We start from the raw sequence: 112,664 nt of genomic DNA on the forward strand, positions 1-112,664 counted from the left end.
ACACTCTCGGGCATGGTTCCGGCACCGGAACCATGCCCGAGAGTGTTCTCGAAGCGGACCGCTGGTCGTCTCGACTACTCCTCGCAGTCGCCGGTCGTCCACGGCCAGTTGGCCACCGGGGTGTCGTGGGTCATGGCGCAGATGATGAGAAATCAGCGTGTGGCCGGGACCGCGACTCGCCGGCCGCGGACCCAGGTCGAGATCCCGAGGGCCAGCGCGAGGGCGGCGCCGATCGCGGGGACGAGCAGCGCGCGCCGGTAGTCCGACCAGTCGGCCGCGCCGACGTGCCCGTTGACGAGCACGATCGTCGCGGCCGAGACGCCCAGCGCCGCGCCGAACTGGAATGCCGTGTAGACGACGCCGCCCGCAACCCCGTGCTCCGACTCGTCCAGGCCGGCCGTGGCCGCGGCCGCGAGCGGACCGTAGACCAGCGCGAACATCACCGCGACCAGCAGCAGCGACGGCAGCAGGTCGAGGTAGCCCCACGACCCGTCGATGCGCAGCGCCAGGGCGAAGGCCACGGCACCCGCGAGCAGCCCGGCCACCATGACCGGGGCGTTCCCGAACCGCTTGACCAGCCGGTGCGTGAACAGGGGAGCGAGGACCATGTCCAGGCCCATGACGGCGAACGTCAGGCCTGTGGCAATCGGGGACCAGCCGCGGAGCTCCTGCAGGTAGAGCGTGATGAGGAACTGGAAGGCGAAGAACGCCCCGATGAACAGCAGGCCGGCGGCGCTCGACCGCAGCATCAGCCCCTCGCGCAGCACCGACAGGCGCAGCAGCGGGTCGGGCACGCGGCGTTCGATCGCCACGAAGGCGCCGATCAGCACCGCCGCGGCCAGGAACGCGACGATCCCGGCCGCGACGTCGCGCCCCTCGCCGAGTGCCACGACGCCGTAGATCAGCGCGACCATCGCGGACGTGAGGGTGACCGCACCGCCCAGGTCGAACCCGCGGCGCGGCAGCTCGGCGGCGACGTCCGGCCGGATGACGGCGCGGCCCGCGACCCAGAGCGCGGCGCCCACGATGACGGGTGCGAAGAACACCCAGCGCCATCCGGCGTCGGTCAGGAAGCCGCCCGCCACCACTCCCAGCGTGAACCCGCCGGCGCCGATCGCGCCGTAGATCGCCAGCGCCCGGTCGCGCAACGGGCCCTCGGGGAAGCTGGTCGTCAGGAGGCTGAAGCCCGCCGGCGTCATGAACCCCGCCGTCGCGCCGGTGACGAACCGGGCAACGACGAGCACCCAAGCGTCGTCGGCGAGGCCGCCCAGGCCCGAGAAGGCGACGAAGACGGCGAGGGCGACCAGGAACGTCCGGCGTCGGCCCAGCAGGTCGGCCGTGCGCCCGCCGAAGATCATGAACCCGCCGTAGGCGAGCACGTAGGCGCTGATCACCCAGTGCGCGTCCGCCGTCGCCAGGCCGATGTCGGCGGCGATGGCCGGCACCGCGACGTTGAGCATCGCGATGTCGATCCCCTCCAGGAACAGCGCGCCGCAGACGACGGCGAGCACTCCCCAGCCGGTCTGCTTCAGGGTCGGCGTCTTCAGGGCTGGCGCCTTCGTGGCCGGCGTCGACCGGGCCGCCGCACTGGTATCCGTCACGGAGATCTCTCCTCGCTCGAAGTCCCGCATGGTTACCACTTGTAACCATGACGATCGTTGGGCACGATCAGTGGATGGCACAAGAAGGCACTTCGACGTCACCCAGTTCCTTCCAGGGAACCAAGGCTGACCTGGAGGCATGCCGAGTCGACCGCGACCCCTTCCAGTGGGACGTGCGCGAGGACTGCCAGGTCCGGCAGATCCTTGACCGCATAGCCGACAAGTGGTCCCTGCTGGTGATCGCGCTGCTCGACGAGAAGACGCTCCGGTTCGGCGAGCTGGGCCGGGAGATCGACGGGATCAGCAAGCGGATGCTGACCGTGACCCTGCGCAACCTCGAACGCGACGGCCTGGTCCGGCGCACGGTGTACCCCGAGGTGCCGCCGCGCGTGGAGTACGAGCTCACCGCGCTGGGCCGCACTCTGCTGGGCACGACCCAGGCCCTGGTGGCCTGGTCCGGGGAGCACCAGGAGCAGATCGCGAGGGCGCGCCAGGAGTTCGAGGCGGCCAACGGCGCCCACTGAGCTCCTTGGCTGTGAGCGTGACGGTTGCGACCACGCGTCCGTTTGAGGCGCAACGGTCACGCCCACAACCAAGGGGGTCAGTAGCGGCTCGTGAGGACTCGGTCGGCCTCGCGGGTCGTGTCGGCCGTGTTGTTGACCAGGCCGCGGGAGCCGTTGAGCTTGGCCTCGATGTGCTCGCCGACGGTGATCGGGCCGTAGAGCTCGGTCTCGCCCTCGGCGACGCACCCGGGGAGCGTGGTGATGACGGCGTCGACGTTCCCGTCGAAGAAGAACGCGGCGGAGCGGCGCCGCTTGATGCGGCCGTCGATCACCGGCGGCTTGACGCGGTGCAGCGTCGACTTCCAGCGCTCGTTGGTCCACCGGGCCGTGAGGTCGCCCAGGTTCACGAGCAGCGCGCCGGGCAGCGGGGAGACGTCGTTCCAGCCGCCGTCGTCGTCGAGCACCTGGAGGCCCTTGACGTCGTCGGCCCACAGCAGCGTCACGATGCCGAAGTCAGTGTGCTCGCCCATGCCGATCAGGTCGCCGTCGAGCTCGACCCGCTCGCCCTCGGGGAGGGCGTAGTTGTTCATGCGCAGGACGTCGAGCGAGTGGTCGGTGTACGGGTCGAAGTACCCGGCGGGCAGGCCGAGCGCGTCGGCGAGGATCTCCATCATGACCTTCGCGACCGACGTGGCGTGCGACGTCCACAGCTCGACGTCGTCCTGGAAGGTGTCGCTCTCGGCCGGCCAGATGTTCTCGGAGTACATGTCGGGGTCGACGTCGGCGTGCGGGTAGTCAGCGGCCGACGCGCCGACGTTGAACGCCTCGAAGAAGTCGTTCATGCGCTCGGCCTTCTCCACACCCAGGCTCAGGCTGAGCCGCTCCGACCGGGGCGGGCTGTACCCGCGGTTCACTCCGGAGGGCGCCCGGTACTGCTTCTTCACGTCGAGCGGCAGCTCGAAGAAGCGGTCGCTCGCGCGACCGAGGCGCGCCCAGGCCTCCAGCGGGATCCCGTGCCCGAGGATCTGCATGAAGCCGACTGTGCGCGCCGCGTCGTCGACCTGGCGGGCGACCGCGGCCCGGTCGGCGTCGGTGCCGCCCGCGATGTAGGGGGCGATGTCGATCGTCGGAACGTGGAATGCTGACATGCCGGTCTCCTTCAGTGATAGGTAGTGGTTATCAATATGGACCAGGATCGAGCCCGAGGGGTTAAGGCCGTGTTAAAGAATCCGGACGCCACCGACGACGTCCGCGCCGCGGTGGGGCAGGCGATCCGGCGGGCGCGCGAGGCCGCTGGGCTCTCGATGCGTGCCCTCGCGCGGGCGAGCGAGATGAGCCAGCCGTTCCTCAGCCAGGTCGAGAAGGGCGAGACGAGCCCGTCGCTGTCGAGCCTCTACCGGCTCGCCCACGCCCTCCGGGTGCCGCCGAGCCAGCTCATGCCGCCGATGAGCGCGCCGCGCGGGGTGTCGGTGCTGCGCCAGGGCGAGGGCCGCGAGCTGCCGGTCACCGACGCGCCGGCCTCGGCGAGCGGGCGGCTCCTGTCCGGGGGCGCCGGCCACCTGCTCGAGGTCGTCGAGTACCGCGTGGCCCCGGACGAAGACCTCGGCGGCTGGTTTGAGTCCGACGGCGAGATGACGGTCTACGTGATCGACGGCGAGGTCGAGGTCACGCTGGAGCACGAGGGCTCGTGGCGGCTCGGCCCGGGCGAGGCGATCAGCCACCCGGCCGACGTCCGGCACCGCTGGGCCGCGGTGGGCGACGGCGCGGCGCGGATCCTGCTGTCGGTCGCGCACACCCACCCGGCCGTGGCGAGACCTGCCGAGGGAGCCCAGCCGTAGTGCGCTGCGCCTGCAGAGGCCGGCTGTGGCACACCCGCGGGCGGGGGCAGCCCGGCCCCCGGGTGTGCATGACTTGGTGGGGCATCGGTCAGTCCGTCGACGCGCCGGCATCGCGGGGCATGGTGTGCTCCTGCGGCAGGTGCCAGGTGGGCTAAATTTCGTTCGGCGGGGGCCCTGGTTTGCTGGCTGAGCTGAATAGTTCAGCTGGCGTGAATCAAGCGGGGCTGTGGCGAACGAAATTCAGCGGAGCTGGCAGGTGCTCCCCGGGCTCACCTTGCCCGACGGGCGCTCCAGCGCCGCGCGGATCGGCTCAGACCCGCTCCCAGGACACGGCCGCGAGGCGGTCGACGACGGCGGTGAGGAGAGCGCCGGCGTCAGGCAGGGGGACGTCGTCGATGGACGACACGGCGACCACGCCAATCGAGTTGACCAGGAAGGCGCCCGCGAAAGCGGCGACGTCGGCGGGCAGGACCGGCCGGACGGTTGACGGGGTCGTGGCCTCGACGAGCCGCATGCCGATGCCGTGCAGGTGCGGTGCGGCCGGCCAGACGACGCCGCCGTCGGGCGCGAGGAAGCCGATGTTCGCGATCGAGGACTCCGCGAGGGCGCCGTCGGAGGCGGTGAGCAGGGCGTCGTCGTACCCGTCGAGCCGGACCCGGCGGGCCCACTCGAGCTGGGCGAACCCGCCGAGGTGCTTGAGGTGGGCGAACGGGCGCAGGTAGGGGACCGACCGGAGGCGCTGCGGGGCGGGGGGCGGGGAGTGCGGCTCGGCGACCGAGACCAGGACCTGGTCGGCATCGCGCAGCGTCACCCGCACGGAGGCGTCCGCCGTCCCCGCCAGGGCGTGCCGCACCAGGTCGCGGACCCGGCCGCCCGAGAGCGGCCGGTCGAACAGCTCGCGGTGGGCGGCGTCCAGCCGGGCGAGGTGGTGCTCCAGGCCCTGGACCCCGCCGTCGCGCACCTGCATGGCCGTGAAGTGGCCGTAGGTGCTGAACAGGTCGGACGCCGCGGCGGGGCGGCCGTTGGTCTCGATGCGCACCCTGCGACCTTAATCGCGACCTCGATCGCGACCTTCATCGTGCGGGCCAGCGCGTGGGTGCGGCCCTACAGGTCGGCGAGCAGCGACTTGGGCGGGACGAAGAACGTGCCGCCGGTCTGCGGCGTCGAGAAGTCGAGGATCCGGTCGTGCAGGCCGGGCGGGTCCCCGACGAACATGCGCTCGAGCATCCGCTCGATGACCCACAGGTGGCGCGAGTAGCCGATGAAGTAGGTGCCGAACTCGCCGGCGCCGGGCCGGCCGAACGGCATGTTGTCGCGCAGGATGTCGTGCTCGCCGTCGTCGTCGGTGATGGTGGCGAGCGTCTTGTGCGCCTGCTGGCCCGTGGGCGCGTCGTCGAGCTCGACGCCGTCGGCCTTCCTCCGCCCGATGATCCGTTCCTGCTGCTCGGTGGTCAGCGCCTGCCACGCCGCGAGCGCGTGCACGTACTTCTGCACGACGACGTAGCTACCGCCCGCGAACTCCGGGTCCTCGTCGCCGACGAGGGTGGACTCGGGGAGCTCGTCGCCGACGGGGTTGGCCGTGCCATCGACGAAGCCGAGCAGGTCGCGGGTGTCGAAGTAGCGGAACCCGGACACCTCGTCGGCGGTGGTGACGGCGGCGCCGAGCGCGTCGAGCAGCAGGCGCTCCAGCTCGAAGCAGAGGTCCTGCCGATCGGACCAGATGTGGAACAGCAGGTCGCCGGGGGTGGCGACCGCGGTGTGCGTGGCGCCCGCGATCTCGCGGAATGGGTGCAGCTCGGCGGGCTGCTCGCGCCCGGTCAGCTCGGTCCAGATCCGGCTGCCGATGCCGACCGTGCACGAGACGGGGTGGTGCAGGTCCCGGAACCCGACGGTCTTGACCAGCCCGTCGAGGTCGGCGAGGACCTCGCGGACGGTGTCCGTCGCGCCGTCGTCGTCGGCGACCTCCAGGACGAGGAAGACCGCGGAACGGGCCAGCGGGGCGCCGACGGCCTGGGGCGCGACCGGGGCTCCGTGCGTCGCGGGCGTGCCCGGCGTGCTCTCCGACATGGGCGAACATTAGCCGAGAAATCCCAGGCGGACGGCGGGAGACCGTGGTCAGGAACTACCCTGGCGCAAGGTGTTCGCCGGGGACACGTGGGATCGGAATGGAGTGCAATGGCCCGCTTGCCGCAACGCCCCGGCCCGCAACGCCCCGGCGCCTTGCCACGCGCGCCGCGAGCGCGGGTCGCCGGCGCTCGTGCCGCCACGCGCCCGGCCGTCGCGGTCGGCCTGCCGGCGCGCCCGTTCGGCTACGCGATGCTCGCGACCCTGGGCGTCGGCGCGGGCATCGCGGTGCTGGACGCGCTCTCGGCGGTGGCCACGGTCCTCGTGTACGTCGGGCTGGCCCTGTTCCTGGCGCTGGCCCTGGAGCCCCCGATGAGGGTCCTCACCTCGCGGGGACTGCCCCGGTGGGCGGCCGTGACCGTGGCGATCGTCGGGTTCGCGCTGGTGGTCGCGCTCTTCGTCGTCCTGGTGCTGCCGCTGGCCGTCCAGCAGGTCGGGATCTTCGGCGCTCAGCTCGTGGCGGCGCTGCGCGACGTGCCCGAGCAGCCCTGGTACGTCTGGACCACGAACAACCTGGGCGCGCTAGACCTGAACGGGCTGCTGTCGTCGCTGACGGAGCTGCTCAACGATCCCCGCCAGCTCTCGGCGATCGCGGGCGGCGTCCTGCAGGTCGGCACCGGGCTGATCAACGGCGTGACCGCCGTCGTCATCATCACGGCCCTGACCATCTACTTCGCCGTCACGCTGCCGACCATGGTCGCCGCCGTCCTACGGCTGGTGCCGCGGTCCCGGCGGACGATGACCGGATCCTTCCTGACCGAGGTGCTGGACTCATTCGGCAGGTACGTCTCCGGGCAGCTCATCCTGGCGACCATCAACGCCACGTTCACCCTGCTGCTGACGGTGTTCGCGGGCAGTCCCGCCCCGATCCTGCTCGCCGTCATCGCGTTCGTCGCGGCGCTGATCCCCGTCGTCGGAACCGTGATCGGCTCGATCCTGGTGACCCTCGCGACGCTGACTGTGAGCCCGGCGGCCGCCGTCGTGGTCGGGATCCTCCTGCTCGTGTACATGCAGGTCGAGGCGTACGTCCTGTCGCCGCGGGTGATGAGCCGCGCCGTGGCGATGCCGGGCGTCCTCGTCATCGTCGCCGCCCTGTCCGGCGCGGCGCTCGGCGGCATCCTGGGTGCCTTGGTCGCGGTCCCGGTCGCGGCGGCTGGGCTGCTGGTCATCAACCGGGTGGTCCTCCCGCTCCAGGAGGCGCGGTAGGCGGGTCAGGGAGCGATGGCAGCCTCCAGGGTCGCGTGCGCCCCCACCCGGTGCAGCGAGCCGAGCGCGTCAAGGTACGCCTCGACGAACCGCGGCTCGTCCACGAGCGACCCGAACAGCGGCGGATTCCGCAGGAACGCCACCGGGTCGGCCCGCTGCGACCTGGCCAGCGGGACGAGCTCGTCCGCGAGCCGGTCCACCACCTGGATCGCCTCGCCCTGCTCGTCGACCCCCTCCGCGTACCGCGCCCAGCTCGCGATGATCGCCGCCGACCGGGCGATCTCGCCCCCCGAGCGGAGCTGCTCGCGCACCACCGGTACCAGCCACTTCGGGATCCGGTCCGACGTCTCCGCGCACAGCCGCGCCAGGGTGTCGCGCACGGCCGGGTTCCCGAACCGCTCCACCAGCGTCGTCTTGTACGCGTCCAGGTCGACGCCGGGCACGGGCCGCAGCGTCGGCGTCGCCTCACGGTCCATGAAGTCGCGCACGAACCGCGCCAGCACCGGATCCGCCACCGCCTCGTGCGCGTACCGGTAGCCGCTCAGCCACCCGAAGTACGCGATCGCCTGGTGGCTCGCGTTGAGCAGCCGCAGCTTCATCAGCTCGTACGGCTCCACGTCCTCGACGACCTGGACGCCCGCGTCCTCGAACCGCGGCCGGCCCAGCGGGAACCGGTCCTCCAGCACCCACTGGAAGAACGGCTCTGCCACCACGGGCCAGCGGTCCTCGACGCCCAGGCGCTCGCGGACGAGCTCGCGGTCCTCGTCGGTGGTCACGGGCGTGATGCGGTCCACCATCGAGCTGGGGAACGCGACGGCGTCGTGCACCCACCGGCCGAGCTCCGGGTCGCGCAGGGCCGCGAAGGCCGAGAAGACGGTCCGCGCCTTCTCGCCGTTGCCCTGCACGTTGTCGCAGGACATCACCGTGAAGGGCGGTAGGCCGCGCGACCGGCGTCGGGCCAGGGCCTCTACGACGTAGCCGAACACCGTGACCGGGGTGGCCCCCGGCCGGGCGTCGGCGACGACGGCGGGAGTCGTCGTGTCGAACTCGCCCGTGACCTGGTCGAAGTTGTAGCCGCCCTCGGTGATCGTCAGGGACACGATCCGGGTCGCCGGGTCGGCGAGACGCTCCAGCACGGCCTCGGGGTCGTCCGGCGCGAACAGGTACTCGACGATGCTCCCGACGACGCGGGCGTCGATCCCGCCGTCGGGGTGCTTCGTCACGAGCGTGTACAGGCCGTCCTGCGCCTGCAGCGCGTCCCGCATCGCGGCGTCGCCGGGCAGCAGGCCGACGCCGCAGATGCCCCACTCGCGGGCCTCGCCCCGGCGCAGCAGCTCGTCGACCGCCAGGGCCTGGTGCGCGCGGTGGAACCCGCCGACGCCGAGGTGGACGATGCCGACCTCGATGCCGGAGCGGTCGTACGGAGGCAGGTCGACGCCGGGCTCATCGCTGGTCGAGAGGCCGACGAGCGGGGTGCCGAGGTCCAGGGTCACTTGATGGCTCCCATCGCCAGTCCACGGACGAGCTGCTTCTGCGCGATCCACCCGGCGACCACGACCGGGACGATCGCGACGGTCGCGGCGGCGGACAGCACGGCCAGGAACTGACCGCGGCCGTCGACGAAGCTCGTGAGGAACGGCGGCGTCGTGCGGGCGACCTGAGCGGTCAGGAGGTTCGCGAGGAAGAACTCGTTCCACGCGAAGATGAAGCAGATGAGGCCGGCCGCTGCGATGCCCGGCATGACGATCGGCAGCACGACCCGGAAGATCTCGGTGCCCAGGCGGGCGCCGTCGAGCTGCGCCGCCTCGATGAGCTCGCGCGGCACCTCCGCGAGGAACGACCGCATCATCCACACCGCGATCGGCAGGTTCACGCCGATGTAGAGGATCGTCAGCCACGTGATGTTGTCCAGGCCGCCCACGGACTGCAGCAGCAGGTAGACCGGGATGATCGAGGCGGCGACCGGCATGAAGCGGGTCGAGATGAAGAAGAACAGGGCGTCGCGCACGTTGACGATCGGGCGGATGCTCAGGGCATACGCGGCGGGCACCGCCAGCACAAGCACCAGGAGCGTCGACCCGACGCTCGCGCTCAGCGAATTGATCAGGTACGGCAGCATGTCGCGGTCGAAGACGGCCTGGAACCCGGAGAGGGTGAGGTCGGGCGCGAACGTGGGCGGCATCGTGGCGGCCTGGCGCTCGGGCTTGAAGGCCGTGAACACCATCCACGCGACGGGGAAGAAGAAAGCGAGCACGAGCACCCAGGTGACCGCGGTCACCAGGGACCCGCGGAGGCGTGCGGAGGTCATCGTCCGAGTCCTTCCGTCGAGAAGACCTTGAAGAGCGTCCGGAGCGCGACCGTGGCGACGACGATCGTGACGAGCACGGTCATGACGCCGTACGCGGCGGCCTCGCCGACCTCCAGCCCCACGAACGCCCGCTCGTAGAGCAGGTAGGAGAGCGTCTTGGTGCCGCCGGTGCCGCGGGTCATGATCGCGATGGGGTCGAAGACCTGGAGCAGCATGATCGAGGCCAGCAGCACCGCGATCTCGACGTACTGCCGCAGGTGGGGCAGCGTGATCCAGCCGAACGTGCGCAGCGGCCCCGCGCCGTCCACGGCGGCGGCCTCGAGCACGTCCTTGTTCTGGGCCTGCAGGCCGGCCAGCAGGATCAGCATCGCGAACGGCGTGTACTGCCAGGTCAGCACCAGGATGATGGTGACGATCGGGACGTCGGTGTTCCAGGCCACGGGCGGGAGGCCGACGAGCCCGAGGGCCCAGTTGGCCATGCCGGTGGTCGCGTCGAGGATCGACCACTTCCACACGAGCGCCGCCGCGGCGGGCATGACGAGGAACGGCGTGATCATCAGCGTCCGGGCCACGCCCCGCCCGAGGAAGTTGCGGTCCAGCAGCACGGCGAACAGCATCCCGAGCAGCGTCGACAGGACCACCGCGCTCCCGGTCACCGCGACGGTCGCCCCGAGCGACGACAGGAACGAGCCGTCGCGGAGCACGGTGACGTAGTTGTCGAGGCCCGCGAAGCCGCGGGCGCCCGGGCGCAGCAGGTTCCAGTTCTGCAGGGAGTAGAAGATCGTCACCACGAACGGGATCTGGGTGAGGACGATCGAGGTGGCCAGCGCCGGCCAGAGCATGGCACGTGAGACGGCGAGGCTGCTGCGCCGGGACTGCTTCCCGGCAGCGCGCGCAGGCCGGGCGCGGCGCCTCGTCGTCGGGGCACTCATCAGAACGGTCATGTCGCCCTTCCTGGGGCTCGGGACGTCCCCGCACGACGGCGGGGCGGGGCGCGGGGTGATCCCCGCGCCCCGGTCCGGCTTACTTCTGGGCGTCGCCCGCCTTCTGGGCGAGCTCCTGGGCATGCTCGAGCACGGGCGCGAGCTCGCTGCGTCCGGCGAAGACGTCGGCCAGGTCCTGCGAGACCTGGTTCCCGAGGTCGGGGAACTCCGGGATCGTGACGTACTGGATGCCGGTCCACGGCTGCGGCGCCACGCCCGGCTGCTCCGGGTTCACCGCCAGCATGATGTCCTTGGTGATGGGCGCGAAGGCCGCGGCGGCCTCCTGGTACTCGGGGATCTCGTAGGTCGAGTTGCGCGCGCCCGGGGGCACCCGGCTCCAGCCGAGCTCCGTGCCGACGAGCTGCTGGTACTCCTTGCTGGTCGCCCACTTCACGAACTCGACCGCCGCGTCACGGTTCTTGGTCGTCTCGGGGATCGCGAGGTTCCAGGACCACAGCCACCCGGACTCCTCGGTCTCGACGACCGGGGCGTGCACGTAGCCCATCTTCCCGGCGACCTCCGACGACTCGGGGTCCTCGAGCAGGCCGGCGGCCACGGTGGCGTCCACCCACATGGCGGCCCGGCCCTGGCTGACGGTATTCAGGCACTCGGTGAACCCCGTGGACACGGGGTCGTCCTCGCCGGCGTCGCGCACCAGGTCCACGTAGAACTGCGTGGCCTCGGCGAACTCGGGGGAGTCGACCTGGGCGTTCCAGTCCTCGTCGAACCAGCTGCCGCCGAACGTCTGCACGACCGTCGTCAGCGGGGCGAACAGCTCGCCCCAGCCGGGCTTGCCGCGCAGGCAGATGCCGTCCACGGTGTCGGAGTCGAGCTGCCGCGCGAAGTCCGCGACCTGCTGCCACGTCGGGTGCTCCGGCATTGTCAGGCCGGCCTCGTCGAACAGCTCCTTGTTGTACATCAGCATCGACGACTCGCCGTAGAACGGGACCGCGTAGAGCGAGCCGTCGACGGTGAGGGCGTTCTTCACGGGCTCGAACAGGTCGTCGACGTCGTAGTCGGAGTCGTCCTCCAGGTCTCCGGTGAGGTCGCTGAGCCAGCCGTTCTCCGCCCAGATCGGCACCTCGTAGGCGCCGACGGTGACGATGTCGTACTGCCCGCCGTCCGTGGCGACGTCCTTCGTGACGGCGTCGCGCAGGTCGTTCTCCTCCATCTGGATGAAGTTGACCGTGATGTCGGGGTGGTCCTTCTCGAACTCACCCTTGAGCTCCTCCATGTCCTTCATCTGCGGGTTGTTGACGGTCGCGAGTGTGAGCTCGACCGGCTCGCCCTCTCCCGCCGCGGCGCCGCCTCCGCCGCCTCCAGCACCGGCACAGGCGGTCAGCGCCAGGGCCAGCGCGGTGGCCGCGAGCCCGGCGGGCGCGGTCTTGCGGCCCGCAATCCTCGTGAGCTTCATTGCTTCGACCCTTCTCGTCACTGCGTCGTGAGATGCGTCCCGTCGATGGGATGCGAATCCGCACATGCTTGGCCCGGGCGGGAGAAGGGGTCAATGACCGCCTTTTTGAAACGGTCAGGGGGATGGTGGTATCGCACAGGTCTGCCGTCCGACGGCGGGCCGGGGACCCCGGAACGCCGGTCGACCGCGCACGCGGAGTCGGCTGGTCTGCCCAGGTTCTGCCCAGGTTGCACGCCGGACCGGACGTACGTCATGGACCGGGTCCCCGCTGAATCGGTCCACAACCGGGCACGAACTGGTGCCCTCGGAACGCGGATCGGTCATGCCCTGGAGCGCTTGCCCCACGCCCGGGCCGTCACACCTCGACCGTTCGGGCGTGGACCGTCACACCTGGATGATGTTCGCCCCGGCCGCGTGGAAGGCGCGCGCCCGCGCGGAGCCGAGCTGCGTGCCGGTGATCATCGCCTCGAAGTCGTCCAGGCCGGCGAAGCGCACGAAGCTGGTGACGCCGAACTTGTGGTGCGCCCCGATGAAGATCCGCCGGCGGCTCACCTCGATCGCGGCGGCCTTGACGCGTGCGACCGCCGGGTCGGGCGTCGTCAGGCCGTCCTCGATGGTGACGCCGTTCGAGCCGATCAGCCCGAGGTCGAGGCGGAACGTGCGGATCATGTCGACGGCCGAGCCGTCGACAACGCCGAGCGTCTTGCCGCGCACTCGCCCGCCGATCATGATGACCTGCACGTTCGGTCGGGCGGACAGCTCCGTCGCGACCGGGAGGGAGGAGGTGAGCACCGTCAGCTCGCGGTCCCGTGGCAGGGCCCGCGCGGCGAGCAGTGGCTGGAAGCCCTCGTCGACGAAGATCGTCTGCGCCTCGCCCAGGTGCCGCGCCGCCTCCGCCGCGATACGCGCCTTCTCCTCCGGGAAGCTCTGCAGGCGCTCCGACAACGCCGTCTCGAACGAGCTCGTCTCGACGGGGAACGCGAGCCCGTAGCTGCGTCGTACCAGGCCCTGCGCCTCCAGCTTGCGCAGCTCGCGGCGCACGGTCTCCTGCGAGACGGACAGCAGGCGGGCCGCCTCGCTCACCTCGATCCGCCCGCGTCGGCGCACGAGCGCGAGCAGCTCCTCGGTCCGCGATCCCTGCGGTGCGGCACGCTCGGGCAGCGTGGGCAGTGTGGGCAGTGGACCGGCGGATGCGTCGGACGCCATCGTCGCGCCTCCTGGTGTGCGGCTTCTGCGCTCAGTCTGCCGCGTGGCGCCCCGTTCCGGAACCGCCTGGCCCATTCGCCGCCGTCCCCGGTGTGCAGACCCGGGCGGGTGGGCGGCGTCCCCGAGGACGCCGTCCACCCGCCAGGCCCCGCTCTGCGCGGGATCAGAGCGTGAGCAGCACCTTGGTGGCGCGCCGCTCGTCCATCGCCTTGTATCCCTCGGCCGCCTCGTCGAGCGGCAGGGTGAGGTCGAAGACCTTGCCCGGGTCGATGGCGCGGTCCCAGATGAGCTGGATCAGCTCGGGCAGGAACCGGCGCACGGGCGCGGGGCCGCCGTGCAGGTGGACGCCGGTGAAGAACAGGTTCAGCCCGTCGAGCTGCACGCCGTGCGTGACGCCGACGTAGCCGACGTACCCGCCGGCCCGCGCGGAGTGGATGGCCTGCCACATCGACTCCTCGGTGCCCACCGCCTCGACGACGCCGTGGGCGCCGTACCCGCCGGTGAGCTCCTTGACCTTCGCGGCGCCGGTGTCGCCGCGCTCCTCGATGATGTCGGTGGCACCGAACTCGCGGGCCAGCGCCTGCCGCTCGGGGTGGCGGCTGAACGCGATGATGCGCTCCGCGCCGAGCTGCTTGGCGGCCAGGATCGCGGAGAGGCCGACCGCCCCGTCGCCGACGACGGCGATGGTCTTGCCGGGGCCGGCCTCGGCGGCCACCGCGGCGAACCAGCCGGTGCCCAGCACGTCGGACGCCGCCAGCAGCGACGGAACCAGGTCCTTGTCGGGCTCTCCCGGGGTCGGCACGAGCGTGCCGTCGGCCAGCGGGATGCGGGCGAGCTGCGCCTGCGTGCCGACCGAGCCCATCATCACGTTGTGGATGCACCGGGACTGGTACCCGGCCAGGCAGATCTCGCAGGTGTTGTCGGAGGCCACGAACGAGCCGACGACGTAGTCGCCGACCTTGATGTTCTTGACCTCGTCGCCGACCTGCTCCACGACGCCGACGTACTCGTGCCCCATCGGGGTGGGGCCGTTGAGCTTCTCGATCCCGCGGTACGGCCACAGGTCCGACCCGCAGATGCAGGCCGCGGTCACCCGGATCACCGCGTCGGTCTGCTCGATGATCTTCGCGTCCTCGCGCTCCTCGACGCGAACGTCGCCGGGGGCGTACATGACAACTCCACGCATGGGTGGCTCTCCTTGCTCGGTGCGCCGCGCGAACGGTGCGGCGCGGCGGCGTGCTCCTATCGCTACCCATCAAACGCCGAGGCAACCGCGGGGTGGGAGGCCCGGGTAGAACCCCTCAGGTGTCGACGGCACCGATGAGAAATGGCACCGGTAGTCGTCTGAGCTGAGTACGGTCCGGTGAACGCGGGCGCGCATCAAGGGAGAGCAACTAGATGAGACCACTCCGATACTCGATCAACGTCACACTCGACGGCTGCTGCCATCACGAGGCAGGGCTCCCCCCGGACGAGGAGTCGATGCGCTACTGGACCGCTGAGATGGAGCGAGCCGATGCCCTGCTCTTCGGCCGCGTGACCTACGAGATGATGGAGTCGGCATGGCGGCAGCCGGCCACGGGCCCGTGGCCCGACTGGATGGGTGAGTGGGAGATCCCGTTCGCCGAGACCATCGACCGGGCGAAGAAGCACGTCGTGTCGAGCACGCTGAGCAGGGTCGATTGGAATGCCGAGCTGGTGCGAGGCGACTTGGGGCCAGCGGTTCAGCGGCTCAAGCAGCAGCCAGGCGAGGGCCTGTGGGTGGGTGGCGTGACGCTCCCCCTGGCGTTGGCAGATCTGGGACTGATCGACGAGTACGAGTTCGTTGTGCAGCCGGTTATTGCCGGACACGGGCCGACGTTGCTCGCCGGTCTGCGCGAGCGCATCCAGCTCGAGCTCGTGGACCGCCATGAGTTCCGGTCGGGGGCGGTCGCCCTGCGATACCGGCCCACGCGAGCTACGGCTTGACGTGATTTGTCCTAGCACGTTGGCCGCTCCCTCGCGACGGAACGACGGCTCGGGGTCTCGTCGAGTGAGGTTGCTTATTGGCCACCGCCGCGGAGCGCGCGGAGGTACCGGCGCCGATAGGCGCGCTGGGCGATCAAGATCAGTGGAAAGAGTCCACGCCATAGGCCGCGGCCGGCGCGCGTGAGGGAGCGCAGCGTGAGGCTCACGTTCCCGTCGTCGTCCCGGTGGACGATGAATGCTTCCTCGCCTGAGACCGGGTGGCCCTCCAGCGTGCCGTAAGCGAGTGCGGCCCGGTCGTGGGTTGCGATCGTCGCGACGATCTCGACAGGCTCGCGCACGCGGACGAGACCGATTCGTGCGACGAGCCAGTAGCGCTCCTCTTCATGTGCGGTGCGCCCTGACTCGAGCGGCGGGTCGACTGTGAACCCGCTGCGGGTCTTGATGCCCCAGGAGAGGACCGCCGTCGAAGCTGCATTCCAGAGGTCGGTTCCGGAGCCCAGCCGAACTGTGCGTTCGTAGGCGCGCCATCCGCCGGGCGGCAGCCATTGCACAGCAGCAGGCGCCGTGCCGCCCGCGACGCCGTAGTTGCGGGCTCGTCCGCCGAGGTGGTGCTTCGAGAGCGGCGGCACGTCATCCTTGCTGCCGTCGTCCTCCGCGGTTCCGTCCACGCCGCACATCCTGCCGCACCGCGACTTCACTGCGGGGGATGAGGGCTCACGCTCGCCTGGAGAACGGCCGGCGTCGTTCGAGTTCCAGCGAGGTCGCGGCGTCACCGGCATCCCAGAACTGATCCCGTACGGCGTCCAGTACCTGCTTCTCGTCGAACGCTCTCGGACGTGCCATGCGGGACGAGATGCCGTGGCCGATGCGCGCCCTCTCCGGACCTGCCGACGTCAACTGGGTCTACGGCCCAGGAGCACCGCAGCTACCGAAGGGCTCGACGCTGCCGAACTGGACCTACATCTGACGGCTGCCACAGGATGCGGGCTCCAGCGACCGCACGGATTAGGTCTGTGACCCGGCAATACTCTTGGTCTTGGCCTGTCCGGACTGCTTCGATTGGCGGGCCTCGCCACCAAGTTCGGTGGGCAGCCCAGGAACGGTCTACCTGGTGCCGTGGGCCGAGTTTAGAAAACTGGAGGAAGCAGACATGTCAAACGAACCGATTCGGGTCCTTGTGTGGGGCGAGAACCGGCACGAGCAGGTCGAGTCGTCCGTCGCCGAGCGCTACCCGGACGGCATGCACGGCGCGATCGCCAAAGGCGTCGGCGAATGGCTCGGGGACAAGGCCCGCATCGCCACGACCACCCTCGACGAGCCCGAGCACGGGCTGACCTCCGATGTGCTGGATGAGACCGACGTGCTCGTCTGGTGGGGACACGCTGCCCATGGCGACGTCGCTGACGAAGTGGTCGAGCGAGTCCACCGCCATGTCCTGGCCGGTATGGGCCTCATCGTGCTCCATTCCGGACACTGGTCCAAGATCTTCGTGAAGCTCATGGGCACCACTTGCACACTGCGCTGGCGCAGCGAGCACGACCGCGAACTGGTGTGGACCGTGAACCCGCAGCACCCCATCGCCCGCGGCATCCCCAACCCGATCGTCATCCCCGAGCAGGAGATGTACGGCGAGTACTTCGACGTGCCGACCCCCGACGAGCTGGTCTTCATCAGCGGCTTCAGCGGCGGCGAGGTCTTCCGCAGCGGCATGACCTACCGCCGCGGGTTCGGCCGCATCTTCTACTTCAGCCCCGGCGACCAGGACTTTCCCGTCTACCACCAGCGGGACGTGAACCACGTGATCGCCAACGGCATCGAATGGGCCCGGCCCGACCGGGAGCGCGAGACGCCGACGCTCCTGCGCTACGACACCGACGACTTCTTCAACGGCCAGGGTTACCGAGGGGCGTTCGAGCGATGACCTTCCGGACCATCGAGACCGAAGGGCCCCTGCGCCTCGTCGTGGTCGGCGCCGGCGGCATGGGCCGGGCTTGGACCCGCGCGATCCAGGCGGACCCCGGTACCGAGCTCGTAGGTATCGCCGACCTGTCCTCGGCAGCGGCCGAATCGGCCGCCGCCGAGACCGGCATCCCTGGTCTCGCGGTCGGGGACGACGCCGTCGAACTCGCTCGCCGTACCGGTGCGGACGCGATCCTCAACGCCACCATTCCCGAAGCGCACCACTCGGTCACGACCGCCGCGCTGCTGGCCGGGATTCCGGTCCTGGGGGAGAAGCCGGTCGCCGCAAGTGTGGCCGAAGGGCTTTCGCTCGCGGCCGCGGCCGAGTACACCGGGCAGTTGTTCATGGTCAGCCAGTCCCGCCGCTATCACCGGTCGCTCTTCCAGGTGAAACGGCAGGTGGCGGCGCTCGGCGTCGTCGGCGTCGTCGCGGTCGAGCTTTTCAAGGCCCCGCACTTCGGCGGGTTCCGCGACGAGATGGCCAGTCCCCTGCTGCTGGACATGGCGATCCACCAGTTCGACATGGCCCGGTTCCTGCTCGACGCCGACCCCGTCTCCGTCTCCTGCGAGGAGTACAACCCAGCGTGGAGCTGGTACGCCGGCGACGCGGCCGCCACCGCGGTCTTCGCCATGGAGGGCGGCGCCCGCTTCACCTTCAACGGCTCGTGGTGCAGCCCTGGCTTCGAAACCTCCTGGAACGGCGCCTGGCGGATCTCCGCCGAGCGCGGCACCGTGCTCTGGGACGGCGACGGCGAACCCGACAGCGACCCCGAGACGTCCGTTGCAGACGTCGAAGACCCAGGGCATGAGATCGCGGGATCTCTGCGTGAGTTCACCGCCGCCCTCCGCTTCGGCACTGAGCCGATGGGGCGTGTGCATGCCAACGTCATGAGTCTCGCCATGGTCGAGGCCGCGATCCAGAGCGCGGCGCAGGGGCGCAGGGTTGCGATCGACGACGTGCTCGAGCGGTCGTACGACGCCGCGCTCGTGACCGAGCGGAACACCGAGGTCCTCGGGGTCCTGAAATCCTGGCCGTCGGTCCGGGACGCCTTGAGCCGGTAGGTCCGGCCCGCACCGCAAGCAACCCTCTGCCGCCGTCGATAGGTTCAGTCGCCGATGTGGTCCGGCAGGAGTTGAGCCGCAAGTGATCGTGCCGTGGCGGTGAGTGTGGCCGTGTCCAACCCGGTCCGGCCCATGAACACGATCCCTTGTTGCGCGGCCAGGAGGGCCCGCGCCAGCGCGATCGGATCCGTTTCGGCGGGCAGATCGCCCTCGCTCTGGGTGCGGGCGACGCAGTCAGCGATCAGTGCGGTGGACGTCTCATATGTGCGGCGGGCGTGTGCGAGGACCTCCGGGTCGGCGCTCCCGAGCTCGCAGGTGCTGTTGGCCATCAGGCAGCCGCGCAGCGTGCCGGCGTGGATCGGCGCCTCAAGGAGCATCCGTAGCGCGTCCACAGCCCGTGGCGTGTCGGCGAGGGCCTTCCGAAGTTGGTCATGGCTCTCGTCGGGATAGCTGCGCAGTGCCCGGAGGAAGAGCTGGTTCTTGACCGCTTGGTCCATTATCCGTATATGGTGGACCGCGCAGTCAAGAACTCCGTCGAGCAGGGAAGCGGGAAGTACATGGGAAAGCTGGACGACAAGGTGGCGATCGTGACTGGCGGGTCGCGGGGGATCGGGGCGGCGACGGCACTGGCGCTGGCCGACGAGGGAGCCGACGTCGCGATCAGCTACTCGTCCTCGGCGGTTCAGGCCAAGGCCGTGGTCGCTGACCTGGAGGCGAAGGGGGTGCGCGCGGCGGCGTTCCGGGCCGACCAGGCGGACGCGGCGCAGGCGGTGGGCCTGATCCACAGCGTGGTCGAGCAGTTCGGAAAGCTGGACATCCTTGTCAACAACGCGGCCGCGGTCGGTGGCACCCTGGTCGACAGCGAGACCGACGACGAGGCCGCCATCGAGCGGCAGCTTGCCGTCAACTACTCCAGCGTGGTGGCCGCGATCCGGACGGCGTTCCCGCTGCTGCCCGATGGCGGGCGGATCGTCAGCATCAGCTCGGGTGCGGTAGCACGTGTGGGATTCCGGGGGATGGCGTACTCCGCGGGCACGAAGTCGGCGCTCGAGGGCTACAGCCGGGGCGCGGCACGCGATCTGGCGCACCGGGGCATCACCGTGAACGTGATCCAGCCCGGTTTCGTCGACACCGAAGGAAACCCCGCCGACGGCCCTGCCGCATCCACGTTCCTTCCGACGACGGCGATGGGGCGGTACGGCAGGCCGGAGGAGATCGCCGCAGGCGTTGTCTTCCTCGCCAGCCCGCAGGCCTCCTACGTCACCGGCGCAGTGCTGAGGATCGACGGGGGATACGGCGCATAGCGCGACTGCTGTTGGGCGGCCGTGAGGCCCTCGACCCTGGGGGTCGGGGGCCTCACGGTCAGGCTCACACGAAGCGCCAGAGGTGGTCGTTCGTGCCGTTGTCGTCCCAGACGAGCACCTGCGCGCCCTGAGTGGTCGACATGTTCAGGACGCCGAGGACGCGCCCGCCTGCGGCTTGGATGCGGAACGTCTCGCCGGAGGTGTACCGGAGCCGCCACTGCTGGCTCGTGGCCCCGGTGTCGGTCGTCTGCACGGCGCGGGTGCCGTTGGCCGTGCCGCCGGACTCGACCGCGAGGACCTTGCCCGTGTGCTGGTTGCGCAGCCGGAAGTACCCGTTGGTGCCGACCACGGCGGTCCACAGGTGGTCGGCGGTTCCCGTGTCGCCCCACTGGATCACGAGCGCGCCGTCGGCGGTGGACATGCCCGTCACCCCGAGCACCTGGCCGCTGTTGACGTTCTGGATCCGCCGGGCGCCCGTCGGGACGAACCGCCACCGGTTGTCCGCCGAGCCGTTGTCCGGGTCCATCACGACCTGGGCGCCCCGGGCCGTCGAGCCGCTTGCGGTCCCGAGGAGCTTGCCCGTGTGGTTGTTGCGCACCCGGTGCGTGCCGTCGCCGTCGTCGAGGATCGTCCAGAGGTGGTCGGCGGTGCCCGTGTCGCCCCACTGCAGCACGCGCGCGCCGTCAACCGTGGACATGTTCTCGACGCCGAGCACCTTGCCGCTGTTCATGCAGCGCAGCTTGACGGCCGTGCCCGAGACGACGGGCACCCAGTCGTGGTCCGTCGTGCCGTTGTCGTCCCACTGCAGCGCGAGGGCGCCGTCCGCGGTCGACGCGTTCGTGATGCCGAGCACCATGCCGCTCGCGACGTTGAACAGCCGGAAGGGGGAGCCCGCGGCGGTCGCGCCACCGACCGACCAGTACACCGTGTAGTTGAAGCCGTGCGCGTCGTGGAACGGCCCGAGGTCGACGGTGGCGCCGTTCGCGGTCGCAGTGAACGCGAGCGAGCTGGTGCTGGTGCGGGTCACCGAGGAGGTCGTCAGGGCCGGAGGGCTCGACAGGGTGGTGCTGCCGTAGTTGCCGGCCAGGACGACCGGCCCGTAGAAGATCGCGGCGACGTTCGGGTTGTCGTTCGACGACTCGACCCGCACTGCCATGGGCAGCCGGACCGTGACGGTGTCACCCGAGGTCCAGGACCGAGTCAGGGTCGCGTACGTGCCGGGTGTGGTCGCGATGGACTGCGCTACGCCGTTCACGGCGACCGTCGCGCCGGTCGCCCACGCCGGGATGCGCACACGCAGGGCCCACGAGCCGCTGACCGAGCCGGTCACGGTGAGCGTGGTGGTGTCGCTGACCGGGTACGACGTCGTCTGGGTGACCGTGATACCCCGTTCGGTCCAGGTCAGGACCGACGGCATGAACAGGTTCACCGTGAGCGTGGTGCCCGAGCGGAAGTAGATCGAGTCCATGAGCTTCGTGTTGGTCTCGAGGCCAGTGCCCTGGCAGCACCAGAAGGTGGAGTAGTCGGTGCTCCACGTGCCGCCGCCCCACTTCGGGCCGACGCCGCGCCGTCCGCCGGGCTGCAGCGGGGTGAAGTACGTGACGTGACCGTGCGCGTCGGCGGCGTTCTGCGCGCCGATGAGGTGGTTGAGCAGGGCGCGCTCGTAGAAGTCGAAGTACCCCGCGTTCTCCGGATCGAGCGACCACAGCTCGCGCGTGAGCTTGAGCATGTTGTACGTGTTGCACTGCTCGCAGGCGTCGTCGCTCAGGTACGTGGAGATCGCGTTCGGTGCCCGGAAGTGCTCGTCCTGGCTGTTGCCCCCGATGGCGTACGTGTGCGCGCCGACCGTGATCGCCCAGGCGTTGCGGGCGATGTCCCGGTACCGCGTGGTGCCCGTGGCCTTGTACTCGCGCGCGGCGCCGATCCACTTGGGCACCTGGGTGTTGGCGTGCAGCCCCGCGAGCTGATCGGAGTTGTTCGCTAGGGGGTCGAACACGGCTGCGTGGTCGAACCGCTGAGCGACGGTCAGCCAGCGGGCGTCGTTCGTCATGAAGTGCAGGTCCGCCAGCACCGCGTTCATGCCGCCGAACTCGATCTTCAGTGTGGTCTGCATCTGCGCGGTCGTCAGCCGCGCCGTGCGAGTGTCGACCCAGGCGGCCATCCGCAGGAGCACGTCGCGTGCCTGCGTGTTCTCCATGTACCGCCACACGTCGAGCAGGCCCGCGAGCGTCTTGTGCAGCGAGTAGTACGGGACGTTGCCGTTGCCGTTGCCGGTCTCCGCGACGTCGATGTCCGACTCGGGGAAGCCGGCCAGGTAGCCCGTGGCGAAGCCGCGGGCGGCGTTGTTCGCCTGACACTTGGCCAGCTCGGCAACCATGTAGGCGGCCTTGTCGCGGCACACCGTGTCCCCGAGCACTGCCCACGCCTGCGCCCACGCGGACAGGAAGTGGCCCTGGCTGTGCGTGCGGAAGGGGAAGTCCGGCGCCTCCCACCCGCTCAGCGCCGCGGCGCCGCCGGTCGACAGCCCGTGGTTGGCACGGAAGTTGTACAGCAGCCGGTCGACGTCCACGAAGCGCAGGTAGGACAGCGTGCGGTTCTGGTTGTCCATCCAGCGGCTGGCCGTGAGCCGGACCTGGCCCAGGGTGAACTCCGACGCCGCGGCACCAACCTCGCCGCGCGCGGGTGGGACGACCGCAGACGCCGTGGGTGCCGACAGGAGGGCCGGGCCGACGGCGGCTGCTGCCCCGGCGATGGCGGCCCCGCGGAGCACGGTGCGCCGGCGCACGGCCATGACGGACAAGGGTGGGTTGCACTGCTGATTCTTCATCGAACCTCCAGTTGAGCGGCAGGAACGGATCCTCATACGCCGCTGGCGTCCCGATACGAACGCGGGAGCGCAACGTCGAGCTCCATGCCGGATGTTAGCGCTCACACGGCGGTTGGGCCAGTGCCGTCACGGGACGATCTCGATGGTGACGCCCGGCCCTTCGAGCAGGTCCAGCTCGTCGGGCGACGCTTCATAGGTGCCGAGGTGGAGCGTCTGGTCCGAGTACTCGATGTCCGAGGCGTTGTAGTAGAAGCCAAGGTTGCCCCACGGCGTGTAGTAGATGAGGTCGCCGTCCTCCGGGTCGGATCCGGGAGTGCCCTCGATGTCGAGCTCGCGCGGTAGGTAGGCGATCTTCTCCCGGCCGCTGAGCTCCTCGACGTCCAGCGTCAGGGGCAGCATCGACAGGAAGTCGCGCACGGCGGGGGTGTCCTCGCCGATGGTGACGTCGACCTGTGCGTCGTCCGAGGTGAACCGGACGATCGTGCCCGCGACGTCGTCCGCGGCGGCGGGCCCGGGTACGGGGGACGTCGCTGCGGCGGACGCCGACGCGCTGGGCTGGGCCGTCGGGCCGGCTGAGGCGCAGGCCGTCAACAGGCCGAGCGTCGCGGCCGCCGCCAGGACGGGAATCGTGGGGAGCCTCATGAGAAGCCTTTCGAGGCGGGGGACATGGCGTGGAGCCTCGGCGCTGTGTCGGACGTCGGCGCGGCCGCGACCCGACGCGGCCGCGCGGCCAGCACGAGATACGCGGCCGCCGCGAGCGCTATCGAGGCCGTGGCGACGACGCCGAGCGGGAGCATCGACGCCGCGCCCGCGACGCCGACCAGCGGCGCGGTGACGCCGCCGAACCCGAACCGGACCATGCCGAGCAGCGACGACGCGGTGCCCGCGAGCTGGGGGTACTCGACCAGCGCGAGCGTCGTCGCGGGCGGTGAGGTGACGGCGACGCCGCTGGCCAGCGCCAGCAACGACACGATCACCACCCACAGCGGCAGGGCGGTCAGCCCGGCCGCGAGCAGGCCGAGGGCGCCGAGCGTCGCCACGCCGATGCCGACGCCGAGGGTGCGCGGCACGCTCCAGCGCTCGGCGGCGCGGCCCGCGACGTACCCGAAGAGCATGAACCCCGCCGAGTTCAGGCCGAACGCGAGCGCGTAGCCCTGCGGGGAGAGCCCGTAGATGCCCTGCAGCACGAAGGTCGCGCCCGAGAGGTACGCGAACAGCGCCGCGTACATGAAGCCCTGGTTCAGGACCGCGCCCAGGAACACGCGGTCGGACAGCAGCACCCGGAAGTCGCGCCCGGTCTGCGCGAAGCCGCCGGAGGTCCGCCGCTCGGCGGGCAGCGTCTCGGGGAACCCGACAGCGGCGGTCACCAGCAGCGCCGCGCCGACGACGGCGAGGAACACGAACAGCCCGCGCCAGTCCGTGACTGTGTTGAGCTGACCGCCCAGCAGGGGTCCGACGATCGCGGCGAGCCCGCCGATCACGGTCAGCCGCCCGTAGAACCGGATCAGCGCCCCGCCGGAGTACACGTCCCGCCCGGCAGCCTGGGCGATCACGATCCCCACCCCGCCCGCCAGCCCCTGCACGAGCCGAGCGAGGATCAGCAGCTCGACGGTGGGGCTGGCCGCGCACAGCGCCGACGTCACGACGTACGCGACGACGCCGACCAGCAGGATCCCGCGCCGTCCGAACCGGTCGGACAGCGGCCCCGCGACGAGCTGCCCGACGGCGAGGCCGACCAGGCAGGTGGTCACGGTGAGCTGCGCGACCGACGTCGCCGCGCCGAGCTCGGCGGTCAGCGCCGGGAGCGCCGGCAGGTACAGGTCCATGGAGATGGGCCCGAACACCGTCAGCAGCAACAGCAGGGTGGGCAAGAACCGGCTGAACCGGGATGGCTCGGAGGCGGAGGCGGGGGAGTCGGGCATGCTCAACAGCCTCGCCGTCCGCGCGGGTCCGGGGGAGCCCCTGACGAGGGGTGTACCGGCAGAGACTCCTTCGCCGCACGGACCCGGCTTAATCTGCTTGCATGGACAACCGAGCCGAGGTGCGTGAGTTCCTCGTGTCGCGCCGGGCGAAGGTCACCCCGGCGCAGGCGGGGCTGCCGCCCGGGCTGAACCGCCGGGTGCCGGGGCTCCGGCGGAACGAGGTCGCGCTGCTCGCCGGAGTGAGCGTGGAGTACTACACGAAGCTGGAGCGCGGCGCGATAGGCGGGGCTTCCGCCTCGGTGCTGGACGCCATAGCCCGCGCGCTGCAGCTCGACGACACGGAGCACGCGCACCTGCTCGACCTCGCCCGCGCGGCGGACGGCGTCCCGTCGTCCGGCCGGTTCCGCCGTCCCGCGGCCAGGCCCGGCGGGCCCAGGCCGAGCCTCGAGTGGGCGCTCGCGGCCATCACGGAGGGGATCGCGCTGGTCCGCGATGCGCGGCAGAACGTCCTGGCCGTCAACCCGCTGGGGCGCGCGTTCTACTCGCCGGTGATCGGCGACGGCGGTCGGACGCCGAACCTCGCCCGCTTCCAGTTCCTGGACCCCGCGTCCCGCGAGTTCTACCCCGACTGGGACCGGTTCGCCGAGATGTGCGTGGCCGTCATGCGCGCCGAGGCCGGCCGCAACCCGCACGACACGGGGCTGCAGGACCTGGTGGGCGAGCTCTCCACGAGGAGCGAGGTCTTCCGCGGGCTCTGGGCCGCGCACGACGTGCGGTCGCACGGCGCCGGGACCAAGCGGTTCCATCACCCCGTCGTCGGCGAGGTCGTGCTGTCGTACGAGGAGCTCGCCATCACCGCCGAGCCGGGCCATGTGCTGCTGATCTACACGGCGGAACCGGGGTCGCCGTCGGCCGACCGGGTGAAGCTCCTCGCCTCCTGGGCCGCCGAGGCGAAGGCGCCGGGCCCGGCCTGAGCCGTGCGGCGCGGCCCGGCCTGAGCGGCCCGGCCGAGCCGGGCGTCCGACCTGACCCTGCTGGCCGACGGCGGCGACACTGCGTAGGCCGCTCCCGGGTCACGGTGGGGCGACTGCGCTTCCGGCAGGATCAGGGCTCGACCCGCACCAGGCGGATCGCCATGTACTGCCTACCCGGCAGCGGGACCAGCACCTGTCCGGTGTGCGTGCCAGGCAGCGCTTCGACCGTCATCCCCCAGGTGTCCAGCACGTCGACGCGGAACGTTCCGGGCGGCAGGTGGACGGTGCGGTACCGCGGGCGCGAGAAGCCGAGGTATCCGACGAGGTAGCGGCCCGGAACGCCGCCCCAGGGCAGGTCCCAGTCCGATGCGCACGGGTCCAGGACGCCGGTCGGCGACTCGGCCACCACCCGCTCCAGGAACGCCACGCGCTCCGGGCTGGTGCCGATCAGCTCGCCGCCCTTGGACCACCAGAGCTCTTCCCGGTCGTTGATGTAGGTCTCGCCGTGGCCCACGTACCCGCCGCGGACTGCGCCCTCCCAGAACCGGCGCATGAGCTCCTCGCCGGTCAGGTTGCCCCAGCCGTGCTCGACGTCGCCCTCGTAACCGCACTCGTCGATCACCACCGGCTTGCCCCAGCGCTCGCGCCACTGGTCGGTGTTCTCCGCGGTCCGGTAGGCGTCCACGCGCTGGGTGGACGCGTGCGTGATCCAGGGGCGGGTGTGGTCGTAGAACTCGATGCAGTTGTGGATCGACAGCAGGTGGTCGTGCGGATCCTCCCGCACCACGAGCCCGGCGAGCCGCTCCCAGTCGTCGATCGACTTGCCCGCGATGAGGTCGTACTCGTTGGCCATCGACCACCAGACGTTGGAGAACGCGGCCAGGCGCCGGACCGTGTAGGCGACCAGCCGGTCGTCGACTGTCGGGCCGAGGTCGGCGAAGCCCCACCGGTCGTACGGGTGGAACAGGATCAGGTCGGCCTGCATGCCGAGCGCCGCGAGCTGCCCGATGCGCGTCTCGAGGTTCCGGTAGAACTCCACGTCGAACTGCGTGTGGTCGAATCCGTCGCTCGTCGCGGGGAACGGGAACCGGTCGGGCTCGTCGGCATTGAAGGTGTAGGACTTGGGCAGCAGGCACATGCGGATCTTGGTGAAGGGCGACTCGGCGAGCGTCGCCAGGGTCTGCTCCTGCAGGGCGGGGCTCTGGTGCGTCCAGGCGTACGCCGTCGTCCCCCAGGGCCGGTGGCGTGTGCCGTCGGCATGGCGGAAGTGGAAGCCGTCGGTCCGGACGGGGCCGTGGTGGCGCGGCCGTGCCGCCACGACGACCACGTCCCCCTCGACGCCGTCCAGCGAGAGTGCCGTCGAGCCGGTCGTGAAGTGCCAGGTCCCCTGCTCCTCGGCGAGCATCCGCACCCGGTAGACCCCGTCGCCGTCGTAGAACCCGCCGACGCGGACCACCTGGTCCCCGCGGGTGAACGTCGCCCAGAGGTCGACGTCGACGAACGGGTTCCCCTGGGACGGGCCGTGCAGCTCCAGCTCGATCACGTCCCACAGCGGCGTCGGCTCCGGTACTCGGCACCGCGCCGATCCCCGGGTCATCGTGTCGTCCTCGTAAGTCATTGGACGACGGTCGCCTGAATAGCTGGTCTGGTCAAGGACCAGACCAGGGCCAGCCGCCGAACGTAGGCCTGGTCGCTCTCTCAGCGCTCATCAGGCGACCAGGCCTACGTTCGACTATTCGGCTCAGAGTTGCGCGGTGACGCCGTCCCGATGACCGACGATGGTCCGATGAGCGACGACAGCCCGGACGGCGACCTGCTCCTGCGCGGCGGCATGATCGTCGACGGCAGCGGACGCGAGCCCGTGACCGGCGACGTGCTGGTGCGCGACGGCCGGATCGCCGGCGTGGGCGGGCGGATCGACGCGCCCGGCGCGCGGGTGATCGACGCCGAAGGGCTGGCCGTCGCGCCCGGCTTCATCGACATGCACGCCCACTCCGACCTGGCGGTCCTCGCCGACGGCGCCCACCTCGCCAAGGTCACCCAGGGCGTGACGACCGAGGTCGTGGGGCAGGACGGGCTCTCCTACGCGCCCGTCACCGACGACACGATGGCCACCGTGCGCGAGCAGATCGCGGGCTGGAACGGGATCCCGGACGGGGTCGACTTCGCCTGGCGGTCCGTCGCCGAGTACCTCGCGGAGGTCGACCGGCGCGGCAGCGCGACGAACGTCGCCTACCTGCTGCCGCAGGGGACCATCCGGATGAACGTCGTGGGCACCGGCGACCGGCGGGCCACCCCGGCCGAGATCGCGGCGATGCGCGCCCAGGTCGACCAAGGCATGCGCGAGGGTGCGTTCGGCATGTCGTCCGGGCTGACCTACGTGCCCGGCATCTTCGCCGACACCGACGAGCTGGTCGCGCTGGCCGAGGTGGCCGCGCGGCACGGCGGCTTCTACGCTCCGCACCAGCGCTCCTACGGCGCGGGCGCGCTGGCGGCCTACGCCGAGATGGTCGACGTCGCCGTGCGAGCCGGGTGCGCGCTGCACCTCACCCACGCGACGATGAACTTCCCGGAGAACCGCGGACGCGCGGGGGAGCTGCTCGCGCTGGTCGACGGGGCGCTCGCCGACGGCGTCGACGTCACCCTCGACTCCTATCCCTACCTGCCGGGCTCGACGACGCTGTCGGCGCTGCTGCCGAGCCGCGCGGCGACCGGCGGCCCCGAGCGGACGCTCGCGCGGCTGCGCGACGCGGGGGAGCGCGCCTGGATCGCGCACGAGGTCGAGGTGGTCGGCAGCGACGGCTGCCACGGCGTGCCCGTCGACTGGGACACCATCGAGATCGCGGGCGTGCGCGACGCCGCGCTCGGCGACCAGGTGGGCCGCACGGTGGCCCGCATCGCTGTGGACGAAGGGCGTGCGCCGGCCGAGGTGTTCTTCGACCTGCTGCTCGCGGACCGGCTCGGCACGAGCATCCTCCAGCACGTCGGCGACGAGCAGAATGTCCGCGAGATCATGCGCCATCGCCGCCACACGGGCGGGAGCGACGGCATCCTCGTCGGCGCGAAACCGCACCCGCGCGCGTCGGGGACCTTCCCGCGCTACCTCGCCCGGTACGTGCGCGAGGAGGGCGTGCTCTCGCTCGCCGAGATGATCGTGCACCTCGCGGCGCGGCCCGCCGCCCGGCTCGGCCTGCCCGACCGTGGCCGGATCGCCGAGGGATACGTGGCCGACGTCGTCGCCTTCGACCCCGCGACCGTCGCCGACCGCGCGACGCCGGACGAACCCCGCCTGACCGCTGCCGGCATCCCATGGGTCCTGGTGGGCGGGACGCCGGTGATCGAGAACGGCGAGCGGACCGCCGCCCGCCCGGGTGGTGCGCTGCGGCACCGAAGCGAGGCCTACGGCCCCGGGCGCGTGCGTTGATCACAGCAGTTCCTGCCAGGATCGCGGCTTTCTGGCAGAAACTGCTGTGGTCAACCACGGTCCAGGCCGCAGGCCGACCTCAACTCTTGCCAGGGCAGGCGAACCTGTATGTAATATATTGCATGCCCATTCCCGCGAGCGTTCCTGCGATCGGCCGTCGGCTCCTGCGCGACGACGTCTTCGGCCGCCTCCGTGACGCCATCGTCGACGGCAGCTTCGCGCCCGGCGAGCAGCTACGCGACGGCGAGCTCGCGGCCTGGCTCGGCGTCAGCCGGACGCCCGTGCGCGAGGCGCTGCTCCGGCTGGCCGAGGCCGGCCTGGTCGTGGCCCGACCGGGCAGCTCGACGACCGTGAGCTCGCTGGACGTGCGGGACGTGCGCGGAGCGCGCGACGTCGTCGCGGCGATGCACGAGGTGGCCGTGCGCGAGGCGGTGCCGAGCCTCACCCAGGACGACCTGGAGACCATGCGCGCGGCCAACCGCGAGTTCCGCGCGGCCATCGAGGCGGGCGACGTCGAGGCCGCGCTCCGGGCCGACGACGCGCTGCACCACGTGCCCGTGGCCGTGGCGGCGAACCGGGCGCTGTCCTCGGTGCTCGACCAGTTCACGCCGGTGCTGCGCCGCGCGGAGCGCCTGCGGTTCTCCTCGCTGGGCGGACGCGCGTCGTTCGCCCGCCACGACGAGCTGATCCGGCTGTGTGCCGCCGGGGACGCGGACGAGGCGGCCGCCGTCGCCTTCGACACCTGGTCCACCCTGCCCACGGATGCGCCGTCCGACCCGCCCACCGATCCGCCCGTCGAGGAGTAACCCATGGCCCTGTCCGAATTCCCCCGCCACCCGCTCACCTTCGGGCCGAGCCCCGTCCACCCGATGCCCCGGCTGACCGCCCACCTCGGCGGCGCCTCGATCTGGGCCAAGCGCGAGGACTGCAACGCGGGCCTCGCCTACGGCGGCAACAAGACCCGCAAGCTGGAGTACATAGTCCCGGACGCACTCGCGCAGGGTGCGGACACGCTGGTGTCGATCGGCGGGTACCAGTCCAACCACACGCGCCAGGTCGCCGCTGTCGCCGCGTCGCTCGGCCTGAAGGCGGTGCTGGTGCAGGAGAACTGGGTCGACTGGCCCGACTCAGTCGCCGACCGCGTCGGGAACATCATGCTCAGCCGGATCATGGGCGCCGAGGTGCGGCTCGACCCGGCGGGCTTCGGCATCGGGTTCAAGGACTCCTGGACCCGCGCGATCGACGAGGTCAAGGAGCGCGGCGGCACGCCCTACGCGATCCCGGCGGGCGCCTCGGACCACCGGCTCGGCGGCCTCGGGTTCGCGCACTGGGCCTACGAGGTGGAGCAGCAGGAGCGTGAGCTGGGCGTCTTCTTCGACACGATCGTCGTCTGCGCGGTCACGGGCTCGACCCACGCGGGCATGATCGCCGGGTTCGCCGCGCTCGAGGAGGCCGGCGGGCGGCCGCGCCGGGTGATCGGCATCGACGCCAGCGCGAAGCTCGACGAGACCCGCGACCAGGTGGCCCGGATCGCGCGCGCCACGGCCGAGCTCATCGGCGTCGGCCGCGCGCTGCGCGACGACGAGATCACCGTGCTGCCGGGCTGGGCGGGGGACAAGTACGGGATTCCGGTGGAGTCCACGCTCGACGCGATCCGGCTCACCGGCCGCCTGGAGGGCGTCATCATCGACCCCGTCTACGAGGGCAAGTCGATGGCCGGTCTGATCGACCTCGTCACCAGCGGCGACATCCCCGCGGACGCCACGGTGCTCTACGCCCACCTGGGCGGCCAGCCGGCCCTGAACGCCTACAGCGGCCTGTTCACGGAGGCTTAGCCCGGCGGCCCGGCGGCCCGGTGGCCCGCGCCGTCCGCCGTTAGCCTGGGCGCGTGGCTGACAAGGTCTCGAAGGACGACGTCGTAGCGTTCCGCCTGGCCGCCCACCACCTGTCCGGACGACTGGGCGACGACGACCTGCTCGACGCCGCCGGCCGGTGCGGCATCCAGAACAGCCCGCCCGGGTCGGCGCTGCTCGCCCTGCACGCTCGGGTGCGGAACGTGACCCAGGAACGGGTGGACGACGCCGTCTCCGAGCAGAAGAGCCTGCTGCAGACCTGGTCGATGCGGGGCGCGCCGTTTTACTTCCCGACGGCGGACGCGGCGGTCTTCACCGCGGGCGTACTGCCGCCGTCCGAGGAGGCGATGCGCCGCTTCCTGCCGGGCCTGGGCCAGTCGCTCGACTCGCTCGGGCTCAGCCTGACGGAGACTACCGAGCTGATCAGCGCCGAGATCCGCGACGTGCTCGCCGGGCGTCGGCTCGCGATCAACGAGCTCGGCGCGGAGCTCGCCGAGCGGATCGCCGGCAAGCTCCCGAAGCGGCAGCGCGGCCCCTGGGAAGCCGAGGGCCCGTACGCGCCGGGCCAGCCGCTCGGGGAGGGCGTGGTCCACTTCTGCCTCCGCATCCTCACGCTGCAGGGCGTCGTCTGCTTCGCGCCGCGCGCCGGGAACAAGGCGCCGTTCGTGCTGGTCGACGAGTGGCTGGGCTGTCCGATCCCGGACACCGACCCTGAGGCCGCGCGCGCCGAGCTGGTGCGCCGCTACCTCCGTGCCTACGGACCCTCGACCCGCGCGGACTTCGCCGCGTGGGCCGGGATCCAGGCCGGTGACGCCGGCCCGTGGTGGGGCCTCGTCGCGGACGAGCTGACGCCGATCGAGCGCGACGTCGAGCACGGTGGCGCGGCGTGGATCCTCACCGATGACCTCGACGCGCTGCGCTCGCCGCCGGCGCCGCGGGGCGTGCGCCTGCTTCCGCCCCGCGACCCGTACACCCAGCAACGCGACCACGAGACGATCGTCGACAAGAAGTACCACCGGGGCGTGTGGAAGACGGTCGGCGAGCCGGGCACCGTCCTCGCGGACGGCAAGATCGCCGGCATCTGGCGCCCTCGCAAGAGCGGCCGCACGCTGACCCTCACGGTCACGGCGTTCGGCTCGGTCCCGGCCCGGCACCGGACGGCGCTGGAGGAGGAGGCCGAGCGGATCGCACCGCTGCGTGGCGCGTCGTCGGTCAGCGTCGAGTACGGGACCTACTGACGCTCTTCGCCGGACGCCGGACGCCGCACGCCGCACGCCGCACGCCGGACGCGCCGTCGGGCGACGACCTGCTGGCTTCCCGACGGCGGGCGGTCCGCTCCGAGAACGCTGTGATGCACGGTCCCGGGCGCTGGACCATGCACAATCCCGTTCTCGAAGCGGACATTTGGGGGTCGGTGCGTCGATACTGGGTGCCGGGGGGCACCTCGACCAGAACAATGCGGAGGTAATTGTGAAGACAGGTCTGATCGTGCTCGGCGCCGCCCTCGTGATCATGGGCAGTGTGTTCACGCTGCAGGGACTCGGCTACGTCAGCGGCAGCCCGATGACGGGCGACACGCTGTGGGCGATCGTCGGGCCGATCCTCGCCGTCGTCGGTATCGTGCTCGTCGTTGTGGCCGCGCGGACGGGCAGGTCCGGGCAGCAGGGACCGAAGTGAGGACCGAGACGATGACCACCGAGACGATGACCACCGAGTGCACGCACCTGGACCAGATCGCCGCCCTCGAGCCGACGAGCCGCGCGGGCTGCCCCGAGTGCCTCGCCGTCGGGGGCACCTGGGTGCACCTGCGGAGCTGCCTCGTCTGCGGCCAGGTGGGCTGCTGCGACTCCTCGCCGGCGAAGCACGCCACCGCGCACTTCCGGGCCACCGGGCATCCGCTGATGCGGTCGATCGAACCCGGCGAGGGCTGGGGCTACTGCTACGAGGACGACGTGACGCTCCGGTCGGTGGAGGTCCTCAGCCGGTAGCCGTTCCGGCCCCGGGAGCTGTCCCCGGCCTGGCTGTCAACCCGTGGGCGACGCCCCGGTCAGCCCGCGCAGCGCGGCCAGCAGCTCGCGCTGGATGTCCGCGAGCGAGCGCTCCTCGTCATCGCGGAGCCACTGGCCGAACGCGACGCCGAACACCATGGCCGCCGACTGCCCGGCCAGGGTCGCAGCCGGCTCCGCGACGCCCCGCGCGCGCAGCGCGTCGCTCATCGCCGACGCCAGCACGGACATCTTGTGCCGCTCCCGCTCCTGCAGGGCCGGGTTCTGGCCGATGACCGACTGCCGCAGCCGGGAGTGGCTGCGACGCTCGTCGGGGAAGAGCTCCGCAGCCGTGTCGAGGGCGACACCGACGAGCTCCATCGGCGTCGCGTCCGCCGGTGCCGCGGCGACCCCGCCGACGAACGCCTCGGTGAGCTGCTCCTGGCCGTGGAACAGCACCTCGCGCTTGTCGCTGAAGTGGCGGAAGAACGTCCGCTCGGTGAGCCCGACCGACTGGGCGATCTCGGCGGCCGTCGTCTGCTCGTAGCCGCGGCTCGCGAACAGGTCGAGGGCAGCGGCTTGCAGTCGTTCGCTCGTGCCGGGCTGCCATCTGACCATGGGTCCAGTGTAGGTGATGACAGCGACTGACTTCAGGCGTACGGTGATGTCTGTGACCGACATCAGTCACTGACATCACTGGAGGAGCTCACCATGCAGATATTCGTTACCGGAGCATCCGGCTGGATCGGCTCGCACGCCGTCGACGAGCTGCTCGCCGACGGGCACACCGTCACGGCGCTCGCCCGGTCCGACGCGTCGGCGTCGGCGCTGGAGGCGAAAGGTATCCGCGTCCAGTGGGGCGACCTGGACGACCTCGCCGGCATCGCCCGGGGCGCCGAAGCCGCCGAGGCGGTGCTGCACCTCGCGAACAAGCACGACTTCGCCAACCAGGCCGCGTCGAACGCGGCCGAGCGTGGCGCCGTCCAGACCATCGGCGACGTGCTGGCCGGATCGGACCGCCCGTTCCTGCTCGCGTCGGGGGTCGCCGGGCTGATACAGAGCCGGACCAGCACCGAGGACGACCCGTCCGCGGCCCACGGCCCCGACTCGCCGCGTGGCGGCGCCGAGAACCTCGCGCTCGAGTTCGTCGAGCGCGGCGTCCACACCGTCATCCTGCGGTTCGCGCCGACGGTCCACGGCGCCCGCGACCACGGGTTCATCTCCGTCATCACCGCGGCCGCGCGCGAGCACGGCGTCTCCGCCTACCCGGGCGACGGCACCAACCGCTGGGCCGCCGTGCACGTGTCCGACGCCGCGCGCCTCGTCGCCCTGGGCCTGGCCAAGGCCCCGGCCGGCGCGCGCCTGCACGCCGTCGCCGAGCAGGGAGTCCCCAGCCGCGAGATCGCCGAGGCGATCGGCCGTGCGCTCGACGTGCCGGTGGCCTCGATCGCGCCCGACGACGTCGTGGAGCACTTCGGCTGGATCGGTGGCTTCTTCGGCATGGACCTGGCCGCGACGAGCACGGCGACGCAGCGCCTCCTCGGCTGGACGCCGACCGGCCCCACCCTGGTCGAGGACATCGATGCCGGGGCGTACACGCAGCCGTAGCCTGGTGACGTGGCCCGCGATCCGAACATCCCCGACGCGTTCGACGTCTACACGCTCGTCGTCCTGCGGCGGCCGCCGGGCGCGCCGGAGATGTCGGACGGGGAGCTGACCGCGCTCCAGGCGCGCCACCTCGCCTACCGGGCGGACCTGGTCCGGCAGGGCAAGATCGTCGTGAACGGGCCGTTCGACGAGCGGAGCGACCCGTCGTACCGCGGGATGTCGATCTTCGCCTGCGACCTCGACGAGGCCGCCCGGCTGTCGGACGGCGACCCGTCGATAGCGGCTGGGCGGCTCGCCTACGACGTGATGGAGTGGTGGGTCACGGCCGGATCGCTGGCGTTCCCGCTCGCCGGTCGCGCGGTCGGTGAGCGGCGCTCGATGTCCGACGACTGAGCTGTTCCGTGACCGACATGTCCCGGCACCGATGCGGCGTCAGAACAGGACGTCATGCTCGGTCTCCTGGGCCGGCTCCCTGGCCGTGGTGACGGGTGACGTGCCGGCGGTGAGCGGCGCGTCGTCGTCCGCCCGGGTGAGGGCCCAGCCCTGCAGCAGGCCGGTGTCGACGAGCAGGGTCCCGCGCGTCGTCGCCAGGTACAGGTCGCGGCCGATCCGGCAGGTCACCTCGCCGCCGAACGTCGCCCCGGGCCGCAGAGGGTCGAGCTGCAGCGCGGGGGCGAGGCCGCCGTCGCGCAGCCCGTAGGCGGGGAGGTGGTCGACGGGCTCGGTGGTGGCCCAGGTCTGGCCCGGCGGCCAGTCCAGCCCTTCCGCCCGGTGGACGACGGCGGCCAGCTCGGCGGCGCGGTACGACGCCGTTCCCGGCGCGAGCCGTGCGGCGCGCTTGCGGGCGGTGCCCACCTGTTGCGGCAGGCCGAGCGCGGCGGTGAGCAGGGACTCGCACCGCCGCGCGGACACCAGCGAGCCGGCCGAGAGGAACACGGACGACAGCGCGCCCTGCTCCAGCAGCCGGGCCTGCCCGCGTTCCGTCGCGGTGATCCCGACCTTGATCACGCTCCCGTGATGGGCGAGGTAGACGCTGAACTGCCGTGGGTCGTCGAGCTTGGTGTCGGTTGCGACGGACCGGGAGCGGGCCATCGCGGCGCACGACTCGCACTGACCCGACTTCGCCCCCGGATCGATCGCCGCCCGGGCGGCACAGGGGACGTGGCGGCCGTCCCACCAGAGCCCGCCGCACCGGCGGTCCGCGCCGACCACCAGGGCGAGGCGCGCCCCGACGTCCAGGACGCTGGCGCGGACCTCGCCCGCGGGGGAGAGCCACTCCAGCGCGGCGGCCGGGGCGCCGGCATCGGTCCAGGCGAGTCCGGAGGGTCGCCAGGCGAGCGGGCTCATGGGTCCATCTTCTCGTGCCGGTTCGGCAGCCGCTGCGCCTCCGCCGTCGAACGTAGGGTTGGTCGCTCTGTGAGCGTTGATGAAGCGACCACCCCCAATGTTCGTCCGAGGGCTGCTGCTGAGCGGGGTTCAGCAGGCGAACGGCGACCGTTGTCGGCCTCATTCCGGTCGCCTGCGGCCTGCTGAACCCAGCTCAGCGGTCAGTGGAGGTCACTCCCGGGTCGTCCGGAGCCTGCGCTGGAGGATCAGCAGGCCAACGCCCGTCACCAGCAGCGCGAGCGCTGTCCAGAGGGGCCAGCCGCCCGAGAACCCCGTGGCGGCCAGCTCGCCGTCGTCCGGTCGGTCGGCCTCCGGGGCGGGCGTGCCGCCCGGCTGGTCGACGCCGGGGCCGCCGTCGCCGGGCTCGTCGTCCGGTCCGTCACCTGGTCCGCCGCCGTCCGGGTCGTCACCGCCGTCCGGCCCGCCGTCGGACGGCGTCGGCGACGGCTCGGGGTTCTCCGGTTCCCGCTCCTGCAGCGTGCCGCCGCCGAGCCAGGCCACGCCGGCGCCGTCCTCCGGGGCGATGTCACGGTCCGTGACCGCCTCGAACTTGGCGCTCTGGACGCTCTTCGGCAGGGTCGGGTGCTCCCGCTCGAACTGCGCCTCCGGCATCGGGTCGCGCGGGGCGTCGGGGAGGGCGATCCCGCCGGTGACGTCCATGTAGTACGGCAGGTCGCCGTGCTCGTACTCGTAGCGGAACTGCACGGTCTCCCGGGCCTCGAGGAACGCGTCGTACACGTTCTGCGGGTCCCAGCCCTCCCGCACCGGCCACTGAGACACGTCGCCGCTGTCGATGATGTCGTGGAACGCCCCCGGACGGACGGCGTCCCGCTGCCGGAGCCATTCCGCCGCGATCCGCGCCGTGTAGACGCGACGCAGGTCCGCGTACTCCGGGGCCGTGTTCACGGCCTCCTCGACCAGCGGGGTCATGCTCTCGATGAGCCGCTGAAGGTTCCGGTCCGCGACGTCCTCGGTCACCACTTCCTCGCAGGTCGGCCCCGTCCCCGGTGTGGAGACGTCGAACGGCTCCATCTGGACCCGCAGCGGTGCGTCAAGGATGTACAGCTGGTCGCCGTCCTCACGGGCCGACGCCGGCAGCGGCGAGACCCACATGCGCCACGAGGCCCAGCAGATCTCGCCGTTCGGGCCGCGTTCGAGCGAATCGAAGAACTCCTTGCCCGACTCGGTCTCCGGGTTCATGTTGGCGTACAGGCTGCTCTTGAGCTCGAAGTCCGACTCGAGCAGGACGCGCCCCGCCTCGGTGGTCGCGAACTGCTCGTCGATGATCGTGTCGGGCTGGTCGGGGTTGAGGTTCACCCAGAACTGCTCCCGCTCCAACGCCAGCCAGGTGAACAGCGCGTCCGACGACAGGTCGAGCGTCGCCTCGCCGCCGAACGACGGCTCCGCGCCCTCGGGGACCTCGGCGGCCGAGAAGGCGTAGTCGAACGCCTGAGAGCCCGGGTCGTCCGAGACGTACCGCAGCTCCAGGGATCGCCAGTCGATGCCGCCCAGGCGGAACGGGGGCTGGAACCGGCGTGGCGAGGAGTTCATGATCTGGTTGTTGGCGGTGCGCAGGTTCGCGGCGTTGCTCGCGCTGGTGCCCGAATTGCGTGCCGCGTTGTTCACGGCACCGCCGCTCGGCCGCCAGCTGCACCTCGCCCGCCTGTTGCAGTCCGGGTTGAACGGCCCGCTGCCGGGCCGGGGCGGGTTTGTCTGCACCCCGGTCGCCCGCTGTACCGAGTAGGTCGCGCCGGAGGCCCGGACCTGCTGCGCCGTGGTCGCGCTCGGCGTGGTGCTGAACACGTGATGGGCCCGGTAGCCGACTCTGGTCAGGTCCTTGTACGAGTTGAGCCGGGCCTGCGAGATCGTGTTTCCGGGGGAGACGTTGACGAACTGGCGTGTCCGGTTGTTGACCGCGCTCGTCGTCCGGCCGCGATCGAGCTTGATGTCCCGGCACATCCACTCGGCGGTGTCCATCGGGAGAAAGGACGAGAGCGCTGTCCGCTCGTAGGCCAGGCCCCTGCTCTGGTCACGGTTGACGTCCCCGTACAGCCCCTTCCACTGATCCCACGACAGCTGGGGGTTCTCCCCGGCGAGATACGTCTTGTAGGTCCAGTCGAGGCGCTTGCTGCTGTCCATCGGCTCGGCCGCCCACTCGTCGGGGACCTGGTCCAGGTACTCCCTGGTCGGTTCCACGTAGGAGTCGAGGATCGCGTCGAGCTCGGCCTCGTAGTCGTAGTTCTCGCCGTCGGTCTCGACGGGCGGAGACCCCTCCTCGGGGAACTCCTCGTAGATGTATTCCTCGGACTGGTTGACCAGCTCCGAGCAGAGCTCCGTGTGCGAGTGCGCCACCGCATCCGGCGCGTCGAGCACCGGCACGAGTGCGGCGCCGCTGACGGCGGCGGTCACGCCGATGGCGACCACGCGGAGCATGGGCTTGCGAGGACGTTCCCACCATCGGTGCCACGGGGGCACGGGATCTGGGGTCTCGGGCAGGTTCATGAGGGGTCTGCGTCTCCGTGGGTCGGACGGGGTGAAATCTGGCAGACGCAACGTAGGAAAAGCGCGCGGGCGCGGCAACGAAATGCACCCTGCCGAAAAGCCTTGCGGATGCTCAGCGTCCGTGAACCAGGCCGTTGCCCATGACCGTGCGCAGGTGGAGCACGCGGGTGCCGCTGCGCCGGGTCGTGATCAGGCCCGCCCGCCGGAGCACGGCGGTGTGCCGGCTGACGCTGGACAGCGAGGTCCTGGTCCGCTCCGCGAGCGCGGTGGTTGTCAGCTCGGCGTCCAGCAGGCGGAGCACCGCGGCCCGGGTCTCGCCCAGCAGCTCGCCCAGGGCGTCGGCCTGAGCGCGCTCGTCGAGCCCGCGCCCGGGCTGCCAGAACGGCTCACGGCTGACGGGGTAGACCAGCACCGGCTGCAGCCGCGGGTCAGCCAGGCTGATCGGATGGTTGACGCCGAAGAAGGTCGGGACCAGGGTGAGCCCGCGCCCGTCGAGGTGGAGGTCCCGCGTCTCGGGGTAGTCGACCTCCAGGACCGGTGCCCGCCAGCGGGTCGTCGGCCCGAGCTTGTTCAGGACGGCGTCGAGACCGTGCGCCAGAGCGCGGTGGGCCAGTCCGGTCACCCAGCGGCCCGCGATCTCCGACGTCTGATCGGTGTGCGGGGCTACCACTGCCCGGTGATAACGCCGCATCGCGACGCCGAGCCGGTGCAGGGCGGCGGGGCGTCCGGCCGCTACGTCGTCGAGCCAGGGGCCGGCGCCTCTGCCGCCGTCCAGCCGGCCGACCTCCGCCCGGAGACGCTGCTTGTCCGTGGACAGCACGGTCTCCACGCCCGCCTCGAACTCGGCCGACCGGCTCGCCGGCGTCAGGAAGTCGGGGAAGTAGCCACGGGCGGGCGTCAGCGTCGCGAGCAGCTCGGCGTCGCGCATCAGCCTGGCCTCCGCAAGCCGCTGCCGGGCGAGCCTGTTCCAGCCGCCGAAGTACGACACCGGCCGTGCCACCTGGTGGACGCTGAGGACGAGCTCCCACATGGGGTCGAGCCGGGTCTCCACCCTGGTACGCACCAGGTCGGCGGCGGAGAAGTGAATGCGAAGCACAGGTCCCCCTCGGACGGTTCCGGCTCTTGGATACTCGCGCATGCGCGCGAACTGTAGGGAGGCACTGTCCCGCAGAGGAGTACATCGTGGCAGTACTGGTGCGCCTCTCGGCGCGGTCGTAAGGTCGAGATGGACCGCGATCGATGAGGATCGCGTGTCTGATCCAAAGGAGATCGGCCATGTCCAGGAAACCCACCACCATCATCCGGACGGCCGCCACGGTGGCCCTTGGCCTCGGGCTGGCGCTCGCGGCAGGACCGCCCGCCAGCGGAGCACCGAACTCCGTCCCGCTCAATGTCGGTCAGGAGACGACGGGCTCCGACACCGGCGCGAGCGGCTCCTTCACCTACACCATCGACGGCGGCACCCTCTGCTTCACGCTCACCGCCAGGAACCTGTCGGCAGACGCCACGGCGGCGCACATCCACGTCGGCGACCGGCATGTCGCGGGCCCGGTCGTCGTGCCGCTCGGCGTCGGGGCGGGAACCAGCTTCAGCGTCACGGACTGCGTGACCGCCGACGCGGCACTCCTCTCCGCGATCCAGGACACCCCGCGGGACTACTACGTCAACGTGCACACGCCGACGTTCCCCGGCGGCGAGATCCGAGGGCAGCTCACGCACTGACGCCTGATCCGCGCTCACGTGGTCCCAGCCAGCTGAACGGCGTCGACGAGCGGCAGGCCGCCGGGCCGGCCACAGACTTGGCTGTGGGCGTGATCGTTGCGCCTAAAGCGGGCGCGTAGTCGCAACGATCACGCCCAGCAGGGCCTCGCGCGGCGGCTTGTCAGCTCGTCGCCGCGGCGGGCACGCCCTGGCGGACCGCCGCGGCGAACCCGGCCGGATCGGCGAGGTGGGCGAAGTGGTCCAGGTCGGGCAGCTCCGTGATCGTCGAGCCCTCGATGATCCGGTTGAGGCGGCGCACCGACTCCAGCAGGAAGGCTGTGGTGCCCGTCCCGCCGATGAGGTGGGTGGGCCTGCCGCCGAGGGCGGAGTACCGGTCGATGTCGGGACCGAGGGCGTCGATCTGCTCGAGCTCCCGCGCCCAGGTGGGTGTCAGGGGCAGGCTCGCGTCCCACAGCGGGGTCTGCTGGACGTGGGGGATGGCCTCGGCGGGGAGGCGGACGAACTCGACGAGGGCGATCTCGAGGGCGCGGGCGTTGTCCCCCGCGGCGATCGCCGCGCGGAAGTCCGCCAGCTTGGGGCCGGCGACCGGGCCGTCGACCGGCAGCGGGGGCTCGAAGAGGAAGAGCGTGCCCTCGACCTCGTGCTGGAGCGCGTAGGCGAGGGTGCAGAGCGCGCCGTAGGAGTGGCCGAGGAGGCTGGCGCCGGGGCCCGCTGCCTCGACGACGGCGCGGATGTCCTCGACCTCCTTCTGGATGTCGTAGCCGGCGTGGTCGCCGCTGCGGGCCCGGCCGCGCCGGTCGAAGACGTAGCACGTGAAGTCGCGCGCCAGGTCGGCCGTGGCGGGCAGCCACTGGTCCGAGGTGGCGATCGACCCGTGCGTGATGACGAGGGCCGGCCCGCTGCCCTGGACGTAGTAGGTGATCTCCGTGCCATCGGCCGAGGTGGTCGTGTGGTACGTGGGCTCGGTGGTCATGGTCCAACTCCTTCGTTGGGATGGTGCGGGCTCCGGTGCCGCGCGGCGCCGCGATCGGCACCTGGTGAAGCGATCGTATAACGTAATCACGTCGAGTGGAAGATGCGTGTTGCATATCGACGACGCCGCGCCTATCGTCTTCAGGTATGGGCGACTCCATCGTGGTGGTCGGCGGCGGACCTGGCGGTCTGTTCCTGGCCACCCTCCTTGCCAGGCAGGACTCCGCAGCGACCGTCACGGTCTACGAGCGCAACCGCAGGTCTGACGCGTTCGGCTTCGGCGTCGTGTTCTCCGATGCCACGCTGCGCGAGATCGACGCCGCAGACTCCGTGCTCCGGGACGGGCTGGCGGACCACGGGACGCACTGGGACCGCATCGAGGTCCGGAGCGACGGGGAGTCGTACGGGTTCGCAGGCAACGGCATGGCGGCCATCCACCGCAAGACGCTGCTCGGGCTCCTGCAGGACAACGCGGAGGCCGCCGGTGTCGACGTCCGGTACAGCACGGTCGCGCCGCCGGTCGCCGAGCTCGCCGCGGCACACGACCTTGTCGTGGGGGCGGACGGCACCAGCTCGACCGTGCGCGACTACCTCCAGGAGCACACGGACCTCGGGCACTCGGTCGCCACTGCGGAGGCGAAGTTCATCTGGTTCGCCACCGAGCACATCTTCGACGGGCTGACGTTCCTGCACCGCAGGTCCGAGCACGGGAACTTCGCCGCGCACGCGTACCCCATCAGCGACGAGCTCAGCACGTTCATCGTCGAGACCGACCACGAGACCTGGGAGCGAGCCGGACTCGACCAGTTCGACGTGACCCAGCCCCCAGGGCCCTCGGACGAGCGGAGCCAGGCCTACCTCGCCGAGCTGTTCGCCGACGACATCGACGGCGCGGCGCTCGTGGCGAACAACTCCCGCTGGGCGAACTTCCGGACCCGCCGCACGACCACCTGGTTCCGCGGCAACGTCGCGCTCCTGGGCGACGCCGTCCACACCGCCCACTTCTCGGTCGGCTCCGGCACCAAGATGGCGATGGAGGACGCCATCGAGCTCGCCCGCCAGCTCGGCGTCCACCGCGATCGGCCGACGGCGCTCGCCGCCTACCAGGACGCACGCACGCCGGCGGTCGCGCGCATCCAGGACGCGGCGGTCCCCAGCCTCGCCTGGTGGGAACGGTTCGGCCAGTACCAGCGCGACCTGGATCCGTTCACCTTCGCGTTCCACTTCTTCTCCCGCAGCATCGCGGTGGACCGGATCGCGCGTCGCGACCCGGAACTGGTCGCGACGGCGCGGGCGCGCTGGGCGGAGCGGCACGGCACCGACGCCCTGCACACGCCCCTGGACCTAGCCGGCGCGCGCACGGCGGGGCGGGTGCTGGAGCTCACCGTCGTTGACGGGCAAGGGCAGCTTTCCGAGCGCGGCGGGCCCGTCGTCCCCGTCTCCACGGCAGCCTCCACCGGAGGCCCGACAGCGGGGAGCGACGCCGGAGTCATCCGCGTGGACGCGCCGGACGACGAGTCCCACCTCGCGAAGGCCGCCCACTCGCTGCCCGACCGCGGAGCGGTCCTGATCACCGGGGGCACGGCGCTGACCCGCATCCTCCTGAGCGAGGAGGCGCGGCTGCGGCGCGGCCTCGTCTCGGTCGTCGTCGACAACCTGTCCGACGCCGAGATCGAGACCGCCCTGCTCGCGGGGCGCGTCGACGCCGTCGCGCGACCTGAGGGGGAGGCCCTGTGACCGCCGTCGACGCCAGGACGCCCGACACCACATCCGCCCGAGAGGACTAGATCGACCGTGAGCCACCACACCCGGACGGGCACAGTGCCCTGGCCCGACGACGTCGCCGCGCACTACCGGTCCCGCGGCTACTGGGAGGACCGCACCCTCGGCGAGCTGCTGTGGGAGGTCGCCGACGCCCGCCCCACGCAGGACGCCGTCGTCGACGGCGACGTCCGCCTCACCTACGCGGAGCTCGTCGGCCGCGCCGACGCCGCGGCCGGACGGCTGCGCGAGCTGGGCCTGGAACCCGACGACCGGCTGCTGGTGCAGATGCCGAACGGGTGGGAGTTCATCGTGCTGACCCTCGCCTGCTTCCGGGCGGGCGTGATCCCGGTGATGGCGCTCCCCGCGCACCGGCGCCACGAGCTGACCCACCTCGCGTCCCTGTCCGAGGCCCGGGCCATGGCGGTGCCGCGCGTGCTGCGCGACTTCGACCACGAGCGCCTCGCCCACGAGCTGGCCGCTGAGCTGCCCGACCTGGAGCACGTCCTCGCGCTCGGCGAGCCCGGCGCGCTGGACCCGCGGTCGGTGCCCCTGGCCGGGCTGCTCGCGCCGGGGGAGGACCGCGCCGCCGACCGGGCGGCCGCCGATGCCATGCACCCGGACCCGGACTCCCCGGCGTGCTTCCTCATCTCGGGCGGCACCACCGGCCTGCCGAAGCTGATCACCCGGACCCACAACGACTACGTCTGCAACCTGCGGGCCACGTCGGCGACGGCCGAGCTCACGGAGCACGACGTCTACCTCGGGACCCTTCCGGCGAGCCACAACTTCCCGCTGGCCTGCCCCGGGGTGCTCGGCACCCTGCTGGTCGGGGGCCGCGTCGTGATGCTGCCCAGCCCGGCTCCGGCCCGGGCCTTCGCCACCATCGAGCGTGAGGGCGTCACCATCGCGGCCGCCGTCCCCGCCGTCGCGCAGCGCTGGATCGAGCACCAGGAGGAGACCGGCGGCACCCTGACCGGGACGCTCCGGATCCTCCAGGTCGGGGGCTCCCGGCTGCCGGACGAGTACGCGGCCCGGATCGAGCCGGTCCTCGGGGCCCGGCTCCAGCAGGTCTTCGGCATGGCCGAGGGGCTGATCAACACCACCCGGCTCGACGACCCGGCCGACGTCATCACCGGGACCCAGGGCCGCCCCGTCCACGAGGCGGACGAGGTCCGGATCCTGGACCCGCGCGGCGGCGACGTGCCCGACGGCGAGCCCGGGGCCATCTACACCCGCGGCCCCTACACCCCGCGCGGGTACTACAACGCGCCGGAGCACAACCAGCGGGCCTTCCTGCCCGGCGGCTGGTACGGCAGCGGGGACGTCGTCGTGCGCCGGCCCGACGGGAACCTCGTCGTGCACGGGCGGGACAAGGACATGGTTAACCGGGGCGGCGAGAAGATCTCCGCCGAGGAGATCGAGGGCCTGATGTATCGCCTCGGCGACGTCGAGATCGCCGCCGCCGTCTCCATGCCCGACCCGGACCTGGGCGAGCGGCTGTGCGTGTACGCCGTGGTCAAGCCGGGGCACAGGGCCCCGACGCTCGAGGACGTGCGCGAGGTGTTCGCCCGGGCGGAGGTCGCGGCCTTCAAGTACCCGGACCGCCTGGAGATCGTCGACCGGCTGCCCATGACGAAGGTCGGCAAGATCGACAAGCGGATCCTGCGCGAGGACATCGCTGACCGCCTGCAGGGGCTCTCCACGCGAGGGGAGAATGCCGGATGACGACCACACCAGCCACCCGGGCCCCAGGCGCCCTGCCCCAGCACCTGGCCGAGACCGACTCGGGCTCAGCTCACCTGAAGCCGCGCGCCCTGATCCTCGACCTGTTCGGCGACTACCTGCGCTACGCCGGCGGCGAGGCGAAGGCCGGCGACCTCGTCACCCTGCTCGGCGCGTTCGGGGTCGAGCCGGCGACGGTCCGCATGACCCTGACCCGGCTGCGCCGTGAGCGCTGGTTCACGACGCGGCGCGAGGGCCGCGAGGCGAGCTACGTGCTCAGCGCGCACATGCTCGGCGTCCTCCAGACCGGGCGGGAGCGGATCTTCGCCGAGTACGACGAGCCGTGGGACCAGCACTGGACGACCGTCGTCCAGCAGAATGCCAAGCCGGACCGGGCGACCCGCGACCAGCTCCGGCGTCAGCTGTCCTGGCTCGGTTTCGGCTCGCTGACGGCGAGCACCTGGATGACGCCGCGCGACCGCAGCGCGGACGTCCGGGACCTGGCGGCCGAGTTCTCGGACGTCCACTTCACCGTGATGCGCGCCCGGACCGGCGGCCTCGAGGCGGACCGTGACGTCGTCGAACGCTGCTGGGACCTCGACCGGATCAACCAGCTGTACGAGCGGTTCCTCGCCGACCACGCGCACCTGGCCGGCGCAACCCTGCGCGGAGCGGACGCCCTCGTGGCCAGGACGACCCTGATCGACGGCTACCGGCACTTCCCCTTCGTCGACCCCTGGCTGCCGAAGGACCTGCGCCCCGCCGGCTGGCTGGGCGCCGAGGCGAACCACCTGTTCCGCACCGCCCACCGCGAGCTAGGCCCAGCGGCGACCGCATACGTCAGCGAGGTCATCGGCGGCCCGATCGACAGCCCGCAGCAGTAGCGATCACCCGGGACGTCAGCGCAGGACGCTCATCAGGTCGGTCGGGGCGAGGGTCTCGGCGGGGGCGAAGTCGGCGCTGCCCATGTAGTCGAGCAGGCTCTTCCGGAACTGGCGGGCGGCCGCGCGGTCGCCCGAGGGGTCGAGGTTCAGCGAGCTCACCACGATCCTGCCGCGCCCGACCTTCGCCTCGAACAGCACGCCGAGCCGCCGCGCCTCGAACCAGGTGTCGATCGGCTGGGCGAGGGGGCGCAGCCCGGGCGGGAGCCCGTCGAGCAGCATCGCCTTGGCGCCGTGCAGCAGCTCCCACCACTGCCAGTCGGTGGAGCCCTCGGTGGGGAAGTGACGGAAGACCGGGTGCGCCGGGTCGTGCAGGACGCCGAGCGTGTGCGGCGCCTGGCCCGAGGTCCAGGCGGTGTTCCAGAACGCCGGCGTGAAGCCCAGTGCGACGTCGTTCCCGATGCGCTCCGGGCCGAGCTCGAGCAGGACGGTCGCGCCGTCCCCGGCCCGGTCGAGCGCGTCGTCGATCTCGGCGGTGACCAATATTCCGTCCGGGGGCGCCACCTCCTCGGCGGCCGGGTACACCCACAGGTCCCAGTCGTTCTCGGAGGAGACGCCGGCGGCGTCCCCCACCGAGACGGCCAGGGTCACCTGCGCGGGCTCCGGGACGAGGCCCGCCGGGACGACCACCGGGCCGAAGCGGGCACCGTTGCCGATCGGGATGTGTGCGCCCCGGGCGACGTCGCCGCTGGCGAGCTCCTTGCCGCCGCGGTCGCGGAGGTGCCAGCGCACGTCGGCCACCAGCGGCGTCGGGCCGAAGTGGGCGACCTGCACCTCGAACCGGATCTCCTGGTCCGCGGTCCAGACCCGCCGCGGCAGCCGCGCCAGCGGAACGGTCGGCCCGCAGAACCGGGCGAACTCCTCGGGCGTGCAGTAGCCCTTCGACTCCCAGAAGGGGTTGAGGACGCCGACCAGCGCCGTCCCCTGCCCGGGGAAGTCGGTCAGGCCGAGGAGGTGGAAGCCGCCGAATCCCTCGGTGCGCAGCGCTGCCTCGATGTCCTCCTTGTAGCAGAGCACCTGGAGCCGCCCCGAGGCGTGGAGGAACGCCTCCGCCTGGTCGGCCATGCCGGCCTCGCGCAGGAAGTCGGCGAAGATGCCGAAGTTCCGGGGCTCCATGAGCCCCGTGTACCGCGCCGTCTCCGCGAAGTCGGGGTACGCGCACCACTGGCCGATCTCGTGGCTGATGATCGGGCGCGGGCGCGAGATAACCCACTCCCGGTAGTCCGACTCGGTCTCCGGCGGGCGGCCGTTCAGCCGGGACCCCAGGCCCTCGCCCCACCGGTGCGCGCGGGGGTCCGGGATGTTGTCGAAGTCGTTCTCGACGATGGCGGGCCAGCCGGCGCCGCTGGTGTACAGGCGCCGGGGGTCGTACGTCCGCCACGTGGTGACCCAGGAGGCGAGGAGCTCGGCGTCCCGCCCGCCGGGCTCGTTGCCGTGCGCCATCATGATGAACGACGGGTGGTTGCCGTAGCCGTCGAGGATGCGCCGGGTCTCCTCGAACAGGAAGTCGTCGACCGGGCGCCCCTCGCCGAGGCCGGCGCCCTGGTTGGCCCAGATGGGGCCCTCCACCTGCAGGTAGAGGCCGGCCTCGTCGGCGGCCACGAACGCCGCCTCCGGCGGGCACCAGGAGTGGAACCGCAGGAGGTTCAGCCCGTGCGCCTGGCAGACGGCGATGATGCGGCGCCAGGAGCCGACGTCGGTGGGCGGGTAGCCCGTCAGCGGGAAGACGCAGCACTCGAGGGTGCCCCGGATGAAGGTGCGGCGGCCGTTGATCGTCACCTGGGTGTCCTCGACCTCGACCTCGCGCAGGCCGAAGACGGTGCGGGCCACGTCCTTGTGCTCGACGCCGCGCACGTCGGTGACCAGCTCGACCGTGAGCTCGTACAGGGCGGGCCGGAACTCGTCCCAGGTCAGAGCGTCGTCGCCCAGCGGCAGCTCGACGTCGACGTGCGTCCCGCCGGAGGTGAGGCCGCGCTCCCCGAGGTCGCGGCTGTGCTCGGCCTCGAAGCCGGCGCTGACCGGTCCGGCCCCGCGCTCGCCAGGAACCTCGCCAGGAACCTCGCCCGGAGCTTCGCCCGGAACGTTGAAGCGCCGCGCCGAGACCCGGACGCTACCCGTGCCCGCGCCGCCGCTGCCGGCGGCGATGTCCACCTTGACCAGCGCGGACCTGGCCGCGACGTCCGGCACGACGCGGACCCGGCGGATGGTCACGTCCGGCTGGGCGGTGAGGGTGAGTGCGCCGACGATCCCGTTCCAGTTGCCCTGGGTGTGGTCGGAGACGCTGTGCGCGTTCGGTCCGACGTCGACCACCGCCCGGTTGTCGACGCGGATCGTGAGCAGGTGCAGGCCGGGGGAGAGGCGGCCGAGGCCGAACCGGTGGGCGGTGGTGAGGCTCCGCTCGGTGCCCACCTGCCGCTCGTCCAGCCAGACCGTCGACTCCCAGTGGACCCGCTCCAGCGACAGCACGACGTCGCGCTGCTCCCAGCCCGCCGGGATCTCCACCTCGCGCTGGAACCACGCGGCGCCGCGGTAGTAGACCCGAGGCTGGAGCCAGAAGGGGACCGAGATGTCGCCCGGCTCGCGGTACGGCGCATACCGCTCCTCGGTGAAATAGGACCGGTCGACGATGCTGCCGGTCCAGGGGGTGTCGATGGCGACGGGATCGCCGAGACCCTGGTGCTGGATCGAGCCCGGCAGGCTGACCGCCACGGGCTCTCCGGGCAGGCCGTGGCGGAACCACTGCTCGAGCTCGCCCACGGCGTTCGGGTCGAGGACGCAGCGCCACTGGCCGGACAGGTCGAGGGACGGGTGCGCGACGGTGAGCATGGCTCGACCCTAGGTCGGCTCCGGCGGCCGTTGAAGAGACGATCCTCTGCACCTGGCTGGACGATTCTCTGTTCCGTCGGCTCTGCGGTGCTTGACGTCATGTGGGCGCGCGCCTAGCGTACATCTACAAGCGAGAACGGTGTCCACATATGTAGTCGACGATGACTCCCTGGAGGAACCTGCCATGTATTCCCGGACGCAGGCGCGGACTTCGCGCGGGGTCGCCGTCGGCGCGGTCGTGGTGAGCCTGTCGCTCACGCTCTCGGCCTGCGCGGTAGCCAACTCCGACAGTGCCGGCACCACGGCGGGCGGCGACGTCGTGCGCATCGTCCTGCCCCAGGAACCGCCGACCCTCGAGCCCTGCGACGCCAACCTGACGTCGACCGGCGTCGTCGTGCGGTCCAACATCACCGAGCCGCTCGTCGAGCGCGATCCCACCTCCGGGGAGCTCGAGCCGCTGCTCGCCACCGAGTGGCAGCAGACCGAGCCGGACACCTGGACCTTCACCCTGCGCGAAGGGGTGACCTTCTCCGACGGGACGCCGTTCGACGCCGAGGCCGCCGCGCACTCGATCGACCGCGCGGTCAACGGCACGTTCGGGTGCAACGTCGAGGGCTACGTCTTCGGGGACACCGAGCTGGAGGTCGACGCGGCGGACGCGACGCACCTGACGGTCACGACGCCCGAGCCCGACCCGATCCTGCCGCTGCGGCTCTCCTTCATCGAGATAGTCCCCGCGTCGACGTCGGACACGGAGAAGGTGCGCGAGCCGGTGGGGACCGGCCCGTACAAGATCGAGGACTGGCAGGCCGGCACCAAGCTGACGCTCGCGGCCAACGAGTCGTACTGGGGCGAGGCCCCCGCCTTCCCCACGGCGGAGTACCAGTGGCGCGAGGAGGGCACGGTCCGCGCGGCGATGATCACGGGCGGCGAGGCCGACGTCGCGACCGGGCTGGCGCCGGAGGACGGGCTCGGCGACGCGGGCGTCGACTATCCCAACAACGAGACGACGGCGGTCCGCGCCACCGGCACCTACGCGCCGCTCGACGACATCCGCGTGCGGCACGCGATCAACTACGCGATCGACCGCGGCAGCATCGTCGACTCGCTCTTCGAGGGATACGCCGAGGTCGCCTCGCAGCTCGTGCCCGACGGCGTCGTCGGCCACAACCCGGACCTCGAGCCCTGGCCGTACGACCCGGAGAAGGCGAAGGCGCTCATCGCGGAGGCGGAGGCGGACGGCGTCCCCACCGACACCGAGATCCGGCTGATCAGCCGCACCGGGCTGTTCCCCAAGGTCGAGGAGACCGTCGAGGTGGTGCAGAAGGCGCTGGAGGACGTCGGGCTGAACGTGTCCATCGAGATGATGGACACCGCCGCGTCCGTCCAGTACCAGTCGCGGCCGTTCCCCGAGGACACCGGCCCCTACCTGATGCTCGTGCAGCACGGCAACCAGGCCGGCGACGCGGCGTTCACGGTCGACCAGTACATGCTCAGCGACGGGGCGCAGTCGACGTTCGGCACCGACGAGCTCGACGCGCAGATCAAGGCGGCCGGCAAGGAGCAGGACGAGGGCCGCCAGCAGGCCTACGCCGACGTCTTCGCCGACGAGCCCGAGGCGATCGGGCAGTTCGCCTACATCGCGCACATGACCGGGATCATCGGGCTGTCCGACCAGGTCAGCTACACGCCGAACTCGGCCACCGGGGACGAGATGCGGCTGGCGGAGATGACTCCCGCCGGATGATCCCGTTCACCTCGATCACCGCAGGAGGCCGCCGATGCTGACGTTTCTCCGGAGGCGGGCCGTCACGTCGCTCCTGCCGCTCGTCGCGGTGCTGCTCGGCGTCTTCCTGCTGGCCCGCATGACCGGCGACCCCGCCGTCCTGTACCTGCCGGAGAACGCCACCGAGGCGCAGAAGGAGACGTTCCGCACCGCCAACGGCCTGGACCTGCCGATCTGGCAGCAGCTCCTGGACTACCTCGGCGGCGTGCTGCGGCTCGACTTCGGCACCTCGCTGCGGACGGGGGAGCCGGCGGCGGAGATGGCGCTGCGTGCCTTCCCGGCGACGCTGCAGCTCGCGCTCACCACGATGGTGCTGGCCGTCGTGATCAGCATCGTCATCGGCAGCTACGCGGCCTACCGGCCCAACTCCCTCGCGGACCGGCTCGCGTCGTTCATGTCGATGACGGCGGCCAGCGTCCCGGACTTCTGGCTCGCGATCACAGGGGTGTGGATCTTCGCGGTCCTGCTCGGCGTCCTGCCGACCTCCGGCGTGGACGACGGCATGCTCTCGTGGGTCCTGCCGATCGCCACCCTGTTGTTCCGGCCCGCCGGGGTGCTGACCCAGGTGGTCCGCGGCGCCATGGTCTCGGCGCTGTCCGCCCCCTACGTGCGGCTCGCACGGAGCAAGGGCGCCGACAGCCGCCGGGTCGTCACCGACCACGCCCTGCGCAACGCCGCGGCGCCCGCCCTGACCGTCGCCGGCGACCTCGCCGTCGGCCTCGTCAACGGCGCGGTGGTGGTCGAGTCCATCTTCGGCTGGCCGGGCATCGGCAAGCTGATGATCGACTCGATCCTCCAGCGCGACTTCGCGGTGCTCCAGGCCGCGGTGCTGCTCACGGCGGTGACGATCTTCGCGCTCAACATCGCCATCGATCTCTGCTACGCCCTGCTCGACGCGCGCGTGCGCGACAAGGCCCTGGTCTGAAGGAGGAGACGTGATGTGGCGGATGCTCTGGCGGGACAAGCCGGCGACCGTGGCGGCGCTGGTGCTGGCCCTGCTCGTCCTCGTCGCGGTCCTCGGGCCGATGCTGATCGGCGACGAGGCGAACGCCCAGGACCTGACCCGGGCCGGCCGGGCGCCGCTCGAGGAGGACGGCTGGCTGTACGTCCTGGGCACCGACGAGCTCGGCCGGAGCGTGCTCGCCCGCCTCGTCGTGGCGGCGCGCACCACGCTCTTGGTCGCCGTGCCCGCGGTGCTCATCTCGCTCGTGGTGGGCTCGCTGATCGGCATGTGGGCCGGCTACCACCGAGGCTGGCGCGAGACGGTGGCCATGCGGGTCGCCGACGTGATCCTCAGCTTCCCGTCGCTGCTGATGGCGGTGGTGGTGCTCTACGTCTTCTCGCCCAGCGCGCGCAACATCGTGCTGGTCCTCGCGCTCACCCGGATCCCGATCTACCTGCGGACGGCGCGCGCGGAGTCGGCCGAGCTGGCCAGCCGCCTCTTCGTCGACGCCGCGCGCACCTTCGGCGCCACGAGCTCGGCGATCATCATGCGGCACGTCTTCCCGGTCGTGCTGCCCACGCTCCTGACGGTCGCGACTCTCGAGTTCTGCTTCGTGATGCTCGCGGAGTCCTCGCTGAGCTTCCTCGGGATCGGCATCCAGCCGCCCGACGTGAGCTGGGGGCTGATGGTCTCGCAGGGCCGGACCTACCTGCAGACCGCCTGGTGGCTGTCGTTCTTCCCCGGCCTGGCGATCGTCGTCGCCACCGTCTCCGCGACCGTGCTCGCCGCGTGGGCGCGGCTGGCCACCGACCCGGCGCAGCGCTGGCGGCTGACCCTTCCGCGCCGGCAGCGCCGCCGCGCCGTCCCCACCCCGACGGAGGTTCTCCAGTGAACGCGAGCGTCGCCCTTGACGTCGCCGGTCTCGACGTCGACATCCACGCGCCCCACGGCGTGCTCCGCGCCGTAGACTCCGTCAGCTTCCAGGCCCACCGCGGCCGGACCGTCGCGCTGCTCGGCGAGTCCGGCTGCGGCAAGTCGATGACCGCCACCGCGATCGCCGGCGTCCTCGACCCGGTCGCCGAGGTCGCCGGCGGCTCGATCAGACTGTCCGACGGCGCCGGCCGGGTCACCGACCTGACGTCGGCGTCCGCGAAGGAACGCCGCGGGCTCGCAGGCAAGGAGCTCGCGATCGTGTTCCAGGACGCCCTCACGGCGCTCAACCCGGTCTATCCGGTGGGCACCCAGCTCGCCGAGCCGTTCCGCATCCATCGCGGCCTGTCCAGGCGGGAGGCGCGCCGCGAGGCGGTCGAGCTCATGCGCCGGGTCGGGATCCCCGAGCCCGAGACCCGCGTGGACGCCTACCCGCACCAGTTCTCCGGCGGCATGCGCCAGCGCCTGCTCATCGCGATTGCGGTCGCCCTCTCGCCGTCCGTGCTGCTCGCGGACGAGCCCACCACCGCGCTCGACGTGACGGTGCAGGCGCAGATCATGAGCCTGCTCAAGGAGCTGCGCGAGGAGCGGGACATGGCGGTGGTCCTGATCACGCACGACCTGGCCCTCGTGTTCGAGCAGGCCGACAGTGTCGTCGTGATGTACGCGGGGAACGTCGTCGAGGAGGGCCTGGTCGAGGAGGTCTTCGGCCATCCCGGCCACCCGTACACCAGGGGGCTGCTCGACTCCGTCCCCGTCAGCGCCGAGCGGGGCGCGTCGCTCAGCTCGATCGGCGGGTCGCCGCCGGAGCTGTCCGCGATCCCGCCGGGGTGCGTCTACCAGGACCGTTGCCCGCTCGTGCGGGGCCTGTGCCGGGAGCAGCGGCCGACGGCGCGCGAGGTGTCCCCGGGCCACCGGTCCGCCTGCCACTTCTCTGACGAGGTCAGCTCTGAGGTGGTCAGCTCTGAGGAGGCCGGCTCCGAAGTGGTCAGCTCTGCAGAGGCCAACCGATCCGTGGAGGTCGACCGATGAGCGACGCGCCCCTGCTCGAGGTCCGCGGCCTGACCAAGGTCTATCCCGTGCGGCACGGCGGCCGGCGCAAGGAGCTGCGCGCGCTGGACGGGATCGACCTCGACCTGCGCCGCGGCGAGACGCTGGGCCTGGTGGGGGAGTCGGGCTGCGGCAAGTCCACCCTTGCCCGCACCCTGATGATGCTGGAGCGGGCGGACGCCGGCCAGATCCGGTTCGACGGCGTCGACCCGCTGTCGCTGCGCGGCACTGACCTGCTCGCCTTCCGCCGCCGGGTGCAGATGGTGTTCCAGGACCCGTTCGCGTCCCTGAACGCGCGGATGACCGCGGGCGAGATCGTCAGCGAGCCGTGGCGGACCCACCGCACCCTGTACCGGACCTCCCGCGACCGGGCGGCCCGGGTCGCCGAGCTGCTGGAGCTGGTGGGGCTCCGGCCGGGCGACGCCGGCAAGTACCCGCAGGAGTTCTCCGGCGGGCAGCGGCAGCGGCTCGGCATCGCCCGGGCGCTGGCCCTCGATCCCGACGTGATCATCTGCGACGAGCCGGTCTCGGCGCTCGACCTGTCCGTCCAGGCGCAGGTGCTCAACCTCCTGAACGACCTCCAGCAGCAGCTCGGCGTGGCCTACCTGTTCATCTCGCACGACCTGTCCGTGGTGCGGCACGTCGCCGACCGGGTGGTCGTCATGTACCTGGGCAGGATCGTCGAGGAGGGCGGCACGGAGCCGACGTTCGAGCGTCCGCTGCACCCGTACACCGGCGCGCTCCTGTCGGCCGCCCCGTCGCTGGACCACACGCGCCGCCGCGAGCGGATCATCCTGTCGGGCGAGATCCCGTCGCCCCTGAACCCGCCGTCGGGCTGCCGGTTCCGTACCCGCTGCTGGAAGGCCACCGACGAGTGCGCGACGACGGTCCCGCCGATAGCCGACGACGCCGCCGACGGCGCGCACACCGCCGAGTGCTTCCATCCGCTGCGCCACCAGCGGCGTCACCAGCGCGCGGGCGACGGGTCGAAGTCTGGCTCGGACCGTCGCATGTAGCCGGTGTCGTCCCGGTTGCGAAGTCCGCAGCTCAGGTACTGCTCGTGGAGCTGGGCCAGGCGGTCGCGATCGAGCTCGACGCCGAGGCCTGGCGCGGTCGGCACGGTGACCGCGCCGTCGGCGAACCCGATGGCTCCGTCGACGACGTCCTCGTCCGGGGACTTCCACGGCCAGTGGGTGTCGCACGCGTAGTCGAGGTTCGGGGTGACCGCGGCCAGGTGCGTCATCGCGGCGAGACTGATGCCCAGGTGGGAGTTGGAGTGCATGGACAGGCCGATTCCCCAGACGTCGCAGATCGCCCCGAGGGTCTGGGACCGGCGCAGCCCGCCCCAGAAGTGATGGTCGGAGAGGACCACCTGCACGGCGTCCTGCGCGACGGCCGGTGGAAGATGGTCGAACGCGACGACCGCCATGTTGGTCGCCAGGGGCATGCTGACCTGCCGTGCCACGGCGGCCATCCCCTCGATGCCCGGGGTCGGGTCCTCCAGGTACTCGACGTCGCCGTCGAGCGCCTCCGCCACGCGGACGGATGTTTCCACCGTCCAGGCGGCATTCGGGTCCAGCCGTAGCGGATGGTCCGGAAACTCCGCTCGCAGCGCCTTGATCGCCGCGATCTCCTCGTCCGGGTGGAACACGCCGCCCTTCAGCTTGATCGCGGTGAAGCCGTACTCGTCCACGATGCGGTGCGCCTGGCGGACCAGGCCGTCGGGATCGAGCGCCTCGCCCCACGGGTCCTCGTCGGCCCCGAGGTGGCCGGCCCACTTGTAGAAGAGGTAGGCCGAGTAGCTGACCCGGTCGCGTACGGCGCCGCCGAGCAGGTCCGAGACCGGCACGCCGATGAGCTTGCCCTGCGCATCGAGCGCCGCGACCTCGAACGGGGAGAAGACCCGGTCCGGCGTGGCCGACCCGGTGACCATCCCGCCCATGCCGTGCCCGCCCTGGCCGTCGTCGGTCGAGAGCGACGCCACGACTTCGCGATACATGCCGTTCAGGTCGAGCACGTTGCGGCCGACCAGTGCCCGCGCGGCCCGTTCGAGCCGCTGGAGGTGCGGTAGGTCGCCGTACGACTCGCCGAGGCCGTAGATGCCGCTCTCCGTGACCAGCTCGACGATGGTGCGAAGCGCGAACGGCTCGTGGACGCCGACGGTGTTGAGGATGGGCAGGTCCTTGAAGGCGACGGGCGTGACGTGAACGGCGGTGATGCTGCCGCCATCGAGACGTGGGCGCTCCGGTGCGTGGGTCACGTCTACTATTCTGTCATGTGTCTACGTCCGTAGACAAGATCGCCTCGGTCGCGGAGCGTCAGCCCCAGGTCAGGGAGTTGCGCACGGGACCGGCCAGCCGCGCGATCCGGTCTCCCGCCTGGCGCAGGGCCGCCACGATCTCCGCGTCGCGCTCGGGGCTGAGCCGGGCCAGGGGGATCGAGGCGCTGATCGCGTCGGTCGCGGGCTCGTCGTCGTACTGCAGCGCGACCGCGAAGCACCGCAGGCCCACGGTGTTCTCCTCGTTGTCGACGGCGTAGCCGCGCTGCCGGGTCGCCTCGAGGTCCGCGTCGAGGGCGTCCCGGTCGGTGAGGGTGTGCGGGGTCAGCGGCTCCAGCGTCGGCGGGAGGTGGCTCTCGCGCTCGTCGGCGGGCAGGCCCGCGAGGATCGCCTTCCCGAGCGACGTCGAGTAGGCGGGCAGACGGCGTCCGACGCGGCTGTACGGGCGGAGGTACTGGCTCGACTCCCGCGTCGCGAGGTAGACCACGCCATTCCCGTCGACCCGGCCGAAGTGGAACGTCTCGTCGAGCTGCTCGCGCAGACCCTCGAGGATCGGCGTGACGAGCGGCAGGTACGGATCGGTGTCGAGGTAGCTGGTCCCCGCGAGCAGTGCCCGGATCCCGATGCCGTGCAGCGTCCCGGTCGCGTCGGACCGTACCCAGCCGTGCTGGGCGAGGGTCCGCAGCAGGGCGTGGAGGCTGCTCCGGGGGACCCCGAGCGCCTCGCTCAGCTCGCGCAGCCGCACGGGCCGGTTCTGGCGCGCGGCGAGGAACTCGAGGATCTCCACGGTCCTGGCGGCGGACTTCACCTCCCGCACGCCGCCCGTGGGCCGGTCGTCGTTCGGCGGCGTGGCGCCGGACCTCGCAGGGGGCATCGCTCTCTCCCGTGTCGTGGACCCGGGGGTCGGGCCCGTGGACACGATCGTAGACACTCATCCACATACACGGACATCCGTGTGTGCCGAACTGCGCGGGGCGTCAGACGGCCTGGTCCGTCGGGAGCGCCGTGTATCGCACCTCGGCGACGTCGACGGTCCCGTCGAGCGTCCGGAGCCCGACGACCCGCCCGGTGAAGCCGCCGGCCACCTCGGTGGAGAGGTAGCGCCCGTCGAAGCGGGTCAGCTCGTGCTCCTTCCCGTCGACGACGGCGCTGAGGCGGACGTCGTCCGGCCCGCCGGTCGTCGGGCCGAGCGCCTCGGCCCGCAGCGTCACGGACGATCCGGTCAGCGTGGCCGTGGTCCCGAGGGTGGCTTCGAGAGGGCCGATGCGGACGACGGCGCTGACCTGGCCCGCGTCGGCGCGGACCTCGCACCAGTGCGTGTCGTCCAGGCGCAGCAGGAGCGCGCCCGACCCGCGGCTGACACCGAGGTCGGCCTCGAACCGCCACGCCGGGTCGAGGGTGCGTGCCGTCAGGAAGCCGAAGTCGGCGCGCGGGCCGTCCCCGCGGCGGAGCCGGAGCCCTCCGCCGGGCCGGGCCTCGGCGATCTCGGACAGCCCGGCGCCGGGGGAGGCCCACCGGGGATGCAGCTCGTCGGCGTCGAACGCGTCCGTGTACGACGTGTCGGGCACCGGCCGGAGGTAGCGGCCCTCGTCGACGACGGGCCAGCCGTCGACCCAGTCGATCCCGGCGAGGAACGTCTCGCGGCCGTTGACGTGGAACATCGGCGTGGCGCCGCGCGGCCGCACGCCCAGGTAGACCACCGACCAGCTGCCGTCCGCGTTCTCGACGAGGTCGGCGTGGCCGGTGTTCTGGACGGGGTGCGTGGTGCTGCGGTGGCTCAGGACGGGGTTTGCCGGCGCTCCGGCGTAGGGGCCCTCGGGCCGGTCCGCGCGCGCGACCGACACGCTGTGGCCGCGCTCCGTGCCGCCCTCGGCGATGATCAGGTACCAGTACTCCCCGCGCCGGTACAGGTGGGGCGCCTCCGGGTGGGCGAGCCCGGTCCCGCTCCACAGGCGTCGCGGCGTCTCGAGCACCGTCCCCGCCTCGAGGTCGACGCGCGCCTGGGCGATCCCGGGCCCCTCCGGGCCGTTGGAGCAGAACGTCACGTAGCACGTGCCGTCGGCGTCCCAGGCGAGGTCGGGGTCGATGCCCTGCAGGCCCTCGAGGAACATCGGGGCGGTCCACGGCCCGCTGGGATCCTCGGCGGAGACGACGAGCTGTCCGGGGCGGCCGGCGGATACGTCCGTGGTGATCAGCCAGAACCTGCCGTCGTGATGACGCAGGGTCGGGGCGTACACGCCTCCGTAGGGGGAGGCGTGCCCGGCCAGGAACTGGTCGGGGCGGTCGAGGATGTTCCCGACGAGCGTCCAGGTGAGCAGGTCGCGGCTGTGCCACAGGGGGACGCCCGGCGCGTACTCGAACGACGAGTTCGCCAGGTAGTAGTCGTCGCCTACCCGGCAGATCGAGGGGTCGGGGTGGAAGCCCGGGACGATCGGCACGACGCTCGTGAGAGCGGTGGGCGTGACGGTGGGCTGGGCGGTGGTCGTGGTCACTTGATTCCTGTCGCTGCGATGCCCTGGATGAAGTCGCGCTGGAGCGCGACGGCACACATTAGCGGGCGGCGTGCGGACGGGATCCTGCGGGCGCTCAGCTCGAGTCGCGGACGACGAGGCGGTGCGGCAGTTCGACGACGCGGGCCTCGCCGGTGCCCTTGCCGTCGAGCCGTTCCATCAGGAGACGCGCGCAGGCCCGCCCGATCTCGCGCGCCGGGTTGTCGACGGTCGTCAGCGGGGGGCAGACCAGGGACGCCGCGTCGATGTCGTCGTAGCCGGTCACCGCGACGTCGTCCGGGACCCGCAGGCCTCGGGCCCGGGCCGTGTCCAGGACACCCATCGCAATCAGGTCGTTGGCCGCGGCGATCGCGTCGGGAGGGTCCGTGCGGTCGAGCAGGACCGCGGCGCCGCTGCGGCCGCCCTCGCGCGTGAAGTCCGCGAAGAGCACGTAGTCGTCCCGCACGGGGACGCCGGCCTCCGCCAGTGCGGCCCGGTATCCCTCCAGGCGCTGCTGGGTAGGGATCGCTGACTCCTCCCCGCCGAGGAACGCGATCCGGCGACGGCCGCGCTCGACCAGGTGCGACACCACCAAGCCGAATCCGCCGACGTCGTCGGTGTGGACGAAGTCGCCGCCCCCGGGCGGCGCCTGCCCGAGGCCGACGAACGGGACGCCCGCCCCGCGCAGCGCGGCGAGGCTGGGCTCGTCGAGCCCGAACTGCGCGACGACCATCGCGTCCACGCGGCGCGAGAGCAGCCGGTAGATGGTGGCCGCGGAGCGGTCCGGCACGTTGGAGTCGGTGACCGTCAGGATGATGTCGCGGGGTGCGAGCACGTCCTGCATCCCGTCCGCGACCAGCGGGTAGAACGGGTTGGCGAGGTTGGGCACGACCAGGGCGATCATGCCGGTCCGTCCGCCGCGCATCTGCGACGCGCCCGGGTGGGGGAGATAGCCCAGGCGCGCGATGACCTCCTCGACGCGTGCCCGGGTCGCCGCCCCCACGGGTCGTTTGCCCGTGACCACCTGTGAGACTGTCGACACGCTCACGCCGGCGGCCTTGGCCACGTCACGGATCCCGACCATCGGATGCCCCCCGTCGGCCCTGCTGCGCGCTTCGCTGTGCGCAAAGGATCTCTGACATCGTCCTCCTGAATCCTGCGGCGCGGCAAGGCGCAGACGCCAGGATCTCGCGAAGGCGGCCCGGCCGGCAGCGGTGCACTCCGGCAGCCTGACCGCTCCAGCACCCACGTCGTGATGGCGCCATATTGAATTGACCCGTCGCGGACCGCCCTGCTTCGCTGGGCCATCCGCCGCCCACGAGGAGCCTCCTTGACGACCCTGCGCAGCATCAGTGCTGATGAGAAAGACCTGTTCAGCGAGGGCGAGACCGCCGAGAAGGCGGCCAGCTTGCGGGCATACGTGGATGCTCAGCTCGAAGCCGGCAGCATCCGGCCCGAGTGGTGCTTCGTCGCCGAGCGTGACGGCGCGCAACTCGGCAGGGCCGCGCTCTACGCGCTGCCGGGCGCGGACGTTCCGGCGTCGATCGCGCTGCTCGAGACGTCCTGGGAGGACGCGGACGCTGGACCGGAAGTGCTCCGGCTGGTTGCCGCCAGAGCCCGTGACCTGGGCGCCGCCGCGCTGGAATACGCGCTGGACACGCCACCGAGCGCACCGCGGTTCCAGTTCCACCCGGCCGAGCAGGAGGCGGCACTGCGCGCCGCCGGTTTCCGGCTCCTCCGGGACGGGATGCGCTGGCGGTGGACCACCGATGCACCGGTACCCCCGCAGGACGACCGGCTCACCTTCCGGCCACTTCCGGAGATCGGCCGCGAGACCTTCGTCGACGTGCTCGGACGCACGATGGAGGGCACCGCCGACGCCGACCTCGCCGACGGCGTCGCCGCGCACGGCCTGCACGGCGCCGGCGAATGGATCTTCGACCTGATGGCGAAGTTCGACCACCGGGACGAGTGGTACGAGATCGGCTTCGCCCCCGACGGCAGCCCCGCCGCGGTCAGCATGCCGGCACGCAATCCCAGCGAAGCCGTCATCGGGCACGTCGGCGTGGTCCCCGAGCACCGCCGCCGGGGATACGCCACGGCCGTGGTCGCCCGCGGCGTCGCCGTCCTCGCCGCGGCCGGCGCCACCTCCGTCGTCGGCGACTGCGATGCCGCCAACACCGGCATCGCCCGCGCCTTTGCCGCCAACGGCTTCGACAACTTCGTCAACCGCCGCGAGTTCGGCCGCTCCCTCGGATAGCTGGTCGGCAGCTCAGGCAGGGACCTCGGCCGTCCGGTCCCAGTCGCGGGGCGTGAGGTCGGGACGGCGGTGCTCGTAGTCGTTCGAGAGCAGCGGGGACGAGATGATCATGTCGGCGGTGGCGACGTTGCAGGCCATGGGGACGTTCCAGACGGCGCCGATGCGCAGCAGCGCCTTGACGTCCGGGTCGTGCGGCTGGGCCTCGAGCGGGTCCCAGAAGAAGATCAGCATGTCGAGGCTGCCCTCGGCGATCCGGGCGCCGATCTGCTGGTCTCCGCCGACCGGCCCGGACAGGAAGCGGTGGACCGGCAGGCCGAGCTCGAACTCGAGCATCGTGCCGGTGGTGCCGGTCGCGTAGAGCTGGTGCTCGGCCAGCGTGCCGCGGTTGTAGTCGGCCCAGCGCAGCAGCTCGACCTTCATGTTGTCGTGGGCGACCAGGGCGATGTGGCGCTGCTTGATCGTCGGGTTCATGGGAACCTCCGTTGACGGTGGGGCGGGGGATCGTCACCCGCCCCGTCGCAAGCGTCGTACCTGAAGTATCAGGGCAAGCGAGCCGCTTGTCACCGCCTGCGCGCCCGGGTGACCGCACCCCGAAGCAGCAGCCCGATGGAGCCGACCGCTATGGCGCAGATGAACGCGGTAGCGACCCCGAGAACCGCCCACGCCCACACCTGCCACGCGTCGACGTCGGTCCGCCCGAGCCACCGGACCAGATAGTTCGACGTCGACGCCACCGGGAAGGTGAAGACCCAGTACTGCATCCCGAACGGGATCCGCCGGTACCTGCCGATGAGGGCAACCTGGACGAAGAGCATGATGAAGAGCACGCCGGTCAGGAGGCTCTGCGGAGTGTTCAGCGGCCCGGATCCCGGATGAGCGACGAGCCACGCGATCGAGCCCGTGGCCGCTGCCGCCAGGAACGCGGTCAGCGTAGGTGTCATCGAGTCCGGCATCTGACCACCCCCGATATGGCGATACATCACCCCGGTCCCGAGAGTCAGCCAGAAGAAGAGGCCGGCGCCGAAGGCGTACAGGGCCAGCTCGTGCAGACCCACCGCGGTGAGACCGATGCTGCCGATGAAAGGGCCGGCGACGACGGGGAGGAAGTACCCGCCGTGCAGCGCCTCGGCGCCGCCGAGCCCGCCGGTGATCCAGTGCGCCGCGAGCCGCGCCGCGATGACGGCGAGGAGCGCGACGAAGGCGAGGACCACCCACCGGCCGGCGTCGGGCGCGTACTCCGCGTAGTGCTGTGCCAGCAGGACCGCGACGAGGGGAATGAAGGCGATGAAAGGCCCGGATACCGGATGCTCGATGTCGCTACGGATCTTGCCGGGCCGGCGCAGGCTCTGCGCCAGGTAGACGGCGGTGAAGACGACCCAGAACCCGGCGCTCGCGGCGAAGGCCAGCTCCGCGGGCCAGCGGGGCGCGCCGAGAAGCTGCGCCGCGGCCGCCCAGGCGCCGCCGAGGCCGGCAAGCCCGAGTGCAATCCCGAAGACGTCCAGCGGGAGGGTCTGCCGCACCGGAGCCGCCACGCCCAGGGCTTCGCCCGCCGGGCTGAGGGTTGAGGTCATTCCTTCTCTCCTGGAGCCTGGCCGTCGCCGGGAAACCCGGGTCTGCCACAAGATAAACCGATCGGTTTCCTCGTGCAAGCTCGGCCTGTCGGAGAGGGCGCGCGCTCAGCTCCCGGCCACCGCCGCGGTGAAGCGCGCCGCCAGGCGCTCCAGGCAGGCCCGGAGCTCCGGCGGGCTCTCCACCGTGAAGTCGAGGTCGAGGCGGGCGAGGTAGGCCGCGAGATCGATCAGCGAGTCGCTGCCGGTCTCCCAGAGGCAGCCGCCGTCGTCCAACGGGGTCAGCAGCCCGCTGCCCGCGGGGAGCCGCTCGGAGGCTGCCTCAGCGCTCGCGGCCAGGCGGATCCGCGCCTGGTAGCGCCACGCACGCGAGCCGATGCCGCCGAGGACGTGGGTCAGCGCGTCCTCCGGCGGCTCCTTCGGCTCGAACCGGGGGCCGTTGGGCGTCACGGGTCTGACTCGGTCGGCCCGGAAGGTGCGCCAGTCCTGGCGGTCGACGTCCCAGGCCAGCAGGTACCAGCGCCGTCCGGTGTGGACGAGGCGGTGCGGCTCGGCCCGCCGCCTGGTCGCCTCGCCGTCGCGGTCGAGGTAGTCGAACCGCAGCTGCTCGTGGCGGCGCGCGGCGTCCGCGATCGTGGTCAGGGTCGCGGCGTCCACGGTCGGGCCGCCGGCCGCCGCGGTGACGGTCGCCGAACGCAGGACGTCGACGCGGTGCCGCAGCCGGGACGGCATCGTCTGCTCCAGCTTCAGCAGCGCCCGCAGCGACGTCTCCTCGATGCCCGAGACCGAGCCGGAGGCCGCCGCGACCAGGCCGAGGGCCACGGCGACCGCCTCGTCGTCGTCGAGCAGGAGGGGCGGCAGGTCGTTCCCGGCCTCCAGGCGGTAGCCGCCGGCGTGGCCGGTGGTCGAGCGGACCCGGTAGCCGAGGGTGCGCAGCCGTTCGACGTCGTTGCGGACGGTCCGGGTGGTGACGCCGAGCCGCTCGGCGAGGCCCGCGCCGGTCCAGTCGCGCCGGGTCTGCATGAGCGCCAGCAGGTGCAGCAGCCGCACCGAGGTCTCCAACATCGTTCAAGCCTCGCATGCTTTGCGGAACGTAATGTTCCGCAAGGCCTCCTACCCTGAAGAACACAGAGGAACACAGCAGAGAACCGAACAAGGAGCAGACCATGTTGCGAGGACTCACCACCGTCAGCTACTTCGCCGCCGACCTCGACGCCGCGAAGGCCTGGTACACCGAGCTGCTCGGCGTCGAGCCCTACTTCGAGGTCCCCGGCGGCTACGCCGAGTTCCGCGTCGGCGACCACCAGCACGAGCTCGGGCTGATCCAGGGCGACTACGCCCGGCACGACGTCGGAGCCGCGCCCAGCGGCGAGATCGTCTACTGGCACGTCGACGATCTCGACGCCACGATCGCGCGCATGGCGTCCATGGGCGCCACGGAGTACGAGCCCAGGATGGAGCGCGGTCCGGGCTTCGTGACGGCGTCGATGGTCGACCCGTTCGGGAACATCGTCGGCGTCATGTTCAACCGCCACTACCTCGACATGCTCGCTACGACGGAGCGGGGCGCGTGACGATGGAGGTCCTCGAGCTCGCCGACGTCGGCGCCTGGGAGGCATGGCTGGAGGCACATCACGGGGACGACGGCGAGGCCTGGCTGCGGATCGCCAAGCTGCGCTCGCCGCTCGAGGTGATCCGGATCGGCGACGCGCTCGACGGCGCCCTCTGCTTCGGCTGGATCGACGGACGGCGGCAGGGCCTCGACGGGGACTCGTTCCTGCAGCGGTACTCACCCCGGCGGCCCCGCAGCCCGTGGTCGAAGGTCAACCGTGCCAAGGCCGAGGCACTAATCGCGGCCGGGCGCATGCGCCCGGCCGGGCTCGCCCAGATCGAGGCGGCGCGCGCCGACGGTCGCTGGGACAGGGCCTACGAGCCGCAGCGCACCGCGGCGGTCCCCGCTGAGCTCGCCGCCGCGCTCACCGCACATCCTGCGGCGCAGGCCGCCTTCGACAGCCTGGGCAGGTCCGAGCAGTACGCCCTGTTCCTCCCGCTGCTCAAGGCGCCCACCCCGCGGAGCCGCGAACAGATCGTGGCGCGGGTCCTCGCCGAGCTGGGGAGCGCCTAGCGTCGTCGGGCACGGTCCCGTCAGTCGTAGCTCTCGCCGAGCGCAGTGCTCCCGGCCGCCCGAGCCACGTCCGCGGGCACGGTGCGGACCTCGAGGAGCTCCTCACGGCCGCGGTCGCCGGAGACGCCGAGGGCGAGCACCGGGCCGACGCCGGGGGCGTAGAGCTTGTACTCGAGCACGTCGGGCTCGATGGTGCTCGTGTCCTTGGTCAGCAGCGCCCGGTCGTAGTGCCCGGCGGGGACCTCGGCCTGCTCGTCGAGGCTGAGCACCGCGCCGTTGTCCTCCGCCTCGCCCTTGAGGTACTCCTGCCGGTACGCCATCCCGACGGCGGGGTCGGCCGGCAGGATGACGCCGGCCAGGGCGCCGTCCTTCCCTGCCTCGAAGGAGCCCTCCGTGGTGGCGAGCTTGCCGTCCTCGAACTCGGCGGTGTCCTCTCCGAGGTACCAGATCGTCCCGTCGGAGTCCTGGGCGTACCAGTCGAAGGTGTCCTCGACGACCGCGCCGTCCTGGGTGACGCTGTCCCGGACGACCCGTGCCGTGACGCCGTTGGCGATCGCCTTCGTGGCGCTCGTGACGGTCACGACCACACGCAGCTTCTGGCCCTCCTCGTCGGTCTCCCGGGAGACCCACTGCGTCCCCGGCACCATCGGCCAGTACTCGTTGTCGATCTCGGTGGTGAAGTCGGCGGGATCCAGGTCTGCCGGCTCACTGGATTGCGGCAGTGCGGCATCGCCCGTGACCGGCGCGGCCGGTGCGGGTGTCGGTCCAGTGCCCTGCCCGCAGCCGGAGGCGAGGCTGAGAACGCCCAGCAGGCCGGCTACTGCAAGCCCGGAGCGCAACGGTTGCCTGACGCGTGTCATCGGTCGTCGCCTTTCGTGCGTTCAGCTTCGGTCGCGACCGTATGGTCCCGACGTCGGGCGCGTCTCTTCGCGGGGTTCAGACGATGGTCCCCGCGAGCAGCGTGTCAGCCCTCGTCCTCCGCGTCCTGCTGGCCGTCGGCTTCCGTGCCGACCACGACGAAGTTCTCGTCGAGCTGGACGTCGACCTGGGCGCCGTCGTCGAGGGTGACCTCGACCTCGTACTTGCTCTCCTCGTCGTCGACCTCGGTCCCGGTCACGGTGCCGCCCCCGGTCTCAGCCAGGGCTGCCGCTTCCGCGCGGTCCAGGTCGGTGGTCGGGATGGCCTGTTCGGTCTCGGTGCGGTCCTCGGTGTCGTCAGTGCCGGACGCGGCGAACGCCACGCCGGTGACCGCGCCGGTGGCCAGCGCGACGCCGCCGATGGTGGCGGCGATCTTCCTCGGGTGTCGTTGTGTGCTCATGCTTCGACAGTAGGCCGGGCGGCCGGCCCCGAGCCGGTCTCTCATCGCCTCCTCATCCCGGGTCCGTAGCATGACAAGGGTGCGAGCGTTGCTGGTCGAGGACGAGGCGAAGCTGGCCCGGCTGGTCGCCCGCGGCCTGACGGAGCACGGTCATGTCGCCGACGTCGTCGGGTCCGGCGAGGAGGCCTTGGCCGTGGTGGCCGACGGCGCGTACGACGTCGTGCTCCTGGACGTGCGGCTGCCTGGCATGGACGGGTTCGAGACCTGCCGCCGGCTGCGGACGGCGCGGGTGTGGACCCCGGTCGTCATGCTCACCGCACGTACCGCGGTGGCCGACCGGATCGCGGGGCTGGACGCCGGCGCCGACGACTACGTGGCCAAGCCGTTCGCGTTCGACGAGCTGCTCGCCCGGATGCGCGCCGTCGCCCGCCGGGGCGAGGTTCCTCGCCCGACCGTGCTCACGGTCGGGGACCTGAGGCTGGACCCGGCGTCGCGGCGCGCCTGGCGCGCACACCAGGAGGTGACGCTCTCGGCGCGCGAGTTCGCGCTGCTGGAGGCGTTCATGCGGCGCCCGGGGCGAGCCCTGACCCGGGACGAGCTGCTGGAGCACGCCTGGGGCTGGGACAGCGACGTGGCGTCCAACGTGGTCGACGTCTACGTCCGCTACCTCCGGGAGAAGATCGACCGGCCCTACGGCCGGCACTCGATCGAGACCGTGCGCGGGACCGGGTACCGGATCACCGCGGACCGCGCCACCAGCGAGGACGGCCAGACCCAGGCTGTGGCGGACGGCGATGGCTGACCGGCTCCCGCCCTGGGCACGGCTCGCGCGACCCGCCGCCTGGCCGCTGCGTCTGCGGGTGGCCCTCGCGTTCCTCCTGGCAGCGGCGCTCGCGCTGACGCTGCTGGGCGTCTTCGTCCAGGTCCGCGTGGCCGATGCGCTGGAACAACGGACTCATGACCTGCTCGAGGCGCAGGCAGAAGGGCTCGTCGCGGTGCCTCGGGCCGAGCGTGTGGCACGCGTGGAGGCCATGACGGGCGATATCCATGCCCAGCTCCTCGACGGAGACGGACGGCCGCTGGCGTCCTCGCCGCTGGTGGCCGGCCCGCTGGTGTCGGCGGCCGACCTCGCGGCGCTGCCGCCACGCGGGTCCTGGTCCGCCGACCGGGTAGTCGTCGTCCTCGATGACGACGCGGTCGCCGCAGGCGACCAGCGGGCCGAGCGCGAGCCGGCAGTGCTGCTGGTGACCCGTGCCGACCAGCAGCTCGTCGCTGTGGCGACGTCGCGCGAGGACATCGAGGAGGCACTGGACGCCGTGCGGGTGCAGCTGGTGACCGGGGTGCCGCTGGCGCTCGTGGTCGCGGGAGCCCTGGGCTACCTCGTGGCAGGGGCCGGGCTGCGGCCCGTCGAGCGGGTCCGGGAGCGCGCTGCGCGGATCTCCGACCGCAGCTCCGGCGAACGCCTGCCCGTCCCGCCCGCCCACGACGAGCTGCGCCGTCTCGTGGTGACCCTGAACGCGATGCTCGACCGGCTCGACGACGGCCTGCACCGGCAGCGCCGCTTCGTCGCCGAGGCGAGCCACGAGCTACGCACGCCCCTGACCCTGCTGCGCACCGAGGTCGATCTCGCCCTGGCGCGCCCACGTTCGAACGAGGAGCTGTCGGCGGCGCTGCGCTCGGTCGGCCAGGAGACCACACGGCTGACGGTCCTGGCCGAGAACCTGCTCACGCTCGCCGCGGCCGACGAGGGCCGACTCGCCCTCGTCCGCGAACCCGTAGATCTGGCCGAGCTCGCTCGTCGGGTCGTCGAGCGCTTTGCGCCATCGGCGTCCGGGCCGATCTCTACGACGGGCGACGACGCCGTGGTCGTGCACGCGGACAGGGAGCGACTTGACCAGGTGCTCTCGAACCTCGTGGACAACGCCCTGCGGCACGGCGCCCCGCCGGTCGAGATCGACGTGCGCCTCGATGGTGAACGTGTGCGGCTGACCGTCACCGACCACGGCCGAGGATTCACCGTCCAGGACCCGTTCGACCGCTTCGTGAGCACCCACGGATCCGCGGGGCTCGGCCTGGCCATCGTCAAGGAGATCGTCGCGGCGCACGACGGGAACACCTACCTTGTTCGCCGGGACGGGACCACATCGGTCGTCGTCGACCTGCCCGCAGGGGCACGGTGAGGGCGATCCAGGGCGCGTCAGCGCCGCTCTCGGTCGCGCTCCCGACGGCCATCGTGAAAATCGTTCGTCACCGGCTGCGGATGTCCCTACGGTTCCGAGTGTGCCCGAGACCCCGCACAGCACACTCACCGCCGAGAGCGCGGAAGAGCTACTACGGCACGTGTTCCCGACCGCCTCGGTCACCGAAGTCATCAAGCGCACAGGCGGACAGCTGTGCACCGTCTTCGAGATCCGCTGCGCGCCGCCGACCGAGCCGGTCATCATCAAGATCTACGCCGAGCAGTGGCGCTGGAAGCAGGAGAAGGAGATCCACGTCTATCGGCTGCTGGAGCAGCATGGCGCTGGTCCGGTGCCGCGCATTCTCCACAGCCAAGGTGAAGGCAGCCCTCTCGGGCAGGCCTATACGATCATGACCAGGATCGACGGGACGCCGCTGTCCGCGGTCAGCCGTGATCTGCCCGACGCCGAGGTGCGGAACATCTACCGGCAGCTCGGCGCCTGCCTCGCTTCCCTCCACGGCATCACGCAGAGTGGGTTCGGCTATCTCACCACGCGCATCCTGGACCCGGAGCCGACCAACAGCGCGTACATGCTGCGGCAGTTCGACAAGAAGCTCGCCGAGTTCGCCGCTCTCGGCGGTGATCCCGCCCTGCATGCGGCGGTGGAGTCCCGTCTCATCGAGCAGGCCGGGCTCTTCCAGCACTGCGCGGGCGCCGTGCTCTGCCACAACGACTTCCACGAGGGCAATGTGCTGGTGGCCAAGGGGGCTAGCGGCTGGAGACTCACCGGCTTCATCGACGTCGAGAACGCCATCGCCGCCGACCCCCTCATGGACCTGGCCAAGACGCACTACTACGCCATCCACGATGACCCGGCGAAAGGCCAAGCCTTCCATGAGGGCTACGGTTCCCTTCCGTCCGATGCGCAGGATCGCATCGAGATCTATCGGCTCTACCACGCCCTGGAGCTCTGGGACTGGTTCGCCTCCATCGGCCAGACAGAACCACTCCCCGGCATCGCGGACGACATCAGACGAATGACCACAGCGTGACTACCCGTCCCGACGCAAAGGAACGACGCGGGAAACCTCGGCCAGCGCCGATTCCAGCTCCTCAGAACACACGAAACCCTCCTTCGTGTCACGGGTCTGCAAGCAACGCACAAGTTTTTTGCAACCGCGCCTACCTACCTTGTGTATCGCCGCTGAAAGCGCCTGACTACGGGGCTGCTCAGGGGCCACAGGAAAGGCAGGCTCAAGAACAACCGCCAGGTGTGGCTGACCGCCACGCAGGCACTCACGATTCGGAGTTGATCTCTCATGCACATTCGCAAGAAGGCCGCAGTGGCTGCCGCTTTGATCGGTCTCGCTCTGACCCTTGGTGCCGCCGCACCCGCTGTGGCATCAGCGGACGCCGCTGACGCACCGGGGGTGGTGACGCCGCTCGTGGCGGCTCAGGCAGCGGAGTACGAGAACGACCAAGCCGAACCGAGGGCCTACTCCTCGCACCCGAAGGACTGCGTATCCTTTGACCGCTACGGGGCATGCGTCCAGCCGTACGGCGACCTCATCTGGATCAAGGACGGCATCAAGGACGGCCATGGACCATACGTGTCCTGGACTGACATGGACGGTGACCGCGCGGGACTGTGCTTTGACCAGCAGGGCGTCGATGCTGGATGGACTGCCTGCAACAAGAACTTCCCTGAAGGACACGAGATCCGATGGCAGCTCACCTTGCGGAACTACGACGGCACCTGGGAGTCCTCCGCCTACCGGTACACGACCGTCTAGTACTACAACCGTAGATCGGGCCGCGAAACCGCAAACCGCGGCCCCGATCTACGGTTGTGGTCCCAGGAGCCGTGTCCCTAGCGGGGACGCGACCTCGCCCATAACTCTTCCGCCACACTTCCCGGTCCGAACCCGAAGTGCTCCAGCATCGCCGTGGCTTCGGGAAAGTTGGCCGCGATCGCGTCGGGTGTGTGGGCGTCGCTGCCGATGCTGACCGTCGTGCCGCCCTCCTCGGCCCACCACTGCGGAATCCACGGCCACAGTCGTCGCGTGTTCATCTCGAGGGCTCGTCCACTCTCGGCGATCGATCGCATCGCTGCTCTGAAGGCTTCCTCGAACGGGCGCGGATCGAACGGTCCAAGGGCCGCGGTCGGCCATTGCCGGATCGCGTAGTCGATGTGCGTGAAGACGTCGAACGCGTCCGACCGCTGCACCATGACGGGGACCTCCGCCAGATAGCTGTGCATGACGACCGCCGGATCGTGCTCACGAAAGAGCATGCCCGGTTCCGCGGCGCCGTCGCCGAGGTCGAGGGTGTGCAGCGAGCCGAGGACCCGGTCGATCAGGCTCAGATCGACGATCTCCCCGGCCTGAGCACCGAAGAGGTGCGGCTGTCCGAATTCCACTCCGGTGTGGATCCGGAGGTCGGGGAAGTCGTGCCGCATGCGATCGATGGCATCGAAATAGCCTTCCGCGTCGAACGGCGCGAAGTCGACGCGGCCCGCACTGCTGACGAGGTCCTGCTGGTGGGGCATCAGGTCCTCGGGCTCGGCGCGCCACGTGTCCGGGATGTCGAGGTGCTCGGTGAAGAAGAGCGCTGGCAGCCCGATCCTCACGGCCTGGGCGCAGGTGGCGCGCATACGTCCGACGGCGGGGGACCGCGGGCCGCCCGTGTCCCACGACCACTCGCTGTGCACATGACTGTCAGCCGGCAATGTCATGCGCCGATGCTCCCACCGTCCGCGGGTCGGCGAAGGCCTCTCCCAGTCGCCAGGCCCGCGGGTTCGCCGTCCGCGGCGTCAGGGCGGCGAGACTAGGGGCGGACGTGGATGACGGCGTGTGTGCCGTCGGTGCGCCATCCGGGTGCGGTGGCCTCCAGGTGCGCGAGGCGGTCCGGGTCCACGCCCACGGCGACGTCGGACTTGAGGGTGCGTAGTGCGGCCAGCGGGGCGGGGAAGTAGGACGTGAGGTCCTGGAACGAGGTGGTGGGATCCCAGTGGGCGTCGCCGACGAGGCGACGGTAGTTCAGGTCGCCCTTGATGATCACCAGGGTCGCCTCGGCCAGCTCGGAGGCGAGGTCGGTCGGCAGGTCGTGGAAGGTCAGCGGGCTGCACCAGAACGCGTGGGCCTGGACCCGGAGCTGCCCGTCGCCGATTGCCGCGGTGAGTCGGGCGGCGACACTGGCGGCGGTGTCGCCCGCTGCGTGCAGGCGGCGAAGCACCTGGAGCAGGTCGGCGGTCGTGGCGTCGGAGACGTAATAGGGGTGGGGCTTGAGGTGCAGCGTCACCGTCGCGGCGCGTCCGGTCGCCAGGAGGCGGTCGGTCAGGACGAGGTCGGCGACCAGCTCTCGGCCGGCGTTGTCCGCGACCAGGTGCACCTGGCCCGGTGAACCCGCACCCAGGAGGCGCCACAGTTCCGCCGATTCGTCCGCGACGAGCTCGTCGACCTGCTCCTTGTGCTGGGCGGACGGGTCGGACATCCGGAAGCCGAGGTCTGCCCGGTTGCCCCACAACGAGGCGGCCAGCGCCGCGGAGAGGCCGGCCTGGTCGGAGGCGGTGACGAGACGGTCAAGGTCTCCCAGATCGCGAGCAAGGTCCGGCGTATCGAGCTCCGCGTTCTTCTGCGGGGCGAACGGGTCGATCCCCGCCCAGGGTCCCGAACCGAAGTAGCCGGTGGCCTCCAGCAGGAGACGGTAGAAGTACGACTCCGCCCACAGGAACGGAACATCGATCCACCCGCGACCCAGGTACGGGGCCGCCCACTCCTGCCACGCCGCCTGGTCGTGAGCGCCGGCCGGGAGCGGCGGAACGGCGCCATCGATGGTCACCAGCAACTGGTCGAGCGACTCCTGGATCGCGGGTGGGTAGGGCACGAGCCGACGGACGGTCGCGATCAGGTCGGGGTGCCGTCGTGTCAGCACACCCCAGGCGAACGAGCCGGGCGCGTTCGACACGATCGCCTCAGCGGCCGGGAGGGGATGCTGGTCGTGGTCGATGCTCACTTGCTGGCTCCTCGCTCGTCGTCGTTCAACTTCAGCAGGTCTGTGCCGCCCGCGCTACTGACGACGGCCCTCGCCGTGCGGGCCTCTCAGGACGCACGAAGCCCAGGTCAGAAACATATCCTGACCTGGGCTTCCGCACTCCTCTGAACGGGCGGTGGGATCGAACCCACCCTCGAAGGTTGCTGTCTGTCAGGCGGTGCCGGTGATGGCGGTGCCGGTGACGACGGTGCCGTCGCGGGTCACCGTGTACTCCAGCGTCTGGCCGCTCCAGAAGTGGAACGTCAGGTAAGCCTGCTCGCCGTCCTTGAGGCTGTCCAGGTAGAGCTTGGTCAGCAGGATGGTCCCGTTCTCGTAGTCGGGCCGGAAGTCCTCCCAGAACCCCGGGAACGTGGTCCAGTCGATGGAGCCGGCCGCGGTGCCGTCGGCGTAGACCGACTCCAACATGGCCAGCCGGTCGCCGTTGAACGCGGTCGGGATCGTCAGCCCCGCGTTGGTTCCGGTGGCGTCCTCGATGACGACATCCTCGGAGCTGATGAAGTTGAGCTTCCAGGGCATGCCGTCGGAGAAGTAGATCTTGAGCTGATCGCTGGTGCCGATCTCCCGGTCGCCGAGGATGCGCTTGATGAACTTCGCCTTGATCGTCAACGTGGTGCCGTCCAGCGAGTAGTCCTTGCCGGCCCGCAGGGTGGTGGTCCCGAACTTCACCTTCTCGAACTCGAGGCCGTTGAGGTTCAACGTGACCGACCGGTCGGTGATCTTGTCCGAGGCGTCCACGAACACGTTGTCCGAAGATGCGGTGCCGGAGCGGGTCGTCCATGCTGTGGAGATGTAGTCGAACTGCTCCTGGTCGCGCCACTCGCGCTTGTAGCGGTCGTAGTGCCTTCCGTTGTCCCACCACATGGTCGTGATGCCCGAGGTGCGGGCCAGGTAGCCGAAGTGCTCGAAGAACTTCAGCGCCTCGCCGCGCTCGACCCTGTTCTCGTAGTTGTCGTGCAGGCTGTACTCACCGATGATGACCGGGATGCCCTGGGAGACGAAGGTGTCGACCTGTCGCTGGAAGTCTTCCTCCAAGAAGTCCTGGACCTCTTGGTTGTAGGACGGGTATCCGGCGAGGTTGGCGCTGAAGGGAAAGAAGCCGTAGTTGTGCGTGGTGGCCGCGAGCATCGGGTCGTCGAGCGCTTCGATCTGGGCGGCGAGGGCGTCCATGTCGCCCGGGTCGGATCCGGTGCGGATCGTCGGCAGGACCAGGAGGCGGTCGGCGTTGTTGCCGCCGGAGGCGCGCACGATTTCATGGAAGGAGCTGTTCAGCTCCGCAATGAGCTCGTGGTCCCTGTCCGTCCCAGGGCCCCAGCCCCCGAAGCCCACCTCGTTGACCGGCTCGAACATCAGCTCCTGCGGGTAGTCCTTGAAGGTGTCCGCGATCTGGGCCCAGGTGGCGGTGTACTGGGCCATGACCGCGTCGTGCTGCTCGGGCTCGGCGATGTGCTCGATCCACTGCCACGAGTCGTGGTGCGTGTTGATCATGACGTAGAGGTCCGCGTCGAGGGCGTAGTCGACGATCTGTTGCACGCGTGCCATGGTCGCGGGCTCGATCGTGTAGTCGGGCGCCGGACCGGTGCGGGTGCCCCAGCTGACGGGGATGCGGACCGAGTTGAAGCCCTCGGCCTTGATGTCCTTGAAGAAGGTGTCGTCGACGCGCGGGTTGCCCCACGCGGTCTCGTCGGCGCCGGGGCTGCAGCACATGGCGTCGAGCGTGTTGCCGAGGTTCCAGCCCGGCTGCATGGCTGCGACGATCTCCTCCGCCGCCGACGCCGACGCCGGGTCGGCGGACTCGGGTGTCGTCTGCGCACCGGCGGGGCCGGCGACGCTCGCCGACAACGCCAGCCCGGCCGCCAGGGCGACGAGCTTCTTCCACGGGGGTCTCTTCACGGTATGCCCTTCTTCGCGCACGGGTGGCGTTCGATGAGGGCGGTTGGCTCCTCGTCGAGCGCGCTTTGGGGTGATGAGCGGCATTGCTCGTCAGATCGTGGCCGGCCCAACATCCGCTTCGACGGGGCCACTCCCTCGAAGCGCTTCAACAAAATAGGGCTTCGGCGCAAACGTGCGCAACCCCCAGTTTGTGGACTGAACCAGGCGGATCGGTACCGATCCGACGGGGCCGGGGTTCGAATTTCGTCGAAGCGCTTCGAGCGCGACAGAGAGCACACGATCGCCGGTAGGAGTCCGGCGAGCCCCAGCCTTTCAGCGCACGAAGCCCAGGTCAGAGACTGGCTCTGACCTGGGCTTCCGGGCTCTGCGCTCACCCGATTCGTTGTGAGCTGTTGCCGGCGCGGGTCAGGAACACCCGCGCCGGACCTACGTCACGCCATTAGCGCTGCAGGGTAAGCAGACCCGGCCGATAGGGCAGGCGGCCGTAGTCCATACCGTCGGAGCTCGGGTCGCGCCCCTGGTAGAGGAACTGCAGGTTGCAGGGGTCGATGGTCTTGGTCTGGTCGGGGTTGGTGCGAACCAGATCGCCGTGGCTGATGTCGTTGGTCCAGGTCGCGCCGCTGTTGGCCTTGCCGGCGAACGGGTTGCTCTGAGTGTCGGCCTGCGGGGTCCAGGTGCCGTCGAGGCTGGTGGCGGTGAACGAGCGGAAGAAGCGACCGTTCGAACCCTGGGCCTCGACGATCATGAGGTACTGGTTCTGGCCCTGGACCTTGTAGACCTCCGGCGCCTCGAACAGGTTGAGCGACGTGTCGCTCATGATCTTCGTGTAGTTCGAGCCAAAGCTGCTCGGGAAGTTCCCGATGGGCATGCTCGCGCGGTAGATGCCGCCGTTGTCGTCGGCGAAGAACAGGTACATGTTCCTGTCGTCGCCGATGAGGGTCTGGTCGAGGGGGGCCCCGACGGGAAGGGTGCCTGTGAAGAGTTCCTGGTGCGGGCCCCAGCCGTTGGGGTTGGAGGGGTCGCTCGACGTGCGGTAGGAGAAGGTGTACGGCCAACCCCACTGGTAGGCGAGCACCCAGGTGTTCTTCGGGGCGAAGTAGAAAAGCGTCGGCGCAACGGCAGAGAAGCTCGTCATCTGGGTCTGGCCGGCCGACGCCATGTCGGACCAGTTCGTGAAGGGGCTGAAGGCCATCGAGCCCCAGCTGCCGCCCGGGGGGGCTACCCCGTCGTGTGTCGACCCATAGACCAGGTGCTTGCCGTTGTAGACGACGTTGGTGAAGTCCTTGAGCGCGACCGACCCGTTCCCCGGTTGCGCCAGGGGGCCGGTCGATGTCCAGCGGTACGTCGACGGAAGGGTGCAGGTGCCGCTCCCGCCGTCGACGCGGACGAGCTGCCACTGCTGGTTGCTGCCGCCCCAGTCGCTGTACTGCACGACGGCGGCGCCGTCGTTGGTCGCCGCGTTCTGGACCTCGACCGCCTTGTTGCTGTTGCGGTTGATCAGGCGCACGTAGCCGCTGTCGGAGTCGGCCAGCCGGAACTGCTGGTTGGCGCCGCCGGTATCGGTCCACTGGTGGATCGCGGCACCGTCGGCTGTCGACCAGCTGGACACATCGATGACCTTGCCCGAGTGCCGCGCCTTGATCTTGTAGTAGCCGCCGCCGGCGTCCACGAACTGGAACTGCTGATTGTTGGCGTTGGTGCGGGTCCACTGGTGGATCAGGGCTCCGTCGGCGGTGGACACGCCGCTGACGTCCATGGCCTTGCCACTGTTGCGGTTCAGCAGCACGTACCAGGCAGTCGGGTCGACCGTGGCGGCCGCGGCCGTCTCGGTGACCGCGAAGATGCCACCACCGGCTAACAACGCCGCGACGGTGGCGGCGACGAGCCGCTTCAACCAGCGAGGTCGCCGCTGCGGCGGCGCGATCGATCGAGAACTGGAAAGGGCAGACATGATCCTCCTTGATCAAGAGCCGGACGGTTCACCTGAGAGAGGGCGCACCGCGACGCATGCCCGGGCGCATCCGTTGAAAAAGTGAGCGCTCACACCGCACAGGGGGCGCACCGCTCCTATCCAAAACTCCGACGAAGCAGGCTTGCCCGGAAGGTCAGACATCGTCGGCTAGCCCAGATTGTGAGCGCTAACACGCCCGCCCGTCAAGGAGGTCCGGTCGACGGCGCGTGTGGGCGCGTTTGGCCCTGGGACCGGCTCATCGGCGCTGGGCGTGGAGGTTCCCGCAGGCGTGCAGGGTCGCCCTGCCTGCGCCAGCCAGGCGTGCTGGGCGGTGCCCAGCCGCAAGATCATTGCCGGTAGGACGGCGGCGGTGGTCGCGGAACCACCGTCGCCGTCCTGAGCGGGCCCGCGAAGACCAGGGCTACGTGTGGTGACGGCGTCCGAGGTTGGCGCCCTCGACGTCGATGTCGGGCAGGATCCTGTCGAGCCACTTCGGCAGCCACCAGGCGCTCTTGCCGAGCAGGTGCATGAGGGCCGGCATGAGCAGCATCCGGACGACGAACGCGTCCGCGAGCACACCGAACGCGAGGCCGAAGCCGAACGACCGGATCATGGCGGAGTCCGCGAACACGAAGCCGCCGAACACCGAGACCATGATGAGCCCGGCGGCGATCACCACGGACCGGCCGGCGCGGAAGCCGCGCGCGACCGCGACGCGCGCCGGGTCGCCGTGGACGTAGGCCTCGCGCATGCCCGTGGCGAGGAACAGCTGATAGTCCATGGCCAGGCCGAACAGGATGCCCACCAGGATGATCGGCAGGAAGCTGAGGATCGGGCCGATGCTGTCCAGGCCGATGAGGCTCGCGCCGAACCCTTGCTGGAACACCGCGGTGATCACCCCGTACGTCGCCAGCAGCGACAGCACGAACCCGCCGGTCGCGATGACCGGCACCAGGATCGAGCGGAACACGAGCAGGAGGATCAGCAGCGACAGGCCGACGACGACCATCAGGTACAGCGGCAGCACATCGTTCAGTCTCTCGGAGATGTCGATGTTGATCGCGGCTTGACCGGCGACGCCGAGCGTCAGGTTGCCGTCGACGGGCGGCAGGTCGCGTAGGTCGCGCACCAGCTGCTCGGTGGACTCGCTGTTGGGGCCATCGGTGGGTACCACCTGGAAGGCGGCCAGGCGGCCGTCGTCGGACACAGCGATCGGGGCGACCGCTGTGACGCCGTCGACGTCGGACAGGACGCGGGCCACCGCGAGCTGTGCCTCCCTCTCCCCGGCGTCGTTCAGGCCGTCAGGCAGATCGACCGTGATCAGCAGCGGGCCGTTGCTGCCGGCGCCGAAGGCGTCCTCGGAGATCGTGTAGGCGCGCTCTGCCTGTGAGCCGGCGGGCTGCGCGGAGCCGTCGGGCAGACCGAGTCGCATCGACTGCCCGGGGATCGCCAGCACCAGCAGGGCGGCGGCGCTCACCAGCACGGTGACCACTGCGCGGACGGTAGACATCGGCTTCACGTCCGCGACGACGGGGTCGACGAGGTCGCTGTCGGCGACCTTCGCCCGGGCCCTGCGGCTGACGACCCGCTCCCCGAGCAGCCCCAGGAGTGCGGGCGTGAGGGTGATCGCGACGAGCACCGCGATGGCCACACAGGCGGCGCCCACGGTGCCCATGAGGCCGAGGAAGGGGATGCCGGTGATGTTCAGGGCCAGCAGCGCGACGATCACGGTGCTGCCCGCGAAGACGACAGCCGTGCCGGAAGTGCCGTTCGCCAGCCCGATCGAGTCGTGCACGGTCATCCCGTGCAGAAGCTGCTTGCGGTGCCGGTTGACGATGAACAGCGAGTAGTCGATGCCGACCGCGAGGCCCAGCATGAGGCCGAGGATCGGTGTCACCGACGCCATCTCGACCACGCCCGAGAAGGACAGTGCGCCGAGCGCGCCGATGGCCACGCCGATCAGCGCGGTGACGATGGGGATGCCCCCGCCGAGCACGGTACCGAGCAGGACGAGCAGCACTGCGGCCGCGAACAGGAGCCCCGTGACCTCGCCGGGTCCCACGAGGCTCGGCACGTCCTCGGAGATGTCCGACGACGCGGCCGCCTCGACCCCGTCGATCGGCTCACCGGTGAAGTGGTCCACGACTGCCTGCTTGGACTCTTCCTGCAGCTCGAGTCGGGGCACGTCGAAGGCGACGTTCACCCGAGCGGTCGAGCCGTCCTCGGAGACGAGGTGGATGTTCTTGGCGAGGTCCAGCAGCTCGGAGCCCTCGTTGAGCTGCTTCGCCTTGTCCTGCAGCGTGGCGAGGCCATCGTCGATCTTGGCCTGGCCCTGATCGGCCTTGTCGCGGCCGGCGTCGAGCTGATCCTGCTGAGCATCGAGCTGCGCCTGCTGGGCGTCCAGCTCGTCGGTCGGGAGCCCCGCGGCCGTCGCCTGTTTGCGTGCGGCGTCGAGCTGTGCCTGACCAGCATTCAGCTGCTCCTGTCCCGCGTCGAGCCGGGCGGTGCCCTCGTCGAGCTTCCGCTGGCCGGCCCGCAGGTCGGCGCGGGCGGCGTCGAGCTGTGCCTGTCCGTCCTTGAGGTCCTGGGCCTGCGCGGCGCGCTTCTCCTCGGCCTTGAACGGGTCGTTCACGGCAGAGACGTCGGGCAGGTCGCGGGCGTCGTCGACCAGCTCGCTGATCCGCGCCCGCTGCGCGTCCGTGAATGGTGAGCCGTCCTGCGTCCGGTACACGATCGTGCCGGCGGCCCCGGCGAGGTCAGGCAGGCCGTCGGTGAGCTTGTCGACCACCTTGGAGGACGCGAGTCCGGGGATGTCGAAGCTCGTCGCGAGCGTCCCCGCCAAGGTGGCAAACGCGCCACCGGTGAGAGCGAGTACCAGCACCCAGGAGCCGATCACCACCCATGCACGCCGCGCGGCGGCCCTGCCCAGTTTGTACAGCAGCTCAGCCATCGTCGTTCTCCTTAGTTCTCGGGGGATGGTCGAAGCGTAACATAGACGCAACGTTGCGTCTCGTTAATAGGTCCCGTAGGATCGCGCTATGGCGGACCGTCGACGTGGAGCAGCCCGGAGCGAGGCCGCGCGCATCGCGGTCCTGGAGACCACTGCCGAGCTGTTCGCGGAACGCGGGTACGACCGCCTCACCATCGAGGGCATCGCCGCCGAGGCCGGCGTCGCGAAGCAGACGATCTACCGGTGGTGGAAGTCCAAGAGCGAGCTCGTGGCCGAGTGCCTGTTCGAGGGCCGACTGCTGCCCACCGATGTCGTCCCACCGAACACCGGCGACATCCGCAACGACCTGACCACCTGGCTCGACGCCCTGTTCCAGTTCACCGACGCACCGGAGAACAGCGGGCTGGTGCGGTCCCTCGTCGTCGTCGCCGCGGAGAACGAGTCCGTGGGTCGCCAGCTCGACGCTTCGCTCGGCGTGTCGACTCTGCTCACCACGCGGCTGGACGCCGCCACCGAGGCGGGGGAGCTACCCGCGGGCACGCCGCTCAAGGAAGCGGTCGACGCCCTGATCGGGGTGGCCATCGTGCACGTGCTCCAGCGCACGCCCGCCGCGCCAGGCGCCGCCAAGCGGTTGGTGGGCCTGCTGCTGCCCGAGCCTCCGGTCGGCCCAGTCGGCGGCTGACGACGGTGACCTGCCGTGGCAACCGCGGCCGGCCCGGTCGCAGCGCGCCTTCGTCGACCGTGTTTCCGCACGGCCTCCGACGCGCGAAGAGGTCGAGATGCTCGACCGGCCGGTACGCACGCCTGTGATCCGCCAGCTCCGCGTCGTGCTCTCCGGTAGGCGCCGGTGTCGATGACCAGCGGCGGCTGGTTGCGGACGTAGACGCCCTTGCCGACGCGGCTATTGAGCTCCAGTTCCGGCGCCATGTGCCGGGCCCCGACACGACCCCGCGCTGATCGGAGTTGTTTCAACGGCTGGGGGGTAGCGGCGGTGGGACCGTTTCCGACGGACGAAACGCGGGCCTGGCACAGACTCAGCCTGCTTGATCAGGACGAGGCGAGCAGCACGAGCGGCGACGGTGTGCCCAAGTCATCGGTGAGGGCGGGGATCGTGCGCTTCACGGCCTCCCGCAGCCAGCGAACTGCGGGGTCATCGTCTCGCGGGTGCCAGTAGATGGCCTCGGTCATCGCCACGTTGAGCTCAGCGGGAAGTTCGAACCGTGTGAGGCCGAGCGTCTGCGACGCCCGCGCAGCCAGCATCCGCGGGACCAGCGCGACGAAATCCGTCCCGGAGACGAGCAGCGGCAGCGACGCGAGCCCGAAGAGCCGAGCGGCGACGACGTGATCGATCCCGGCGCGGCTGAGCACGGCATCGATACCGATGTCATCGGGGCCGGTCAGGTACGCCGCGGCGTGCGGAACGTGCCGCAGCATCTCGAGACGGGGATTCGCAGCATCGAGGACGGAGTTGGCTGGATCGGCGATCAGCACGAAGTCATCGGAGAAGAGCTCCTCGCTGCGACCGGGCAGATGGAGTCCCTGCGGCCCGATGATCGCGTCGAGCTTCGCGAACGCAGTCAGGTCGCCGCTCTGGGGCGGCTGCGGCACGAAGTCGACCGAGGCCCCGGGCGCCTCCCGTGCGAACGTCTTCATCAGGGGGCCCGCGAGGATCGCAGTCATGTAGTCGGTCGCGGCGAGCACGAAGCGCCGCTGCGTCTGTGCCGGGTCGAACACCTCCTTGCGGTCTACGACCACCTGCAGCTCAGTTATCCCGCGCAACACGGCGGGCAGCAGGTCGCGGGCGAACGGGGTCAGCTCCATCGAGCGGCCCGAGCGCACCAGGAGCTCGTTGTTGTAGTGCCTGCGCAGGCGGGCGAGTGCGGCAGATGTCGCAGGCTGACTCAGGTTCAGCCGTGCGGCGGCGCGCGTCACGCTGCGCTCTTCCAGAAGCACGTGCAGAGGCCTGAGCAGGTTCAGGTCGAACGACGACATCGCGTCTCCTCACCGTGGGCGATCCAGTCAGACATCCATGCCGTGGATAGTTCTCATACGAAACCCACGATTGTATGGATGCTGCCTGGGTGTCAACCTGGTTGCGCACCCGGCTGCTCATCGCTTCGTCCGACCGGGTTGTCTCGCACTAATCACCTTTCAATGACGAAAGAGCGTGCCCCCATGAGTACAGGCATCCTTGCCGACGACAGAGCCCTCGCGCGTCAGGAACTGCGCGCCGGCTGGCCTTCCCTGGTCTTCGCGACGATCGGTGCCGGCGTAGGCCTGAGCGCCCTCAACTACATCCTCGGGCCTCTCGTGGTCCCGCTGCAGGAGGAGTTCGGCTGGGGGCGCGGTCAGATCAACCTCGCGAACCTGTGGAGCGCTCTCGGCTTGGCGATCGCTGTGCCCTTCCTCGGCCGCATCCTGGATCGCTTCGGCGTCAGGCGGGTCGCGCTGGTCTCGCTCCCGCTCTTCGCAGCTGTCCTGTTCCTGCTCGGCAGCGCGACCTCCTCGCTGATCGTGTTCCTCGTCTGCTACGGCCTTGCCGGAATCCTCGGGGCCGGCACCGCGGCTGTGACATATTCCAAGGCCGTCGTCGAGCGTTTCGACGTCAGCCGCGGACTCGCGCTCGGGATCATGGCGGGCGGTCTCGGCGCTGCGGGGCTCCTGCTGCCACCGCTCATCGGCGCTGTGACCGCATCGTCCGGATGGCGGTCGGCCTATCTCGTGATGGGGGCGCTCGGTATCCTGCCGCTGCTCTTCCTGCTCGTTGCTCGCCTGCCGAGGCAGCATCCTGGTACGTCCGCCTTGGCCGAGAACAGCTCGCCGCTGCCGGGCCTGACCGTGCCTCAGGCGTTGCGGCGCGTGGAGTTCTGGACCCTTTGCGGCGTCTTCCTGATCCTGGGATGGGCGCTGCTGACCATGGTGCCTCACTTCGTGCCCATGCTGATCGATGCTGGAGTCGATCCGGTGCAGGCCGCCCTGCTGTCGTCGTTCGTCGGGGTCGGCACGGTGATCAGCCGGCCGATCGTCGGATGGCTCTTCGACCGCGTCTATGCGACCTATGTTGCCGTTCCGCTCTTCCTCGTCGCCGCGCTGGGATGCCTGCTGCTGCTGTGGGTCGGACCGGGTGCCGCGGCGCTGACGGCCGTCCTGATCGGCATCGGATTCGGCGCGGAGATCGACCTCATGGCCTACCTGAGCTCCCGGTACTTCGGCCCGCGGAAGTTCGGCACGCTCTACAGCGTGATCTACAGCTGCTTCATCGTGGGCACCGCACTGGGACCCGTCGCGGCGGGCTTCATCTTCGACGCGACAGGGTCCTACGACATCGCCCTTGTCATCGCCGCAAGCCTCCTGGCCGTGGGTGCCGTCGTGCTGCTGCTCCTGCCCCGCTTCCCGCAGCGGTCCGCATGAGCACAGCACGCACGAGCATCGCATCGCGCCCAGTTTCCCCGGCTCCCACGCTGAGGCGACTTGCTGACGGCGTCTGGGCGTATATCCAGCCGCACGGCGGCTGGATGGTCAACAACATGGGAGTCATCGAGACCCCGATCGGCAACATCAGCATCGACACGACCTCCACCGAGCGGAGGATGCACGCCTACCTGCGCTCGATGCGGGAGGCCACCGGGAGGGACCTGCGGTACATCGTCTACACGCATTCCCATCCCGACCACAGCAACGGCGCTTCCATGGTGCCCGATGCCGACGTGATCGCTCATCGCGAGGCCGCGGCGGAGCTGCAGCGCCCCCAACCGGTACCGTCGCACGTTTTCGAGCGGTTCGTGCGGGGCGACATCCAGCCGCGCCCGCCGACCGTCGTCTTCGACGATTCCCTGACGCTGCACGCCGGGGACCACACCGTGCGGATCGTCCACCCCGGCGACACCGCACACACGAAGGGCGACGCGTACGTCTGGCTGCCCGAGTCGCGTGTCCTCTTCGCCGGGGACCTGATCTTCCATGGCGGGACGCCGTTTCTCATGTCGGGTTCGCCGCGCGGCTGGCTGGCTGCCCTGGATGGACTGAGAGCTCTCCAGCCTGCGGTCATCGTCCCGGGACATGGCGACATCGGCGGTCCTGAGCTGATCGACGAGGTGGCCGGCTACTTGCGGTTCGTGGTCGAGGCGGCTGCGTCCGCCCGCGCTCGTGGGCTCAGCCCGCTGCAGGCTGCCCAGCAGCTCGACCTCGCGCGCTTCGCGGGGCTGCTCGATCCCGAGCGCATCGTCGGCAACCTCCACCGGGCGTACGCAGAGCTGGACGGCACGCAGATCGATCCGGACACCATCTTCCAGGAGATGTACGAGTTCAACGGGAAGCGGCCCTTGGAGTGCCACGCGTGAGACCTCTGAGCGCGGCCACCTTCCGTCCCAACAGAGAGGAGACAGCATGGTTCGCATCACCCGCTGGCGGCACGAAGGGGTGGAACGCGGCGGATTCGTCCACGATGGTGCGGTCTTCGCCCTCCCCGGTCGGGATCCGGTCAACGATCTGCTCGAGGCCGGACTCTCCGCAACGCTACGCATCGCCGACAACACGCTCGGCGCCGCGGCCGGACACCACCTGGCGGACGTCGATCTGCTGCCGCCGCTCCAGCCGAGGTCCATCAGGGACTTCGTCACGTTCGAGGAGCACGTCGAGGGGATCGTCCGGCGGATGAGCGACCAAGCCGTCGTCGTCGACGAGTGGTATCAGGCGCCCACGTTCTACTTCACGAACCCCCACACAGTCCGCGCCACGGACGAGCAGATCGGCATCCCCGCCGGGTGTCAGGAGCTGGACTACGAGGCGGAGGTCGGTATCGTCATCGGGCGCATGCCGGGCAGCTCTGGCACAAATCTGGACTACGACGACGCCCAGGCGCACATCTTCGGCCTCACGGTGCTCAACGACTGGTCGGCCCGTGATCTTCAGCTCCGGGAGATGCGGGTGGGCCTCGGCCCGTGCAAGGGCAAGGATTTCGCCACCACGCTCGGTCCCTGGATCGTCACCGCCGATGAGTTCGCACCACGCTTCACGGACGACGGTTTCCTGCCCCTCGCGATGCGTGTCCGTGTCAATGGGCACGAGTACGGCTCCGACCTGCTGTCCAACATGGGCTGGCCACTGAGCGATCTGGTGCGCTACGCGTCCGCGGACTCTCGCGTAGTGCCGGGCGACGTGCTGGGGACGGGGACATGCGGTCGGGGATGCCTCGCCGAGCTGTGGGGACGCAAGGGGGACCTGACGCCACCCCCGCTCGTGCCGGGCGACGTCGTCGAGGTGGAGGTCGAGGGAATCGGCACGATCCGCAACAGCATCGGACCCCGCAGGGAGGCTCTCACGCTCGTTCCGGCGCGACACCGCGACCGAACGCGTCCCAGAGCGCAGCGATGACGCGTGAATCTCGGCCGCTCGCCCAGCATCACCGCAGGTCAGCGACCCGATCTACGGCTGTGGTACCAGGGGTCGTCATGCGCCCAGCGACGAGCCCAGGTCGAGGCGAATACGGTCGATGGTCTGCTGTAGCTCGGCCTCGATGCGTGCCATCTCCAAGGTGTCGGCGATGCGGGCCGGCAGGGCCAGTGCGATCACCAGCGGGATGGAGTCCCCCGGCGGAAACACCGGGGCGGCGATGGACGCCACGCCGGGGATCACGCCGCCGGAGGTGACGGCGGCGCCGCGGTTCTTGACCTCGGCCCGTATCCGCTCCAGGTCGGCGTCGGTCGGCAGGCGTTCCAAGTCTGTCGACAGCTGGCTTTCCAGGACTGGTCGCGTGAGGGAGTCGGGCAGGTAGGCCAGGTAGACGCGGCCGACCGAGGAGGTCAACAGCGGGAGGGTGGCGCCAACGCGCACCGTGATAGGCAGGGCGTAGGACCCGTAGTCCCAGCGAACCAGAATCGGTCCGTGGTCACCCCAGACGGCGAGGTTGACGGCGTGGGAGGTTCGGTCGCGCAGACCGGGGAGATGTTCGGAGACCAGCCCGACCTCATCGAGGCGACGCAGGGACTCGACACCAATTCGGCGCATCGCTGGACCAAGGTCGTACAGCCCGGACCGGTGGGACTGCACGACCAGCCCGGTACGGACCAGGCTCACCAGGTAGCGGTGGGCCTTGCTCGCACCCATGTTGGTGGCGTGAGCGATCTGGGTCAGGCTCATGGGGCCAAGGCCACGTTCGATGGCCTCGACGATGGACATGGCCAGTTCGACGGACTGGATGCCCTGCTGCTGGCCCTTGGGCGACTCCTCGGGCGGCTGGAGCACATCGTCCGTCTGCACAGTGGGGAGTCTAGCGGGGGCTCGGCGGCGTCGACGGCGGGCTGTCGGTGGTATCCGGGGTGAGCACGAAGTCAAAGTTGCATCGCCAGACGGTGTCCTGGTCAGCTCGCTCGTAGCTGGTCACCAGGGAATGCTTGACTCCGAATACTGCGTCGGAGCCGAGGTATTCGTCACCGGCGGCGAACGTATGTGTGACCAGGCGTTCGTGGTTGGCGGCGGTGATGAGGAAGTGCATGTGCGCCGGCCGGTATGGGTGGCGGCCGAGCGCGCTCAGGAGCGCCCCAACTGGGCCGTCGTCGGGGATCGGGTAGGACGTTGGCTTGATTCCGCGAAATGCGTATGTGCCGTCAGTGCCGGTGATGAACCGGCCGCGGTTGTTCCACTGGGGTTGGATGCCAGGTTGTTGTACGTCGTAGTACCCGTCGGCGTTGTCTGACCATACGTCGACGCATGCGCCTGCGATGGGAGAGCCGCTGAGGTCAACGACGCGGCCGGTGAACTGGCAGCTTTCACCCTTGCCGTCGAGGGTGATGTTTTCGCCCATGTCGCGGATAGGTGCGCCCTTCACGTGGAACGGGCCGAAGACGGTGCTGTCGGTCGCGCCGGTGGGTCGGCGGTGGTTGATCGCGTCCACGAGCATGGACAGTCCGAGCACGTCGGAGAGCAGGATGAACTCCTGTCGCTCCTGGCTGCACAGCTGCCCGGTGCTGGTCAGGAACGTGATGGCGTACTCCCACTCGGACTCGGTGAGCGCGACGTCCTTGGCGAACGCATGCAGGTGCTCGATGAGGGAGGTCATCACTTGGGCCAGGCGCGGGTTGGCGTCGAGGTTGGTGCGTTCGACGACTGCCTCGACGGAGCGTTGCTCGGTGAAGTAGGTCATGGGGTGCCTACGGGGGAGGCGAGTGAGCCAGGTCGGTGGCCCGCCCACGCGTCTTGGAGCAAGGCGCGGATGTTCTGACGGTCCAGGGGGCGGGGGGTCCAGTACGCGGAGGTGAGGGCGAGGTCTGCGACGCGGTCCAGGTCGGCTTCGGCCACTCCCAGGTCGCTGAGCCGCTGTGGGGCACCGATGGCGGTGGTGAAGTCGTGCAGGGTCGCACCGAGCGGGGTGCCGAACAGGTCGCGTGCCGGGGCGAGCTGTGGGGCGGCTGCCTCGGCGACGAAAGCGATCGTGTGGGGCAGGAGGATCGCGTGGGTGGGGGCGTGGGGCAGGTCGAGGCTGCCGCCGAGTGTGTGGCAGAGCTTGTGGTGCACGGACATGCCGACACCACCGAGCACCGTCCCGCAAAGCCATGCCCCATACAGGGCGGCGTCGCGCGCATGCTGGTCGCTGGGGTCACGGTGCAGGGCGGGCAACGCGTCGCGGAAGGCCCGGAGCCCCTCGGTGGCCAGCACGGCGAAGACGGGGCTTCCGTCGCGGGCGTAGAGGCCTTCAAGAGCGTGCGCCATCGCGTTCAGGCCGCTGGTCACGGTCAGGGCCGCGGGCAGCGTGTCGGTCAGGGAGGGGTCGTAGATGACGACCTCGGGCAGGATTTCCAGCCCGCTGCGAGTGGTCTTCACGCCGTGTTCGGTCTCGCCGAGAACGGGGGTGACCTCTGACCCGGCGTAGGTGGTCGGGACCACGACCTGGGGTACACCGGTGCGGCTTGCGATCGCTTTGCCGAGCCCCGTGGTGGAGCCGCCGCCGAGGGCCACGACTCCGTCGGCGTTGGTCTCACGCAGTGCGGTGACAGCCTGGGCAGTCACGGCAACCGGCGTGTGCATGGTCGCGTTGGTGAACACGCCTGCGGCGAGGTCGCCCAGGGATGAGGCCAGCTCGGCGCCCTGCTCGGCCTGTTCGGGGGAGGTGAGGACCAGCGCGCGGCGCACCCCGGCCCGTTTGACCTCTTCGGGAACCTGGGCCAGCGAGCCGCGCCCGAACACGATGCGCGCCGGCCCGGTCGTGTGGGTGAACCCGTCCAGTGCGGCGCCCGTCGTAGTGCTCGTTGTGGTGTTCATCGGCCGAGCCCGAACAGGGACACGGCGTTGGTGCGACCGATCTTGGTGCGGTCCGCCTCTGAGAGGGAAGCCGCGTCGAACCAGTCGGCGGCGTGGTCGATGTTCTCAAAGGGCCAGTCGGTCGAGAACATGATCCGGTCGGCGCCGAGCTCGAGGATGGCGTCGATGAGGGATTGGGTGCGGAAGTTGCCTGAGGTGGTGATGTGGAAGTTCTCGGTGAAGTAGTCGACGAAGCGACGTTTGGCCGGGTAGGTAGGTGGCAGGTCGACCCAGGCGTTGCGGTGGTCCATGCGCCAAAGCATTGCCGGGATTCCTTCACCCATGTGGCCGATGACGATCTGCAATGAGGAATGGTCGTCGAAAAGGCCGCAGGCCATGAGTCGCAGCGCGTGCACGGCGGTCTCCTGCGCGAACGCCCACGTGGGGCCGAGCAGCCACGGGTGGTTGTCGTAGATGCGTGCGTCCTGCGCGAGGGGGTTGCGCGGGTGCAGGTAGAACGGCACGTCGAGCCGTGCGACCTCGGCCCAGAAGGGGCGGTACTGCGGCAGATCGTAGTAGAGCGGTTCCTGCCCGTTGCCGTGCTGGTCGTCTTGGGAGAACCCGTTGACGAGGGCTCCGACAAACCCGAGGTCAGTGATGCATCGTTGCAGCTCCTGGGCTGCGGCGTCGGGGTCCTGCAACGGCAGGGCCGCGAAGGCCCGGAACCGGTCGGGACGTTTGGCGCACTCCTCGGCGAGGGCGTCGTTGGCTCGTCGGGCGACCTCGATCGCGCGTTTCCGGTCCGGGATGGCCTGAACGGCGGGTGCGTTCAGGGACAGGATCATCGTCTCGATCCCGTGCTCGTCCATCAGGGTCAGGCGCCGGTCCTGGATGTCAAGGAGTCGGTCTTGCAGCTCGTCCCAGTAGGTGCCGGGCACGAAGCCCGCGGAGTCCATAAGGGTCTCGGGGATCGCCCAGTGCTCTTCGAGCGCGATCTTGCCTTGCATGATGTTCTCCTTGTCGGGTGAGGTGGTCAAGCGGGCGCGCTGAGCTGGCCGAGGAGATCCTTGGTGAGGGTGCTGAGCTCGTCTACGTCGCTGGCCAGGGCGTAGATGTAGCTGTCTGGGCGCACGATGGCGGCGACGCAGCCCGTCACGGCAAACCAGCGGCTGTAGATCCCGCCGGTGTCGGACAGGTCGGCAGGTTCGAACATGGACGCGAACCCGAAGACGACTTCGCGGCCGCCCAGGGCGCGGAAGGCGGCGCGCGTGTCGTCGGCAAGGGTGGCGATGGTGGCGGCGCCATCGACGACCAGCAGCCACCCGGTGCCAACCACGTCATCAAACAGGGCGGTGTGTTCGGCTGAGGAGACGAGCCCTTGCGGAAAGAGTTCGCCGCCGCTGACGATGAGGCCGCCGCTCAGGGCCGGGTACTCCAACTTGTCCGGTTTCTGGTTCGCTCGGCGGGCTGCGATCATCTGGGCGTCGCGGCGTTCGGCGTCCTCAACGTCCCGCATCGTCTGGACCCGACCAAGCTCGATAGCCTTCTCCGTGATGAACCGGACGTGCGGCTCCCTTTCGAGCTGGTAGGTGTCGAGCAGTTCGTCGGGGCCGCCGGCCAGGACCGTCTGAAGCTTCCAGCCGAGATTTCTGGCGTCGCGAATCCCCGAGACCATCCCTTGGGCCAGGAACGGTGGCATCTGGTGGGCTGCGTCACCGGCGAGAAGGACCCGGTCCTGCCGCCACTGCTGGGCGATGCAGGAGCGGAAAGTGTAGTTCGCAGTGCGGATCAGCTCGGCGTCGTCGCGGGTGAGGTAGTCGCCAACTCGCGCCCAGACCCGGTCCGTCTGGATGGCGTCCTCGGGGGAGGTGTCGGCCTCGAGCCGGAAGGAGAGCCGGTGGTGACGGGGGCCGATGTTGACGATGGCGATCGGTTCAGCGGGATTGCACACTTGACGGAAGGTGGGCAGGCCGGGGACGTCGTGGCTCAGTCGGAAGTCGCACACGAGCCAGTTCTCGAAGAACCCGTAGTCGTCGAGGTCGACACCGATTGCGTTGCGTACCGAACTGTTACCGCCGTCGCACCCAACCACGTATCGGGCATGGACACGGTGTTCGGTCCCGTGGCTGTCTCGCGCGGTCACCGTGACGTGGTCAGGGTGCTGGTCGATGCCCGTGACTTGGCTGCCGCGTCGTACCTGGACGGTGGGAAGGGTCTGGAGCAGGTCATCCAGCACGGTTTCGATGTGGGGTTGGTACATCATGTACTGGGCTGGCCAGCCGCACCGGCCGGGGTTGTCGAACTCGATGTCAAGCAGAACGTCGTCCTGCCCATTGACCCAGATGTAACCAGGCTGGACATTGGTGCCGGCGAGCATCTTCTCGGCAACGCCCAACTTCTGGAAAGTGCGCATGGTCTCATCGTCGAATGCTGCGGCTCGCGGCAGGTTGTAACGGCCGTCGTAGCGTTCGAGTGCGAGGACGCTGATTCCTTGCTGGCCGAGGAGGGCGGACAGGCTCATACCGGTGGGGCCGTATCCGACGACGACAACGTCGACGTCGACCGGGGTGGGCATCATGGTTCGCTCGTTCGCTTGTTCGCTGGCTGTGAAGGTCATGCGTTGGCTCGTGCGGCTTCGGGGGCGCCCGGGGCGTCGTGCTGTCCGGACACGGGTCGTCCGGCCCCGATCAGGGGGACGCACGCAGCCAGGAGGGCGCCGACGACACCAGGGATGGCGAACAGATAGAAGTTCCAGGACACACCCAGCGACGAGGACAGGATCGCGCCACCCATGGAGGGGCCGACGATTGCGCCGAAGCGTCCGACGGACAGCGCCCAGCCGATGGCGGGGCCGCGAAGGTGGTCGGGGTAGCGAGTGACGATGAAGGCGTTGGTGAGGACCTGTGAACCGATGAAGCCCAGGCCGCTGACGAACATGAGCACGAAGAGCAAGGGAAGCGGCGGCTTCAGGGTCATCAGGAGAAGGGCAGCGGCGCCGGCGAGGAATGAGGTCACGACGACGGGCTTGATGCCGAGCCGTCCAGCAAGGCGTCCCCCGGCGACCATGCCGACGGCGGCGCCAACCCACATCGCTGCGGCTTGGAGCAGGGAGGAGCCCAGGGAGTAGCCGGCCGCTTGCATGATGGTGGGCAGCCACGTACTGATGCCGAATACGAGCATCAGACCGCAGAAGGAGATGGCCCAGAAGAGCAGCGTCGGCAGCCACACACCGCTGCCGAACAGGGAGCGCAGGCCGCCGACGTCGCCGCGCTGGGTTGTGAGCTTTGTGGTAGCTGGGGTGTAGGGGCTTTCGGGAAGTACTCGGATGGCGAGCGGGAGAAGGACGATGGCGGGCAGGGCGCCGGCACCGTAGATCCACCGCCACGACGCCTCGGGCAGCAGGAAGCTTGCGAGCAGGGCGGCGAGGAGGGCGCCTCCTGCATAGCCGGCCATCATCGCGCCCACGTTGCGGGTGCGTCGCTCGGGGGCGGAGAGGTCCGCGATGTATGCGGTCAGGGTGGGCAGGACGATGCCGACGCCAAGGCCGACGACGGTACGGGCGAGGCCGAAAAGGCCGAAGGTGTGCGCGACGGCGCAGACCAGCATGCCGATCGAGAAGAGTCCGGCTCCACCGAGCAGGAGTCGTCGGCTTCCGACCTTGCGGATGAGCAGGGCGCAGAGGCTGGCCCCGACGAGCATCCCGATGGCGAGTAGGGACCCGACGTAGCCGGCGGACTGCTTCGTCACGTTCAGATCGGACTCGAGAAGGGAGGGGATGGTGACGCCGTACGAGGCGAGGTCATACCCCTCCAGGGCAGCGAACACGGCGGCGATAAGCAGGACTGGGAGCTCGCGCCGGGATCCGGCGCCATTGCCGGACAGCGTGACGGACATGGTGATTCTCCTAGCGAAGAAGGTGTGCCGTGTGGTGATGAGTGCGCTGGTGCGCTGACAGCAAGGTAGAGTTCACCTATACGAAAGTCAATGCATAATTGTGAAATTGCTTCTCGCCCGCGCCCGCTCGAGGCGCACGACAGGCCGCGGATGGTATTGACCGGCCAGTACAGCAGCGGGAAGTCGAGCCTGGTCAAGGCGCTGACCGACGGCCCGGTGAAGCCGATGATCGACGCGGACATCGCCACGGACCGCGTGACCGAGTACCCATGGGACCGCGCGGTCGTGCTCGTTGACACGCCTAGGGTGCAGCCCGGAATGCGCTCACACGACGACCTCGCGCTGGGAGCAAGTCGTCGCTACCGAGCAGTCGCAGGGTGACGTTGCTGAACAGCAGACGCCCGAGACGGTGACGCGGACGCGGACCTCGCCGGGGCCGGGGACGGGGTCAGGGAGTTCGCTGACGTGCAGGACATCGGCGGCGGGGCCCTGGTCGTCGTACCCGGATGCAAGCACGGGGGCACCTCCGTGGGCAGTCAGCTCGCGGGAGTGGCGGGCGCATGTAGATCGCTGTCGGTTCATGCGGTGCTGAATGCGGGCGGTTCCTCCCCGAGGGTCTCGCGCAGCCATGTCCGTTCGGCGCGGCTGGTGGCGCGGGCGGTGCGCAGCATGCCCCGCCGGTAGGGGTCGGCGATCTCCTCGGCACGCAGGGGCCGCTCGTTGTCGTAGAAGAAGCTCGCCGGTTCTTCCAGGAATTCCAGCCGTCTGCGCAGCACCGCGTGCTGTTCGGCCACGTCGGGCAGGTGGGAGAGGAATGCCAGGACGATGTAGAACCGGGTGAAGTCGGTGATCTCGTGGTCGGCAGGCTTGCGCAGGCGCTGAAGCATTTCGGCCCGTCCGGCCGCGGTCAGCCTGAGCACGTACCGGGCCGCCCCCGCGGCCGGGTCGGCGCGCCGCTCGATCAAGCCCGCCTTGGTCAGGCGATTGATTGCCGGATACAGGCTGCCGTCACTGACCGGCCGCGTATAGCCGGTCAGCTGTGAGACGCGGCGGCGCAGCTCGTGTCCGGGCAGCAGGGCCTCGGCCAGGAAGCCAAGTATCGCGAGTTCCAGCATCAGTCCATCCTCGCACGCGGACATCGATTCGATGTGAACATCGATTCGATGTTACGCTCGCGGGTACCCGCCCAAACGTCTCTGGAGAGGCACAGCATGATGCCGTCGCAGTCCACCGAGTCAGTGATGAACCGCTTCGTCGAGTTCATCAACACGGGCAACGAGGATCTCGCCCGCGAGGTCATTTCTCCGGACGCGGTGTTCCACGCACCCAGTCACCCGGAACCACTGCGGGGGCCCGATGGGTACATGGAAGTCCTCGGGATGATGCGCGGCGGCTTCTCGGATGTGGCGTGGACGCTGGAGGAGACGGTCACCGAAGGCGACACAGTGGCCGCGCGGTTCACCATGCGGGGAACCCACGACGGTGAATTCTTCGGGATCCCGGCGAGCGGCAACAAGATCTCGGTGCAGGCCATGAACTTCTACTACCTGGCCGACGGCCGGATCGTCGGCGAGCGGGGCCAGCCCGACCTCCTCGGGGTGATGCAGCAGATCGGTGCCCTACCGGCGTCGTGAACCTCGTAGCGCCGGGTGAGCCTTCTGTCGCGCGGGATTGCCGCTACCGGGAGGGGCCCGTACGGCGCGGTGGCAGAGGGCGAAGGCCCGCACCGGGGCGCGGGCGCCGGCGCAGGTTCACCGCAAGAGGTCGGTCGTCTTCTTGATCCGGCGTCTTCGCGCAGACAGCGCCCGTTGCGGCGAGAGCTGTACGCCTTGTCACCGCTGACGTGACCGGGCCGGGTGTGGGAGTGCTCGCCCTGCGGGCGAATACTGCAACCTCGAATACCGAAACTCCACCAGTGGCATCGGGAGACGGTCGACGTCGTATGTGGCGCGGTGATCGGCACACGATCGGCCCGGCAGGAGGTCGTCGCGGGGCTTTCGATCGGCGGAGAGCTACCGATCGTGGGAATGGCCACGCCGCTGTCGCCATCAGCCCGCCGGCCGGTGAGCATCCATGGCCGGCGCGGGTGGCACGGACTGCGCTTTCCCGCTTCATGCCGCCCGCGGCGACGTCGTCTGAGCGGGCGACGGGAATCGAACCCGCGTGATTAGTTTGGAAGACTAAGGCTCTACCATTGAGCTACGCCCGCAAGCCCGCGCTCGAAGCACGGTGCGGGCGTTACCTTAGCAAACCTCGCGGCCTGCCAGCGGTTCCGCCCGCGCGTCGCCGCCAGTCCGCGGGCCGCCTCACGAGACCCGGGTACCTTCCGGCGCAGCCTGGTCGACGTCGGTCCACACCTCCGTCATGTCGACGATGAGCCCGTCGCGCACGGTGATGAACGTCGCCACCTCGAAGTGCTGCTGCTCGCCGTCGGCCATGCCCGTCACGTGCGCACGGCCGACAGCACGCTCCCGCTCGGCCACGCAGTCCTCGAGCCGGAAGTTCTGGAAGCCCGGGTACTCCGCGTTGAGCCGCACCCACGAATCGGCGTCGAACGTCTCGCCAGTGTGGACGTAGTGGCAGGTGAACGCGGGATCGAGCAGGCTCGGCAGGTCGTCCCACCGGTGCCCGTCGATGACGTCTGCGAGCCGCTCCATGACCTCTCGTGCTGACATCGACGCAGGATGTCACACCCCGCCCACCTCCCGCCCAACCGCCCGGAACGCGTCCAGTGCCGTCCGCACGGCGAGGCGCTCCGCGTGGTCGGGGCGCAGGATCGCGATGATCCAGCGCGCCGCGGCCATGCCGTGCACGGGCCGGAGCGTGAGGCCGGCGCCCGGCGTCGTCGAGTAGCGGGGGAGGACAGCGACCCGGTCGCTCGCGGCGACCAGGGCCTCGATGAGCCGGTTGTCCCGCAGCCGCTGCGCCACCTGGACGGGTTGGCCCGCCGCCGTCTCGACGGCGATCCGCAGCCCGTCGAACGGATACCCGAGCGGCACGCCGTACCACTCGTAGGCGACCAGATCCCGGGCCGTGACCCGCGCCTTGGCGGCCAGCGGGTGGTCGGCGCGCACCGCGATGTCGAGCGGCTCGCGCAGCAGTGCCGCCGTCACCAGATGCTCGGCTCCCGCCGGCACGGGGCCGGTGAAGCTGTGGCCGATCACGATGTCGTGGTCCGCGACCATCCCCGAGTACTCCGACTCGGCGATGTCCAGGTCGGTGCACTCGAGCTCGACAGCCGTGGCGGCGAGCCGGTCCAGCACCCCGGGCAGCAGCACCGTCGCCGCGCTGGGCAGCGTCGCCACGCGCACCGTGCCCGACGCCGAGCCCATGAACTCGTCCCATCGCGCCTGCACCTGAGCGACGGTGCGGGAGAGCTCACGACCGCCGTCGGCCAGGAGACGGCCCGCCTCGGTGAGGCGCAGCCCCCGGCCGTGCGGCTCGACGAGCGGGACGCCCCGCAGCTCGCGCTGCGCGGTGCGCAGCTGCTGCGACACGGCCGACGGCGTCCGGTGAGTCGCCCGGGCCACGGCCGTGACGGACCCGCGGTCGGCGAGCTCGCGCAGCAGGTCGAGGTGGCGCGGGTCCACGCGGGAGAGGTCATGGCCACGACGATCATCCATGTAGGCAGCCTACAAGGAGGTGTAGAACATTTCGCTTGTCCTTCATCACGGCTGGGCCGAGGCTGGTGCCATGCCGATCTCGCACCGCTTGCTCGCCGTGTCCGTCGCGGTCATGTGGGGACTCAACTTCATCGCCATCCACGCCTCGCTGGGGCAGTTCCCGCCGTTCCTGCTCGCCGCGCTGCGGTTCGCGATCATCGCCGTGCCGACCATTCTGCTCGTGCCCCGGCCGCGGGTGCCGGTGCGGTGGCTGCTGGGCTACGGGATCGGGTTCGGCACCCTCCAGTTCCTGTTCCTCTACTGGGGCATGGCCGTGGGCATGCCGACGGGCCTCGCGTCGCTGGTGCTGCAGTCGTCGGCGCCGTTCACGGTGCTGCTCGGCGCGGCGGTGTTCCGTGACCGCGTGTCCGCCCGGCAGGTCGTGGGTCTCTCGGTCGCGACCCTCGGGCTCGCCGTGGTGGGCTGGTCCCAGGCGCAGGCCGCGGCGTTCGGACCGTTCCTCCTGGTCCTGGCCGGGGGCTTCGGCTGGGCGATCGGCAACGTGTCCAGCGCACGGGCCAAGGCGCCGAACCCGCTGCACCTGACCCTGTGGATGTCCGTGGTGCCGCCGGTGCCCATGCTGGCCCTGTCGCTGGTCATCGAGGGTCCCGACGCCATCGCCCGGTCGTTCGTGCCCGGACCGCACCTGGTGCCCGCGCTCCTGGGGCTCGCCTACACCGTGCTGATCGGCACGGTGGCCGGCTCCGGCGTCTGGACCTGGCTCATGGCCCGGCACCCCGCCGGCGTCGTCGCGCCGTTCTCCATGCTGGTTCCCGTGGTCGGCCTGAGCGCGTCGGCAATGCTGCTCGGCGAGGAGATCGGGGTGGGGACGGCGGTCGGCGCGGCGCTGGTCATCGTCGGAGTGCTCTGGGGCGCGCGGCGCCGGGCCGCGCGCCCCACCGGGCTACCCGCGCCGGAGCTCGCCGGCGGCGAGGCCGCCAGGCCCAAGACAGTCAGCCCCGAGCCCGCCAGCCCCGAGCCCGCCCGCCTCTGAGCCGCTCACCCCTTCACCGACCCCGACGCCAGCCCGGCAACGTAGTACCGCTGCAGCGCCACGTACAAGATCACGCACGGGATCATCGCGATCACCGACCCCGCCGCCAGCAGCCCGAAGTTCACCTGCCCGTACGCCCCCTGCTGCAGGTTCACCAACGCCACCGGCAGCGTGTACAAGCCAGAGTCGGTGAGGAACGTCAGCGCCCCGAGGAACTCCGTCCAGGACGCGAGGAACGCGTACAGCGCGGCGGTCGCCGTCCCCGGCACCACCAACGGCCGCAGCACCGACACCAGGATCCGCAGAGTCCCGGCGCCGTCCACATGGGCGGAGTCCTCGAGCTCGGCCGGCACCGCCGCGAACGTGTTGCGCATGACGAAGATGCCGAACGGCAGATTCACCGTCGTGTAGAACAGCACGAGGCCGAACAGGCTGTCCGTGAGACCCATGACGTTCATCTGCAGGTAGAGCGGCGTGAGGATCGCCTGGAACGGGATCATCAGCGTGACCAGCACCAGCCCGAACAGCACGCCGCGACCCCGGAACGGGAACTTCGCGAACCCGTACCCGGCCAGCGTGGCGAGCACCGCGGTGAGCACCGCCGTCGACACGGAGACGATCGCCGAGTTCAGGATGCCGCGCCACACCTCCGGCTGGTCGACGACCGCCCGGAAGTTGACCCAGGAGAGCTCGAAGAACCGCGAGTCCGGGGCGGCCACGATGACGTCGCCCGGCTGACCCGCCCGCACGAACGCGACCGCCAGCGGCACCAGGAACACCAGCGCGGCGAGCGTCCCGCCCACCACGTAGAGCGTGCGCTTGGCCCGGGTATCCCGCTCGGGCCCGCCGGACCCGGACCCAGGCCCGGGAGCGGGGGAGGAAGGACGACGCCGGACGGCGCCCGCACCCCGCGACGTCGAGACCTCGGTGACGGTAGCCATGTCAGCTCCTCTCCCGCAGCAGCCAGAACTGGGCCGCGGTGACCAGACCGGTGATGACGACCAGCACGAGCGACATGGCCGTGGCCGCGCCGAGCTGGAGCTGCACGAACGCCCGCCGGTAGATCGCCATGACGATGGTCGTCGTGTCCGACCCGGGTCCGCCCTGGGTCAGGATGTAGAACTGCGTGAACGCGAGGAACGACCCGATGACGGACAGGATCACGGTCATCGCGATCGTCCGGCGCAGCATCGGCACCGTGATCGACCACTCCCGCTGCCACCACGACGCGCCGTCCATCTCCGCCGACTCGTAGACCTCGCGCGGGATGCCCTGCATGCCGGACATGAGCAGCACCATCGTCAGGCCCGACGCGGCCCACACGACCATGACGCACAGCAGGCCGGTGGCCAGCGGCCCGTCGACCAGCCACGCCGTGGTGCCGTCGGTGATCCCGAGACCCTTGAGCACCACGTTGACCATGCCGCTGTTGGGCTGCGCCTCCAGCAGCAGGAGGAAGCTCAGCGTCGTCAGGCCGATGACGAACGGGACGAAGAAGATGGTGCGGAGCAGCGTCGCGCCGCGGCGGTTGGACCGCACGAGGACGGCGAGCGTGTAGCCGAGCGCCAGGATGGGCAGCGTGACGATCGCCGTGTACAGGAGCGTGTAGCCCAGCGCGTCCCAGAACGTCGGGTCGGTGAGCACCGACGCGTAGTTTTCGAGCCCGATGAAGCGGTAGGAGCCGATCAGCGGGAAGTTCGTCAGCGAGATGTAGACCGCCACGACGAGCGGCACGAACACGAAGACGACGACGAGCGCGACCGCCGGCGTGATGAGCGCCAGGCCCGTGCGGCGCGGATGGGTGAGGGTGCCGCGGCGCGGGTCGCGCACCGGCTGCGGGTCCTGGATCGTGGGGGCGCTCATGCCTGGGCCTGCCTCAGGATGCGGTCGTACGTGGACTGGGCCTCCTGCATCGCTGCATCGACCTCCCCGTCGAAGACGGCCTGGCGGAACATGCGCAGCCACGGCCCGTCCTGCTGGTTGTAGATGAGGTTGTAGGCCAGCGTCGTGGGCGCGTAGCCGGTCTCCAGCGCCTCGAGCGGCGGCACCACGAACGGGTAGCTCTCCGCGAACTCGGGCGTGACGACGTCGGACCGGACGGGGGAGTAGAAGCCCTCCGGCATCCGCGACTGCTGTTCGACGGCGACGGCGAACTTCATGAACTCCCACGCCGCCGAGGGGTTGCGCGCGCCATTGAGCAGGCAGAGGTTGTCCCCGCCGTCGAAGAACGCCCGCCCGCCGTCGGGGCCGGGCAGGAGGACGACCTGCGTGCGGTCCAGGAGGTCCTGGTCCGCGTTGGGGACGACGACGCCGTAGCCGGCCGGGAACATGCCCAGGCGTCCGGCGACGTAGTCGGCCGACCAGCGCGACGCGTCGTCGGCGAAGCTGCCGGGCGGCACGAGCTGCTCCGCCCACAGCGTCCGCTCCAGGTCGAGCGTGCGGCGCAGCGGCTCGTTGTCGACGACGTCGCCGCGCTGGCTGCCGACGTCGCCCGAGATGAGGTCGCGCCCGGTCGCCCAGACGTGGGGCTGGATGGTGAAGCCCATCGCGCCCGAGGCGTTGCCCGGGAACGACCAGCCGTAGACGCCCTCGTCGAGGCCCGTGATCGCGCGGGCGGCGTCGAGGATCCCGTCGAAGTCCGCCGTCGACTGCGCGACGTCGAGCCCCGCCCGCTCGAACAGCTCGGTGTTGCAGAACAGCACCGAGAAGTCGCCGATGAACGGCAGGCCGTACCGGCGTCCGCCCTTGGTGCTCAGCGCGAGGTGGCCCGGGCTCAGCGCGTTGCCGATGCCGAGCTCGTCGATGAGCGGCGTCAGGTCGGTGAAGGCGTCGCGATAGGCGAACAGGGTCGAGTAGATGTCGTCGATGTCGACGACGTCGGGCACCCGCCCGCCGCGGATCGCGGTGGCGAGCTTGGTGACGTACTGCCCGTTCTGGATGGGCGTGAGCGACACCCGGATCCGGTCCTGGGCCTGGTGGAACGCGTCGACGACGGCCTGCGTGCCGTTCACCGTGTCCGACCGGCACCACAGGTTGAGGGTCCCGCTCGCGTTCTCGCCGAAGCCGGCGGCCTCGACGTTCGCCGGGCGCAGCGTGCCGCCGCAGCCGGCCAGCGCGGCGGCCGCCGTCGCCGTGCCGGCCAGCGCGAGCAGCTGGCGTCTGGTGAGCTCCATTGCTCTCCTTCCTTGCCTCTCGGTGGTCGAGCTACCCCCGCCGTTGGTCGAGCTATCCCCGCCGTTGGTCGAGCTATCCCCGCCGTTGGTCGAGCTTGTCGAGACCTCGAAACCGGGTCTCGACAAGCTCGACCAGCGAGGGCAAGCTCGACCAGCGAGGGCAGGCTCGACCAGCGGGGGATGGGTCAGAGGGTGGGGACCCAGACCCGCATGGGCTGCGGGCCGCGGTTGGCCCACGCGTAGTACGGCACGGCGGTCAGGGTGACCTCGCGCGTCTCTACGGGGTCCGACGCCGGGGACGCCGTCCGGTACGGCACCTCGGCGTCCGGATCCGGCCCGGAGGCGACGGCGCCGGAAGCCCGCACGACGGTCACGCCCCCGAGCAGGTCGGGCCGGAACTCGTCGGACAGCGCGGCCGCGTCGTCGATCCGCAGGTCGTCGACGGCGGCGCCCTCCTCCTGGTCGGGCTGCTCCAGGGCGTAGACGAGCGGCCCGCGCTCGATCGCGACGCTGCCGCGCACGGCGTCGACGCGGGGGTCGGCGACGGTGAGGCGCGGCGTCATCGGCAGGTCCAGGACCACCGTGTCGCCCGCCGCGAACCGGCGCGTGCTGCGGGCGTACGTGCCGGCGGCGACGGGTGCGCCGTCGAGCGTGGCGCCGTCCGCCCAGGCGGGGACCCGCAGCGCGAGCGTCGTCTCGGCGTCGGGCGCCTCCTCGATGTGCAGGGCGATGCGGCCCTCGTCGGGGTAGCGGGTCTCCACGCGCAGGCGCAGCGTGCCGCCGTCGAGCGGGGCCGTGACCGTGCCGGGCGCGTACTGGTGGAGCTGCAGGCTGGGGCCGTCGGCGGTGGCCAGGTAGCCGGTGAGGCTGGAGACCGTGCGCATGATGTTCGGCGGGCAGCAGGCGCAGTTGAACCAGGTGCGGCGGCCGTGCGCGGGGTTGCGGTCCTCGTCGGGGTGGGCGTCGCCGCGGAGCTGCAGGGGGTTCACGTAGAAGTACTCGGTGCCGCTCAGCGAGACGCCGGCGAGGAACCCGTTCAGCAGCATGCGCTCGATCTGGTCGGCGTACCGGGCCTCGCCCGTGGCCAGGAGCATGCGCCACGCCCACTGCACGCCGCCGATTGCCGCGCAGGTCTCGGCGTAGCCGCGGTCGGTCGGCAGCTCGTACGGGTCGCCGAACGCCTCGCCCTCCCAGCGGGCACCGAGCCCGCCGGTCAGGTACTGCTTCCCGCGCTCCATGGAGCGGTACTGGGTGTCGAGCGCGGCGAGCAGCTCGGCGTCGCCGGTCTCGATGGCGACGTCGGCCGCGCCCGCCCCAAGGTAGACCGCGCGGACGGCGTGGCCCTCGACGGTGGTGGCCTCGCGGACCTTCACGCGGTCGGAGAAGTAGGTCGGCGCGTGGCCATGGGCCTCGATGATGCCGGTGCCGCGCGCCTCGACGAACCACTGTGCCAGGTCCAGGTAGGCCCGCGTGCCCGTCTCCCGGTACAGCTCGACCAGGCCCATCTCGACGACGGGGTGGCCGTCGACCTCGCGGAGCTGGCCCTCGCCGTCGCCAAAGGTGGCGACGAGATGGTCGGCGAGCCGGACGCCGACGTCGAGCAGCTCACGCCGGCCCGTCCCGCGGACCTGGGCGACCGCCGCCTGGAACAGGTGGCCGGCGCAGTACAGCTCGTGGCTCCAAGGCAGGTCGCTGTACCGGGGCACGTTCCGGAGCATGGGCACGGAGTCGAGGTAGCCGTCGTCGGCCTGCGCCGCCGCGAGCAGCGCGGTGACCCGAAGCTGGTCGTCCAGGAGCTGCTGGTCGGGCTCGCGGGCGTACTCCCAGGCGGCGGCCTCGAGCCACTTGTGGACGTCGGAGTCCGCGAAGATCGGGCCGATCGCCTCGCCGTCTGCCCGGCCCGCGGCGATCTCCAGGTTGCGGAGGTTCCCGGCTTTCTCGAGCTGCTCCAGGCCCTCGGGGATCGCGGCCGCCCGGTTGACGTCGGCCGTGCGGCGCCACAGGCCGCCGTCGACGGTGACCTGACCGACGGCGAGCGGCCGCAGCAGGACCCGGGCATTGCCGGACGGCTCGGCTGGTCCCCGCGTGGTGCCACTGGAGGTGAGGGTCGTCATCGATCTCTCCTTCGAGACGGAAACTAGGAATCCGATTTCCTAATGTACGGACGGACGCTGCGGGCGTCAAAGGTCTGGGAAGAATCGGGTGAGAACTGAGTGTTGAACTGCGTGGAGAGGTACGATGACGCTCACTCCGTCGGGCCTGTGTGGTGCGGCGGGCGGCGTCCGAGGAAATGGCGCGGGCGGAACGGGACCAGGAGGTCGGTGCGTGATGGAGCGGGGAACGGTGGTGCGGATCACCGACGTGGCGGCCCTTGCCGGGGTCGCGCCGAGCACGGTGTCCAAGGCGCTCAACGGCACCGGGTCCCTGCGCGAGAGCACCCGGGCGAAGGTCCGGGAGGCGGCGGAACGGCTCGGCTTCGTGCCCGACGCGACGGCGCGCTCCCTGTCGGCACGGCGCAGCTTCACCGTGGGGCTGCTCAGCACCGACTCCGCCGGCCGGTTCTCGCTGCCCGTGGTGCTCGGGGCCGAGAATGCGCTGGTCGGCGGCGAGCTGTCGGCGCTGCTGGCCACGGCGCGGCACGACCCGGTGCGCGAACAGCACCACGTGCGGGCGCTCGTGGCCCGGCGGGTCGACGGGATCATCGTCACCGGTCGCACCACCGAGCCGCGGGAGCCTATCCGGGTGCCTATGCCCGTGGTGTACGCGTTCGCGCCCTCCACGAATGCCGACGATGCGTCGGTGGTGCCCGACGACGCGACCGGCATGCGGCTGCTGGTCGAGCACCTGGTCGGGCTCGGCCGCCGTCGGATCGCGTATGTGGGCGGGCGCGCCGAGCAGGCGGCGTCCGTGGTGCGGCACGACACCCTGGCGGCGGAGCTCGCGGCACGCGGCCTGGAGCTGGTCGGGACGCCGCTGTACGGGGACTGGTCGGAGCAGTGGGGGCGGCGCGCTGTGGATGCGGTGCTCGGCTGGGATGTCGACGGCGGGGCTGGGGCGAGCGCGAGGGCTGGGGATGGGGCCGGCGTCGGGGGAGCGGCCGGCGTGGACGCCATCGTCTTCGCTTCGGACCAGCTCGCGCGGGGCGGCTGCGACCGGCTCCGGGAGCGCGGCCTGCGCGTGCCCGACGACGTCGCTGTGACCGGCTACGACGACTGGGAGGTCATGTCGCTGGCGAGCCGACCGCCGCTGACCACCGTCGACATGCAGCTCGAGCGGCTCGGCCAGCGCGCCGCCGAGCTCCTGATCGCGGCGATCGAGGGGCACCCGTTGCACGGCGTCGAGCGGCTGGCCCCGCGGCTGGTGGTGCGCGCGTCGACGCTGGGGGACGGGTAGCAGAGGTGACGGGTAATGCGTGTGCGGTGGCTGCTGCGGGGGACGTTACCCGCACAGGCGTGTTGCGGACAGTAGACACTGTCGACGGTCCGCAACATGTCCTCGGGAGAGGGCCTGGTCCGGACGGTCAGATCGCGTGATCACGGCCTGACCAGATGGAATGAGCCGGACGCGCCGGTGCGGATCCGTTACGATTCGTTCGACGCGCATGCGGTTGTTCGCGCGGGTCACGCGGACAGTGTCTGCGGACGACGGGCTGTGGCGCAGCTTGGTAGCGCATCTGCTTTGGGAGCAGAGGGTCGCTGGTTCGAATCCAGTCAGCCCGACCCATGCCCACCAGCACAGATACCCATCGGTGCTGGTGGGCTTCGTCGTCCCCGACGACCGAGGGAGCCTATTTGGGAGCCTATGCGGGTTCAGCATCGTGGCCGTTCTCCCTCACGACGTGCGCCGTGAGCTGCTCACCACCCGACTGGCGGCATCGCGACCCGTAGATCACCCCATACCGACGATGCCGCCAAGAGTGGAACGCCGTTCAATGGGTTGAAGGGGCGCGAGGACTGTTGATCAACGCCGCTCCGTGGCTTGCACCTCGCGCTGAGGCAAGGAGGCCTACCCATGAAGAAAATGCTAGCGGCCAGCGCACTGGCAGTAGCGGCAACGTTCCTCATCGCTCCGAGCGCATCAGCGACGATTCATCCGATCGTCGAATCAGCAGACTGTGCCAACTCGAGGGCCAATGAGGTACACCCGCTGGGCGACGTGGCCGAACCGCCGGGTCAGACCCCCGGACAGAACCACTCAGAGACCAGCACGCTGCGCGCGCTCCAGGAAGCAATCGACACGCCCGCCGCCTTCGGTCACAAGCTCAACGGTATTTGCGGACCGTAGAGAGAGGTGAGGGCCCAAGAGCTCCGGACGGCTGTCCGATGATTCTCACACCGCGATGGTTGCGGGGTGAGAATCATCGGAAACAACCGTTCGAAGTTCTCGACGGCGGGCTCTACTGGCAGGGGCCCCAGCTCCACCTCAAGGACCCCAACACGGTCGCGCTATGGCACGAGCTGAACCACCTCGTCGACATTCTCCGCACCCTTGAGGCGATGGTGCGTCGCGCCGCGCACGTCCTGGGCTGCCGCGCGCTGGACTGCTCGACGAGCGAGTTCATCGAGAACCGTGGCCACCACGGCTGGGACGAGTTCCAGGCTTACCGCGACATGGTCTACCAGCGCGCGAGATGCCGCGGGTGAAATCCCGTGGGCCACCCGCAGGTCAGCACGTTTTCGCGACGCGCACTGGTTTTCACCTGTTGCGTGTCGTTGTGGCTCGGCGCAGATTGGGTCTTGTCCTACGTGACGTTTCAGGGGGAGTAGGCGATGACGAACGACCAGGACCGCGCGCAGGGGGCTGCTCGCCTCCGACGCTGGGTCCTGCGCGCTCTCGGTGCCTCGGCCCTGACGGCCTGCGGTCTCGCGGGCGGCGTCGGCCTCGCGTCCTCTGCCTCCGCGCTCGGCGGTGTCGACGACCTGCTGGGCGACGCGACGGGCACAGTGAAGGGCGCGGTGACCCAGGTTGTGGACACCGTGGCGGAGCCGGCCGCGAAGCCCGCGCCGGAGACCAAGAGCACGATGGCGGCAGCCGCGAAGCCCGTGGCCGACGTGGCGAAGCCCGTCGCAGAAGCCGTCGAGCCCGTGGAGGAGGCCGTGAAGCCTCTGGCCGACGTGACCAAGCCCGTGGCGGAGGCCGTGAAGCCGGTCGTAGAAGCCGCACGGCCCGTGACCGACGTCGTCGGCGGGGTGGCGGCGCCGGTCGTCAAAGCCCTGGAGCCTGTCACCCGCCCGGTGCTGCACACCGCCGGTGACGCCCTGGTCCCCGTGCTCGACCCGATCCTTCGCCCCGTCGGGGCGGCCCCCGCCCCCGTCATCGATCCGTTCGTCCCGATCGTGACCGACGTCGAGCTCGACGTGCCGACACCGCCGGGCCTGGCCGGGCTCACGGGTGACGACGGCATCCTGACGGGCGGCGGCGTGTTCGCCGGCGGGTTCGTCGGCCTGCTGGGGCCGACGACCACCGCCGTAGACATGGCGGCCTTCGTGCTCGCCGCGGAGGGCTCTGCCTTCCGGTTCCTCGCCACCGCGATCGTCCGTGCGGTCGTCGGGACCGTCGACCTGGTCAGGCCCACCTCTGGTGGCGTCCTGACGCTCGCCCTGGGCGGCGGCGAGCTGCCCTCCGGGACGGGCGGCGCCGGAGCCGGGGCCGGTGGCTCCCCACTGCGCTCGGCCGAGATAGCCGTGCTCGCGTTCCTCGCGCTCGTGGTCCTCCGCTCCTGGATGCTCGCCTCCGCGGACACCCGGACGGCGCACCCTCGCACCTTCCACGAGGTCCCCGTCGCTCCTGCCTGACGGGATCGGGTCGCGCCCCTGAGGTGCGGCACGCAGCCGACCGCATCCGCCGTCGGCAACCCGTAGCAAGGCAGGAGATTCCCATGTACCCATTGGTCCGGCGCGCGCTCCAGACAGCGCTCGTCGCAGGCGGCCTGGTGGTCGCCGGGGCCGCAGCGGCCCACGCGGCAGAAGCAGAAGTCACGGCCACGGTCCAGACCGCGGTCGAAGAAGGGGGCGTCGTGGACGACCTCGTGGAGGACAGCTCGACAGGCGGCACCGTCGTCGGCGAGGGCGGCCTGGTGGACGACGTCGTCGGCCCGGACGTGCCGACGACCGGTGTTACCGACGGGCTCGTCGGGGCCCTCGAGGACGACGTCGCCTCCGTGATCGACGACCTCGGCGGCGGGGCACCCGTCGACGACACGCTGGAGAACGTCGCCGGTGAGAACGGGCTGGTCGACGACGTGCTGGAGGACGGCACACCCGTCTCCGACGCGGTCGGCGCGGTCGTGGCCGAGGATGGCCTGGTGGACGACGTGGTCGGGTCCGACGAGCCGACCGACGGTGTGGCGGACGGCGTCGGCGACGCCCTGACGGACGACGTCGAGACCACGGTCGACGACCTGCTGAACAGCGAGACGCCAGTTGCCGACACCGTCGAGAACGTCGCCGGTGAGAACGGGCTGGTCGACGACGTCGTCGAGGACGACCCCGCGCTGGACGCGTCGCCGGTCGACGACGCCGTGGACGGCGTGCTGCCCGACGGCGGCCTGGTGGACGACGTGGTCGGGCCGGACGCGCCGACGGACGGCGTCACCGACGGCGTTGCCGACGCACTGGTGCAGGACGTGGCCGGTGAGTCCGGCGTCTCCGACGACCTCGCCGCGGGCGACGTGACGGCCGTGGTCGAGGACGTCGTCGCCGAGCAGGGCGTGCTGGACGACGGCCTCGAGGACGGGACGCCCGCCGCCGATCTCGTCGGCGGGGTTGCCGGCGAGGACGGCACCGTCGACGACGTCGTCGGTGGGGACGAACCCACCGAGGGCGTGACGGACGGCGTCGCGGACCTCGTCGTGGAAGACGTCGAGCAGACGCTCGGCGGCGCGGCCGCGTTCAGGGCTCGGGCTCTCGTGGAGGGGGTCGTCGGTTCGGACGGCCTGCTGGACGACCTCGTCGAGGACGCGGCGCCGGGGACGGACCCTGGCACAGACCCCGGGACCGACCCGGGCACCAGCCCGGGCAGCGACCCCGGGTCCGACCCGGGCACTGACCCCGGGACCGACCCCGGAACCGACCCGGGCACCAGCCCGGGCACTGACCCCGGGTCCAGCCCGGGCACCGGCACGGCCGGCGGAAACCCGTCGTTCGTCGCCAACCCCGTCATCAGTGGCGGCCCTGTCCCCGGCCTGACGGCCTGGCGGACGGGCGCCACCGTGGCGGGCCTGCCCGCCGTGATGGCCATGACCGGCGCCGTGGGGGCGGCACCGGTCATAGCGGTCGCGGTACTGCTGCTGGGCCTCGGCCTGGCGGCAGTCCGGCTGCGTCGTCGGTGGTGCCGCGTGTGAGCGCGGTACGACCCGACGCCGCCTGACGTAGGGCGCGGCACGGTCCCGGGAAACCGCTGGGGGGTGGCCCGAGACTCGCACCGCAACCTGCGCCAGAGAGGAGCTCCGTGCCGAGGCACCTCTGGGGGGTGCCTCGGCACGGAGCCTGAGCCCGGAATGTTCACCGACACCGACCGGCCGGCGAGGAGCCGGACAACTTTGACGATGTTGTCAGGCGTGGTCCTGAACGGCCAGTCGGTGCACCCGCCGTGCTTCGACGACGACGGGCGTCGCATCGCACGCCTCCGCGAGGACGGCAGCGCGCGCGGCTTCGTCTGTCGCTTCTTGGGCGTTACCCAGCTGAAGGCGCGCACTCGCCAGGTGGGCACGTGCCCGGGCCTCCCACGACCGGTAGCCGTGAGCGGTCGCGAGCGCTGCGGTGTCGGTCAGGGTGGCTGCTGCCTCGGCGGTGTGCCCGCTCGCCAGGAGGCTCACGCCCAGGCCGTCACCGGTAATGACCTGTGCTCTGGGGTCGTTCAGGCGGAACGCGGCAGCGTGTGCCTTGCGGGCAGCCTCGACTGCTTCGGTGGGTCGGCCGGTCTGGGCGAGGAGTCTGGCGAGCTCGTCCAGCGTGGAGAGTTCCCCGCGGGTATAGCCGCGTTGGCGGAATCCGTGGAGGACGTCATGGAGCTCGGCTTCCGCGGTCTCGGTGTCGCCGAGGAGCCGGAGGGCGCTGGCGAGGTTGCCGCGGATCGTCAGGCCGGCCATGTCGCGCTTGTTGCCCTCGCTGATGCGCTGCGCAGCACGGAACGACTCCGCGGAGCGGACGAGCTCGCCCTGTTCCAGGTAGGCCATGCCGAGCCCGTTCAGGGCGAGGGCGCGGGTCTGGTGCTCGGGCTCGGTCTGGGACAGCGTCTGCTCGAAACAGGCCGCGGCTTCGACGAGCCGACCGGCCTCGTAGTGCTCCCAGCCCACACTGTGTGTCAGGTAGGCGACGGCGTCGGTCCAGCCGCAGGACTCGGCGAGGCGGGTCGCGTGGACGGTGTCCGCGTGTGCGTCGTCGATGCGTCCGTGTGCCCAGTGGGCGTAGCTGCGGGAGATGTACATCGCCGCACGTGCCTGGTCGTCGCCGGTACGGACGGCTGCCCCGAGACCGGCTTCGGCCAGGTGCTGCCAGCTGTCGAACCGTCGGACCAGGAGGTATCCGCGGAGCTGGTCGACAAGCCGCCAGACGTCGGGGCTGCGATCGGGGTCGTCGGCCGACGAGGTCGCCAGGGCCAGCATCGACGGGTACTCCAGGTCCATCCATCTCATTGCGGCGTCCTCGTCGCCGAACACTGCGGTGCGGTCCGGGTGGCCAGTCAGCCGGAGCAGATGCGGATCGATCCAGTCGACGGCCGCAGTGGCCCGGTCGAGATACCAGCGCCTGAGGCGGCTCTCGGCGTCGGGAACGCGGTCGCCTGTGGTGAGCTTGCGCCGGGCGAACAGTCGCAGCAGGTCATGGCTGCGGAACCGGTCGGCGGCGTGTTCGGTCAGCATGTTCGCGTCGAGGAGCTCGTCCAGCGCACGGGCGGCTGTTCCGTCGCCCACCAGCACCTCCGTCGCCTCCGCGCCGAAGTCGATGCCTGGGTGGAGCGACGACATCCGGAACACGCGTTGCGCCGTGCGTGAGAGCTCCGTGTAGCTGAGCTCGAAGCTGTTCCAGATGCTCGACTTTCCCACGGTGAGGTGGTCCAGACGGTTCTGCCCGTCCTGGAGCCGGTGGACCAGGTCCGCCGGCAAGAGCCGACGACGGCTCCGCAGCTGCGCGGCCGTGATCCGCAGGGCGATCGGGAGGTCGCAGCACAGGCGTGCCAGCTCGTCGAGAACCGCCGCGTCCTCCCCGTCCGAAGTCGTCGTCGCGGCTGCCAACAGACGGACCGAGTCAGCGCGGTCGAGCACGTCGAGGCGGACCAGGACGGCGCTGTCGAACTCGGGCAGGAGACTTCTGCTGGACACGAGCACGTCACTGCCGCCGAGGCCCGGAAGGAGCGGGCGTACCTGGGCCGCGTCCCGGGCGTTGTCGAGCACGATCAGTATCTTCCGGTCCGCGAGCCGGCTGCGGAACAGCGACGCCGCCTCGGATAGATCCGCGGGCGGCGACCCGGGGCCCGTCGCACGCAGGAAGCGCTGCAGGATCTCCAAGGGCGGGACGGGAACACCCGCGGCGTCCTGCAGGTCGGCAAACAGCTGACCGTCGGGATACCGGTCGTGCATCTCGTGCGCCACGGACAGGCACAACGCGGTCTTCCCGACGCCTGCGGCTCCGCTGACCACGACAGGCACGTTTCCGCCTTCACGGCGGCGGTCGAGTGCCGCCGTGATGCTGGAACGCTCATCCGTGCGTCCCACCAGGTGCGGTGGAGCCGCAGGAACCTGCCAGGGGACCGAAGCCGCGGCGGCGGACTCGTCCGTCCAGCGCTGCCGCAGCGCGTCCATGTATGCGGTGCGCAGCCGTTCCCCAGGGTCCACGCCCAGCTCCGCGGCGAGGGCCTGCCGTGTGGACTCGTATCGGTTGAACGCCTCCGCCTGGCGTCCCGCTGCGGCGAGCGTCTGGATCAGCGACGCCTGGACCCCCTCGTCGAGTGGGCGACGGTCCGCCATGGTCGCGAGCGGGACGACGGCGTCCTCCGGCACTCCGAGCTCACGGGTGATCCTCGCGTACGACAGCAGCGCCGCGACGTACTCCTCCTCGACCGCCGCGATCCGGTCGGGGGACGTCACGAGGTCCGGGTCCGGACCACCGCGCCACAGCGAGACGGCAGCAGCGAGGGCGTCCTTCGCGCCGCTCGTCGCCCCTGAGCGTTGCGCGTGCCCAACGAGGTTGCGGAACCTGAGCAGGTCAAGCTGGTCAGCAGGGACAAGGAGTCGGATGCCGGCGCCGCCCAGCTCCACCACGGGCTGACGGTCATCGGAGCCCTCCAGCAGGCGACGTAAGCGTGTGAGGTGGATGTTCAGGGCCGCTGTCGTGGTCGGGGTCTCGCCTGGCCAGAGCGCTGCCACGAGCACCTCGCGAGGTACGCGCGTCCCCGCGGCGACTGCCAGCTCGGCGAGCAGCACCTGCTGCATCCTGGACCGCAGGGGGATCTGTACATCACCCCGCCGCAACAGCAACGGCCCGAGAACACCGATATGTACGGTTCCCGTACCCGCCGTCGTGCCACCGGATCGGGATCGTACGAGCGCCGGGTCGAACCGCCCGCGAAGTCGGTCAGCCTCCGGGCCGGTGAGCCCGAGGGCATTGATCAGGGCGGCGACGGACTCCCGTCGGGGACGGCGGCTGCGCCCCTGCTCGATGTCCCGGACTGCGGCGAGACTCACCCCGGAAACCTCGGCGAGCTCGCGCTGGGTCAGCCCGCCCGCCTCTCGATGCCGACGGAGCAAGTCACCTGCTGAGCCCCGGACGCTCTCGACATCGGACGACGGCACGCCGTGATCATAGGTGACGACTGCCCGACGGCCTGACCAGTGTCGTCGCAGATCCTGGGTGACGAGCGGGCAGGGCCCGCCGCCCGAAGGCGGCGGGCCCTCCGGTGGCTCAGGCGGCCCACTCCACGGCACCGAGGATGCGGAACGCGCCCACACGCTTGTTTACCCAGTCGTCGTGGTGCCTACCGACAGGTACGCCCTCCTGATAGGCGTCGAAGACGTACCCGCCGCCGTCGTAGATCGCGACATGCGAGATGCCGCCGTCGTACGCACCTTCGAGGTCGTAGAAGATCAGGTCACCCACCTTGAGCTCGGAGTACGGCACGTTCTGGGCGTACATCTTGGCCTGGCTGGTGTTGTCCCCGGCCCAGTTGTACATCGATTGCGACGACATGTGCGACGGCCACCCGGGGAAGTTGGCCACCTCGTTCTGGGACGTTCTCACGAGTCCCGAGCAGTCGTAGTCCGGGCCTTCCCCACTCCACTCGTACTCCGCGCCTTCCTTCTCGTACGCGTTCTCGAGCCCGAGGCGGGACCAGTTGTACAGGTTCGCGTACTTCGTGCACAGGGGGCCCTCGGCCGTCGTGCCGTTGGAGACCTTGATGTTCAGGTAGTTGATGGAACCGATGGTCCCCGGGTTCCAGCCGTTCTCGCCGTACCAGGGGCCGAAGCCCTCGCCGGCCGTGCGGGCGTAGGCGACCGTGCCGTTGTCGAAGATGTAGTTGGCAGTCCCGCCGTTGCCGGTCACCGCCTCGATCTTGAGGACCGGGCTCCGGCCGTCCGAGGCGGTGTCGTGCAACTGGTACCGGAGCGTCACGCTGTCCACGCCCCAGTTGACCTGGATCCTCGCCTCGGCGTTCCCGCAGTCGACCACGATTTCCTGACCAGGGTCCGACAAAGGTGCCAGTTCTGCCGCATGCGCGGCCGGCACCCCGACCGCCAGGCTCCCAACAGTGGCCGCAAGGGCCAAGATTCCGCTCACGATCCTGCGCATTGTTCTTCCGTCCCGTTCTCGAGTGGTTCCGCAGTGCAGTTCCTCTGACACCGACGAAGGTAGGAACCTGGCTCGACAACCGGCTTTCCGTACCCCGCCCGTACATTTGTGTCGGTTTGTCACACCTCGTGGAACAATGCCCCGCCTTGACGTCGACGCCCCCGGACGACCGCCCCGTTCGCTGCCCTCTTCAGCGCGCGGCACGCCGCGGCAGCCGGGAGGGCTTCACCGGCGTGAGCGGGTTGTGCGACGGCGCAGTGGTCGCGCTGGTCATCGCCCGTCACCTCCGCGCAGCACGTCGGAAGGTTGCGGCGCGGCGCGGTCGGCGGCGACGGTGCCGCCCGCCGGGGACTTCTCTCCGCCGACGGGCCGGCGCCGCCGCCTGGCGAAGCCGCGCGGTCCTGGTGTACCGGGGGACTGCTGCACGGTTAGGTGACCCCGTGGGTCAGCTCGGGCGATCAGTCCGGGGCTCTGACCAGCCAGAACTTGTCCGACCTGGTCGGACGGCCATCACCCTCGGAAGTCACACGGAGAAGTACTTCGCTTCCGGGTATCGTGCCTCTGGCCAGCCAGTTCAGGATTCGTGATCCTTCCAGGAGCACGAATTGCGCACGCTTCGCTCGCGGCCTGGGCCGCGCTTCCCTCACGCGTCCCACACTCCTGAGCAGGTGGTCCGGAAGCTGACCGAGGCTGACCGGCTACTGGCCCAGGGCGCCGATACCGCCGAGGTCGTGCGCCAGCTGGGCGTCAGCGAGCTACCGAACCCCACGGGCCTACGTTGCGATCTGTACCCACTAATTGGCTCTCATTCGTCTGGTGTCGTAGGCCCAGATCGCGATCTCGACGCGGTTGCGGGCGCCGAGCTTGGTCATCAACGACGCGACGTGGGTCTTGACCGTGCTCAGGCCGACGAAGAGTTCGGTGGCGATCTCGGCGTTGGTCCGGCCCCGTGCGACCAGCGCGAGCACCTCCTCCTCGCGCCCGGTGAGGGGGTCGGTGGGCTGGACCGGTACCACGGGCGCCTGGTCGGCGAAGGTCGCCAGCAGCCGGCGCGTGACGTTGGGGGCGATCAGCGCGTCCCCGTTGGCCGCCGCGTGGATGGCCTGCACGAGGAGCTCCGGCCCGGCGTCTTTGAGCAGGAAGCCGCGGGCGCCGGCGCGTAGGGCGCCGAGGACGTACTCATCGAGGTCGAAGGTGGTGATCACGACGACCGCCATCGGGTCCGTCACGTCCGGCCCGGCCAGGCGCCGCGTCACCTCGACGCCGTCGAGCCCGGGCATCCGGATGTCGACGAGGAGGACATCGGGACGCAGCCGGGTCGCCAGGTCGAGCGCTGCGAGCCCGTCTGCTGCCTCCCCCACGACCTCGAGGTCGGGTTGCGCGCCGAGGATCATCACCAGCCCGGTCCGGACCAAGTCCTGGTCGTCGGCTACGACAACACGGATGCTCATGCCGACGCCTCCACCGGCAGCACGGCCTCGACCACCCAGCCACCCGCGGGCCCCGGCCCCGCAGAGAGCGATCCGCCGAGGAGCTGGGCGCGTTCGGACATGCCCAGCAGGCCGAACCCAGGCTCCGGGGCTGGCCCCGGCTCGGTCTGTCCATCGTCGCTGACACGCAGTCTGACGGACTTGCCCTCCCGGCGTACGTCGATCCCCACGCGGGTCGCGTTCCGGGCGTGCCGTACGGCGTTGGTCAGAGCCTCCTGCGCGAGCCGGTAGAGCGCGGCGTCCACGGGTCCTGCCAGCCGGGCTAACGAACCGTCCAGCGAGACCTCGACGGTGGGCGTCGCGTCAGCGCGCGCCAGAGCAGGCAGGTCCGCGACACCCAGCTGCGGTGAGTAGGCGACGGCTTCCTCCTCACGCAGCACCCGCACCATGGATCTCATCTCCGCCAGGGTTCGCGACGCTTCAGACTCGATCGCGGCCAGGACCTCGGCAGCCTTCTCAGGCTGGATGCCGGCCACCACGCCACCGGCCTGCGCCTGCACCGCGATGGCCGAGACGTGGTGGGCCACGGTGTCGTGCAGCTCGCGCGCCAGCGCCACCCGCTCCTGATTGCGGATCTCGCGCTGTTGGCGATGCCAGAGGTCCGCGCGGTAGCGGAACACCGCCGCGAGGGCGACGAACAACAGCAAGAGGACGCTCCCGCCCAAGGCGTCGGCCCAGCCCGCGGAGGAGGCGAACATCCCCAGCGTGACGACGACTGCCACGAACGCCGTCCCCAGGACCATCTCCCGTCCCGAGCCCCACCGCACCAGGGAGTAGAGCAGGATCAGGACAACCATCATGGAGTAGAGGCCGAGGTCCCCGGGGTGCGCGGTCAGCTGGAGGACCGAGAGGAGCCCGGCGACGCCCCACCCGACCAGGGCGGCGATCAGGGGGCGGCCCCGCCGCCAGAGCAGGGCAGGTATCAGCGCCAGGGCGAGCGCCGTCACAAGGGGTCGCCAGGCCACGCCCGGCCGGACGATGCCCTCGACCAACGCGGCGGCCGCGAACACGCCCACCAGCAGCCAGTCAAGACGACCGATGGGTGGGGCGTCAGGAGGCCGCGGCTCATGCCAGATGGAACGCCCGACAGTGTTCACGGCTCCAGCCTAGGGATCGGCGGGCCTCGGCGTACCCACCGAAAGAACGAGAGAGGGACCATCCCATCGGCCAGACGACTCCAGCCTCCGGGCCGATGCGCCCGCCGCCCAGGCTCAGCGATCGTGGACGCATCGATCCTCACCACAGCAACGGAGCGCATGATGAGAACACGTCAACCCACCACCACGCTGGAAGACCAGCCGATCCCGGTCAGAGCCAAGCTCGCCGCAACGTGGACAAGCTTCATGTTCCTGTACGCGTACGTGGACATCCTCAACTTCTTCACGCCCGGCGTCGTCGAAGAGATCCTCGACGGCAAGGTCTTCGAGTTCGACCTCTCCCAGACCTTCTCGACCACGGCGCTGACCCTCGTGGCCATCCCGATCCTCATGGTCGTGCTGTCGATGACGCTGCCCGCCCGGGTGAACCGCATCGCGAACCTCGTCGTGGCCCTGCTCTACGTTCCCGTCACGGCATTCAACGTGGTGGGAGAGTCCTGGCTGTACTTCTACGGCCTCGGCATCGGACTGGAACTGATCCTTCTCGCCCTCATCGTGCGGTACGCCTGGACCTGGCCCCGCACCGCACCGTCGGCGACCATGGAGACCAGACCGGACCGTGAAACCGTTCGCGCCCAACAGCAAGCGTGAACCCAAGAGCA

At 70.6% G+C, this 112,664-nt stretch carries 100 protein-coding genes, 2 tRNA genes and 1 pseudogene; 47 read left to right on the forward strand and 56 right to left on the reverse strand.

The window, feature by feature from the left end; all coding sequences use genetic code 11:
- Nucleotides 1-152: 152 nt before the first annotated feature.
- Nucleotides 153-1,601, reverse strand: coding sequence for an MFS transporter (locus ACFT2C_RS08280; RefSeq protein WP_377206559.1), 1,449 nt, complete (start codon nt 1,599-1,601; stop codon nt 153-155).
- A 74-nt stretch (nt 1,602-1,675) separates the two neighbouring features.
- On the opposite strand from ACFT2C_RS08280, the gene ACFT2C_RS08285 reads away from it, so the two are divergent.
- Entirely contained in the window at nt 1,676-2,125 is a 450-nt protein-coding gene (locus tag ACFT2C_RS08285) for a winged helix-turn-helix transcriptional regulator (protein WP_377206560.1), read from the forward strand.
- A 77-nt stretch (nt 2,126-2,202) separates the two neighbouring features.
- Here the strand turns inward: ACFT2C_RS08285 and ACFT2C_RS08290 are convergent, their stop codons facing one another.
- Nucleotides 2,203-3,252, reverse strand: a complete 1,050-nt coding sequence (locus ACFT2C_RS08290; RefSeq protein ID WP_377206561.1) for an isopenicillin N synthase family dioxygenase — start codon at nt 3,250-3,252, stop codon at nt 2,203-2,205.
- A gap of 69 nt (nt 3,253-3,321) precedes the next feature.
- Here ACFT2C_RS08290 and ACFT2C_RS08295 point away from each other — a divergent pair, with 69 nt between their 5' ends.
- On the forward strand, nt 3,322-3,942 hold the full coding sequence (locus tag ACFT2C_RS08295) for a helix-turn-helix domain-containing protein (protein WP_377206562.1): 621 nt from the start codon (nt 3,322-3,324) through the stop codon (nt 3,940-3,942).
- Nucleotides 3,943-4,252: 310 nt separating this feature from the next.
- Here the strand turns inward: ACFT2C_RS08295 and ACFT2C_RS08300 are convergent, their stop codons facing one another.
- Both ACFT2C_RS08300 and ACFT2C_RS08305 read right to left on the reverse strand, forming a co-directional pair.
- A complete protein-coding gene (locus tag ACFT2C_RS08300; protein ID WP_377206563.1) occupies nt 4,253-4,981 on the reverse strand; it encodes an aminotransferase class IV in 729 nt (242 codons plus the stop codon).
- A 65-nt stretch (nt 4,982-5,046) separates the two neighbouring features.
- Nucleotides 5,047-6,009 carry a Dyp-type peroxidase gene (locus ACFT2C_RS08305; RefSeq protein ID WP_377206564.1) on the reverse strand — a complete coding sequence of 321 codons (963 nt, stop codon included), beginning with the start codon at nt 6,007-6,009 and terminating at the stop codon, nt 5,047-5,049.
- A 117-nt stretch (nt 6,010-6,126) separates the two neighbouring features.
- On the opposite strand from ACFT2C_RS08305, the gene ACFT2C_RS08310 reads away from it, so the two are divergent.
- Complete coding sequence (locus ACFT2C_RS08310; protein WP_377206565.1) at nt 6,127-7,272, forward strand: AI-2E family transporter; 1,146 nt, start codon at nt 6,127-6,129, stop codon at nt 7,270-7,272.
- A 5-nt stretch (nt 7,273-7,277) separates the two neighbouring features.
- Here the strand turns inward: ACFT2C_RS08310 and ACFT2C_RS08315 are convergent, their stop codons facing one another.
- The 6 genes from ACFT2C_RS08315 to ACFT2C_RS08340 all read right to left on the reverse strand — a co-directional run bounded on the left by ACFT2C_RS08315 (nt 7,278) and on the right by ACFT2C_RS08340 (nt 14,369).
- Entirely contained in the window at nt 7,278-8,759 is a 1,482-nt protein-coding gene (locus ACFT2C_RS08315; RefSeq protein ID WP_377206709.1) for a mannitol dehydrogenase family protein, read from the reverse strand.
- A 2-nt stretch (nt 8,760-8,761) separates the two neighbouring features.
- Nucleotides 8,762-9,580 carry a carbohydrate ABC transporter permease gene (locus tag ACFT2C_RS08320; protein ID WP_377206566.1) on the reverse strand — a complete coding sequence of 273 codons (819 nt, stop codon included), beginning with the start codon at nt 9,578-9,580 and terminating at the stop codon, nt 8,762-8,764.
- Nucleotides 9,577-10,524: a carbohydrate ABC transporter permease gene (locus ACFT2C_RS08325; RefSeq protein WP_377206567.1), complete on the reverse strand. Its 948-nt coding sequence runs from the start codon at nt 10,522-10,524 to the stop codon at nt 9,577-9,579. Before ACFT2C_RS08325 ends, ACFT2C_RS08320 begins: the two co-directional genes overlap by 4 nt.
- Before the next feature lie 79 nt (nt 10,525-10,603).
- The gene (locus ACFT2C_RS08330; RefSeq protein ID WP_377206568.1) at nt 10,604-11,977 is read right to left on the reverse strand and encodes an ABC transporter substrate-binding protein; all 1,374 of its coding nucleotides are present in this window, start codon (nt 11,975-11,977) and stop codon (nt 10,604-10,606) included.
- A gap of 384 nt (nt 11,978-12,361) precedes the next feature.
- Nucleotides 12,362-13,183, reverse strand: a complete 822-nt coding sequence (locus ACFT2C_RS08335) for a DeoR/GlpR family DNA-binding transcription regulator (protein WP_377206569.1) — start codon at nt 13,181-13,183, stop codon at nt 12,362-12,364.
- Nucleotides 13,184-13,346: 163 nt separating this feature from the next.
- Entirely contained in the window at nt 13,347-14,369 is a 1,023-nt protein-coding gene (locus ACFT2C_RS08340; protein ID WP_377206570.1) for a zinc-dependent alcohol dehydrogenase family protein, read from the reverse strand.
- Nucleotides 14,370-14,581: 212 nt separating this feature from the next.
- Here ACFT2C_RS08340 and ACFT2C_RS08345 point away from each other — a divergent pair, with 212 nt between their 5' ends.
- A complete protein-coding gene (locus ACFT2C_RS08345) occupies nt 14,582-15,151 on the forward strand; it encodes a dihydrofolate reductase family protein (RefSeq protein WP_377206571.1) in 570 nt (189 codons plus the stop codon).
- 74 nt (nt 15,152-15,225) lie between these two features.
- Here ACFT2C_RS08345 and ACFT2C_RS08350 read toward each other — a convergent pair whose 3' ends face one another.
- Entirely contained in the window at nt 15,226-15,819 is a 594-nt protein-coding gene (locus ACFT2C_RS08350; RefSeq protein ID WP_377206572.1) for a DUF1990 family protein, read from the reverse strand.
- 173 nt (nt 15,820-15,992) lie between these two features.
- Here ACFT2C_RS08350 and ACFT2C_RS08355 point away from each other — a divergent pair, with 173 nt between their 5' ends.
- The 3 genes from ACFT2C_RS08355 to ACFT2C_RS08365 all read left to right on the forward strand — a co-directional run bounded on the left by ACFT2C_RS08355 (nt 15,993) and on the right by ACFT2C_RS08365 (nt 18,172).
- On the forward strand, nt 15,993-16,118 hold the full coding sequence (locus tag ACFT2C_RS08355) for a hypothetical protein (protein WP_377206573.1): 126 nt from the start codon (nt 15,993-15,995) through the stop codon (nt 16,116-16,118).
- A 183-nt stretch (nt 16,119-16,301) separates the two neighbouring features.
- Complete coding sequence (locus ACFT2C_RS08360) at nt 16,302-17,072, forward strand: ThuA domain-containing protein (RefSeq protein WP_377206574.1); 771 nt, start codon at nt 16,302-16,304, stop codon at nt 17,070-17,072.
- On the forward strand, nt 17,069-18,172 hold the full coding sequence (locus ACFT2C_RS08365) for a Gfo/Idh/MocA family protein (protein ID WP_377206575.1): 1,104 nt from the start codon (nt 17,069-17,071) through the stop codon (nt 18,170-18,172). The genes ACFT2C_RS08360 and ACFT2C_RS08365 overlap by 4 nt, the downstream gene beginning before the upstream one ends.
- Before the next feature lie 44 nt (nt 18,173-18,216).
- Here ACFT2C_RS08365 and ACFT2C_RS08370 read toward each other — a convergent pair whose 3' ends face one another.
- Nucleotides 18,217-18,669, reverse strand: a complete 453-nt coding sequence (locus tag ACFT2C_RS08370) for a TetR family transcriptional regulator C-terminal domain-containing protein (protein WP_377206576.1) — start codon at nt 18,667-18,669, stop codon at nt 18,217-18,219.
- A gap of 9 nt (nt 18,670-18,678) precedes the next feature.
- On the opposite strand from ACFT2C_RS08370, the gene ACFT2C_RS08375 reads away from it, so the two are divergent.
- On the forward strand, nt 18,679-19,476 hold the full coding sequence (locus ACFT2C_RS08375) for an SDR family NAD(P)-dependent oxidoreductase (protein ID WP_377206577.1): 798 nt from the start codon (nt 18,679-18,681) through the stop codon (nt 19,474-19,476).
- A gap of 64 nt (nt 19,477-19,540) precedes the next feature.
- On the opposite strand, the gene ACFT2C_RS08380 is transcribed toward ACFT2C_RS08375, so the two are convergent.
- The 3 genes from ACFT2C_RS08380 to ACFT2C_RS08390 all read right to left on the reverse strand — a co-directional run bounded on the left by ACFT2C_RS08380 (nt 19,541) and on the right by ACFT2C_RS08390 (nt 24,225).
- Nucleotides 19,541-22,303: a beta-L-arabinofuranosidase domain-containing protein gene (locus ACFT2C_RS08380; RefSeq protein ID WP_377206578.1), complete on the reverse strand. Its 2,763-nt coding sequence runs from the start codon at nt 22,301-22,303 to the stop codon at nt 19,541-19,543.
- 126 nt (nt 22,304-22,429) lie between these two features.
- Complete coding sequence (locus ACFT2C_RS08385) at nt 22,430-22,945, reverse strand: cyclophilin-like fold protein (protein WP_377206579.1); 516 nt, start codon at nt 22,943-22,945, stop codon at nt 22,430-22,432.
- Nucleotides 22,942-24,225, reverse strand: coding sequence for a multidrug effflux MFS transporter (locus tag ACFT2C_RS08390; protein WP_377206580.1), 1,284 nt, complete (start codon nt 24,223-24,225; stop codon nt 22,942-22,944). Before ACFT2C_RS08390 ends, ACFT2C_RS08385 begins: the two co-directional genes overlap by 4 nt.
- 101 nt (nt 24,226-24,326) lie before the next feature.
- Between ACFT2C_RS08390 and ACFT2C_RS08395 the strand changes: the two genes are divergently transcribed.
- Complete coding sequence (locus ACFT2C_RS08395) at nt 24,327-25,199, forward strand: helix-turn-helix domain-containing protein (protein ID WP_377206581.1); 873 nt, start codon at nt 24,327-24,329, stop codon at nt 25,197-25,199.
- 130 nt (nt 25,200-25,329) lie between these two features.
- On the opposite strand, the gene ACFT2C_RS08400 is transcribed toward ACFT2C_RS08395, so the two are convergent.
- Nucleotides 25,330-26,817, reverse strand: a complete 1,488-nt coding sequence (locus tag ACFT2C_RS08400) for a DUF5605 domain-containing protein (protein WP_377206582.1) — start codon at nt 26,815-26,817, stop codon at nt 25,330-25,332.
- Between the two features lie 168 nt (nt 26,818-26,985).
- On the opposite strand from ACFT2C_RS08400, the gene ACFT2C_RS08405 reads away from it, so the two are divergent.
- The 6 genes from ACFT2C_RS08405 to ACFT2C_RS08430 all read left to right on the forward strand — a co-directional run bounded on the left by ACFT2C_RS08405 (nt 26,986) and on the right by ACFT2C_RS08430 (nt 32,464).
- Entirely contained in the window at nt 26,986-28,623 is a 1,638-nt protein-coding gene (locus tag ACFT2C_RS08405) for an amidohydrolase family protein (protein WP_377206583.1), read from the forward strand.
- Nucleotides 28,624-28,745: 122 nt separating this feature from the next.
- A complete protein-coding gene (locus ACFT2C_RS08410; RefSeq protein WP_377206584.1) occupies nt 28,746-29,429 on the forward strand; it encodes a GntR family transcriptional regulator in 684 nt (227 codons plus the stop codon).
- A 3-nt stretch (nt 29,430-29,432) separates the two neighbouring features.
- Nucleotides 29,433-30,458, forward strand: coding sequence for a 1-aminocyclopropane-1-carboxylate deaminase (locus tag ACFT2C_RS08415; RefSeq protein ID WP_377206585.1), 1,026 nt, complete (start codon nt 29,433-29,435; stop codon nt 30,456-30,458).
- Nucleotides 30,459-30,511: 53 nt separating this feature from the next.
- Entirely contained in the window at nt 30,512-31,714 is a 1,203-nt protein-coding gene (locus ACFT2C_RS08420; protein ID WP_377206586.1) for a winged helix DNA-binding domain-containing protein, read from the forward strand.
- A gap of 232 nt (nt 31,715-31,946) precedes the next feature.
- Nucleotides 31,947-32,153 carry a hypothetical protein gene (locus tag ACFT2C_RS08425; RefSeq protein ID WP_377206587.1) on the forward strand — a complete coding sequence of 69 codons (207 nt, stop codon included), beginning with the start codon at nt 31,947-31,949 and terminating at the stop codon, nt 32,151-32,153.
- 11 nt (nt 32,154-32,164) lie between these two features.
- Complete coding sequence (locus ACFT2C_RS08430) at nt 32,165-32,464, forward strand: UBP-type zinc finger domain-containing protein (protein WP_377206588.1); 300 nt, start codon at nt 32,165-32,167, stop codon at nt 32,462-32,464.
- A gap of 36 nt (nt 32,465-32,500) precedes the next feature.
- Here the strand turns inward: ACFT2C_RS08430 and ACFT2C_RS08435 are convergent, their stop codons facing one another.
- Nucleotides 32,501-33,079 (reverse strand): TetR/AcrR family transcriptional regulator, encoded by a 579-nt coding sequence (locus ACFT2C_RS08435; protein ID WP_377206589.1) that lies wholly within the window; start codon nt 33,077-33,079, stop codon nt 32,501-32,503.
- A gap of 93 nt (nt 33,080-33,172) precedes the next feature.
- Between ACFT2C_RS08435 and ACFT2C_RS08440 the strand changes: the two genes are divergently transcribed.
- Both ACFT2C_RS08440 and ACFT2C_RS08445 read left to right on the forward strand, forming a co-directional pair.
- Nucleotides 33,173-34,069 carry an SDR family oxidoreductase gene (locus ACFT2C_RS08440; RefSeq protein WP_377206590.1) on the forward strand — a complete coding sequence of 299 codons (897 nt, stop codon included), beginning with the start codon at nt 33,173-33,175 and terminating at the stop codon, nt 34,067-34,069.
- 9 nt (nt 34,070-34,078) lie between these two features.
- Complete coding sequence (locus tag ACFT2C_RS08445; RefSeq protein WP_377206591.1) at nt 34,079-34,462, forward strand: YciI family protein; 384 nt, start codon at nt 34,079-34,081, stop codon at nt 34,460-34,462.
- A gap of 39 nt (nt 34,463-34,501) precedes the next feature.
- Here the strand turns inward: ACFT2C_RS08445 and ACFT2C_RS08450 are convergent, their stop codons facing one another.
- From ACFT2C_RS08450 to ACFT2C_RS08460, 3 genes are all read right to left on the reverse strand, one after another.
- Nucleotides 34,502-35,416: a DUF2797 domain-containing protein gene (locus ACFT2C_RS08450; protein ID WP_377206592.1), complete on the reverse strand. Its 915-nt coding sequence runs from the start codon at nt 35,414-35,416 to the stop codon at nt 34,502-34,504.
- A gap of 210 nt (nt 35,417-35,626) precedes the next feature.
- Nucleotides 35,627-37,957, reverse strand: coding sequence for a hypothetical protein (locus ACFT2C_RS08455; protein WP_377206593.1), 2,331 nt, complete (start codon nt 37,955-37,957; stop codon nt 35,627-35,629).
- A 112-nt stretch (nt 37,958-38,069) separates the two neighbouring features.
- Nucleotides 38,070-39,053: a helix-turn-helix domain-containing protein gene (locus ACFT2C_RS08460; RefSeq protein WP_377206594.1), complete on the reverse strand. Its 984-nt coding sequence runs from the start codon at nt 39,051-39,053 to the stop codon at nt 38,070-38,072.
- Nucleotides 39,054-39,232: 179 nt separating this feature from the next.
- Here ACFT2C_RS08460 and ACFT2C_RS08465 point away from each other — a divergent pair, with 179 nt between their 5' ends.
- Entirely contained in the window at nt 39,233-39,679 is a 447-nt protein-coding gene (locus ACFT2C_RS08465; protein WP_377206595.1) for a CHRD domain-containing protein, read from the forward strand.
- Between the two features lie 160 nt (nt 39,680-39,839).
- Here the strand turns inward: ACFT2C_RS08465 and ACFT2C_RS08470 are convergent, their stop codons facing one another.
- A complete protein-coding gene (locus tag ACFT2C_RS08470; protein WP_377206596.1) occupies nt 39,840-40,652 on the reverse strand; it encodes an alpha/beta fold hydrolase in 813 nt (270 codons plus the stop codon).
- A 146-nt stretch (nt 40,653-40,798) separates the two neighbouring features.
- Between ACFT2C_RS08470 and ACFT2C_RS08475 the strand changes: the two genes are divergently transcribed.
- The 3 genes from ACFT2C_RS08475 to ACFT2C_RS08485 are packed head-to-tail and all read left to right on the forward strand — an operon-like array spanning nt 40,799 to nt 45,021.
- The gene (locus ACFT2C_RS08475) at nt 40,799-42,388 is read left to right on the forward strand and encodes an FAD-dependent monooxygenase (protein WP_377206597.1); all 1,590 of its coding nucleotides are present in this window, start codon (nt 40,799-40,801) and stop codon (nt 42,386-42,388) included.
- A 57-nt stretch (nt 42,389-42,445) separates the two neighbouring features.
- Nucleotides 42,446-44,140, forward strand: coding sequence for a (2,3-dihydroxybenzoyl)adenylate synthase (locus ACFT2C_RS08480; RefSeq protein ID WP_377206598.1), 1,695 nt, complete (start codon nt 42,446-42,448; stop codon nt 44,138-44,140).
- On the forward strand, nt 44,137-45,021 hold the full coding sequence (locus tag ACFT2C_RS08485; protein ID WP_377206599.1) for a PaaX family transcriptional regulator C-terminal domain-containing protein: 885 nt from the start codon (nt 44,137-44,139) through the stop codon (nt 45,019-45,021). Before ACFT2C_RS08480 ends, ACFT2C_RS08485 begins: the two co-directional genes overlap by 4 nt.
- 15 nt (nt 45,022-45,036) lie before the next feature.
- Here ACFT2C_RS08485 and ACFT2C_RS08490 read toward each other — a convergent pair whose 3' ends face one another.
- Nucleotides 45,037-47,904, reverse strand: coding sequence for a sugar-binding domain-containing protein (locus ACFT2C_RS08490; RefSeq protein WP_377206600.1), 2,868 nt, complete (start codon nt 47,902-47,904; stop codon nt 45,037-45,039).
- Nucleotides 47,905-48,088: 184 nt separating this feature from the next.
- On the opposite strand from ACFT2C_RS08490, the gene ACFT2C_RS08495 reads away from it, so the two are divergent.
- The 5 genes from ACFT2C_RS08495 to ACFT2C_RS08515 are packed head-to-tail and all read left to right on the forward strand — an operon-like array spanning nt 48,089 to nt 53,629.
- Nucleotides 48,089-49,651, forward strand: a complete 1,563-nt coding sequence (locus ACFT2C_RS08495) for an ABC transporter substrate-binding protein (protein ID WP_377206601.1) — start codon at nt 48,089-48,091, stop codon at nt 49,649-49,651.
- Nucleotides 49,652-49,685: 34 nt separating this feature from the next.
- Nucleotides 49,686-50,615, forward strand: coding sequence for an ABC transporter permease (locus tag ACFT2C_RS08500; RefSeq protein WP_377206602.1), 930 nt, complete (start codon nt 49,686-49,688; stop codon nt 50,613-50,615).
- A 13-nt stretch (nt 50,616-50,628) separates the two neighbouring features.
- Nucleotides 50,629-51,525: an ABC transporter permease gene (locus ACFT2C_RS08505; RefSeq protein ID WP_377206710.1), complete on the forward strand. Its 897-nt coding sequence runs from the start codon at nt 50,629-50,631 to the stop codon at nt 51,523-51,525.
- Entirely contained in the window at nt 51,522-52,595 is a 1,074-nt protein-coding gene (locus ACFT2C_RS08510) for an ABC transporter ATP-binding protein (protein WP_377206603.1), read from the forward strand. Before ACFT2C_RS08505 ends, ACFT2C_RS08510 begins: the two co-directional genes overlap by 4 nt.
- Complete coding sequence (locus ACFT2C_RS08515) at nt 52,592-53,629, forward strand: ABC transporter ATP-binding protein (RefSeq protein WP_377206604.1); 1,038 nt, start codon at nt 52,592-52,594, stop codon at nt 53,627-53,629. The genes ACFT2C_RS08510 and ACFT2C_RS08515 overlap by 4 nt, the downstream gene beginning before the upstream one ends.
- Here ACFT2C_RS08515 and ACFT2C_RS08520 read toward each other — a convergent pair.
- From ACFT2C_RS08520 to ACFT2C_RS08535, 4 genes are all read right to left on the reverse strand, one after another.
- On the reverse strand, nt 53,578-54,873 hold the full coding sequence (locus ACFT2C_RS08520; protein WP_377206605.1) for a glucarate dehydratase family protein: 1,296 nt from the start codon (nt 54,871-54,873) through the stop codon (nt 53,578-53,580). The genes ACFT2C_RS08515 and ACFT2C_RS08520 overlap by 52 nt on opposite strands.
- A 58-nt stretch (nt 54,874-54,931) precedes the next feature.
- Entirely contained in the window at nt 54,932-55,765 is an 834-nt protein-coding gene (locus ACFT2C_RS08525) for an IclR family transcriptional regulator (protein WP_377206606.1), read from the reverse strand.
- A gap of 103 nt (nt 55,766-55,868) precedes the next feature.
- The gene (locus ACFT2C_RS08530; protein WP_377206607.1) at nt 55,869-57,383 is read right to left on the reverse strand and encodes a family 43 glycosylhydrolase; all 1,515 of its coding nucleotides are present in this window, start codon (nt 57,381-57,383) and stop codon (nt 55,869-55,871) included.
- Nucleotides 57,384-57,477: 94 nt separating this feature from the next.
- Nucleotides 57,478-58,464, reverse strand: a complete 987-nt coding sequence (locus ACFT2C_RS08535; RefSeq protein WP_377206608.1) for a LacI family DNA-binding transcriptional regulator — start codon at nt 58,462-58,464, stop codon at nt 57,478-57,480.
- 246 nt (nt 58,465-58,710) lie between these two features.
- Between ACFT2C_RS08535 and ACFT2C_RS08540 the strand changes: the two genes are divergently transcribed.
- The gene (locus tag ACFT2C_RS08540; protein WP_377206609.1) at nt 58,711-59,640 is read left to right on the forward strand and encodes a GNAT family N-acetyltransferase; all 930 of its coding nucleotides are present in this window, start codon (nt 58,711-58,713) and stop codon (nt 59,638-59,640) included.
- Between the two features lie 12 nt (nt 59,641-59,652).
- Here ACFT2C_RS08540 and ACFT2C_RS08545 read toward each other — a convergent pair whose 3' ends face one another.
- The 3 genes from ACFT2C_RS08545 to ACFT2C_RS08555 form a co-directional block, all read right to left on the reverse strand.
- Nucleotides 59,653-60,111, reverse strand: a complete 459-nt coding sequence (locus ACFT2C_RS08545; RefSeq protein WP_377206610.1) for a methylglyoxal synthase — start codon at nt 60,109-60,111, stop codon at nt 59,653-59,655.
- Nucleotides 60,112-60,200: 89 nt separating this feature from the next.
- Nucleotides 60,201-61,211, reverse strand: coding sequence for a TDT family transporter (locus ACFT2C_RS08550; protein WP_377206611.1), 1,011 nt, complete (start codon nt 61,209-61,211; stop codon nt 60,201-60,203).
- Between the two features lie 105 nt (nt 61,212-61,316).
- Entirely contained in the window at nt 61,317-62,273 is a 957-nt protein-coding gene (locus ACFT2C_RS08555; protein ID WP_377206612.1) for a helix-turn-helix transcriptional regulator, read from the reverse strand.
- Nucleotides 62,274-62,374: 101 nt separating this feature from the next.
- Between ACFT2C_RS08555 and ACFT2C_RS08560 the strand changes: the two genes are divergently transcribed.
- Entirely contained in the window at nt 62,375-62,782 is a 408-nt protein-coding gene (locus ACFT2C_RS08560) for a VOC family protein (protein ID WP_377206613.1), read from the forward strand.
- 2 nt (nt 62,783-62,784) lie between these two features.
- Nucleotides 62,785-63,333 carry a YdeI family protein gene (locus ACFT2C_RS08565; protein WP_377206711.1) on the forward strand — a complete coding sequence of 183 codons (549 nt, stop codon included), beginning with the start codon at nt 62,785-62,787 and terminating at the stop codon, nt 63,331-63,333.
- A gap of 20 nt (nt 63,334-63,353) precedes the next feature.
- Here ACFT2C_RS08565 and ACFT2C_RS08570 read toward each other — a convergent pair whose 3' ends face one another.
- Together ACFT2C_RS08570 and ACFT2C_RS08575 are read right to left on the reverse strand one after the other, a co-directional pair.
- Nucleotides 63,354-64,193, reverse strand: a complete 840-nt coding sequence (locus ACFT2C_RS08570) for a hypothetical protein (protein WP_377206614.1) — start codon at nt 64,191-64,193, stop codon at nt 63,354-63,356.
- Nucleotides 64,194-64,297: 104 nt separating this feature from the next.
- Complete coding sequence (locus tag ACFT2C_RS08575) at nt 64,298-64,651, reverse strand: hypothetical protein (protein ID WP_377206615.1); 354 nt, start codon at nt 64,649-64,651, stop codon at nt 64,298-64,300.
- Between the two features lie 79 nt (nt 64,652-64,730).
- Here ACFT2C_RS08575 and ACFT2C_RS08580 point away from each other — a divergent pair, with 79 nt between their 5' ends.
- From ACFT2C_RS08580 to ACFT2C_RS08595, 4 genes are all read left to right on the forward strand, one after another.
- Nucleotides 64,731-65,453 (forward strand): response regulator transcription factor, encoded by a 723-nt coding sequence (locus ACFT2C_RS08580; protein ID WP_377206616.1) that lies wholly within the window; start codon nt 64,731-64,733, stop codon nt 65,451-65,453.
- Nucleotides 65,446-66,831: an ATP-binding protein gene (locus ACFT2C_RS08585; RefSeq protein WP_377206617.1), complete on the forward strand. Its 1,386-nt coding sequence runs from the start codon at nt 65,446-65,448 to the stop codon at nt 66,829-66,831. The genes ACFT2C_RS08580 and ACFT2C_RS08585 overlap by 8 nt, the downstream gene beginning before the upstream one ends.
- Before the next feature lie 100 nt (nt 66,832-66,931).
- Nucleotides 66,932-67,882 carry a phosphotransferase family protein gene (locus ACFT2C_RS08590; RefSeq protein ID WP_377206618.1) on the forward strand — a complete coding sequence of 317 codons (951 nt, stop codon included), beginning with the start codon at nt 66,932-66,934 and terminating at the stop codon, nt 67,880-67,882.
- 291 nt (nt 67,883-68,173) lie between these two features.
- A complete protein-coding gene (locus tag ACFT2C_RS08595) occupies nt 68,174-68,623 on the forward strand; it encodes a hypothetical protein (RefSeq protein ID WP_377206619.1) in 450 nt (149 codons plus the stop codon).
- Nucleotides 68,624-68,700: 77 nt separating this feature from the next.
- Here ACFT2C_RS08595 and ACFT2C_RS08600 read toward each other — a convergent pair whose 3' ends face one another.
- The 5 genes from ACFT2C_RS08600 to ACFT2C_RS08620 all read right to left on the reverse strand — a co-directional run bounded on the left by ACFT2C_RS08600 (nt 68,701) and on the right by ACFT2C_RS08620 (nt 77,674).
- Nucleotides 68,701-69,564, reverse strand: a complete 864-nt coding sequence (locus tag ACFT2C_RS08600; RefSeq protein ID WP_377206620.1) for a PHP domain-containing protein — start codon at nt 69,562-69,564, stop codon at nt 68,701-68,703.
- Between the two features lie 92 nt (nt 69,565-69,656).
- Nucleotides 69,657-70,844, reverse strand: coding sequence for a damage-control phosphatase ARMT1 family protein (locus tag ACFT2C_RS08605; RefSeq protein WP_377206621.1), 1,188 nt, complete (start codon nt 70,842-70,844; stop codon nt 69,657-69,659).
- Between the two features lie 189 nt (nt 70,845-71,033).
- Complete coding sequence (locus ACFT2C_RS08610; protein ID WP_377206622.1) at nt 71,034-72,773, reverse strand: cellulase family glycosylhydrolase; 1,740 nt, start codon at nt 72,771-72,773, stop codon at nt 71,034-71,036.
- A 439-nt stretch (nt 72,774-73,212) separates the two neighbouring features.
- On the reverse strand, nt 73,213-74,724 hold the full coding sequence (locus ACFT2C_RS08615; RefSeq protein ID WP_377206623.1) for a non-reducing end alpha-L-arabinofuranosidase family hydrolase: 1,512 nt from the start codon (nt 74,722-74,724) through the stop codon (nt 73,213-73,215).
- Between the two features lie 421 nt (nt 74,725-75,145).
- The gene (locus ACFT2C_RS08620; protein ID WP_377206624.1) at nt 75,146-77,674 is read right to left on the reverse strand and encodes an MMPL family transporter; all 2,529 of its coding nucleotides are present in this window, start codon (nt 77,672-77,674) and stop codon (nt 75,146-75,148) included.
- Between the two features lie 88 nt (nt 77,675-77,762).
- Here ACFT2C_RS08620 and ACFT2C_RS08625 point away from each other — a divergent pair, with 88 nt between their 5' ends.
- The gene (locus ACFT2C_RS08625) at nt 77,763-78,356 is read left to right on the forward strand and encodes a TetR/AcrR family transcriptional regulator (RefSeq protein WP_377206625.1); all 594 of its coding nucleotides are present in this window, start codon (nt 77,763-77,765) and stop codon (nt 78,354-78,356) included.
- Nucleotides 78,357-78,721: 365 nt separating this feature from the next.
- On the opposite strand, the gene ACFT2C_RS08630 is transcribed toward ACFT2C_RS08625, so the two are convergent.
- The gene (locus tag ACFT2C_RS08630) at nt 78,722-79,666 is read right to left on the reverse strand and encodes a LysR family transcriptional regulator (RefSeq protein ID WP_377206626.1); all 945 of its coding nucleotides are present in this window, start codon (nt 79,664-79,666) and stop codon (nt 78,722-78,724) included.
- 78 nt (nt 79,667-79,744) lie between these two features.
- Here ACFT2C_RS08630 and ACFT2C_RS08635 point away from each other — a divergent pair, with 78 nt between their 5' ends.
- The 3 genes from ACFT2C_RS08635 to ACFT2C_RS08645 all read left to right on the forward strand — a co-directional run bounded on the left by ACFT2C_RS08635 (nt 79,745) and on the right by ACFT2C_RS08645 (nt 83,047).
- Nucleotides 79,745-81,085, forward strand: coding sequence for an MFS transporter (locus tag ACFT2C_RS08635; RefSeq protein WP_377206627.1), 1,341 nt, complete (start codon nt 79,745-79,747; stop codon nt 81,083-81,085).
- 104 nt (nt 81,086-81,189) lie between these two features.
- Entirely contained in the window at nt 81,190-82,014 is an 825-nt protein-coding gene (locus ACFT2C_RS08640; protein WP_377206628.1) for an MBL fold metallo-hydrolase, read from the forward strand.
- Between the two features lie 46 nt (nt 82,015-82,060).
- Nucleotides 82,061-83,047 (forward strand): fumarylacetoacetate hydrolase family protein, encoded by a 987-nt coding sequence (locus ACFT2C_RS08645; protein ID WP_377206629.1) that lies wholly within the window; start codon nt 82,061-82,063, stop codon nt 83,045-83,047.
- A 75-nt stretch (nt 83,048-83,122) separates the two neighbouring features.
- On the opposite strand, the gene ACFT2C_RS08650 is transcribed toward ACFT2C_RS08645, so the two are convergent.
- The 6 genes from ACFT2C_RS08650 to ACFT2C_RS08675 are packed head-to-tail and all read right to left on the reverse strand — an operon-like array spanning nt 83,123 to nt 89,803.
- A complete protein-coding gene (locus ACFT2C_RS08650; protein ID WP_377206630.1) occupies nt 83,123-83,917 on the reverse strand; it encodes an IclR family transcriptional regulator in 795 nt (264 codons plus the stop codon).
- Nucleotides 83,918-83,942: 25 nt separating this feature from the next.
- Complete coding sequence (locus ACFT2C_RS08655; protein ID WP_377206631.1) at nt 83,943-84,815, reverse strand: dioxygenase; 873 nt, start codon at nt 84,813-84,815, stop codon at nt 83,943-83,945.
- Complete coding sequence (locus tag ACFT2C_RS08660; RefSeq protein WP_377206632.1) at nt 84,812-85,930, reverse strand: maleylacetate reductase; 1,119 nt, start codon at nt 85,928-85,930, stop codon at nt 84,812-84,814. Before ACFT2C_RS08660 ends, ACFT2C_RS08655 begins: the two co-directional genes overlap by 4 nt.
- Complete coding sequence (gene tsdA / locus ACFT2C_RS08665) at nt 85,927-86,916, reverse strand: gamma-resorcylate decarboxylase (protein WP_377206633.1); 990 nt, start codon at nt 86,914-86,916, stop codon at nt 85,927-85,929. The genes ACFT2C_RS08660 and tsdA overlap by 4 nt, the downstream gene beginning before the upstream one ends.
- Before the next feature lie 26 nt (nt 86,917-86,942).
- Nucleotides 86,943-88,526 (reverse strand): bifunctional 3-(3-hydroxy-phenyl)propionate/3-hydroxycinnamic acid hydroxylase, encoded by a 1,584-nt coding sequence (locus ACFT2C_RS08670; RefSeq protein ID WP_377206634.1) that lies wholly within the window; start codon nt 88,524-88,526, stop codon nt 86,943-86,945.
- Nucleotides 88,523-89,803, reverse strand: coding sequence for an MFS transporter (locus tag ACFT2C_RS08675; RefSeq protein ID WP_377206635.1), 1,281 nt, complete (start codon nt 89,801-89,803; stop codon nt 88,523-88,525). The genes ACFT2C_RS08670 and ACFT2C_RS08675 overlap by 4 nt, the downstream gene beginning before the upstream one ends.
- 150 nt (nt 89,804-89,953) lie before the next feature.
- Between ACFT2C_RS08675 and ACFT2C_RS08680 the strand changes: the two genes are divergently transcribed.
- Nucleotides 89,954-90,184 carry a GTPase gene (locus tag ACFT2C_RS08680; RefSeq protein ID WP_377206636.1) on the forward strand — a complete coding sequence of 77 codons (231 nt, stop codon included), beginning with the start codon at nt 89,954-89,956 and terminating at the stop codon, nt 90,182-90,184.
- Between the two features lie 197 nt (nt 90,185-90,381).
- Here the strand turns inward: ACFT2C_RS08680 and ACFT2C_RS08685 are convergent, their stop codons facing one another.
- Entirely contained in the window at nt 90,382-90,918 is a 537-nt protein-coding gene (locus tag ACFT2C_RS08685) for a PadR family transcriptional regulator (RefSeq protein ID WP_377206637.1), read from the reverse strand.
- Between the two features lie 126 nt (nt 90,919-91,044).
- Here ACFT2C_RS08685 and ACFT2C_RS08690 point away from each other — a divergent pair, with 126 nt between their 5' ends.
- On the forward strand, nt 91,045-91,437 hold the full coding sequence (locus tag ACFT2C_RS08690; RefSeq protein WP_377206638.1) for an ester cyclase: 393 nt from the start codon (nt 91,045-91,047) through the stop codon (nt 91,435-91,437).
- A 504-nt stretch (nt 91,438-91,941) separates the two neighbouring features.
- Here ACFT2C_RS08690 and ACFT2C_RS08695 read toward each other — a convergent pair.
- From ACFT2C_RS08695 to ACFT2C_RS08705, 3 genes are all read right to left on the reverse strand, one after another.
- A tRNA-Gly gene (locus ACFT2C_RS08695) sits at nt 91,942-92,012 on the reverse strand.
- A gap of 97 nt (nt 92,013-92,109) precedes the next feature.
- Nucleotides 92,110-92,478: a nuclear transport factor 2 family protein gene (locus ACFT2C_RS08700; protein ID WP_377206639.1), complete on the reverse strand. Its 369-nt coding sequence runs from the start codon at nt 92,476-92,478 to the stop codon at nt 92,110-92,112.
- Between the two features lie 12 nt (nt 92,479-92,490).
- Nucleotides 92,491-93,426 (reverse strand): LysR family transcriptional regulator, encoded by a 936-nt coding sequence (locus tag ACFT2C_RS08705; protein WP_377206640.1) that lies wholly within the window; start codon nt 93,424-93,426, stop codon nt 92,491-92,493.
- A gap of 70 nt (nt 93,427-93,496) precedes the next feature.
- Between ACFT2C_RS08705 and ACFT2C_RS08710 the strand changes: the two genes are divergently transcribed.
- Nucleotides 93,497-94,459 carry an EamA family transporter gene (locus ACFT2C_RS08710; RefSeq protein ID WP_377206641.1) on the forward strand — a complete coding sequence of 321 codons (963 nt, stop codon included), beginning with the start codon at nt 93,497-93,499 and terminating at the stop codon, nt 94,457-94,459.
- A gap of 5 nt (nt 94,460-94,464) precedes the next feature.
- Here ACFT2C_RS08710 and ACFT2C_RS08715 read toward each other — a convergent pair whose 3' ends face one another.
- The 4 genes from ACFT2C_RS08715 to ACFT2C_RS08730 all read right to left on the reverse strand — a co-directional run bounded on the left by ACFT2C_RS08715 (nt 94,465) and on the right by ACFT2C_RS08730 (nt 99,746).
- Nucleotides 94,465-95,400 (reverse strand): carbohydrate ABC transporter permease, encoded by a 936-nt coding sequence (locus ACFT2C_RS08715; RefSeq protein ID WP_377206642.1) that lies wholly within the window; start codon nt 95,398-95,400, stop codon nt 94,465-94,467.
- A 1-nt stretch (nt 95,401) separates the two neighbouring features.
- Nucleotides 95,402-96,322 carry a carbohydrate ABC transporter permease gene (locus tag ACFT2C_RS08720; protein WP_377206643.1) on the reverse strand — a complete coding sequence of 307 codons (921 nt, stop codon included), beginning with the start codon at nt 96,320-96,322 and terminating at the stop codon, nt 95,402-95,404.
- Nucleotides 96,319-97,632, reverse strand: a complete 1,314-nt coding sequence (locus tag ACFT2C_RS08725; protein ID WP_377206644.1) for an ABC transporter substrate-binding protein — start codon at nt 97,630-97,632, stop codon at nt 96,319-96,321. Before ACFT2C_RS08725 ends, ACFT2C_RS08720 begins: the two co-directional genes overlap by 4 nt.
- Before the next feature lie 185 nt (nt 97,633-97,817).
- A complete protein-coding gene (locus tag ACFT2C_RS08730; protein WP_377206645.1) occupies nt 97,818-99,746 on the reverse strand; it encodes a glycoside hydrolase family 127 protein in 1,929 nt (642 codons plus the stop codon).
- Between the two features lie 214 nt (nt 99,747-99,960).
- Here ACFT2C_RS08730 and ACFT2C_RS08735 point away from each other — a divergent pair, with 214 nt between their 5' ends.
- The 6 genes from ACFT2C_RS08735 (at nt 99,961) to ACFT2C_RS08760 (ending at nt 104,974) form a co-directional block, all read left to right on the forward strand.
- Nucleotides 99,961-101,025 (forward strand): LacI family DNA-binding transcriptional regulator, encoded by a 1,065-nt coding sequence (locus ACFT2C_RS08735; protein WP_377206646.1) that lies wholly within the window; start codon nt 99,961-99,963, stop codon nt 101,023-101,025.
- Between the two features lie 252 nt (nt 101,026-101,277).
- Nucleotides 101,278-101,351, forward strand: a tRNA-Pro gene (locus tag ACFT2C_RS08740).
- Between the two features lie 292 nt (nt 101,352-101,643).
- Nucleotides 101,644-101,916, forward strand: coding sequence for a hypothetical protein (locus ACFT2C_RS08745; protein ID WP_377206647.1), 273 nt, complete (start codon nt 101,644-101,646; stop codon nt 101,914-101,916).
- Nucleotides 101,917-101,954: 38 nt separating this feature from the next.
- Nucleotides 101,955-102,275: a hypothetical protein gene (locus ACFT2C_RS08750; protein WP_377206648.1), complete on the forward strand. Its 321-nt coding sequence runs from the start codon at nt 101,955-101,957 to the stop codon at nt 102,273-102,275.
- 126 nt (nt 102,276-102,401) lie between these two features.
- Nucleotides 102,402-103,427: a hypothetical protein gene (locus ACFT2C_RS08755; RefSeq protein ID WP_377206649.1), complete on the forward strand. Its 1,026-nt coding sequence runs from the start codon at nt 102,402-102,404 to the stop codon at nt 103,425-103,427.
- Between the two features lie 83 nt (nt 103,428-103,510).
- A complete protein-coding gene (locus ACFT2C_RS08760) occupies nt 103,511-104,974 on the forward strand; it encodes a hypothetical protein (protein WP_377206650.1) in 1,464 nt (487 codons plus the stop codon).
- A 210-nt stretch (nt 104,975-105,184) separates the two neighbouring features.
- Here ACFT2C_RS08760 and ACFT2C_RS08765 read toward each other — a convergent pair whose 3' ends face one another.
- The 5 genes and pseudogenes from ACFT2C_RS08765 to ACFT2C_RS08785 form a co-directional block, all read right to left on the reverse strand.
- Nucleotides 105,185-108,052, reverse strand: coding sequence for a BTAD domain-containing putative transcriptional regulator (locus ACFT2C_RS08765; RefSeq protein WP_377206712.1), 2,868 nt, complete (start codon nt 108,050-108,052; stop codon nt 105,185-105,187).
- Between the two features lie 204 nt (nt 108,053-108,256).
- Nucleotides 108,257-108,577, reverse strand: a pseudogene (locus tag ACFT2C_RS08770) (multiprotein-bridging factor 1 family protein); the annotation flags it as partial.
- A complete protein-coding gene (locus tag ACFT2C_RS08775) occupies nt 108,531-109,295 on the reverse strand; it encodes a C40 family peptidase (RefSeq protein ID WP_377206651.1) in 765 nt (254 codons plus the stop codon). The pseudogene ACFT2C_RS08770 and the gene ACFT2C_RS08775, both read right to left, overlap by 47 nt.
- A 914-nt stretch (nt 109,296-110,209) precedes the next feature.
- Nucleotides 110,210-110,866, reverse strand: coding sequence for a response regulator (locus ACFT2C_RS08780; protein WP_377206652.1), 657 nt, complete (start codon nt 110,864-110,866; stop codon nt 110,210-110,212).
- Nucleotides 110,863-112,002, reverse strand: a complete 1,140-nt coding sequence (locus ACFT2C_RS08785) for a sensor histidine kinase (protein WP_377206653.1) — start codon at nt 112,000-112,002, stop codon at nt 110,863-110,865. The genes ACFT2C_RS08780 and ACFT2C_RS08785 overlap by 4 nt, the downstream gene beginning before the upstream one ends.
- 162 nt (nt 112,003-112,164) lie before the next feature.
- Between ACFT2C_RS08785 and ACFT2C_RS08790 the strand changes: the two genes are divergently transcribed.
- Nucleotides 112,165-112,653, forward strand: a complete 489-nt coding sequence (locus tag ACFT2C_RS08790; RefSeq protein ID WP_377206654.1) for a DUF6326 family protein — start codon at nt 112,165-112,167, stop codon at nt 112,651-112,653.
- The last annotated feature ends 11 nt before the right edge of the window (nt 112,654-112,664 follow it).

It is taken from the genome of Promicromonospora sp. NPDC057138 (genome assembly GCF_042670845.1).
In the GTDB taxonomy this organism is placed as follows: Bacteria; Actinomycetota; Actinomycetes; order Actinomycetales; family Cellulomonadaceae; genus Promicromonospora.

Excerpts from the sequence above, each read along its gene's own strand:
- ACFT2C_RS08690 (WP_377206638.1), top strand. The coding sequence starts at position 91,045 with ATGAACCGCTTCGTCGAGTTCATCAACACGGGCAACGAGGATCTCGCC.
- ACFT2C_RS08670 (WP_377206634.1), bottom strand. The coding sequence starts at position 88,526 with ATGACCTTCACAGCCAGCGAACAAGCGAACGAGCGAACCATGATGCCC.
- ACFT2C_RS08505 (WP_377206710.1), top strand. The coding sequence starts at position 50,629 with ATGTGGCGGATGCTCTGGCGGGACAAGCCGGCGACCGTGGCGGCGCTG.
- ACFT2C_RS08410 (WP_377206584.1), top strand. The coding sequence starts at position 28,746 with ATGCCCATTCCCGCGAGCGTTCCTGCGATCGGCCGTCGGCTCCTGCGC.
- ACFT2C_RS08500 (WP_377206602.1), top strand. The coding sequence starts at position 49,686 with ATGCTGACGTTTCTCCGGAGGCGGGCCGTCACGTCGCTCCTGCCGCTC.
- ACFT2C_RS08385 (WP_377206579.1), bottom strand. The coding sequence starts at position 22,945 with ATGAGGCTCCCCACGATTCCCGTCCTGGCGGCGGCCGCGACGCTCGGC.
- ACFT2C_RS08345 (WP_377206571.1), top strand. The coding sequence starts at position 14,582 with ATGAGACCACTCCGATACTCGATCAACGTCACACTCGACGGCTGCTGC.
- ACFT2C_RS08715 (WP_377206642.1), bottom strand. The coding sequence starts at position 95,400 with ATGGCTACCGTCACCGAGGTCTCGACGTCGCGGGGTGCGGGCGCCGTC.
- ACFT2C_RS08485 (WP_377206599.1), top strand. The coding sequence starts at position 44,137 with ATGACGACCACACCAGCCACCCGGGCCCCAGGCGCCCTGCCCCAGCAC.
- ACFT2C_RS08615 (WP_377206623.1), bottom strand. The coding sequence starts at position 74,724 with ATGTCTGCCCTTTCCAGTTCTCGATCGATCGCGCCGCCGCAGCGGCGA.
- ACFT2C_RS08675 (WP_377206635.1), bottom strand. The coding sequence starts at position 89,803 with ATGTCCGTCACGCTGTCCGGCAATGGCGCCGGATCCCGGCGCGAGCTC.
- ACFT2C_RS08780 (WP_377206652.1), bottom strand. The coding sequence starts at position 110,866 with ATGAGCATCCGTGTTGTCGTAGCCGACGACCAGGACTTGGTCCGGACC.
- ACFT2C_RS08340 (WP_377206570.1), bottom strand. The coding sequence starts at position 14,369 with ATGCGTGGAGTTGTCATGTACGCCCCCGGCGACGTTCGCGTCGAGGAG.
- ACFT2C_RS08475 (WP_377206597.1), top strand. The coding sequence starts at position 40,799 with ATGGGCGACTCCATCGTGGTGGTCGGCGGCGGACCTGGCGGTCTGTTC.
- ACFT2C_RS08625 (WP_377206625.1), top strand. The coding sequence starts at position 77,763 with ATGGCGGACCGTCGACGTGGAGCAGCCCGGAGCGAGGCCGCGCGCATC.
- ACFT2C_RS08745 (WP_377206647.1), top strand. The coding sequence starts at position 101,644 with ATGAAGAAAATGCTAGCGGCCAGCGCACTGGCAGTAGCGGCAACGTTC.
- ACFT2C_RS08290 (WP_377206561.1), bottom strand. The coding sequence starts at position 3,252 with ATGTCAGCATTCCACGTTCCGACGATCGACATCGCCCCCTACATCGCG.
- ACFT2C_RS08435 (WP_377206589.1), bottom strand. The coding sequence starts at position 33,079 with ATGGTCAGATGGCAGCCCGGCACGAGCGAACGACTGCAAGCCGCTGCC.
- ACFT2C_RS08660 (WP_377206632.1), bottom strand. The coding sequence starts at position 85,930 with ATGAACACCACAACGAGCACTACGACGGGCGCCGCACTGGACGGGTTC.
- ACFT2C_RS08305 (WP_377206564.1), bottom strand. The coding sequence starts at position 6,009 with ATGTCGGAGAGCACGCCGGGCACGCCCGCGACGCACGGAGCCCCGGTC.
- ACFT2C_RS08465 (WP_377206595.1), top strand. The coding sequence starts at position 39,233 with ATGTCCAGGAAACCCACCACCATCATCCGGACGGCCGCCACGGTGGCC.
- ACFT2C_RS08405 (WP_377206583.1), top strand. The coding sequence starts at position 26,986 with ATGAGCGACGACAGCCCGGACGGCGACCTGCTCCTGCGCGGCGGCATG.
- ACFT2C_RS08320 (WP_377206566.1), bottom strand. The coding sequence starts at position 9,580 with ATGACCTCCGCACGCCTCCGCGGGTCCCTGGTGACCGCGGTCACCTGG.
- ACFT2C_RS08495 (WP_377206601.1), top strand. The coding sequence starts at position 48,089 with ATGTATTCCCGGACGCAGGCGCGGACTTCGCGCGGGGTCGCCGTCGGC.
- ACFT2C_RS08470 (WP_377206596.1), bottom strand. The coding sequence starts at position 40,652 with ATGACCACCGAGCCCACGTACCACACGACCACCTCGGCCGATGGCACG.
- ACFT2C_RS08375 (WP_377206577.1), top strand. The coding sequence starts at position 18,679 with ATGGTGGACCGCGCAGTCAAGAACTCCGTCGAGCAGGGAAGCGGGAAG.
- ACFT2C_RS08450 (WP_377206592.1), bottom strand. The coding sequence starts at position 35,416 with ATGAGCCCGCTCGCCTGGCGACCCTCCGGACTCGCCTGGACCGATGCC.
- tsdA (WP_377206633.1), bottom strand. The coding sequence starts at position 86,916 with ATGCAAGGCAAGATCGCGCTCGAAGAGCACTGGGCGATCCCCGAGACC.
- ACFT2C_RS08400 (WP_377206582.1), bottom strand. The coding sequence starts at position 26,817 with ATGACTTACGAGGACGACACGATGACCCGGGGATCGGCGCGGTGCCGA.
- ACFT2C_RS08720 (WP_377206643.1), bottom strand. The coding sequence starts at position 96,322 with ATGAGCGCCCCCACGATCCAGGACCCGCAGCCGGTGCGCGACCCGCGC.
- ACFT2C_RS08285 (WP_377206560.1), top strand. The coding sequence starts at position 1,676 with ATGGCACAAGAAGGCACTTCGACGTCACCCAGTTCCTTCCAGGGAACC.
- ACFT2C_RS08555 (WP_377206612.1), bottom strand. The coding sequence starts at position 62,273 with ATGTTGGAGACCTCGGTGCGGCTGCTGCACCTGCTGGCGCTCATGCAG.
- ACFT2C_RS08395 (WP_377206581.1), top strand. The coding sequence starts at position 24,327 with ATGGACAACCGAGCCGAGGTGCGTGAGTTCCTCGTGTCGCGCCGGGCG.
- ACFT2C_RS08760 (WP_377206650.1), top strand. The coding sequence starts at position 103,511 with ATGTACCCATTGGTCCGGCGCGCGCTCCAGACAGCGCTCGTCGCAGGC.
- ACFT2C_RS08360 (WP_377206574.1), top strand. The coding sequence starts at position 16,302 with ATGTCAAACGAACCGATTCGGGTCCTTGTGTGGGGCGAGAACCGGCAC.
- ACFT2C_RS08620 (WP_377206624.1), bottom strand. The coding sequence starts at position 77,674 with ATGGCTGAGCTGCTGTACAAACTGGGCAGGGCCGCCGCGCGGCGTGCA.
- ACFT2C_RS08430 (WP_377206588.1), top strand. The coding sequence starts at position 32,165 with ATGACCACCGAGACGATGACCACCGAGTGCACGCACCTGGACCAGATC.
- ACFT2C_RS08330 (WP_377206568.1), bottom strand. The coding sequence starts at position 11,977 with ATGAAGCTCACGAGGATTGCGGGCCGCAAGACCGCGCCCGCCGGGCTC.
- ACFT2C_RS08575 (WP_377206615.1), bottom strand. The coding sequence starts at position 64,651 with ATGAGCACACAACGACACCCGAGGAAGATCGCCGCCACCATCGGCGGC.
- ACFT2C_RS08635 (WP_377206627.1), top strand. The coding sequence starts at position 79,745 with ATGCTGCCTGGGTGTCAACCTGGTTGCGCACCCGGCTGCTCATCGCTT.
- ACFT2C_RS08455 (WP_377206593.1), bottom strand. The coding sequence starts at position 37,957 with ATGAACCTGCCCGAGACCCCAGATCCCGTGCCCCCGTGGCACCGATGG.
- ACFT2C_RS08440 (WP_377206590.1), top strand. The coding sequence starts at position 33,173 with ATGCAGATATTCGTTACCGGAGCATCCGGCTGGATCGGCTCGCACGCC.
- ACFT2C_RS08755 (WP_377206649.1), top strand. The coding sequence starts at position 102,402 with ATGACGAACGACCAGGACCGCGCGCAGGGGGCTGCTCGCCTCCGACGC.
- ACFT2C_RS08710 (WP_377206641.1), top strand. The coding sequence starts at position 93,497 with ATGCCGATCTCGCACCGCTTGCTCGCCGTGTCCGTCGCGGTCATGTGG.
- ACFT2C_RS08335 (WP_377206569.1), bottom strand. The coding sequence starts at position 13,183 with ATGGCGTCCGACGCATCCGCCGGTCCACTGCCCACACTGCCCACGCTG.
- ACFT2C_RS08545 (WP_377206610.1), bottom strand. The coding sequence starts at position 60,111 with ATGAACCCGACGATCAAGCAGCGCCACATCGCCCTGGTCGCCCACGAC.
- ACFT2C_RS08735 (WP_377206646.1), top strand. The coding sequence starts at position 99,961 with ATGGAGCGGGGAACGGTGGTGCGGATCACCGACGTGGCGGCCCTTGCC.
- ACFT2C_RS08700 (WP_377206639.1), bottom strand. The coding sequence starts at position 92,478 with ATGTCAGCACGAGAGGTCATGGAGCGGCTCGCAGACGTCATCGACGGG.
- ACFT2C_RS08585 (WP_377206617.1), top strand. The coding sequence starts at position 65,446 with ATGGCTGACCGGCTCCCGCCCTGGGCACGGCTCGCGCGACCCGCCGCC.
- ACFT2C_RS08550 (WP_377206611.1), bottom strand. The coding sequence starts at position 61,211 with ATGACCTCAACCCTCAGCCCGGCGGGCGAAGCCCTGGGCGTGGCGGCT.
- ACFT2C_RS08565 (WP_377206711.1), top strand. The coding sequence starts at position 62,785 with ATGGAGGTCCTCGAGCTCGCCGACGTCGGCGCCTGGGAGGCATGGCTG.
- ACFT2C_RS08685 (WP_377206637.1), bottom strand. The coding sequence starts at position 90,918 with ATGCTGGAACTCGCGATACTTGGCTTCCTGGCCGAGGCCCTGCTGCCC.
- ACFT2C_RS08365 (WP_377206575.1), top strand. The coding sequence starts at position 17,069 with ATGACCTTCCGGACCATCGAGACCGAAGGGCCCCTGCGCCTCGTCGTG.
- ACFT2C_RS08535 (WP_377206608.1), bottom strand. The coding sequence starts at position 58,464 with ATGGTCGGGATCCGTGACGTGGCCAAGGCCGCCGGCGTGAGCGTGTCG.
- ACFT2C_RS08525 (WP_377206606.1), bottom strand. The coding sequence starts at position 55,765 with ATGCCCCCTGCGAGGTCCGGCGCCACGCCGCCGAACGACGACCGGCCC.
- ACFT2C_RS08725 (WP_377206644.1), bottom strand. The coding sequence starts at position 97,632 with ATGGAGCTCACCAGACGCCAGCTGCTCGCGCTGGCCGGCACGGCGACG.
- ACFT2C_RS08750 (WP_377206648.1), top strand. The coding sequence starts at position 101,955 with ATGATTCTCACACCGCGATGGTTGCGGGGTGAGAATCATCGGAAACAA.
- ACFT2C_RS08705 (WP_377206640.1), bottom strand. The coding sequence starts at position 93,426 with ATGGATGATCGTCGTGGCCATGACCTCTCCCGCGTGGACCCGCGCCAC.
- ACFT2C_RS08600 (WP_377206620.1), bottom strand. The coding sequence starts at position 69,564 with ATGACATTGCCGGCTGACAGTCATGTGCACAGCGAGTGGTCGTGGGAC.
- ACFT2C_RS08640 (WP_377206628.1), top strand. The coding sequence starts at position 81,190 with ATGGTCAACAACATGGGAGTCATCGAGACCCCGATCGGCAACATCAGC.
- ACFT2C_RS08790 (WP_377206654.1), top strand. The coding sequence starts at position 112,165 with ATGAGAACACGTCAACCCACCACCACGCTGGAAGACCAGCCGATCCCG.
- ACFT2C_RS08380 (WP_377206578.1), bottom strand. The coding sequence starts at position 22,303 with ATGAAGAATCAGCAGTGCAACCCACCCTTGTCCGTCATGGCCGTGCGC.
- ACFT2C_RS08730 (WP_377206645.1), bottom strand. The coding sequence starts at position 99,746 with ATGACGACCCTCACCTCCAGTGGCACCACGCGGGGACCAGCCGAGCCG.
- ACFT2C_RS08415 (WP_377206585.1), top strand. The coding sequence starts at position 29,433 with ATGGCCCTGTCCGAATTCCCCCGCCACCCGCTCACCTTCGGGCCGAGC.
- ACFT2C_RS08390 (WP_377206580.1), bottom strand. The coding sequence starts at position 24,225 with ATGCCCGACTCCCCCGCCTCCGCCTCCGAGCCATCCCGGTTCAGCCGG.
- ACFT2C_RS08515 (WP_377206604.1), top strand. The coding sequence starts at position 52,592 with ATGAGCGACGCGCCCCTGCTCGAGGTCCGCGGCCTGACCAAGGTCTAT.
- ACFT2C_RS08325 (WP_377206567.1), bottom strand. The coding sequence starts at position 10,524 with ATGACCGTTCTGATGAGTGCCCCGACGACGAGGCGCCGCGCCCGGCCT.
- ACFT2C_RS08655 (WP_377206631.1), bottom strand. The coding sequence starts at position 84,815 with ATGACCTACTTCACCGAGCAACGCTCCGTCGAGGCAGTCGTCGAACGC.
- ACFT2C_RS08560 (WP_377206613.1), top strand. The coding sequence starts at position 62,375 with ATGTTGCGAGGACTCACCACCGTCAGCTACTTCGCCGCCGACCTCGAC.
- ACFT2C_RS08490 (WP_377206600.1), bottom strand. The coding sequence starts at position 47,904 with ATGCTCACCGTCGCGCACCCGTCCCTCGACCTGTCCGGCCAGTGGCGC.
- ACFT2C_RS08370 (WP_377206576.1), bottom strand. The coding sequence starts at position 18,669 with ATGGACCAAGCGGTCAAGAACCAGCTCTTCCTCCGGGCACTGCGCAGC.
- ACFT2C_RS08680 (WP_377206636.1), top strand. The coding sequence starts at position 89,954 with ATGGTATTGACCGGCCAGTACAGCAGCGGGAAGTCGAGCCTGGTCAAG.
- ACFT2C_RS08630 (WP_377206626.1), bottom strand. The coding sequence starts at position 79,666 with ATGTCGTCGTTCGACCTGAACCTGCTCAGGCCTCTGCACGTGCTTCTG.
- ACFT2C_RS08645 (WP_377206629.1), top strand. The coding sequence starts at position 82,061 with ATGGTTCGCATCACCCGCTGGCGGCACGAAGGGGTGGAACGCGGCGGA.
- ACFT2C_RS08355 (WP_377206573.1), top strand. The coding sequence starts at position 15,993 with ATGCGGGACGAGATGCCGTGGCCGATGCGCGCCCTCTCCGGACCTGCC.
- ACFT2C_RS08570 (WP_377206614.1), bottom strand. The coding sequence starts at position 64,193 with ATGACACGCGTCAGGCAACCGTTGCGCTCCGGGCTTGCAGTAGCCGGC.